The following is a 110483-nucleotide window of genomic DNA, read 5'->3' as shown; positions in this document are numbered from 1 at the left end:
GTCCGGTGTGCATTTCTGCCTGGGCGCGCACCTGGCGCGCCTGGAGCTGATCGTCGCCCTGGAGGAGCTGACGCGCCGTGCCCCGGCCCTGCGGGTCGCCGGGGAGGTGGCGTGGAACACCGCGACCCCGATTCGCCGGCCGGAGTCGCTCCCGGTCGCCTGGTCGCCCGGAAGTCGGTGAAGTCAGAGCCGCGCGCTGTACTATGAGGGCACTCTTCGGAGTTGTCAGGGCCGGTGAGGACTGTCACCCCGCCACGCGAGTGGTGGGACCCCCTCACCGGCCCCTCCGTGTCTACGGGCAGACAGAAGCGGGCGGGGCGCCCCCGGCTTCTGCCAGGGGCGCCCGGCCATCAGTCCTCGCCGAGCTCGAGTTCGTGGGCGACCTGCTCGACGGCCTGCTCCGCGCGGCGGATCAGGTGCTCGAAGACGTCGAATTGCCAGCCCAAGGGGTCTCCCGTCTCCAGAGTGACCGCCGCGAAGTCCCATGCCGCGAGCCAGTCGAGGACCGCCTGGTGGAGCAGATCCTTGTGCCGCTGTTCGATCGGTTGCGCGTCGAGCAGCTCCACCCGCACCCGGTTGAACGCCGTGAGGGCGTGGAACAGCACCTCGTTCTTCCAGCGGTGGTCCCAGGCGGCCAGGCCGACCGGAAGCGGGAGGCGGGCCAGAACCGTCCGGATGACGCCGTAGAGGGCCATCATCTCGTCGTACAGGTCAACCCACCGCTTCGCCTTGGCTCTGGCGTTGTCGTCTGCACCGTTACCCATGGGGTTGGCTCCCTTCGGATGAGCCCAGAGGTGGGTGACGTGGGAGACGGGCGGGTGCCCCCGGTTGGCTACCGGGGGCACCTCGCCGTTAGTCCTCGCCGAGGTCGAGGTCGAGCGCGACTTGCCCGGCTGCGAGCTCCGCTCGCCGGATCAGGTGCTCCAGGCCGTCCATCCGCCAGCTGCCAGGATCTCCCGCCGCCGCGATGATCGCGATGAGGTCGAAGCCCAGCAGCCAGTCGACGATGGCCTTCTGGAGCAGATCCTTGTGCCGCTGTTCGATCGGCTGCGCATCGAGCAGCTCCATACGCGCGCGGTTGAGCGCGAAGATGGCGCGGACCGAATCCTCCTTCTCCCACTCCCGGTCCCAGTGGACGAGGCCGATGGGGAGCGGCAGGTGGGCCAGGACCGTCCGGATGATGCCGTAGATGGTCACCATCTGGTCGGTCAGGTCGTCCCACCGCTTGGACTCGGCGTGGTCGTCTGCCACGTCAGTACCTTCTCTCTGGAGTTGTCAAGAGTCCCGGCAGATTCCGGAACCCGCCGGTCCGGAGGGGCTGTCACCCCCGCTCCGTTCCGACATCACAAACACTACCGAAAACCCATACGTAACGCAAGACTTTTTCTGGTATGGTGTTCTCACCAGCACAGACACCCACAGGAGAGACCCGATGGAAGCATGGGCCGCAACCGTAAGGCTCAGGATCACCGGGCCGGCCGCGGAGGCCGACACCGCGCCACCGCTGCCCGAAGGCCTCACCCTGGCCGACCGTGACCCCCGACACGGCAGTGCCGCAGTGCAGCTCACCGTTCACGCGGACGATCTGCCCGCCGCCACCGCCGCCGCGACCGAGGCGGTCGCCGCGGCGTTCTCCGAATGGCCCGGCACGAGCACCGTCGTAGGGGCCGAAGTCCTCCGTGCGGACGAGGCGGCCCATCTGGCCGCGCACCCCGCGCCGCTCGACCTGGTCGACGACACGGGGGCCGCGAAACTGCTGGGCGTCCAGCGCCCTCGCATCGCCGAGCTCGCCGCCACGCCGAGCCTGGACTTCCCTCGCCCGGTCGCGTCATTGACCCGGGGCCGCGTCTTCACCCGGGCGTCGATCGAGGCGTTCAACAGTCGGTGGGAGCGTAGGACCGGACGACCGCCGAAGAACGCGTGACCGGCGGCGCGAAGCGCAACGGCCCGTCTCCGCAGCATCGGGGGGTCCAATGCGGAGACGGGCCGTTGCTTGTCCGGGCGCCGGAGGGGTGGCCCGGAGATCCGTGGGGTCAGGGACGGATGAACTCGGTGACGAGCGCCGGCAGGTTCGCGTCGAGGCCGGCGACGTTCAGAACGCCGGGGTCGCGGGGGTCTCCGATCGACTCACCGGTCGGGGACATGCCCGCCACCACCAGCCGCGCTGCGGGGGAGACCCGACGCCGGTACTCATCGAGCGCCTGCGACGGGTGCCGGTCTCCCGCCCACGTGACGTTGTCCGTGAGGACCAGGACGCCGTCCGCCTCGACCTGCTCGGCCAGCGCCCAGGCGAACGGCACCGACAGGTCGGTGCCGCCGCCGTAGGGGTGCCGCCGCTGGATCTCGGTGAGGCTCGTGCGGGCCGTGATCGGCGACGGGCGCATCCCGGTGGTGACCTCAATGCAGTGGGCGTTGCCGCGCTCGATCCGCATCATGATCGCGGCCAACGTGTTCGCCACCTCGTAGGCGTTGCCGACCGGTGTGCCGTTCGCGAGGACCTGCTCCCAGCCCATCGAGCCGCTGGCGTCGACGGCGATCAGCAGCCGCGCGCCGGACGGCTCGGTGTGGCCGTAGGACAGCTCCCACGCTTCCTCCAGCGCGTCGCAGACCGCCGCCACGGGCGTCCAGGACTGCGGCTGCTTGCCGGGCCGGGTGGGCGTCTTGCCCGCCCTGTAGGCGGCGAGCGCGAGGTACACGGTCATGGGGTGGATACGGGCGGCGGCGAGCGCCTCGGCGTCGGTGAGCCGCGCACGAACGCGGCGGACGGCATCGCCGAGGGGCGTCAGGGTGCCGAGCCGGGTCATGCGGCCGAGGTTGCGCAGCAGCGCGGTGACACCGATCGTGTCGATCAGCGCGTCCCACACCTCCGGCTCGGTCAGCCACCGGTCGGGCAAGAACTCCCACGGCACGCCGCGCGCGGCGACGATCTGGCGGACCTCCCGCACGGAGCCGGCCGCCTGCGCGGTGAGGAAGTCGTCGACCCGAGCGACCCGCTCGCGTGCCTCCTGGTCGGGGACGGCACCAGTGATCCAGCCGAACAGCGCCCGCCGCTGTGACGTCACCGGGTTCGGCCGGGCGAGACGCAGGACGTCCCGAAGATGGAACAGCTCGGCCTGCGGCGTGCGGCGCTGCATCGCCTTGCACGCCCGGTACGCCACCGCCTCCACCTCATCACCCATGAGGGTGCTGGCCATGGCGCGGCGGAGGGACCGCCGCGACCGGATCTTCGTGGAGGTTCCTGCGGGCTTGCCGCCGAGCTGCTTGTAGTACCCGAACCACGTTGCCAGGTGCTCGGTCGTCCGTGCGACGTTGGGAAGCGCGCTGGCGGCGGCCTGGCGGGTCGGGGTGTCGCCGCTGGCGTGCGCGGCGGCCAGGACGAACAGGGCACCGCGGTTGGACGGGGCGCGCGGCGGCCGAGCGGTCGACACCTGCTCGGCGACAGCGACGGCGCGGGGACCATCGGCGCGGATCGCCTCGTCGACGACGGCCACGTTGCCGGCCGTCAGCTCGCTGGCGTTCACGTAGTAGGTGCCGCCAGCGGTGCCGAGGACGATGAAATCCTCCAGGCGCCTCCACAGATCGAGCGCGAAGGTGTAGCCGCCTGCGGCGTTGTGAACCTGGTCGGCCTCTCGGCCGGGCAAGGGCCGGGTCTGCGGGGTGCGGTGGGCGGTCGGTGTGGCGAGCGGGTCACGCATGAGGGCTCCAGGCCGGCCGGGAAGCGGGGGAGGGGAGCGGGAGCGGATGAGGTGGTGCCCACCGGGTTCATTCGACTGGTGTGCTGCCGTTACACCAGACCGCCGTAGCGGCCCCAGGAATCGAACCTGGACGCCCAGTTGGGATTCGATAACCGACGGGCGTCAACCCGCCCCGCTTCCCCCTGCGCGTCAGGCCTGGTGCCCGCACGGATGAGGGAACGCCCACCGAGGGTCCATGCCGAGGTAACCGACGGGCTTCAACCCGTGCGGACGCCGGGCCTGACGCGCGTGATCGACCGTAGGGCGACGTAGGTGGGCAGCGCATGCTCATATCGGCAGGTGTGGGGAGCGTGACCCTAGACGCGTTTATAGAGGGCTAGACGGGGCGGTGGGCGGACATGGGAACGGCCCCCGGCTGGAATGCCGGGGGCCGTCTTGGTCACTCCTGCTCGGGCGGCTCGCCGGTGCCGGGGAAGCGGTCTCGCTCTTCCCTGGCCATCAGCTTGAGCGAGCCGGTCGTGCGCACGCACATGAACCTGACTCGCTCCAGGCAGCGGAACCACAGTTCCGCGTGCCATTCGGTGAACCCGAACACGTCGGTGTGCTGGACCATCAGGAGCGCGTGGAGCATTTCCAGCGCCCCCTCGGCGATCAGCGCCTCCGTCGTGGCGGGGAGGGATTGCGCGGGGAGCAGTTCATCCCGTGCTCGCTGGACCGCAGCGCACGCCTCCTGGACGGAGGCGGGGGCATCGACCAGCAGTTCCGGGAGCCCGACCGGGATCGGGAAGCGGGAGCACAGCTCACGCAGCATCTCCCACATCACAACGACCGTGGTCAGGAAGTCCTCGCGCGACTTGCCCGCGAATTCGTCTTCCACCTGGAAGCCCTCTCTGGAGTTGTCAAGGATCACCGGCAGATTCCGGGACCCGCCGGTCCGGAGGGGCTGTCACCCCCGCTCCGTTCCGACATCACAAACACTACCGAAAACCCATACGTAACGCAAGGCTTTTCTTGAGATTTGGTCCGGGCCAGGGAGCCGGCACGTGAAACGGCCCGCCACCCGCGACAACGGGCGACGGGCCGCAGACAGACCGCGCCGGGGGAGCGGTCAGGCGCGTCGATAGGCGGTGACGCGCTGCCCGTGCTCGGGGTCCTCGGTCGCCACCGCGGTGAACCGCTTGCCCGGCAGCTCGGCGAGCGGGACACCGGTGTCGCGGACGATGTCGACGGCCGGGACCCGCAGCGGGTTCTCCGTCGTGCGGGTCCCGAACACCAGCTCGGCGAACTCGCCGAACGTCATCATCACGAAGACCTCGACGCGTTCGTCGCCAGGCTCGTCCACGCGGTCGACCGCGACGCGGGAGGCCATGGCCGCCTCGACCTCGGCCCGGGGCGCACCCATCAGCGACGCATCGCTCCACACGCCGTGCAGTTGGACGCCGTGTTCGTCGGCGAGTTGCACCAGGCGCTCGGCCTCAGCGTGGTCCCGGGTCAGCATCTCCGGCGACATGCTGATCACGCGGGTGACCTGGCCGGCCGCGATCGTCTCCTTCAGCCGCACGTAGCCCGGCCGGTTGTTGTCCATACCGCTGGCGACGTCCCGGTAGACCTCGGTGACCTCCCAGCCCCGGCGGGCCGCGAGCGCGCGGCACGCGTCCTCAGCGCGGCTCAGGTCGCTGCTCATGCCCTCCGCGATGCGGAGGTAGATGACGGTGTTCATGATCGTCCTTCGTGTGTTTCGGGGCGCCGTAGCGCCATTGTCGGGGAAGGGCCTCCAGTGGAGGCCTGGTCGGGGGTTAGGCGGCGAGCGCGTGGAGCTCCGCTGGCGTCGGGAGGTACAGCAGTTCCACGGTCTCCTGCAGAACGACGTCGTCGCGGCGGTCGTAGCCGGCGGTGGTGGCGACGCTGGCGTGCCCGGCCTGTCGCTGGGCCAGCACGACGTCCCCGCCGACGGCGAGGTAGTTGGAGATGAATGTGTGGCGCAGGTCGTGCGGGGTGAACACCGCGACGCGCGCCTCCGTGCAGCGTGTCGTGATGATGTAGTTCACCGAGCTGGGCTTGAGTCCGCGGGCTTGGACTGTTCCGGCCCAGTGCACGGGCCGGAACAGCGGCCCCGGGCCCGCCGGCAGCAGCGCGAGCCAGGCGTTGAGCCACTCCGCCGCGCGCTTGTGGACGTAGACGGTGCGCTGCTTGTTGCCCTTCCCGACGATCCGCAGTGTGCGCCGAGCGGCGTCATAGTCGGCGCGGCGGGCCAGCACAGCTTCCTCGCGGCGGACGCCGGTCGCGTGCATGAGGGCGATGAGCGCCGCGTCCCGGACCCCGCGCACGGGGTTGTCGTCGTCGGCGAGGCACGCGCGCAACAGCTTGTCGATCTCGTCCTCGCCGACGGCGCGCCCTGCCTGCTCGCGGTGCCCCCGCACGGGCGCGACGTCGGCGGCTGCCTCGAAGTCGTCCGCGGACATGAGCTGGTGGCGGCGAGAGAACCGCAGCACGCACCGCAGCGCCACCAGGTGCTGGTTGACGTACGCCGGCGACCACCTCTCGCCCTTCGGTGTGGTCTCCTCGCGGAGCGCGGCGCGGATCGCCTGTGTGTGCTCGAACCGCAGCAGCCACCACGCGACCTGTTCGGGTGGGGGAGTGGCTTCCCCCTCCGGGACGGTGATCATCAGCGCGCCGACCTTGTGGAGGCGCTGGCGCATCGTGTGGCGGGAGGCGGCCGAGTCGAGCGAGTCGACGTAGGTGGCCGCTGGGCACGGGTCCGGTCGCTCGGCCAGGACCAGCCCGGCGGGGCCGCGCACAACCGGCACCGCCAGCGCCTGGCCGTCGCGGGGGAGCGTTCCGGTCATCGCGGACATACCGAAACGATCATGTGACTGATGGGAATTGGCGTTCTGTCGAGTCACCTTGATCCGCTGGTCAGGGCGGAGAGACGCTCCCGGCCCGCCGACGTCAGCTCGTACCGCCCGGTCTGCCCGTCCTTGACCACCAGGCCGCGCGCGGCGTAGGCGATCAGCTGATCCTTCACCAGGCCCGGCGACCACCCGGCAGCGACCGCGAGGCGCTCCATCGTCAGCGCCCCGCCGGCCAGCTGCGACAGCAGCGTCCGGTCGACGTCGTCCCACGCCCCCACGGGCTGCACCGCACGGCGCGCAGGCGGGCGCGGGCGGGGCGCCGGACGGCGGGCGGGCACGCGAACCGAATCGGTGATCATCGTCGTTCTCCTCTGTTCGATGGTGTTCAAACTGCGGCCAGCCGCGGCGCGACAGCTTCGCGGCCAGCGTCGCTGATCTGGTACGGGCCGCGCTCCTGGTGGTTCAGGAGCCCGGCCTCGGTGAGCTGCTGCAGGGCGAGCACGACCGTGCGGCCGGCGATCTGCTCGGCCTCGGGCAGCGAGTAGAAGTGCTGCTTGACCTCGATCGCCGTGCGGCTGCGACCGTCGGCGAACAGCGCCAGGACCCGGTCCCGGGCCCGCGGCTTGGCGGCGGCGTGAGCCTCCCCCGCCGCCGCGGTGGCCGGGGAGGTCTCCTCGATCGGAGGCGGTATCGGCCGACCGTCCTCGTCGAGCTCGGGAACTTCCCCCACCACGTCATCGGCGACGGCGGGCTCACCGGACTGCGACCAGCCGTAGGCGTCGACGGGCAGAAGCGTCCGCATGGTCGTCGGCCGATCCGCGCCCGGCGCGAAAACGAACCCCAGCCCGCTGGTGGATGTCCCGTCCGGCCACTCCTTCGGCAGCATCACGGGATCGACGGGCATCGCGCCATTGAACGCCGCCCCACCGGACAGGGGGTTGGCGGTACGGAGCACGACCACGTTGCCGGACGCGACGGCGTCCTTGATCTGCTGCGAGTCGCCCAGCGACCCCTGTAGCGGGACTTGGGTGAGAAGTCTGATCTTGATCCCGCACTTGCGGGACATCGCGATGATCTCCTCGACCAGCGCGCAGCAGATGTCGTCGGAGAGGATGACCTGCGCCTCGTCGATCGTGATCGCGAGCAGCGGCAGGCCGTGGCGGGGGTCGCCCGGCGTGAAGTCCTCCACGCCCTCGATGAGCCGGCCCCGCTCGTCCGTCCACTCCAGGTTGGAGAGCAGCTCGTTGCGGGCGTACATGCGGGCCCGCGCCTGGAACAGCAGCTTGCGGGCCTCGGGCAGCGTGCCGGCGAACCGGTGCACGGACTTCTTCCAGCCGGAGTAGGACTGGCCGCGCTGCGGGTCGATTAGCCACGACAGCACCAGCCCCGAGTGGCGCTCCTCGGCGAGGAGCATCTTCACCAGCGCGGACTTGCCCGCGTCGGTAGTCCCGGCGATGAGGGTGTGGACGGGGCCGTGCCCGCGCCGCCAATGCCGGTACCGGACCGGCTCCAGATCGGCGTAGATGCCGATCTGCGATACCCCGGTGTGGACGTCCAGGGTGGGGCCTTCCCAGTGCCGCACCGTGGCCAGCGGGTTGTCTGGCTGGACGAGGATCACCGCCAGGTGCAGGCCGTGCGGGTGCGGCTCGATCGACAGCTGATCGGCGCGCAGCTTCAGCCGCGCTCCGATGTCCTTCACGCGGGCCTGGGCGGTGTCGGAGGTGCCGTCCTCGAGTTCGATCGTCGCGCGCCACCCGCCAGGGCTCTCACGCACGTCCAGTAGCCGTGAGCCGGGCAAGGGGCCCTGCGGGCATGCGACACGCGCGGCCCAGACCTCGCGGATCTCCTCGACCCACCCCAGCGCGGGCGCTTCGGGTTCGGGGCGGCGGGGACGGACCCGGTGATGCACCCACCACGGGACGGCCAGCGCCGCGCCGGTGGTCCACAGCGCGCTGTCGACTGCGGTCACTCCGATTCCGGTCGCTGCTGTCGCCCATGCAGTGCCGGCCGCCCACACCGTCGCGCCGTACAGCCGCTCTGGTGCCCGGTCGAGGCGGCGTCGCCCGCGCAGCCCCCACCACACCAGGCCGGCGCCGGCTGCGGCGCCGGCGACGACCGGCGGGGCGGCCGAGGTGGCGTGCGCCGCCGCCGCAGCGGCGTGCAGGCCGCCCATCAGGGCCAGCGGCGCGAGGTGCTTGCGGTGCCGGAACGTGCGGCGAGTGAACCGGTCGGCGCGCTGCCCGCCGAGGCCGCGGGCATCGAGGCCTTCCCGGGGCACGGGCGTAGGCGGTGCAGCCTCAGCCTGGGCGGCGACTTGCGCGCGCAGCAGCTCCATCTCCTGCCGCATCTCTGCGAGTTCCCGGCTCCGCTTGCCCATCGGCGTCTTCCCTCCTCCTGGTGGTGTGCGGTTCAGGTGGTGCCGAAGTCGCGGTCGGAGCGCGCACCGGTGCCCGCCTCGACCTCGGCCTTGATCCGGTGCGTGCGGTTGAGGTAGTCGAGCGCCGCTCGGTACGCCTGGACCGCCGTGCCCTGCGCGGCGGCGGCGGTGCGCAGGCTGGTGGCAGCGGCGCCCAGCTCGTTGTGGGCGCGTCGCTGCGCGTTGAGCGCGGCGCCGGCGGCTTCCATGGCCTCGTGCACGCGCGTCAGCGCGGCGGGCTCCAGCTTGTGCCGGTAGCAGGCGTGCTCCAGCTGCGACAGCAGCGTCAGCGTCTCGTTGATCTGCGAGCAGAGCGCCTCGGAGGCCGCGGCGATATTGCTCGCGGACTTGGTGACCTGTCCGGCCTGGGCGTGGTGGGTGGTCCCCGCGGTGACCAGGCGGCCCCAGTTCGCCAGGACGGCCTGCAGGCCGACGATCTCACCGTTGGTCGGTCGGTTTGTGAGGGACATGGGTTCTCCAAGCGGGGCGGGGTCGGGTGCAGGGCCGGGTGTGGGGCGGGTCGGGGCCTCAGGTGTCGGACCGGTGTCCGGCGGGTCCGGGACGCCGGCTTCATCGGGGTCGGGTGCGGGGTCGGGGGCCGGGTCCTGCCTGGCGGGTTCGGGCGGGGTGTCCGGCTGGGCGTCGCCGGTCGGGTCGGTGCTCTCGGACGGTGCGGGCAATCCTGGGGCGGGCCGTACGGAGCGGCGGCGGACGAACGACTGCGTTGCACGAGCTGCGCGGGTCGTTTGGCGCGTCACGGTCGCCACGGCCGACAGCAGCACCTCTGCGGCCTCGCCGTCGTGCTTGGCGGCCCAGCGCGCGTAGCCGTCGCCGGTCAGCCCGGCGCGCCACCGCTTAGCGGTCTTGACCCACTCCTCCGAGTGGACGTAGCCGACCCAGCCCATCCAGGCGGTGAACGCGACCGCGAGCGCGGCGGCGGCTGCCCGGTCCATCAGCGGCCCGCCCCGCCGACCAGGTACGCGGCCATGTTCACGGCCATGTCGCTGGCGCCGTGGGTCAGGCTGTCGCCTACCGCGCCGAGCGCGCCACCGATACCCATGACGAACGCGAGCGGCAAGATGAACGCCGCCCACTCGTCCCGGGTCGCTGGCTTGTTCTTCGGGTGCAGGCTGTGCGCAACGAAGATGCCGCTGATCAGTACGGCCACGGCCGGAAACGCGACGATGATCGCGGCGGTGCCGTCGGAAAGGTTGTCCGAGCCGAACCGGCGGAGCAGCCCGAACGCCATCACGACCCACGTGCCGAATGCCACCGCTGCGCACGCTCCGGCCAGAAGCATCATCAGCATCCGCACGGTCGGCAGGATCCGCTTTTCCGCCAGCGCCCAGCGGATGGCGTACGCCATCACCGCGGCGGTCGCGGCCCCCGCGGTCGTCCCGGCGGCGACGATTCCGTTCATGATCTTTCCTTCTGAGGTCAGAGGGTGGTCAGCCAGGCGATGCCGCTGCAGAACGCCAGCAGCACCAGCAGGGCGGGGTACTGGATCGCGTACACCACGGCGTAGGCGACGGCGCAGACCGCGAGGCAGCAGCTGCCGGCCGCGTAGTGGGCGGCGGCCGCGGCTCCGGTCGGCTGCCGCCGCGCGGTCTGCCGGACGCGGCCCGCGAGGTCGGCGAGCGAGACCAGCGGGCCTCCCCCGTAGGGCAGGTGCGCCAGATGGGCGGGGACGAGCACGGCGCAGCACAGCGCGCACGCCAGGTACCAGCCGAGAAAGGTCGCCAAGCGCGGGAGTGGTGCGTCGTGCGCGTCGACGCGCTCCTCGACGCGGTCGCTCATGGCTTGCACGGTGGGTGGCGGTGTCGTCAGCGGCGGCTGCCCGGCCAGAGTCCAGGAGCGGGAGCCTCGCCGGGGCGGCTCCTCGCCGGAGTGATCGTCACGCTGGGTGTCGTCGGGCGTGGTAGCGTCCTCTCGCGCGCGCACGCGCGCACGACGCGCCTGCGCGTGGGGGGCCCGTTCGACAGGGACGAAGGGCATTGCCTCTTGCTCTTGCTCTTCGCAGGCGTCACTGTTCGTGTTCATTTGCGGTCTCCGAAGCTGACGGTTCGTGCGAGGTCGGCGAGGGCGGCGGCGGCCTCCTCGGCGACCTGGTCGGCCACGTCGGGGTGGGCGTTGAGCGAGGCCTTGAGGTAGTCCACGGCGTGGCCGAGGCGGCTGCGCCAGGTGGTGGCCTCGCGGATCCTGGCCATGTAAAGGTCGTCGCGGCGGTAGGGGACCAGGTCCCGCCGGCGGAGGCGGGCCATCAGCGGGTCCTCTCGGTCGCGGCGAAGACGATCGGTAGGCCGCGGGGGGCGTCCTCGATCGTCAGGGTGAACTCGGCGACCCGGGCGGCGGGGAACCCCTCCCGCTCCACGAAGGTGACCAGATGGTCACGCATCCAGTCGGGGGCGTCCGGGTCGGCCTCCACCGTCACCGGGTCCCCGACCCGCTCCCCGCGCCGCTTGAGGGTCAGCAGCAGTCGCCGGGTGCTCACGAGTCGCCCCCCGACTCGTCCTTGGGTTCGACCTCCCGGATGCCGTGCACAGCGTCGCGCAGCAACCGGGACCGCTTGGTCCCGATCGCGAAGTGCGTTGCGAGCGGCTCCGCTCCGATCTTGCGTCCCGTCCGCTCAAAGTGCTCGGCAGCGAAGGTTCGGGCCTCGGTCAGGAGCGGGTCGTTCTCGCCCATGCCGGTCGGGGCGGGAGCGGGACGCTTCCGTTCGGTCGGGTCGGGGTTCGGTGCCTTCGCGGCGGGGCGGCCGGTCGAGTTGGAGTGGGGCGCGGTCGACTCGGCGGGGGCGGGGGGAGGCGCGGGCACGCCGGTCGGGTCGGGGATGGTCGGAGTCGGGTCGGTCGGGGCCGCCTGATCCGACCGGTCAGGGACGTGGTCGCTCGGCGTGTCGACCGTCGGGGCGGGTCGGGGCGGGTCGGCTTCGGTCGGGCCGACCGAGCCGGGGTAGGCCGGGGCGGTCGGGGCGGGGTCGGGCGCGGCGGCATCCTTCGCCTCCTCGGCGGCGAACTCCCGGTCCCGTCCCCGCAACACCGCCAGGTGCGAGATCAGCGCGATCGAGACCGGCGGGATGCTGCTCACGAGCACCACCAGCAGCCACATGTGCTCGCCTGGGTCCCAGGCATCGGCGTGGATTGCGTGGTAGCAGGCGTTGCCGGCGAGGCTGAGCACGATCGCGCCGACCGCGATCTGGGCGGCGAACTTCCGGACCCTGCGTGAGCGGGTGTGCCTCGACTGCCAGACGCGCGTAGCGGTGATGACCACCGTGTCGAGGTCGACCGGCAGGAGCCAGTCCAGCCGGCCCCAACCGGTGTCGTACGCCAGCCCCCGCAGGAAGGTGAAGCTCGCGACGATCGCCGCGACGCCCCCGACCGCCATCCCGAGGTCGACGACCCAGTCCCGCTGGTCGTCCGGGTCGGGCCGGGACCGGCGGGCGCGTCGCCGCTGCGGCTCGCCCCGGTCGGGGACAGAACCGCCCGAGGCGGGAGCGGGTCGGGTCGGGTCGGGCGCCGAGGGGTCGAGTCGGGCGGTCGGGGTCGCCTCGACTGGCGGGGCGGTCGAGGCGGGAAGCGAGGGCGCGGGGTCGGGGCGGGGCGCTTCGACGTCCACGGCCGGGCCGGGGCGGGGCGGGACGGGGCAAGTCGGGTCGAGGTCGGCAGCTGCCGAGGTCGTCATGAGGAATCCCTAGTCGGGTCGTAGCCGAGTGGGGCGACCGCGACGGGGCGACCCCTGGCCCTACGGGGAGGGCGGGGTGGCCTCGCAGTCGAGACAGATTGGAGGCGGCGAATCAGCGGGTCGGGTCGGGCTTGCGGATCATCGACCACGTCTCCAGACAGGAGACGGAGGCGGACAACGCCGCGGCGACCACGTACGGGATGCCGTAGGTCTCGATGCCGGCGACGGCAATGACGGCCAGCGCGCCGGACGCCAGCACTATGAGCCCCGACTCCCGCGGAGTCCGGAGCGGGGTCGGAGCGGGGGCGGCCTGGATCGGGGGCACGCCGGCCCCGCCTCGGCGGGTACTCTCACCCATGGGTCACGCCTTTCGTCGGAAGGCTTGGCCTGGCCGACGCCGCAAGGCGCCGGTCGAGGCCCTCACCGCAGGTTTCCTAGGCCTGATGCGGTGAGGGCCTTGTCGTTTCCCGGGACTCTGGTCCCCGGCTGCCAGAGTGGTGGACAGTCCACCACTAGAAGGAGACTACGCCGGTCGTTTACGGCCCGCAATCGCTCGTGAGACGATCCCCGGTGACATGGCAGAAAAGCACCGGCGGAACAAGGCAGACCGCCACCTGCAGAAGTGGCGGCCGACGCTGCGGCCCGACCGGGAGCTTTATGAACGCGTTGCACGTGGCGTCGCCCAGCTGGGCGAAGACTGGAACATGAACAGCCACTACGAGGCATGGCTGCGGTACTGCGCGCACGAGTCCGACGAGCCGCCGCCCCGCCCCCCGCGTGTGGACGACCCTGACGAGTCCTAGCTGCCGCCCAATACTTCCGACTTCCCCGCCGTGCCCGCGATCACCCGTTCGTGAGGCACGCGCAGGAGGCGCGCCGCAGCGTCTGCCCGTATCTGACCTGCCGCTCCAGTTCGACCAATGCGATGCCGTCGAGGCCGAGCAGCCACCGACTAATGGAAGCTGCCGGGGTTGCTGGTCGGACAGGTCGTCAGACTCCGGCGTGGATGTGAGCGGCCCACAGTGATGGGGTCATCGGGAAGGTCGCGCGTGCAGTGCGTATGGCGTGGTGCAGGGCGTGGGCTGCCCGGCTGGTGTTCAGGGCGCCGTCACGGCCGGTCAGGGTGGTGTAGAAGGTGTCAGCGATAGTGACGGCCAAGGCGTCGTCGATGGGCCAGAGGGTGCCGATGACGTGGGGGAATCCGGCGAGCTGGAACGCTGAGGCCAAGTGGATGGCCTCATCCAGCAGCCGAGTGTCGGCCGTGAAAGCCGTGCTGCAGGCTGACAGGTAGGCCAGGTGGGCGTGGTCCAGGGCGAGGGGGGCCAGGGCGGCGACGGTGAAGGGGTCTACGCGGTGGTCGTGCAGCAGCAGCCGGCTGGCGGAGGGGTCGGTGGGGTGAGTGGACCCGTGGCAGGCGAAATGCGCGATCCGACAGTGGTCCAGGCGGGCGAGGACGGCGGTCTTGGTCGGGATCGGTGGTGCATGCGTCGTTGCGGTGCCGGAGGGGTCGGGCTCGGCCAGTAGATCCGGACGGGGCAGGCGGGTCTGCAGCATGGCGGCTTCGGCGGGCACGTTGTCCAGTCGGCCTCTGATGCCTGGGGTGGTGGGCATCGCGACGATCAGCGACCGATCGTGGGGGCCGGGGGTGGTGGTGTGCCGGCGGGCGTGGGCTAGGGCGCCGATGGTGGGCGTGTAGGAGGAGACGACCCGGTCCATCACGGTGCGGTGGGCGATGTCGGGGGTTCGGGTGTAGTGGCCAGCGGCGTGCACGGGCAGCAAGCCAAGCAGCCCGCCGGGCGCCCACCACACCCGGGGCCACACCGTGCCCGGGGCGGGCGGGTGGTAGTGACCGAGTGCGTGCAGGACAGGTTCGGTGGCGTTGTCCCACAACCAGCCCAGGGTGTTCCTGATGGTGGCTTGGGCGCCGATCCGGTCCGCGTCTGGGTCGGTGGTGGCGGTAAGGGCCTGGTGGAAGGTGTTGACTTGGTCGATCACCGTGGCCTGGTCCAAGCCGGGTAACTGCAGGGCGGTGATGCCGCTGGTGGTGAGGAGTAGGGCGTCGCTGCGGTGGGAGCTGATGTTGAACACCACCACCGGCCCGCCGGTTGCTTGGTCCAGCAGGTCCTGGGCGGCAGGGGGCTGAGCGAAGGAGGCGAACCCCTTCAGGGCACGGATGCGGGCCAGCAGGTCGGTGAATTCTCTGGCCAGGCGGTGGCGGTCGTGCGTCTGCGTCGTGGCCGGACCTGGGCCGAAACCGGCGCCTTCTAACACGGTGCCGTTGGGGACCACGGTGTCGGAGGGGCGGTCCAGCAGGTCACGTAGTTCGACGAACCGGGCGGCCAGGCCCGGGTACTGGTCGCGTAGATCGGTCAGGTCGCTGCGGGTGTGCAGCGCCTGACTGAGCAGCACCGCCCGGGCGGCTTCCAGTAGCTGCAGTGCTCGTACTGCCCGCCGATCGGCAGGTGCGCTGGTGTCGGCCAACACCAACGCGGCCGCTTTTGAACCCAGACCGGGGAAGGCACTGATCGCGTGCTGCTGGTCGCTGCGTTCCAGTTGCCGCGGGGTGATCTCGGGCAGCAGCCGCACCGCCCCCTCTAACAGGTCGGCCGCACGACCCGGCTGCATGTCAGCGATCAAGGACGCCGCCGCACGCCCTGCGTGGATCCGGGCGGACGGAGCGGCCGAGCCGACTTCTGCCGCTTCCGCATAGGCGGCTACGGCCCTATCTCTATCGGCCTGGGCTCCGGTGCGCTCGAACCGGGTGCGCAGCGCGTTCCCCAGGTTGGTCAGGTGTCCTGCGCGGTTGGGGTGGTCGGTGGGGGTGGCCTGTACCGCCTGCTGCCCCACGATGATTGCCTGGTCCAGGTCGGCTTGGGCTCCGGTGCGCTCGAACCGGGTGCGCAGCGCGTTCCCCAGGTTGCTCAGGCGTCCTGCGCGGTTGGGGTGGTCGGTGGGGGTGGCTTGTACCGCCTGCTGCCCCACGATGATTGCCTGGTCCAGGTCGGCCTGATCTCCGGTCCGCTCGAACCGGGCCCGCAAGTCGCTCCCCAGGTTGCTCAGGTACGCGGCGCGGTTGGGGTGGTCGTCGGGGGTGGCCTGTATCGCCTGACTTACGGTGGTGATTGCCTGGTCCAGGTCGGCTTGGGCTCCGGTGCGCTCGAACCGGGCCTGCAGCGCGTTCCCCAGGTTGCTCAGGTGTCCTGCATAGTAGGGGTGGTCGGTGGAGGTGGCCTGTACCGCCTGCTGCCCCACGATGATTGCCTGGTCCAGGTCGGCTTGGGCTCCGGTGCGCTCGAACCGGGCCTGCAGCGCGATCCCCAGGTTGCTCAGGTACGCGGCGCGGTCGGGGTGGTCGGCGCGGGCGCCCTGTACTGCCTGCCACCCCACGATGATTGCCTGGTCCAGGTCGGCCTGATCTCCGGTCCGCTCGAACCGGGCCCGCAAGTCGCCCCCCAAGTTGCTCAGGTACGCGGCGCGGTCGGGGTGGTCGTCGGGGGTGGCCTGTATCGCCTGACTTACGGTGGTGATTGCCTGGTCCAGGTCGGCCTGCTCTCCGGTGCGCTCGAACCGGGCCTGTAGTGCGATCCCCAGGTTGTTCAGAATCGTGGCGCGGGTGGGGTGGTCGGTGGGGGTGGCCTGTACCGCCTGCTGCCCCACGATGATTGCCTGGTCCAGGTCGGCCTGATCTCCGGTTCGTTTGAACCGGGCCCGCAGTGCGTTCCCCAGGTTGTTCAGGTACTTGGCGCGGTTGGGGTGGTCGTTTGGGGTGGCCTGTATCGCCTGACTTACGGTGGTGATTGCCTGGTCCAGGTCGGCCTGCTCTCCGGTCCGCTCGAACCGGGCCTGTAGTGCGATCCCCAGGTTGTTCAGAATCGTGGCGCGGTTGGGGTGGTCGTCGGGGGTGGCCTGTATCGCCTGGTGCCCGGCAGCGACTGCCCTTTCCAGGTCGGCTTGGGCTCCAGTGCGCTCGAACCGGGTTCGCAGCGCGTCCCCTAAGTTGCTCAGGTATGCGGCGTGGTCTTCGTGGTCGGTGGGGGTGGCGCCCAGGATGCGCTGCCACAGCTGCACGGCGCCCGTCAACATGTCCTGGTCGGACGAGCCCAGCGCCCGCTCGTGCAGCCGCATGGCGGTGAGGGCGACTTGGCCGACCAGGTAGGGCAGCAGCAGTTCGGGCAGGCCACTGGTTCCGTGGATGAAGCATTGGGTGAACCTGGCGACCGCGCTCTCAAAGTCCTCGCGGTCACGCCCCTCGGGGAGCGCCTGGTACCGATACCAGTGCAGCCAGCCAAGCAGGTACGAAGCCTCCAGGTCGACTTCGTCGTCGTTGAGGGTCGCGGTGAGCTGCTGCGCCTCGGTGAGCGCCGCGTCCTCCAACACCGGCGCCAGATCTCGTGCGGCTTCAGCCCGTCCCAAGCGTGCCCGTACAGCTTGTAAGAGTTGTTCCCGTGTCCCCATCGGCAAGCGTTCTCCCCCGCCCCCCGGAACCGATAGTGAGGTTAGTGTGACATCCGGCGGCCTGGCGAGTGTTCTGCCGGTATGGTCGCCCTGTCCCACCCGCAGGCCTCGGCGTCCCTCTGGTGCGGCCTTTGCCTCGGGCGGCTTCGGCCAACAGCACCGGCGTGCAAGGGAGATCGGGTGCCCCAACAACAACCACCACGACCGGCCCACCCGGTCGCCGACGCCATGGCGTGGGTGTGCGAGCGGCTGGAGACCCTCCGTCAGGATCTGGGCCGCGGCGGCCACCCCGACCAGCAGGGGGATGGGGACCCGGAACCGTTGCGGCTGGTCCTGGAAGCGTTCACCGCGGGAGCCAACCTGGCCGAACCGTTGGAAGATCTGCACACTGCCCTGCTGGACGTAGGCGACCCGCTCGGCCTGTGGGGACAGGTACGATCCGGTCACCGAGGGGTGAACCTGGCCGGAACCCACGATGGAACACCGTTCGAACCTGTCTACCCGTGCCCACTGGGCCGTTGCTCGGGCCGCACTCCCGACAACACCACCGTCTTCCCGCTGGTGTGCGCCATCACCGGCCGGGAGCTCCGCCAGAAAACCCTCTGATAGATGAGCGGGTTCCTTAACGAGCTCGGCAAGAAACTCGCCGAACGATGGTTGTCGCTTCTGGTGCTGCCCGGTGCCCTGTACCTGGCTGTCGCCACCACCGCCTACACCCTGGGGTGGGCCCATGCCGGGGACCTGCACCGGCTAATCACCATCCTCACCACCTGGGCCAAAACCCCGCCCGCCACCACCGTCGGCGGGCAGGTCGTTCTGGTGGCAGGCGTCCTGGCCGCATCAGCAGCCGTCGGGCTGGCCGCCCAAGCACTCGGGTCGGTCACCGAACGCCTCGCGCTGGCGGCCGGCTGGCAGGCTTGGTGGCGGCCGCTACGCGGCCTGGCCGAAAAAAGGGTCACCAGCCGACGCAATGACTGGAATAGCGCCCACAGTGACTACCACCGCCTATATGACCAGGCCAGACAAGCCCACCAGGCCGGGACCCAGCCCAATCCGAACCAGCGTGAACAACGGCACGCCGCTTACCGGGCCCTCACCCGCATCGCCCTGGAAGAACCTGAGCGGCCCACCTGGACCGGCGACCGCATCCACGCCGTTACCCTCCGGCTACGCCGCGACCTCAACCTTGACCTGCCGACGGTGTGGCCGTCTCTGTGGCTGCACCTGCCCGATACCACCCGCACCGAAATCACCACCGCCCGCCAAGCTCTTACCACCGCCACCACTCTGACCGGCTGGGCCCTCCTGTACGCCCCCCTCACCTGGTGGTGGTGGCCCGCCGCCCTCATCGCCGCCGGAACCGCCCTGACCGCCTGGCGCCGCACCCGCACCACCACCGACATCTACGCCCGCCTCCTCGAAGCCACCGCCCGCCTGCATACCCGCACCCTCTCCGAACACCTCGGCATCGACACCACCGACGCCACCCTCCCCGCCCTTGGCAACACCCTCACCCACCACCTGCACACCCAACTCCCACCACCCCCAGTACAGGCCCCATGAGGGGCCCCGTTTCCTGCTGGCGAGTCGTGACGGCGGAGAACCAGCTGCATATCTACGATGTTTCTTCGGGGATCCCTGAACAGGCTGTCGGCTTAACGAGCGACGCGGACACTGGCGGCTGACACCGGACCACTGCTGAGACGCCGAGCCCGTAAGTGATGACCCACCAGACGTCCCAGCTGCCGGTCCCGTCCCGGCAGGGACCACCGGAATGGCGAGCCCAGGAATCTCCAGCGCGATGGTCAACTCGGGGCCCCAGCGCGTGCATGCTCTCCAGGGCCGCCACTTCTGCGAGCGCAAGGCGGCTGGTGTCGACCGGGCCGAGTGCTTCGGCCTCGGCGATCACGTCCCAGAGATTCAGCCCGTGCTTGAAGTCGTGCCCCATGCGCTCGGCCAGGCGGGCGCGTTGCCGAGCACCCTGCGGGTCAAGGCGCGCTGCCTGGATGAGCTGCTCGTGCGGTGCGACGATGCAGAACCGGCACGACAGGCGAGCAAGGAACAGGTAGATCCAGTGTCACCGGGTGTCGGCCTCGTCGACTACCGCCCACGTCTGTTCTTCGGTGAGGTGGTGGATGGGCAGCCACACGTCGACGTGGCGTCTGCTATTGCTGTCGGCGAGGCGGGCAGAGAAGGGTTTCTGTTTGCTGCGAGGGGTGGACTCCTGTGCCCGGATCCCCATGACCTCGAGGATCCTGGCGGGTCGGTCGGTGATCCCGGCCGCGCGGTGGGCGGCGGCGATCTGGGTTTTGAGCTTGGCGATCGGGTCGCGTTTCATCTCCGATCGGCAGTAGGGCTGGTTGGGGAGCGGCCACTGCTGTTGCCAGCGGGAGCCGATGTACTCCAGGAGGCCCTGCTGCTGTGCGTTCCCTTGGGTGTCGGTGACCTTGCGGTAGACCACGTGGTGGGGGCCCGTAGTGGGCCGCCTGCTCGGCGGCCAGCTCCCAGGTGCCGGGCCCCTCGTCGGCTTCGCCGAGGTCGGCGAACACCGTCTCCACCCGTCCAGTACGCCGGCTTGCTCGGTGGCCTTGACGGTGGCGTGAAGGGCTGCCTGGCCGTCCTTGCCGCCGGAGATGCTGTAGAGGATCGTGTCGTAGCTGGCGAGGCTCAGCCCGGTAGTCGGGGGTGGTCGGGGGCACATCGAACATCGTGTTGCCGCTGGGGCGCGCGATCACCCGCCCCCGATGGTCGCGGTGGACCATGGACTCTTCTAATGAGCCCTGACGGGTGGTGCGTGTCGTCGGCAGGCACCACCCGTCAGGGAGCTTGAAGGGGGCTAGGCGCGGGCCATCAGGTCCAGGAGCAGGGCCACCTGCTCCTGGCTCAGGTCGGCCAGACCGGACGGCATTTCCGGGCCGGTGATGATCGCGGTGCCGTGGTAGGTCTGCCAGACGTGCCCGAACCGCTGGGCGAGCGGGCCTGGTCCCACGCGGCCTGCCTTGCGGGTGGCAGCGGCGGCATCCGCTCGGTGTCGGCCACCGCGTACAGCGGCGCATACAGCTTGCCGCCGTAGGCCTTGTACGACGCGATCGGCTTTTGCCCCTCGGTGGGTCGGCGGCGGAGCTGCGTCCTCAGCATCGTCATAGTTGCGAGCTGAAGCGAGGGGAGATCCTCGGCCCGGTAGACCGGCCTGCCCTGGGCGCAGTACTGGACGCGGCGGTCCTTGCGCCGCTCGGCGGCCGACCGCTCCGGGGCGGCAAGCCATCTGCCGTCCAGGCGCAAGACCTTGCCCTTGTCGGTGTGGACTCGGTGCGGCTCGCCGGCCTTCACGGGCGGGAGCAGCACGCCGGCGTGCCGGGCGCTGCCGGAGGGTGACGTGAGGACGACGCGTTCGCCCACCTCGGCGCCGGGCACGGCGGGGGCGTCGATGTCGATGGTCATATCCGGTCCTTGTAGGGCGGGTGGACGCCCGCCTCGATGAGTACGTCGGAGTTCAGATCGACGTGGCCGCAGGCGTTGGTCCACACGTCGATCTCGTGGGTTCGGCCGTAGGCGCCACGCAGGGTCGGGGTCGGCTTCCCGCGCGGGCCGCCGCAGACGGGGCAGCGGGTCTTGACCGTGATCGTGGTGACCGTGAGCGGGCCAGCGTGCAGGCCCGGCCCGTAGTCGGGGATCCGGACGGTCATCTCCTCGACCCGGCGCACCGGTTCCTGGGCAGGGGTCACGCCTCGACCCGCTGGACCAGATGCACCCCGGCCTCGACCAGGACCTGGGCGTACATGTCGGTGTGCGCGCACGGGTTGCTCCACGCGTCCGCGTAGTAGTACTCGCCGTCCTCGGGGATGCGGCTGGTGCGAGGCTCGCCGCGGGGCCGGCCGCAGTACGGGCAGGTCCACACGAGCGTGACCCGCCGGATGGTGACGCCCTCGTAGGAGCGGGAGGTGCCGCGGTCAGCGACGCGAACGGTGCGCGTGATGGCGGGCGGAATGTCATCGTGGGTTCTGCCGGTCGTGATGTCGGCGGCGTCGATCTGGACCCAGGTGTCGGCGTGCCGCAGCACCACCTGGCCCGCGTAGTAGCCGCGGACCAGCTCCGCGGTGTAGGTGGTGCCCTGGCGGGTGGTGATGTCGGCGGTGAGGCCGACGAGCCGCTCAGCAGTTGCGCGCTCACCGTCCAGGAGGAGATGACTGTGCCTCATCGACGACCTCGACTGCTGGTCGGGGCGGCGCTGGGCCGACAGCGCGGGCGGCGTCCAGCGCCGCAGCGGAAGCAGAATCGCATCGCGAAACTCCCTGACTCAGATGTTGGTCAGGCAAGGTTCCTCGGCTACAACCGCTACAAGTACGCCGGCACGGGCCTGCTGTACTGCGACCCGGCGACCGGGCGGTACGAGCCGTACTCCGCCGGGACGGGCAACGGCGTCAACGCGATCTTCATGACCGACGACCGCCGCTACCCGGCGATGCCGGGCACCGAGTACCTGATGGAGAGCGAGTGCGGGCTGCGCAAGGGCGGCGCCATCGTCTCGACCGTCGACCTCAGGCCCGAACTCCTGCCGGAGGAGCCGTACACGTTCGCGGTGGAGCGGCGCGGCGGCGCGTACACGATGGAGATGTCCGGGGTGTTCGCGCACGCCGGCCGGGCGACCTTCCGCTACACGCGCTCGTTCGTCCAGGACGGCGAGCCCATCTGGCACTACAACCAGAAGCCGGGCGAGTACGACGGCCGGTTCAACGCCGACTGGACCTGGACGGGCCCGGGCGGCACCCTCGTCGACCGCGACACCTGGCCGGCCGGGTCCGCCTACCCCGACCGGTTCATGATCGGTGACCCGCACATGAACTTCTACGAGGGGTCGGCGCGGGTGGACGACATCCGCCTGTACGTCCCGGAGTAGGAGGCCGGTCGGCGCGGGCCTGCCGGTCAGCCGGCCGCCGCTCCGGCGCGGTATCCCTGCGGGCTGACGCCGTGCGCGCGCTTGAACGCGGTGCTCAGCGCGAACGCGGTGCCGTAGCCGACCCGGCGGGCCACCGCCTCCAGCGTCGCGTCCGTCTCGCGCAGCAGGTCGGCGGCCTGCGCGAGGCGGACGCCGGTGAGGTAGGCCATGGGCGGCTCGCCGACCAGCTTCGCGAACCGCTGCGCGAGCGCGGCGCGGGACGCCCCGACGCCGGCCGCGAGGTCCGCGACCGTCCAGGGGTGCGCGAGGTCGTCGTGCAGGAGCCGCAGGGCGGGGCCGACGACCGGGTCGCCGTGGGCGCGGTACCAGCCGGGCGCGGCGGAGTCGGGGCGGGAGAACCAGGCGCGGAGCGTCGCGATGAGCAGCAGGTCGAGGAGGCGGTCGAGGACGACGTCCTGGCCGGGCTCGTCCTTGCCGATCTCCTCCTGGAGCACGGCGACGAGCGGCGACTTCCAGGTGTCGCCGCGGACCACCGCCATCGGGGGCAGGGCGGCCAGCAGCCGCTGCGTGACGGCCCCGCGCATCTGGTAGGTGCCGATCAGCATGACCGCCGACCCGTCGGGGTCGTTGCCCCAGGCGCGGACGCCGAGGTCCATGGCCTCCGAGAGGCTCGTCCCCTCCGGGGTGGTGCAGCGCTGCCCGGGATGGATGACGATCTGGGGCTCGGTCGCCGGGTCGTCGCTGACGGTGTACGGGTCGGGGCCCCGGAAGACCGCCATGTCGCCGGGGCCGACGCGCAGCGGAGCGCCCTCGTCGGGGACCAGCCACGCCTCGTCCCTGACCATGGACAGAAGGGTCAGCGGCGCCTCGTCCTGGATCCGGAGCGACCAGGGCGGGGCGAGGGTCGAGCGCAGCATGAACGCGCCCCGTGCGCGCGGGCCGTCGAGGAGTTCGGCCAGGGCGTCCATGAGGCCAGCGTAGACGCTCGCGTATGCGGGCGAGCGTCTCGACGATGGAGCCCGAACCCGCCCGGCTGTTGACTCCAGGGTATGACGAACAGTGCAGCGGACAACATCGGGAGCGGCCTCACCCTCGTCCTCGGCGGGACCGGGAAGACGGGCCGCCGCGTGGTGGAGAGGCTGGAGGCCAGGGACGTCGCGGTCCGGATGGGGTCGCGGTCGGCCTCGCCGCCCTTCGACTGGGAGGACGAGGCCACGTGGGCGCCCGTCCTGAGCGGCGTCGAGAGCGCCTACCTCTCCTACTACCCGGACCTGGCCGTGCCGGGCGCCCCCGAGGCCATCCGGGTGTTCACGGACGCGGCGGTGGAGGCGGGCGTCCGCCGGGTCGTCCTGCTGTCGGGGCGGGGCGAGCCCGAGGCGCGGGAGTGCGAGCGGATCGTCCAGGCGTCGGGCGTGGACTGGACGGTCGTGCGGGCGAGCTGGTTCGCGCAGAACTTCAGCGAGGACTACCTGCTCGACCCCGTGCGGGCCGGCGAGGTCGTCCTGCCGGCGGGCGATGTGCCGGAGCCGTTCGTGGACGCCGACGACATCGCGGACGTGGCCGTCGAGGCGCTCACCCGGGACGGGCACGCCGGCGAGGTCTACGAGGTGACCGGTCCCCGGGCGCTCACGTTCGCCGAGGCGGTCGCCGAGATCGGCCGCGCCGCCGGGCGCGAGGTCGCCTACGTCCCGGTCGGGGCGGAGGAGCACGCCGCAGCGCTCCGGGAGCACGGCGTGCCCGAGGAGGTCGTCGGCCTGCTGACCTACCTGTTCACCACCGTGCTGGACGGCCGCAACGCGCGGCCCGCCGACGGCGTCGAGCGGGCCCTCGGCCGCAAGCCGCGCGCCTTCGCCGAGTACGCGCGCGACACCGCCGCCAGCGGCATCTGGAACCACTGACCCGAGGATCGGACCACATGAAATTCTCTCTCGCGGGCGTCTCGGCGGCCCTGTCCATCATCATGGCGGCCGGGATGGCCGGAACGTTCTTCGGCTTCTCCGCCGGTGTGATGCCCGGCCTGAACGCGGCGCGGCCCTCGTCGGCCATCGACGCCATGCAGGGGATCAACCAGCGGATCCAGAACCCGGTCTTCGTGGCGATGTTCCTCCTGGTCCCCGTGACGGCGGCGGCGGCGGGAGTGCTGCTGCTCACCCTGGACCAGAGGTCGGCGGCCCTCCTGTTCTTCGCCGCGGCCGGGCTGTACTTCGTGGGCGCGCTGCTGCCGAGCTTCGCGGTGAACATCCCGATGAACAACGACCTGGACGGCGTCACGATCCCGAAGGACGTGTCCGAGGCGGCCAGGATCTGGTCGGACTACTCCGGCCGCTGGACGGCGTGGAACACCGTCAGGGCCGTGTTCAGCTGGGCGAGCCTGCTCGCGATGAGCCTGGCCGTCTACGTCTGGGGCAAGCACGACTGACCCGGGCCGGAAGTGCCGAGGGCCCGTGCTCCCTTTCCGGAGCACGGGCCCCCGGCCGCTCACGGGAGCAGCACGCCCCAGTGGAGGCCCCACGGGACGAGGACCGCACCGGCGGCCAGCAGCAGCCCGAGCCGCACGCGCTCGCCGCGGGGGACGGCGTCCGCGGTCCGGTGCCACGCCAGGGCCGTCCCGGCCGCCGCCGCGACGGTCGCCACGGCGAGCGCCTGGAGGACCAGCCACGGCAGCGGCCTGCCGCCGAGGACGGGGCCGGGGTCGGGATCGCTGCCCGCGACGAGGAAGAGCAGGTACACGACCGGGCCGAAGGCGGCGAGGGGTCCGGCCCCGGCGAGCAGCCGGGCCCAGCGGCTCACCGGCCGCACCCCGCGCCCGCGCACCCCGCGCACGAGCGCGGTCAGCGGGTAGGCGAGGAAGGCGGCGAGGAAGAGCACGGCCGCCGCGAGGTGCACCCACCGCGACTCCCACCACCTCAGCGGCGGCACTTCGGCGCTGGCGTGCGCCTGGTGGGGCGGAGCGGCCGTGTCGGCCACGGGCGGCTTCCCGCTCGTGACGTCGCGTACCCAGGTGCCGACGAGGTCGGCGTAGCCGGGTGCGAGCTCGGGACCGCGGGTGATCCCGCCGTCCGGCGTCAGGTGCGCGGCGTGGTCGGCCCCGGCGAAGAAGCGGAAGGTGTAGCGGTCGTTCCCGCCCCGCTTCAGGGCCTTCGCGAACAGCGGCGGATTGTCCTCGGGCGGGGTCTGCAGGTCGTGCTCGCCCCAGACCCCGAGCAGGGGCTGCCGCACGCGCTCCAGGACGCCCCGCGCGTCGAACCAGGCCTCGGCGAACAGCCCGGCCTCGCCGGCGAGCCGGGCCAGGGCGGGCTTGCCGCGCTCGACCAGCGAACCCGAGACGCCGACCCGGCGCAGGTCGGAGGCCTCGTTCCAGGTCTGCTGGCGGATCGGCGTCATCGCGTTCCCGCCGACGACGATCACGAAGGCGACCTCGGCCGAGCGGGACGCGGCGAGCGGCGCCACCCAGCCGCCCTCGCTGAGCCCCCACAGGCCGACCTTCCGCGGGTCGACGCCGGGGCGGGCGCGCAGCGCCCGCACCCCGCCCAGCGCGTCGTCGGCCAGTTCGGAGTAGTCGCGGCGCAGGGCCGTGTACCCCGCCGACCTCTTGTCGTAGATCAGCACGGCGAGGCCGCGCCGCGCGAACTCCGTCGCCTCGGTGAGCAGGTGCTCGCGCGGCACACCGGCGCCGGAGCCGGTCACGAGCACGACGCCGGGACGGGGCGGGCCCTTGGCCGCCGGAGCGAGGACCGTGCCGTGCAGGGTCAGCCCGCCCGCGCCGGTGAAGGTCACGTCCGTCGAGGTCAGACCGGGCGGTGCGGGGATGCGCCCCGGGCCCGCGGCATGGGAGGGCGCCGCGCAGAGGACGCCGAGCAGCAGCGCCAGAAGGAGGGTCGTCGCGGTTCTCATGGCGGCGACCCTAGAACTACAGAGAAATCTCTGCAAAGGGTTCTCTGCAAAAATCCTTCTGCGGTACTAGGCTTCTCCCCATGGAGGACGAGGAGGAGCCCGTCGTCCTGGACGACCCGGGGCGCATGAAGGCGCTGAGCCACCCGCTGCGGCGCCGCATCCTGCACCGGCTGCGGATGCACGGCCCCGCGACGTCCACGACGATCGGCGAGGCGCTCGGCGCCAACACCGGCACGACCAGCTACCACCTGCGCCAGCTGGAGAGGTACGGGTTCATCGAGGAGATCCCGGAGCGTTCGGGCGGCCGGGAGCGCTGGTGGCGCCGGACCGAGGGGCACCGCGACGTCCGCGCGCCCCACCCCGGCTCCCTGCGGCCCGAGGACCGGCCGGTTCTGGCCGAGCTGATGCGGATCGGCCACGCCGAGGACATCGGGCTGCTCGCCGGTCTTCCGGCGGCCTACGAGCGGGACCCGGCGTGGGCGCGGCTGTCGCGGGGGTTCGCCCACATGACCGAGGAGGGCCTGGCCGAGTTCTTCGAGGCCTACATCCGCCTGCTGCACGAGCACGCCCACCGCCGGGAGGACGCGCCGCCGGGCGCGCGGCCCGTCCACATCCGCCTGTTCACCCTCCCCGCGGAAGACGACTGAGCCTGCCCGGGGCTTACGATCGCTGGATGGGCGGTGTCTACGCGATCAGCGACCTGCACGTGGGGTTCCCCGATAACCGCGCGTTCGTCGAGGGGCTGCGGCCCGCGTCCGAGGACGACTGGCTGATCGTGGCGGGCGACGTCGCCGAGCAGTTCGCCGACGTCGAGTGGACGCTGCGCACCCTCGCCGGGAGATTCGCCACCGTGCTGTGGGTGCCCGGCAACCACGAGCTGTGGACCGTCAAGGGCGACCCCGTCCAACTGCGCGGCGAGGCCCGCTACCGCCGGCTCGTCGACATGTGCCGCGGCCTGGGCGTGCTGACCCCCGAGGACCCCTACCCCGTCTGGGACGGTCCCGGCGGCGCCGTCACGATCGCGCCGCTGTTCATCCTGTACGACTACACGTTCCGGCCGGACGGGACCTCCACCAAGGAGGAGGCCCTCAAGGTCGCGCACGAGGCGGGCGTCGTGTGCACCGACGAGGTCTACCTGCACCCCGACCCGCATCCCAGCCGGGACGCCTGGTGCGACGCGAGGATCGCCTACACCGAGCGGCGCCTGTCGGCGCTGGACCCCGGGACGAGGACCGTCCTGGTCAACCACTGGCCGCTCGTCCGCGAGCCCACCCGCGTCCTCTGGTACCCCGAGTTCGCCCAGTGGTGCGGCACCGAGCGCACCGCGGACTGGCACAGCCGGTTCGGGGCGGTGTCGGTCGTGTACGGGCACCTGCACATCCCCCGGACGATCTGGACCGGCGACGTCCCGCACATCGAGGTGTCGGTGGGCTACCCGCGCGAGTGGCGGCGCCGGGCCGACGCGCCGCGCGGCCCCCGCCGCGTCCTGCCCGAGCCCGAGACGTCCTGACCGGGGCCCGGTCCTAGCGCCTCCCGCCCGGCGCCACACCTTCGGCGGCGAGCGAGAGCAGCCGGCCCGCGGTCTCAGGGTCCCGCTCGGCGACCGTCGCGATCGCGCCCGCGAGCCCCACGACGTCGCCGAACGCCGCGCCGGCGGGCGCGTCCCCGGCCCGCTGCGCGCGGGCGAGGAGCGCCTCGCCCGCCTCGAGCATGGCCGTGCGGGAGCCCGAGGGCCCGGGCAGGGGGTCGCGCAGCGACACCGCCGCCGAGGCCGCCAGCCCCGGGAACGCCGTGACCTCCGAGATGAACGCCCGCAGCCAGGACAGCAGGGCCTCGCCGGGGGAGGGGGAGTCCAGCAGGTCGCGCGCGGAGGCCGCCAGCCCGTCGTAGACGTCGGCGAGGAGGGCCTCCAGGAGGTCCTGGCGGGTGGGGAAGTGGCGGTAGAGCGTTCCGATGCCGACGCCCGCGAGCCGCGCGACGCCCTCCAGGGAGGCGCCCGCCCCGCCGCGCTGGAACGTCTCCCGCGCCGCGGCGAGCAGCCGCGCGCGGTTGCGCCGCACGTCGGCCCGCACCGCGCGCGGCTTCGGCGTGTCGTCGCTGGTCACCTGGGTCGTCGATCCTTCCGGCGGTGGAGCTGGCCTGCGGCGGTCGGAGGGATCCGCGGCTTTTGGAACGGTCCTTCGATCCTATCCGCGCCGCCGCCGCGCCCCGGCGCCGGGATGCGCCCTGACCAGCCCGGGCCCGCCGCGCACCGGGCGCGGCGGGCCCGTCGGCGCCCGCCCGGGCGCCGCTCCGGCCGGGTCAGGCCTTGCCCGGCGACACCGGGAGGTGCAGGCGGCCGCCGGCGGCCCTGAACTCCTCGGCCTTCTCCCGCATCCCGGCCGCGATGGCCTCCTCGTCGCCCAGGCCGCGCTCCGCCGCGTACCGGCGCACGTCCCGTGTGATCTTCATGGAGCAGAAGTGCGGCCCGCACATCGAGCAGAAGTGCGCGGTCTTCGCCGGCGCCGCCGGGAGCGTCGCGTCATGGAAGGCGCGGGCGGTGCCCGGGTCGAGGGACAGCTCGAACTGGTCCTCCCAGCGGAAGTCGAAGCGCGCCTCCGACAGCGCGTCGTCCCACGCCTGCGCGCCCGGGTGGCCCTTGGCGAGGTCGGCGGCGTGCGCGGCGATCTTGTAGGCGATCACGCCGGCCTTGACGTCCTCGCGGTCCGGCAGCCCGAGGTGCTCCTTCGGCGTGACGTAGCAGAGCATCGCGGTGCCGTGCCAGCCGATCATCGCGGCGCCGATCGCCGAGGTGATGTGGTCGTGGCCGGGCGCGATGTCGGTGGTCAGCGGCCCGAGCGTGTAGAACGGCGCCCCGTCGCACCACTCCTGCTGGAGGTCCACGTTCTCCTTGATCTTGTGCATCGGGACGTGCCCGGGCCCCTCGTTCATCACCTGGGTGCCGAACCGCGCGGCGGTCCGCGTCAGCTCGCCCTGGGTGCGCAGCTCGGCGAACTGGGCCTCGTCGTTGGCGTCCGCGATGCAGCCGGGGCGCAGGCCGTCCCCGAGCGACCAGGTCACGTCGTAGGCGGCGAAGATCTCGCACAGCTCCTCGAAGCGGGTGTAGAGGAAGTTCTCCTCGTGGTGCGCCAGGCACCACGCCGCCATGATCGACCCGCCCCGCGAGACGATCCCCGTCTTGCGCCGCGCCGTGAGCGGCACGTGGGACAGCAGCACCCCGGCGTGGACGGTCATGTAGTCCACGCCCTGCTCCGCCTGCTCGACCACGGTGTCCCGGAAGACCTCGTAGGTGAGCTCCGCGGGGTCGCCGCCGACCTTCTCCACCGCCTGGTAGAGCGGGACGGTCCCCACGGGCACGGGCGAGTTGCGCAGGATCCACTCGCGCGTGGTGTGGATGTCCCGGCCGGTCGACAGGTCCATGATCGTGTCGGCGCCCCAGCGGGTCGCCCACGTCATCTTCTCGACCTCCTCCTCGACCGAGGACGCGACGGCCGAGTTGCCGATGTTGGCGTTGACCTTGACGAGGAAGGCCCGCCCGATGACCATCGGCTCGATCTCGGGGTGGTTGACGTTGGCGGGCAGCACCGCGCGCCCCGCGGCGAGCTCGGCCCGGACGAACTCCGGTGCCACGCCCTCGCGCAGCGCGGCGAACTCCATCTCCGGCGTGATCTCTCCGCGCAGCGCGTAGGCGCGCTGGGTGACCGCTCCGCCGGTGCCGCGGCGCGGCCGCCGGGGAAGGCAGTCCTCCCCGTCGGCCTCCGGGAGGCCCTGCACCGGAGCGTGCGCCGCGCTCCCGGGGAACGCGGCGGGCGAGGACCGGCGGCCGTCGTCCTCGGGGCGCGCCGCCCGCCCCTCGTACGGGACGGTGTCGCCGCGCTCGGCGATCCAGGACTCCCGCAGCGGCGCCAGGCCCCTGCGCACGTCGGTGTCCTGCTCGGGGTCGGTGTACGGCCCGGACGTGTCGTACAGGACGACGGCGTCGCCGTTGGTCAGCGGCACCTCCCGCATCGGCACCCGGATCTCCGGGCGCGAGCCCTGGAGGTAGGTCTTGCGGGCGGCTGGAACCACAGGTTCGGTCATCACGACTCGATCTCTCCCTACGCCGGCATTACCCGGTCAGGTTCATGCGGTCAGCGGCCGTCCCAGCCGCTATCTCAGCCCGGTTCGCCGGACCCCCGCGATCTGTCGCCCCCGACGTTAGCCCCCACCGCCCCCGTTGCCGCAACCGCCGTCCGCGGGTTGGAACGCGCCCGCGCGGAACTCCTGCGATGATCACGTCATGCCCCACGTCGACACGGATCTGACGCTCACACCGGTCGGGCACGTCTCCTCGCCTCTCACCGACCGCGCGGCGGCGCCGAGGCAGGGGAGCGAAGGCGCGCCCGAGGCGTGGCTGGTCTTCGAACCGGCCTACCACGCCGCCCTCGACGGCCTGCGCCCGGGCGACCGGATCATCGTGCTCACCTGGCTGCACCAGGCGTCGCGCGAGGTGCTGCGGACCCGGCCGCGCGACGACCCGGCCAACCCCGAGACCGGCGTGTTCGCGACCCGCTCGCCGGACCGGCCGAATCCGGTCGGCCTGCATCCGGTGGAGATCCTCCAGGTCACCGGACGCCGGCTGCGCGTCGGCGGCATGGAGGCCGTGGACGGGACCCCCATCCTGGACGTCAAGCCCGTCCTCGGCTCCCCTCCGGGCGCCTAGCGGCGTCCGGGCCGGCGGTCGGGGCGGACCGCGACCGGCAGCGCGAGGGCCAGGGTGCGGAGCGGGTCCGGGGCGGACGGCGACCGCTCCAGCCGCACGCCGCCCCCGTCCTCGGTCCGCAGCGCGGCCGAGCGCCGCCCGTCGACGCCGGTGACGACGTGGCCGCCGCCGCTCTCGCGGGTGCTGCCGAGCAGCATGCCGCCGGCGGTGTGGAAGGACGGCTCGCGCAGGCCGCGCATGAACCCGAGCGGGCGGCCGGCGGCGTCGAGGACGCGCACGCGGTCGCGGCCCGGCAGCCGGGACGGGCCCCGGACGACCAGCAGCGCGGCGGCGTGGGGGTCGCGCAGCACGACGGTCCGGCGGCCGCGCCGGCGGCAGGCGACGGCGAGGACCGCGCCGCCGCTGCCGTCGCGGTAGCGGCCCCCGCCGTCCACGACGATCTGGGGGGCGCGGCCCAGGGCGCCCGCCGCGGGAGGCGGGACCTCCCCGCCCTCGTCGTCGACGACGCGCCAGTCGGCGCCGAGGGCTCCGGTGGCCGCGGCCCGCGCGGCATCGAGCCATCCGGGGGGCAGCGACCGGCCTCTGAGCAGCGTGACCGCCCTCCCGTCGACCTCGGCGACGGCATCGAGGCCCGGTGCCCGCTCCGGATCGACCCACAGCGTCCACACCGGGTCGGCGACCGGCCACCTGATCCCCACCGCGTCCACCGCCGACGCCGGGACGCGCGCCTCCCGCCCGCCGCGGCGGAGCGCCACCTCCTTCGCGTCCATGGTCACGACGAGGCGGGTCTGGTGGAGCCGGCCGGCCCACAGGGCGGCGGCCAGGGCTGCCAGCAGGCAGGCGCCGCCGCAGGCGGGCAGGATCCGGCGGGCCTTCTCCGGCTCCCAGATCCCGGCGCCGTAGCGGGCCGCCAGGAGGGCGGCCGCGCCGGTCGCCAGGGCGGCGAGCAGGACGCGCAGCGGCCCGCGGTAGGCCCGCGCGCCGAGCGTCATCCGGAGTCCGGGCGGGGGGACGGCAGGCGGGGGGACGGACAACTGTCGGCCCTTCGTGACGGGGTTTGCAGAACTATAGGGCGGCCCCCGCCCCGGCAGTGGGGATCCGCCGCTGAAGATCGTTCGTCCGGGGCGCCCTGACCGCCGCTGTCAAGCACCCGCGAAGCGCGGACGCCCCCAGGGGGCTTTCCACCCCTTACCGATAGGGTCAGGATCAAGGGGACCAGGGGAGGCGAGCGCGTCGGTGAGCACTTTGCAGGAGGCCCCGCAGGACCGGATCTTCACGTTGCCCAACATCTTGAGCCTCGCCCGGCTCCTCGGCGTGCCGCTGTTCCTGTGGCTCGTCCTGGTGGAGGCGGACTGGTGGGCGCTCGGCCTGCTGGTCTTCGCGGGCCTGTCGGACTGGCTGGACGGCAAGCTCGCCCGCGCGCTGAACCAGACGAGCAGGCTCGGCATGGTGCTCGACCCGGCGGCCGACCGCCTCTACATCCTGGCGACGCTCGTCGGGCTCACCATCCGCGACATCATCCCGCTGTGGCTGGTGCTGGTGCTCGTCGCCCGCGAGGTGTCGATCCTGCCGATCGCGCCGATCATGCGGCGGCTCGGGTACGGCGCCACGCTGCCCGTCCACTTCATCGGCAAGGCCGCGACGATGTGCCTGCTGTACTCCTTCCCGCTCCTGCTGCTCGGCGACCACGGCGGCGGCGCGGCGACCGCGGCGAGGGTCATCGGGTGGGCCTTCGCGGGCTGGGGGACGGGCCTGTACTGGTGGGCGGCCGTCCTCTACTGGGTGCAGACGCGGCAGCTGGTGCTGGCGGGCCGCGGCTCGCCGCCCCCGGCCGCCGGGCCCGGCGCGGACGGCCCGGGCGCCCGGCCGCCGGCCGGCGACCAGAAGGGAGCTGAGACCCCCCGATGAAGGCCGTCGTGATGGCGGGAGGCGAGGGGACGCGGCTGCGTCCGATGACCGCCAACCAGCCCAAGCCCCTGCTGCCACTCGTCAACCGGCCGATCATGGAGCACGTGCTGCGGCTGCTGAAGCGGCACGGGTTCAGCGAGACCGTCGTCACCGTGCAGTTCCTGGCCGCGCTGATCCGCAACTACTTCGGCGACGGCGAGGAGCTCGGCATGTCGCTGAGCTACGCGACCGAGGAGGTGCCGCTCGGCACCGCCGGCAGCGTCAAGAACGCCGAGGAGGCGCTGCGCGACGACCGCTTCCTGGTGATCTCGGGGGACGCGCTCACCGACATCGACCTGACCGACATGGTCCGGTTCCACGAGGAGAACGACGCGCTGGTCACCATCGGCCTGAAGCGCGTCCCGAACCCCCTGGAGTTCGGGATCATCATCGTGGACGACGAGGGCCGCGTGCAGCGGTTCCTGGAGAAGCCCACGTGGGGCCAGGTGTTCTCCGACACCGTCAACACCGGCATCTACGTGATGGAGCCGGAGGTGCTGGAGCACGTCGCGGAGGGCGAGCCGGTCGACTGGTCCGGCGACGTCTTCCCGAAGCTCCTCGCCGAGGGTGCCCGCCTGTTCGGGTACGTGGCCGACTGCTACTGGGAGGACGTCGGCACCCACGAGAGCTACCTCAAGGCGCAGGCCGACATGCTCTCGGGGCAGGTCGGCATCGACCTGGACGGCTTCGAGGTGTCGCCCGGCGTGTGGGTCGCCGAGGGCGCGGAGGTGGACGCCGAGGCCGTCCTGAAGGGCCCGCTCTACATCGGCGACTACGCGAAGGTCGAGGCGGGCGTCGAGCTGCGCGAGTTCACCGTCCTCGGCAGCAACGTCGTCGTGAAGGAGGGCGCGTTCCTGCACCGCGCCATCGTCCACGACAACGTGTTCGTGGCGCCGTCGACGAACCTGCGGGGCTGCGTCGTCGGCAAGAACACCGACATCATGGCGGGCGCCCGCGTCGAGGAGGGCGCCGTCATCGGGGACGAGTGCGTCATCGAGGCAGAGGCGTACGTGTCCAGCGGCGTGAAGGTGTACCCGTTCAAGACCATCGAGGCCGGCGCCGTCGTCAACACCAGCGTGATCTGGGAGTCGCGGGGGCAGCGCAACCTGTTCGGGCCGCGCGGCGTGTCCGGCCTGGTCAACGTGGAGATCACCCCGGAGCTGGCGGTGCGGCTCGCCAGCGCCTACGCGACGACCCTGAAGAAGGGCACGACCGTCGTCACCGGGCGGGACGTCTCCCGCGCGGCCCGCACCCTGAAGCGCGCCGTGAACAGCGCGCTGACCGCCAGCGCCATCAACGTCCAGGACCTGGAGGCGACGCCGCTGACCGTCGCCCGGTTCGAGACCGGCCGCGAGGACAGCGTCGGCGGGATCTACATCCGCACCACGCTCGGCGATCCGCAGGGCGTCGACATCCTGTTCCTGGACGCGGGCGGCGCCGACCTCTCCCAGGGGGCCCAGCGCAAGCTGGAGCGCGTCTTCGGCAGGCAGGAGTACCGCCGCGCGTTCCCCGGCGAGATCGCCGAGCTGACCTACCCGCCGCGCGTCGTGGAGACCTACACCCGCGACCTGCTGCGCCGCGTCGACATCCGCGGCGTCCGCGAGGCGGGGCTGAAGATCGTCCTGGACTGCGCCGGCGGGGTGGCCTCGCTGGTCCTGCCGAACCTGCTCGGCAAGGTCGGCGTGGAGGTCCTCACCCGCAACGCCGGCCTGGACGAGGCCAACCCGACCGAGACGCTCGCCGAGCGGATGCGCGACCTGGAGCGGCTCGGCGAGCTGGTGTCGTCGTCGCGGGCCGCGTTCGGCGTCCGGTTCGACCCGGTGGGGGAGCGGATCTCCCTGGTGGACGAGAACGGCGAGCTGGTCGGCGACGACCGGGCGCTGCTGGTGATGCTGGACCTGGTCGCGGCCGAGCGGCGGGGCGGCAAGGTGGCGCTGCCGGTGACGACGACGCGGGTCGCCGAGCAGGTGTGCCGGTTCCACGGCGTGCAGGTCGAGTGGACCTCCACGTCCCAGGACGTGCTGACCAAGGCGGCCGCGCAGCCGAGCGTGGTCTTCGCGGGGGACGGGCGCGGCGGGTTCCTGATGCCCGAGTTCAGCGGCACCGTGGACGGGATCGCGGCGTTCGTCCGGCTCGTCGGGCTGGTCGCGCGGACGCGGCTGACGCTGTCGCAGATCGACCGCCGCATCCCCGACGCGCACCTGCTGCGCCGCTCCGTCCCGACGCCGTGGGCGGCCAAGGGCAGCGTGATGCGCCACGTCGTGGAGGCCGCGGGGGGCCGGACGATCGACACCACCGACGGCGTGCGGGTGGTCGAGGGCGACGGCCGGTGGGTCCTCGTCCTGCCCGACCCCGCGGAGGCGGTGACGCACCTGTGGGCGGAGGGGCCGGACGCCGACGCCGCGCAGGCGCTCCTGGCGGAGTGGGCCGTGGTCGTCGAGCGGGCGGGCTCCTGAGGGCGCTCAGCAGCGCTCGCGGGGCCTGAGCCCGGACCGGTCCGGTTCCCGGTCGGCGTACGCGGCGTCCAGGAACCCGGCGAGGCGCTCCACGTCGGCGACGTTGGAGACGAGGCCGAGGGACGCCCGGACCGCGCCGCCGCTCGGCAGCCCGAGCACGCCGAGGTAGTCGTCGAGGGCGGGCGTCCGCAGGTTCGCGGTGCGGCGCAGGGCGCGCTCGGGGATCTCGAACGCGCCCTCGCCCGCGCCGGGGTTGCAGAAGCAGCCCGTCCGGACCGAGATGCCGGCGGCGGCGGTGTCGCGGGCGACGATCCGCTCGTCCACGACCGCGCCGCGCCGGTCGAGCACGTTGAACGCGACGGTGCCGCCGCGCCGGTCGCCGTCCGGCGGGCCGTACACCCGGACCAGGGGGGAGCCGTCGGCGTGGCGCAGTACGGCGAGGCGGCGCAGGAGCAGCGAGGTCAGGCACGCGACGCGGCGGTGGACGAGGTCGATCCCGACGTCCTCGATCCAGTGGACGCCGAACTCCACGTCGGGGATGGACAGGAAGTTCAGGGTGCCGTCCTCGAACGCCGTCTCGTCGGGCGCGAGCACGTGCCAGCCGCCGAGCGCGCTGACCGCCTGGATCGTTCCGCCCGCGAACCAGGGGCGGCGCAGCCGGGCGAGGGCCTCCCGGCGGGCGACCAGGCTGCCCACGCCGGTCGGGTACCCGAAGACCTTGTACCAGCTCACCGGGACGAAGTCGGCCCGGACCCGGCTCAGGTCGAGGCGGTTCGAGGGCGCGAAGGCCGCCGCGTCCAGCAGCACGTCGTAGCCGTGCGCGTGGGCGAGGCCGACCCAGTCCAGCGGATGCTGGACGCCGCTGAAGTTGCTCTGCGCGGGGAACGCCAGCAGCCCGCCGCGCCCGCCCAGCGCCGCCGCGAGCTCGGCTTCGCGGACGCGCAGGCCGGGCCCGCGGACGGGCACGTGGGCGACCTCGGCGCCGCGCGCCCTGGCGAACTCCCTGATCCCGTTGACCGAGTTGTGGTTGTCGCCGGTGAGGACGAGGCGGCGGCCGCGGCCGAACGGGTAGGCCTCCCCGACGAGGCGGCACGCCCCGGTGGCGTTCTGGGTGAACACCACCGCGTACTCCTCGGGGGAGGCGTTGAAGAACGCCAGGACCGCGCGCCGCGCCCGCTCGACGAGCGCCGTGGACGCGCTGGAGGTCGGGTTCTCCGAGTGCGGGTTGCCGTAGCAGTGCCCGGCGAGGCGCTCGGCGTGCGCGCGGATCTGCGCGGCGGCGGCGACGCCCGAGCCGGTGTAGTCCAGGTAGGTGTGCTCGTCCAGGTGAGCGTACTCGGCGGCTCGCAGCTCGTCCAGGCGGCGCGTCCCGGCGTAGCCGGGCATGACGTCGGCGTTGAAACCGGATGAGATTCTCACAGAGCTCCCCCGCCTACAAAAGCCGCATCCTTCACTAAACGGTCCAAAATCCCCAAGAGGGATGCAAGGGCGCCGGGGTGGCCTTAAATGGCCCGGGGAGGAGGGTTTCTATGTCCTGCGGGTGAGGACCAGGCAGGCTCCCGCGAGGAACAGCGCCGCGAACCCGCCCAGCACCGCCCAGTCCACGGCCACCGGCCGCGAGAAGGTGTCGCCGTACGAGGCGAGCAGGGGCGGGCCCAGCGGCGAGCGGCCGGACGCCCAGAGCCCCTCCACCCCCAGGCTGTGCCCGAGCCCCTCGAAGGCCCACCGGTTGGACATGGCGCAGCTGAGCCACCGTCCGGGCGCCGCCATCACCGGGACGGGCAGGATCGCGCCCACGAACAGCACCTGGGGGAAGCACAGCATCGGCAGCGCCATCGTGGCCTGGGCCGGATCGGTGACCGACGCCGAGACGAGGAGACCCAGCGCCAGCGCCGCCGCCGAGCACAGCATCAGCGTGACGAACAGCTCCCCGTAGGTCCCCCACCCCGTCGCGGGCAGCCGGTCCAGGGCCCGCAGGGCACCGAGCATCAGCGCATCCACCACGGCCAGCAGCGGCAGCAGGACCGCGGCCTTCGCCAGGACGTACGGCCCGATCCGCAGTCCGGTGAGCCGCTCCCTCCGCAGCACGGGCAGCTCGGTGCAGATCTGCAGCAGCCCGTAGGTCAGGCCGAAGAAGAACCCGCCGAACGCGATCCAGAAGAGGATCATCACCGTCGCGCCCGGGCTCGGGGACTCCGGCGCGAACGCCCCCGGGCGGAACAGCACCGCGAACATCGCCAGCACCATGAGCGGCGACCCGGCCAGAACGGCGAGGGTGAGCCGGTTGCGGGTGAGCAGGTCCAGGTCGCGCCGGGCGAGCAGGGCCCACTGGCGCAGCGCGCCGATCCCCGGCCCGGCCGCCGGCGGCGCGGACGCGCCGAACCGGCCCCGCCACTCGTGCGCCTCCCCGCCCCCCAGGCGCAGGTAGATGTCCTCGACGCGGTCCGCCCGGAACCGCTCGCGGGCCTCGTCCGGCTCGCCGTAGAACACGAGCGACCCGTCCTGGGCGAGGACGGCGACCCGGTCGCACACGAGCACGTCCGGCGGGTGGTGCGTGGTGAGCACCACCGTCGTCCCCGCGTCCGCGAGGCCGCGCAGCAGCCGCATCAGGTCGGCCGCCGTCGCCGGGTCGAGCCCGGACGTGGGCTCGTCGAGGAAGAACACGCGCGGCCGCGTCAGGAGCTCGACCGCGATGCTGGCCCGCTTGCGCTCGCCGCCGCTGAGCGACCCGACGCGCTGCCCCGCCCGGCCGGTGAGCGCCAGCGCCTCCAGCACGTCGTCCACGGCGCGCTCGGCGCGCTCCGGCGGCGTCCCCGCCGGCAGCCTGAGCCCGGCCGCGTACCGCAGCGTGCGCCGCAGCGGCATCTCCGGATGCACGATGTCGTCTTGCGGGACGTAGCCGAGCGAGCCCGCGGCCGGAGCGCCCCCGCCGCCGTCGTACCTGATCTCGCCCTCGGCGGGCGGCCGGACGCCCGCGATGGCGTCCAGGAGGGTGGTCTTGCCCGCGCCGCTGCCGCCGATGATCGCCACCAGCTCCCCGGCGCCGATCGACAGCGACACCTCCCGCAGCGTCCGCCGCCCCCCGGCCGCGCGCTGCCCCACCTCGCGGACCTCGATCATCTGTCCTCCCGCCGGACGACCCCACCCCGACGATGGACGATCTTCCGGTGCGCGTCCAGCGGCCGGGGCGCGGCGGCCGCGGCGGATTCCGGTCAGTCCGGAGCGTCGTCGTCGGGGTGGCCGGCCGCGATCCCGGCGAGGGTCCGCAGGGCGCGCTCCAGGACGTCCGGCGGCGGGGAGGCCAGGCCGAACCGGACGGCGCGCGGGGCGGCGCCCCCGCCGACGACGAACGCCGCGGCGGGCGTGACGGCGATCCCCCGCCGTGCCGCCGCCGCCACGAACGTCTCCGCCCGCCAGTGCCGGGGCAGCTCCCACCAGCAGAAGTACGAGGCGGGGTCGGACCGGACGTCCGCGCCCTCCAGGCACCCGGCCGCGATGCGCTGCCGGGACGCGGCGTCGGCGCGCTTGGCGCGGGTGACCGCCTCGACCGCCCCGCCCGCGATCCAGCCCGTGGCCGCCTCCAGCGCGAACCCCCCGGGACCCCAGGCGCCGGAGCGGAGCGCGGCGGCGACCCGTCCGGCGAGCGCGGGCGGCGGGACGGCGAAGCCGAGGCTCAGGCCGGGGGCGAGGCGCTTGGAGAGGCTGTCGACCAGCACGGTCCGGTGCGGGGCGTGCGCCGCCAGCGGCTCCGGCCCGGCACCGGGCAGGAACGACCAGATGCGGTCCTCGACCGCGTGCAGGCCGAGGCGCTCCAGCGCGCCCGCCAGCTCGGCGCGGCGCTCCTCCGGCATCGTCGTCCCGCAGGGGTTGTGCAGCGTCGGCTGGACGTAGACGGCGCCGAGGGGGGCGGCGCGATGGGCGTCCTCCAGCGCGTCCGGGCGCAGCCCGTGCCCGTCCATCGCGATCGGGACCGGCGTCACCCCGAGCCTGGACGCGATCCCCTTGATCACGGGGTAGGTCAGCGCCTCGACGCCGAGCCGGCCGCCCGCCGGCACGAGCGCCGCCACGGCGCCCGCGATGGCCTGGCGGCCGTTCCCCGCGAACAGGACCTCCTCCGGGGCGGGCCGCCGGCCGGAGGTGGCGAGCAGCGCCGCCGCGGCCTCGCGGGCGGCGCCGGTGCCCGCGACCCCGGTGGGCCCGAGCGCGCCGCCGAGGACGTCCGGACGGCGCAGGCGCTCCAGGCCCGCGGCGAGCAGGGCGCCCTGCTCGGGGACCACCGGGTAGTTCAGCTCCAGGTCGACGCGCGCCGCCGCCGGCTCGGAGAGCGCGGGCCCCGGCGGGCGCTCGGCCGCGCGGACGAAGGTCCCGCGCCCGACCTCCCCGACCACGAGCCCGCGCCTGGCCAGCTCCCGGTACACCCGGTTCGCCGTCGAGCCCGCGATTCCCCGGCGCCGCGCGAAGGCGCGCTGCGGGGGCAGCCGCTCGCCCGGGCGCAGCCGGCCCGCGGAGATGTCGGCGGCCAGCTCGTCCGCGACCCGTCGGAAGTCGTCCATGCGAACCCCATATTGCACCGAGAGCAATGTTTTTATTGCTTCGAGCTTACTGCGACTTCTAGCCTGGAAGAACACTGAACGACTGGAGCGCAATGATCTCGTACGCGGCCGTCGCGGCCATCGCCCTGTTCGCCCTCGGCCTCGTGCTCACTCCGGGGCCCAACATGATCTACCTGGTGTCGCGGTCGGTGACCCAGGGCCGCCGGGCCGGGCTGATCTCGCTCGGCGGCGTCGCCGCGGGCTTCCTCGTCTACGTCGCGGCCGCCACCGCGGGCCTCACGACCGTGTTCACCCTCGTTCCGCCGCTCTACGCGGCGATCAAGATCGCCGGCGCCTGCTACCTGCTGTGGCTGGCGTGGCAGACGCTGCGGCCGGGCGGCACGACCGCGTTCACGCCCGCGGACCTGCCCGCCGATCCGCCGCGCCGGCTGTTCACCATGGGGCTGGTCACCAACCTGCTCAACCCCAAGATCGCCGTGCTGTACGTGTCGCTGCTGCCGCAGTTCGCCGACCCGGACCGCGGCAGCGTCGCCGCCCAGATCCTGCTGCTCGGCGCCGTCCAGGTCACGATCGCCGTCACCGTCAACGCCCTCATCGTGCTCGGTGCCGGATCCATCGCCGCCTTCCTCGTGCGCCGCCCCGGCTGGCGGCGGGCCCAGCGGTACCTGATGGGCTCGGTGCTGGCCGGCCTCGCCCTCCACATCGGCCTGCGCCCCGCGGCCACCTGATCCGGCGCGCGGGCCTCCCGGGGCGAGGCGGCCCGCGCGGATTTGCAGGTCCTTGCCATGATGGGCCGGTGATCGCACGACAGGACACGCCCGGCGGCCCGGACGAGCCGCCGCGGGAGCGGGACAGGCCGCCCGGGTGGCGCCGCCCCGACGCCTCCATGTCGCTGCTGGCCGACCTGTTCGCCGGCAGGCACCTCGACCCGGGCTACGCCGAGGCCGCGGCGCGCCGGGCGGCCTCCGGCGCCACCGGACCGGCGCGGCGGCGGCCGCGGGGCGCGGGCGTCCTGCTCGTCCTCACCCTCACCGGGGCGCTGGCCGCCGTCGCGGGCCTCGAGGTGCGCCGCGGCGAGCCCGTGGCCGCCGAGCGGCACTCGGAGCTCGTCGACCAGATCCACGCCCGCACCGCCGAGACCGACGCACTCCAGCGCCGCCTCGTTCGGCTGCGGTCCGACACCGAGCGCCGGCGGGCCGCGGCGCTCGCCCGCAGCGCCGAGGGCCGCCGCGTCCGCCGGGACGTGGGCGCGGCGGGCGCGGCGGCGGCCGCCGTGCCCGCCTCCGGCGAGGGCCTGGTCGTCACCCTGGACGACGCGCCGCGCGGGGCCCCGGCCGGGCACGCCGCGCCGGGCCGCCGCGCCGACGGGGGCCGGGTCTATGATCAGGACCTCCAGGTCCTGGTGAACGGGCTGTGGGCGGCGGGCGCGCGGGCCGTCGGCGTCAACGGCGAGCGGCTCGGCCCGACCACCGCGATCCGCGCCGCCGGCGAGGCGATCCTGGTCGACTACCGGCCGCTCGGCGGGCCCTACGAAGTGACGGCGCTCGGCGACCCGGGGCGGTTGCGGGAGGCCTTCGCCGGCTCGCCCGCCGACCGGCGGCTCGCCGCGCTGCGGGACCGGTTCGGGATCAGGTACGACACGCGCCGCTCGGACGCGGTGCGGCTGCCCGCCGCGGTCGCGACCCGGCCGCGGTACGCCGTGCCCCGCGAGGGGGGCGGCCGGTGAGCGGGGGAGGGGTGGTCCGGAGATGATCGCGCTGATCGGGCTCGTGATCGGCGTGACGCTGGGCTTCCTGCTCCAGCCGGACGTCCCGCTCTGGCTCCAGCCCTACCTGCCGATCGCGATCGTGGCCGCGCTCGACGCCATGTTCGGCGGGGTCCGGGCCCGGCTGGAGGGGATCTTCGACGAGAAGGTCTTCACGGTCTCCTTCGTCAGCAACACCGTCATCGCCGCTCTGATCGTCTTTCTCGGCGACAAGCTCGGCGTCGGCTCGCAGCTGTCCACCGGCGTCGTGGTCGTCCTCGGCATCCGGATCTTCTCCAACGCGGCGGCCATCCGGCGGAAGCTCTTCGGCGCATGACCGGCGGCACGCGGCGCGACGGGACCGCGCGCGAGGAGGAGCGGCCGCCGGACGAGGAGCAGGCGACACAGGAGCCGGTGCCTGAGGGAGAGCGGGCTCACGAGGAGGAGCGGCCCCCGCCGGAGCCCGGAGGGGTGCGGGCCCTCGCCGGCCTCCTGCGCCCGCGCGTCAGCCCGGGTCAGCTCATCGGCGGGCTGCTGTGCCTCGTCCTGGGGTTCGCGGTCGCCGCCCAGGTGGGCTCGAACGAGCGCGACACCACGTTCGCCACCGCGCGGCAAGACGAGCTGGTCGGCATCCTGGGCGATCTGGGCCAGCGCTCCGAGCGGCTGAGGGGCGATCTGCGCGACCTGGAGGAGACGAAGGCCCGGCTGGAGCGCGACGCCGAGGGGGAGACGGCCCTTCAGGAGGCGCGCGAGCGGGCGAACACCTACGGCCTCCTGGCCGGCACGCTCCCCGCCGAGGGCCCGGGGATCGAGCTCCGGATCGACGACCCCGGCCACCGCGTGAAGGCCCTCGACCTCCTGGACGCCCTGGAGGAGCTCCGCGACGCCGGAGCCGAGGTCGTCCAGGTCGGAGACGTGCGCGTCGGCGTCGACACGCACTTCCTGGACGACCGCGACGGCATCCGGGCGGACGGCAGGCTCCTCGCCTCCCCGTACCGGTTCCTCGCCATCGGCGACCCGCACACGATGACGACGGCGCTCAACATCCCGGGCGGCGTCGTCCGCACGCTGGAGGGGGCGGGGGCCCGCGTCCTGATCGCCCGGCGCGCGAAAGTGACCGTCGGCGCGGTACGGTCTCCCTAGAGGGGACGGGGGGAGACGGTGGAACGCGCCGGTCGGCGCGTCTGATCGCGGCCGACCGCGCGGCGGCATGGACCTGCGATCACCGGCGAATGTAGTTTGGTGCAGCCGGTTCACCGTTCCAGTTGACCCTTCGGGTCATACCCGCGTAAGTTGCGGCGACCGCCGCGCGTGCGGGTGGTGAGTAGGACCGTTGCCGGGGGCGGATCCCCGGTGTGGGTTGGGTGAAGGATGCGCGTGGCGCAGGCGGCCCCCGCTACGGCGGGTCCGCGGGCGGCACGCCGATGGTAGGAGGCCGAGCCGATCGATGCCGAGCGTCTACTGCACGCAGTGCGGTCACGCCAACCCGGATGATGCCCGCTTCTGCTCGAACTGCGGCACTCCGCTGAGGAGTTCGGCGCCGCCGCCTCCCCGGGAGTCGCCGGGCGAGTCCACGTCCACGATCTCCATCGGAGGGTTCGAGGCGCTGGACACCGATGCCGGCGCCGAGGAGCCGGTCGGGCCCGACCAGATGGCGATGGAGGCGCTCCCCCCGGGCACGGCGCTGCTCGTGGTGAAGCGCGGCCCCAACGCCGGCAGCCGCTTCCTGCTCGACAAGGACCGCACCTCCGCCGGGCGGCACCCCGAGAGCGACATCTTCCTGGACGACGTCACCGTGTCCCGCCGGCACGCCGAGTTCGCCCGCCAGGGCGGCGCGTTCTCCGTGCGCGACGTCGGCAGCCTCAACGGCACCTACGTCAACCGGCAGCGGATCGACCAGGCCGGGCTGTCGGGCGGCGACGAGGTCCAGATCGGCAAGTTCCGGCTGGTGTTCCTCACCAACCCGGCCCACGGCTGACGGAACGCGGCGAGGTCGCGGCGAACGATGGGAGGGCCCTTGAACGCGGAGCCGGCCCGGTCCCCGATGACGATCGGGGACGTCCTCGGGCTGCTCAGGCCCGAGTTCCCCGACATCACGATCTCGAAGATCCGCTTCCTGGAGTCCGAGGGGCTGGTCGAGCCGGAGCGCAGCCCCTCCGGGTACCGCAAGTTCTGCGACGCCGACGTCGAGCGCCTGCGGTACGTCCTCACCGCGCAGCGCGACCACTACATGCCGCTGCGCGTCATCAGGCAGCACCTGGAGGCGCGCGACCGCGGCGAGAGCGCCCCGCCGCTCGGCGCCCCCCGCCAGGGCCCCGCCGAGCCGGACCGGCGGCGCCCACGCACGCTCGTGGCCGCCGACACCACCGCCCCTGACCCCGCCGTCCGGCTCACCCGGCGCCAGCTCCTGGACGGCGCCGGGATCGACGAGGCGCTCCTCGCCCGCCTCGAGGAGTACGGGCTCGTCCGCCGGACCGGCGCGCACTACGAGGGCGAGGCGCTGAACATCGCGCGCGTGGCGGCCGCGCTCGGCGAGTTCGGCTTCGAGGTCCGGCACCTGCGCGCCGTCAAGGCCGCCGCCGACCGCCAGGTCGGCCTGATCGAGCAGATGGTCGCGCCGCAGCTGCGCCGCCGCAGCCGCGGCGCGCACGAGCAGGCCGCCGAGGCCGCGCGGGAGATCGCCGCGCTGTCGGTCCGGCTGCACGCCGCGCTGGTGGGCGCGGGTCTGCGCGAGAGCCTCGACCGCTGAGCACGCCGCCGGCGGAGGATTTTCCCGCCCCCCGTGCGCCGCGAGCCGTCCGAGCCTGGGTGTACGTTGGCTACATGGTTCGGTCAGGAATCGATCCGCTGCACGTGGTGATCGAGACAGCGAGAACCAGCAGGGAGCCGCAGTGAAGCAGATGGAGGTCGTCGGCGTCCGGGTCGAGATGCCCTCCAATCAGCCGATCGTCCTGTTGAAGGAGACGGAGGGCGATCGCTACCTGCCCATCTGGATCGGGGCGGTCGAAGCGACCGCGATCGCCTTCGCCCAGCAGGGGGTGCTGCCCGCCCGGCCCCTCACCCACGACCTGTTCCGCGACGTCCTGGACGCCCTCAGCGTCCAGCTCCGCACGGTCAACATCACCGCGCTCCGCGAGGGGATCTTCTTCGCCGACCTGATCTTCTCCAACGGCGTCGAGGTGAGCGCCCGGCCGTCCGACTCCATCGCCCTCGCCCTGCGCACCGGCGCGACGATCTTCGCCAGCGAGGACGTTCTGGAGGAGGCCGGCGTCGCCATCCCCGACGAGCAGGAGGACGAGGTCGAGAAGTTCCGCGAGTTCCTCGACACGATCTCCCCGGAGGACTTCGGCCGGGCCGGATAGGCCCGCTTTCGCCCTGACCCGCCGGTTGAGCGCCTCCTGTGGTGGTGCCTGTGGCGAATGTCACTCTGGACGGTGAGTTCGTGCGATGGGGCGATTGGTCGCCCATTGGGTCGGACCTGGCGGTTTTTGCGGGGGAACCATCGGGGTATGGACTGCGTGTGTGGCGAAGGTGTGCAGTTTGCCCATGTGAAGCCGGTTCATCCGGGCATGCGACGCGCCGACGATGAACGTTGACCACACCCTGACCGGCACCTACCGTGCTGGTGGAACACCCGTGGTGTAATTCGTCAAACCCCCTTGACGAACCGCTGCGGGATGATAGAAGCCGGAGGTCCGCGTGGCGGTGAGCAGCGGCGAGGGCAAGGCGACCCCCGACAGGCGCGTGGCGTCCCGCCGTGCCGGAGAGCAGGGCCTGCTCTTCGACACCCAGGTGTCCGCGCCGCCGGAGGATGTCGGCTACCGCGGCCCGACGGCGTGCGCCGCGGCTGGGATCACCTACCGGCAGCTCGACTACTGGGCCCGCACCAAGCTGGTGGAGCCCAGCGTGCGGTCGGCGCAGGGGTCGGGCAGCCAGCGGCTGTACAGCTTCCGCGACATCCTCGTCCTGAAGGTCGTCAAGCGGCTCCTGGACACCGGCGTCTCGCTCCAGCAGATACGCACGGCCGTGACCCACCTGCGCGACCGCGGCGTCCAGGACCTCGCCCAGATCACCCTGATGAGCGACGGCGTCAGCGTGTACGAGTGCACCTCCCCGGACGAGGTCGTCGATCTCCTCCAGGGCGGGCAGGGCGTGTTCGGCATCGCGCTCGGCCGGGTGTGGCAGGAGGTGGAGGGCAGCCTGGCGGAACTACCGGGTGAGCGCGCCTCCACCGGCGACGCCGACCCCGCCGGGCACCCCTACGACGAGCTGGCCGACCGGCGGCGCGCCCGCCGCACCGGCTGACCCCCGACCCCTCAGAGAGCCTCCTTGCGCTGCAGGAAGGCGAACGCCCCCCAACCGGGCAGCACCGGCAGCCACAGGGTGAGGAGCCGGTAGAGCAGCACCGCCGACGTCGCGGTCTCCGCCGTCAGCCCCGAGATCGTCAGAGCCAGGGTGAGGGCGCCCTCGACGGCGCCGAGCCCGCCCGGCGTCGGCGCGGCCGACCCGACCGCGTTCGCGGTCAGGAACACCAGGACCACCGTCGTCCACGGCAGCGACCCGCCGAACGCCCGGATCGACGCGTCGAGGCACAGTGAGAACGCCAGCGTCAGCAGCAGGGTGCCGCCCATCCCGGTGGCGAGCTTGCTCGGCGACTGCAGGACGTCCACGAGGCGCGGCACCACGCCCGAGAACATCGCCCTCAGCCGCGAGGCGACGACCCGCCGCACCCGCGGCACCGTCAGCGCGAGCCCCGCGAGCAGCCCGAGCCCCAGCACCGCGAGCACGATCGTCCGGGACGGGGCGAGGTCCTGGGTCGCCTTCGCCGTCGACCCCGTCAGGAAGCCGAACAGCACCAGCAGCAGGATGTGGATGACCATGCCCACGAGCTGGGACGCGCCCACGCTCGCGACGGCGAGGGTCGGCCGGACCCCCGTGCGCTGCAGGTAGCGCGTGTTGACGGCGACGCCGCCCACCGCCGCCGGCGCGACCAGCTTCACGAACGACGCGGCCAGCTGCACCAGGACCGTCCGCGACAGCGGCAGCCGCTCCGGGACGAACCCCATCAGCATGAGCGCGGCGGCGACGTAGGTGAGCGCGGCCGCCCCGAGCGCCGCCGCGACCCAGTGCCAGCTCGCCGTGGCCGCCAGATGGCCGATGTCCAGGCTGGTCACCTGCGGGATGACGATGTACGCCGCGACCGACAGCGCCACGATGCTGACGATGGTCCGGGGCCGGAACCGCTCCAGCTTGGCCGGGGCCGCCTCCGTCTCCGGCTTCAGCCGGACGATCTGCTCCCGGATGCGGGTGAGCAGCTCCTTGTCGTGCCGCAGCGCGGTGCGGGTCGCCCGGGACAGCGCCACCCGCTGGAGCAGCGGCACCGCCCCGCCGAGCGCCTCCTCGCCCAGCACGGACGCCGCCGTCCGCACCGCCCGCTCCGGCCCCGCCCGCAGCGCCAGGGTCGTGAGCAGCTGCGCCAGGTCCAGGCGCAGCGCGAGGTCGCCCGCCGCCGTCTCGCCCGACCGCAGGTCGGTGAGGTAGGCGAGGCCGTCGTCGCCGACCAGGACCGCCCCGCCCTCCAGCCGCCGGTGCGCGAGCCGCCCGGCCTGCAGCGCCCGGAACTGCCGCCACACGTCCGTCAGCAGCGCGTCCGTGACCTCCTCGCGCGGGACGTCCCCGAGCCGCCGCCCCGGCACGTGCCCGTAGGCCAGCAGCGCCGCCTCGGTGCCGACCTCGCACGTGCCGACGATGCGCGGCGTCCGGGCGCCCGCCGCGTCCACCGCGTACGCCATGAGCGACTCGAGCTCCAGGGACCGGCGGAGCGAGCGCAGCGTCCGCCCGGTCGTGTCGCCGCGCAGCCGCAGCAGCCGCCAGACGCGGTAGAGCAGCCCGGCGGTCTGCTGGTCGCGGTCGAGGACGCGGACCTCCACGTCCCACTCGCCGTGCGGCCCGCGCTCCACCGGGAGCCGGGCGCCGGCCCCGTCCCGCGGGAAGGCCGCGAGGACGACTCCGTAGCGGCGCGTCCCGTCGGCGGCCTCGCCCGTGCCGTCCAGGCGCGCCGCCCGCTCCGGCCGCAGGCCGAGCCGCTCCAGCGCGGCCGCCACGGTCCTGCCGGACGGGCGCGGGTTCGGCGTCCCGACCGCGTAGAGGGTGCCGTGGCCGATGGCGCGGCCCAGCAGGTAGGTGGCCGCCAGCGCGGCGACGGAGGCGTAGGACGCGGTCAGCCCCGTCAGCGCGGCCAGGCCGATCATGGTCCAGGTCGCGGCCTGCCAGCGGGCGCGGCCCGCCATCCCGACCGCGCTGACGAACGCGATCACCGGCGCGATGTCGGTGTGCACGGGGGCGGTCTCGGTGCCGCCCCAGATCAGCGAGTCCAGGACGCCCCCCGGCGCGGCCCGCACCACCAGGTCGTCCAGGCCCACCGTGACGCCGAAGGCGATCATCGCGGCCAGCAGCGCGATCGCGACGCGCGTGCCGTCCTTGTGGAACAGCCGCTCGATCGCGAAGGCGATCGGCACGGCGAGCACCCCGAAGCTGGACACCAGGGTCGCCAGCGTGAGCAGCGGCCGCGGCGCGTGCGCGGTGCCCTGCGCGATGTCGGTCTGCAGGCCGTGCGTGGTCTGCTGCGCGATCGACACCAGCAGCATGACCGCCGCCAGCGCCACGACGGACGCCGCGAACCTGATGGCGTCGGACGGGCGGCGGATCCGGTCGGGCTGGGCGGGCTCCTCGACGGGGATACCGGCGGCCGCCCCCTGCGCCGGGCGCACCGCGCCGTCGTGGGTCTGTGTCACGCCGTACCGCCGCTCCGGCCATCGGTCATCGTGGCCAGCGTCCCAGACCCGGCGGCGCGCCGTCGAGTCGATGGGCCGCCGCCGGGACGCGCGTCCATCCCGCAGCCTCATCTCCCCGCCCCCGTGCGGCCCGAGCCCCTCCCGTCCCAGGTGGGTGAGCACATGGTACTCGCCGGTAGGCCTCCCGCGACGGAGGGCACGGGCCTTGCGGCGGGCCGGAACGCCCCCGTGGACGCGCCTTTGGGTAGGGTTCGTCCTAGGACATGCCGTCGACCCTGTGCGGGAGAGACCCCACGCCGCCAGCGCGGGGCGCCGAAGGGGCAACATCCCCGGAACCTCTCAGGCAAAAAGGACCGCTCGGGCGAGGCACCTCTGGAAAGCAGGCGTCGGTCCCCGCGGACGGGGAAGGCGGCTCACCGAAGGGGAAACCCCGCTGCGCGCGGGTGAAGCTCTCAGGTGCCGATGACAGAGGGGGAGACCCGGCCGCCGGCCCGTGCCGTCGGCCCACCTGAGCGACCGCAGCAGCCAGGAGGCCCTCCATGACCGCCCAGTTCTTCGCCCCCGTGGCCGCGCCGCAGCATCCCCGGTCGGCGTTCGCCGACCGCCATGTGGGCCCCTCGCCGGCCGACCAGGCGAGGATGCTGGCCGCCATCGGCTACTCCGGCGCCGAGGCCCTGATCGACGACGCGGTCCCCGCCGCCATCCGCACCTCCCGGCCGCTGGACCTGCCGCCCGCCCTGAGCGAGACCGCCGCGCTGGACCGGCTCCGCGAGCTGGCGTCCCGCAACACGGTCCTGACGTCCATGATCGGGCTCGGCTACCACGGGACGACCACGCCCGGCGTGATCATGCGGAACGTGCTGGAGAACCCGGGCTGGTACACCGCCTACACGCCCTACCAGCCGGAGATCTCCCAGGGGCGCCTCGAGGCCCTGCTGAACTTCCAGACGATGGTCGGCGACCTGACCGGGCTGCCCGTCGCGAACGCCTCCATGCTGGACGAGGGCACCGCCGCCGCCGAGGCGATGGCCCTCGCGCACCGCGTGTCCAGGCGCAAGGAGCCCGGGTCGTTCCTCGTCGACGCCGACGCCCTCCCGCAGACCGTCGAGGTCGTCCGGACGCGCGCGGTCCCGCTCGGGATCGAGGTGGTCGTCGCCGACCTGTCCGGCGGGCTCCCGGAGGGCGACTTCTTCGGCGTGCTGCTCCAGTACCCGGGCGCGTCCGGCGCCGTCCGCGACCTGGAGCCGGTCATCGCGCAGGCCCACGAGCGCGGCGCGAAGGCCGTCGTCGCCGCCGACCTCCTCGCGCTGACGCTGCTGCGCCCGCCCGGCGAGGCCGGCGCCGACATCGCGGTGGGCTCCGCGCAGCGCTTCGGCGTCCCCTACGGGTTCGGCGGCCCGCACGCCGGCTACATGGCCGTCGGCGAGGGCATCCAGCGGCAGCTCCCCGGGCGCCTGGTGGGCGTGTCGGTCGACGCGGACGGCGCCACCGCCTACCGGCTGGCGCTGCAGACCCGCGAGCAGCACATCCGCCGCGAGAAGGCCACCAGCAACATCTGCACCGCGCAGGTCCTGCTCGCCGTGATGGCGAGCATGTACGCGGTCTACCACGGCCCCGAGGGGCTGGCCGCGATCGCGCAGCGGACGCACCGCCGGGCCGCCGAGATCGCCGCGGGGCTGCGCGCCGGCGGTATCGAGGTCGTGCACGACGCGTTCTTCGACACCGTCCTCGCCCGCGTGCCAGGACGCGCCGCCGAGGTCGTCGCGGCGGCCCGCGAGCGCGGGATCAACCTTCGCCCCGACGGGCCCGACCGGGTCGCGGCCGCCTGCGACGAGACGACGCTGCCCGAGCACGTCGCGGCCGTGCTGGAGGCTTTCGGCGCCCCGGCCGCGGCGGGCGACGCCCCCGAGTCGTTCCCGGACGCCCTGCGCCGCGAGAGCCCCTACCTGACCCACCCGGTCTTCCACGCGCACCGCTCCGAGACCGCGATGCTGCGCTACCTGCGCAGGCTCCAGGACAAGGACATCGCGCTCGACCGCTCCATGATCCCCCTCGGCTCCTGCACCATGAAGCTGAACGCCACCGCCGAGATGGAGCCGATCACCTGGCCGCAGTTCGCCGACCTCCACCCGTTCGCGCCGATCGACCAGGCCGCGGGGTACGTCGAGCTGATCGGCGAGCTGGAGGACCGCCTCGCCGAGATCACCGGGTACGCGAAGGTCTCCGTCCAGCCGAACGCCGGCTCCCAGGGCGAACTGGCCGGCCTGCTCGCCATCCGCGGCTACCACGCCTCCCGCGGCGAGGAGCGCCGCGACGTCTGCCTGATCCCCTCCTCGGCCCACGGCACCAACGCCGCCAGCGCCGTCATGGCCGGGATGCGGGTCGTCGTCGTCGCGTGCGACGAGGGCGGCAACATCGACCTCGACGACCTGCGCGCCAGGCTCGAGCGGCACGGCGACCGGCTCGCGGCGATCATGGTGACCTACCCGTCCACGCACGGCGTCTTCGAGGAGACGATCACCGAGGTGTGCGCGGCCGTGCACGAGGCCGGCGGCCAGGTCTACGTCGACGGCGCCAACCTCAACGCCCTCGTCGGCCTGGCCCGCCCCGGCGAGTTCGGCTCGGACGTCTCCCACCTCAACCTGCACAAGACGTTCTGCATCCCGCACGGCGGCGGCGGGCCCGGCGTCGGCCCGATCGGCGTCCGCGAGCACCTGGCCCCGTTCCTGCCCAACCACCCGCTGCGCGAGGAGGCCGGCCCCGGCACCGGCGTCGGCCCCGTCTCCGCGGCCCCGTGGGGATCGGCCGGCATCCTGCCGATCTCCTGGGCCTACATCGCCATGATGGGCCCGGACGGCCTGCGCGCCGCCACCGAGGGCGCGATCATCGGCGCCAACTACCTCGCCGCCCGCCTCGGCCCGCACTACCCGATCCTGTACACCGGCCGGAACGGCCTCGTCGCGCACGAGTGCATCGCCGACCTCCGCAAGATCACCAAGGAGACGGGGATCACCGCCGAGGACGTCGCCAAGCGCCTCATCGACTACGGCTTCCACGCCCCGACCCTGTCGTTCCCCGTCGCGGGGACCCTGATGATCGAGCCCACCGAGTCCGAGGACCTCGCCGAACTCGACCGGTTCTGCGACGCCATGATCGAGATCCGCCGGGAGATCCGGCGCGTGGCCGACGGCGGCTACGACGCCGAGGACAACCCCCTCAAGAACGCCCCGCACACCGCCGCCTGCCTCGTCTCCGACGACTGGAAGCACGCCTACACGCGCGAGGAGGCCGCCTACCCCCTCCCGTCCCTGCGGGAGAACAAGTACTGGCCCCCGGTCCGCCGCATCGACCAGGCCTACGGCGACCGCAACCTCGTCTGCTCCTGCCCGCCCCCGGAGGCGTTCGAGGACTGAGTCGGACCGTGTGTTCGGGTCGTCGGGGGCCGAGGTGGCGGCCGGGCGCCGTTCGCGCCTTCGCCGGGGCTCGGCGCCCGCGAAGATCATGGGGGCGGCTCCGGGGACGGATTTGTGATCATGGCGGGGATTTCGGGGTGTCGGGGCGGGACGGGGGCGGGGGCCTGTCGCTACGCTTCTGCTGATCCCGAACCAGAGGGCAGAAGAGCGATGAGCGAGTCCCTGGACGCCGTGTCCGACGACGCGGCGCGACTGTGCGAGGAGGCCCGCGGCCTCGCCGAGAACGGTGAGGCGGAGCGGGCCGCGCTGCTGTTCGAGAGGGTGCTCGCGCTCGGCGACACCCCCTTCCGCGCGCGGGCCGCGCTCGGGCTGGCGGTCGTCCTCGACGACGCCGGGCACGTGGAGCGGGCCCGGGAGGCCGACCGCGCCGCGATCGCCACCGCCGACCCCGAGTACGGGCCGCGCGCCGCCTACCACCTGGCGCTCACGCACGAGCGGGTCGGCGAGCACGAGCGGGCCGCGTCCGCCTGGCGGGTCGTGGTCGACTTCGGCAACCCCGCCTACCTCCCGCCCGCCCACCTGGCCCTCGCCCGCGGCGCCGACGACGCCGGCGACTTCGACACCGCCCGCGGCCACTGGGAGGCGGTGATCGCGACCGGGGACGCCGAGTACGGGCCGCCCGCCGCGCACGACCTCGCGCAGCGGCTGCTGGAGCGCGACGAGCCCGCGCGGGCGCAGCGGATCCTGACCGCCGGGCTCAAGCTGATCGACCGGGCCGCCGCCCCCTACGCCTACGCGCGGCTCGCCGTCGCGCTCGGCATCTCCTACCTCGACCAGGCGATCGGCGCGTTCGGCGCGGCGCTGGGGGAGGAGCCGCCCGACCCGGAGGTCGGCCCGCTGGCCACCGAGCTGCTGGCGCGGACGCTGCCGCTGCGGGGGCGGGGCGCCGAGGCGGGCGAGGTGTGGCGGCGGGGCCTCGCCGACCCCGGCACCGCGGGGCAGGTGCGGGCGCGGCTGCGCCGCGACTTCGGCGACGCCGAGGACGACGGCGACCCCGGCGACCTGTGGTGGGAGCCGGTCGTCGAGCAGGCCGTGTCGGACGGGACGCTCCCGGCCCTGACCGGTGAGGCGTTCGGGGCCCTCGACCACATGTACGCGCTGCTCGCCGCCCGGTACGCCGAGCGCCGGGAGGGCGAGCCGCACGAGACCCTCGGCAGGGCGGTGCGGGTGCCGAGCGGGTACCAGTGGGGCCCGCTGCTGCACGAGAGCTTCGCCGAGCGGTTCCGCCTGGCGATGGGCACGCCCGTCCCCGACTGGACCGAGGGCTAGCTACCGGAATGCGGGCCAGTGCTCCGGTCTTCAGGCCGGGGGTGAAGGCCCGCGCTGGGGTGGGCCGGCAAGGTCCGAGCGGTGCCTTGAGTTGGACGGTTCTGCTGGTCGATGTACTGCCTCACGGCGCTCAGCGGTGCTCCGCCGACGGTGCCCGCGAAGTACGAACCCGACCACAGCTTGTTGGCCCGGTAGTAGTGCGGCACGAGGTCGGGGAACTCCTGCCGCAGCCGCCGTGAGGAGACGCCCTTGAGGCTGTTGACCAGGCGGGCCACGGCCATCTTGGGCGGGTGGTTGACGAGTAGGTGGACGTGGTCGTTCTCGCCGTTGAACTCGACCAGCTCGGCCTGGAAGTCACGGCACACGTCCCGCATGATCGCTTCCATGCGGGACAGGTGCCGGTCGGCGAACACCTCATGCCGGAACTTGGTCACGAAGACCAAACGGGCTGCGCCTGCGGCAGCAAGCCCGCGAGGGGGGCTTGCCGTACGTGTCGGACGCCGAGTTGTCCAAGCAGGTCATCACGCTGGCCAAGGCGACCCCGCAACGGGCGTGGCTGGGCGAGGTGTCGTCGGTGGTGCTGCAGCAGGCCCTCGCCGACCTCAACACCGCGTACCGCAACTTCTTCGCGTCGGTCTCCGGCAAGCGCAAGGGCCGCAAGGTGGCCCCGCCCCGGTACCGCTTGCGCAAGGACAACCGGCAGGCCATCCGTTTCACCAGGAACGCCCGGTTCAAGGTCCTGGACAACGGCCGCTTGCGGCTGCCGAAGATCGGCGACGTAGTGGTGCGCTGGTCCAGAAGTCTGCCGTCCGAGCCCACCTCCGTCACAGTGGTCAAGGACGCGGCCGGGCGGTACTTCGCCTCGTTCGTCGTCACGGCCGAGGACCAGGCCCTGCCGCGGGTGGAGTCGGAGGTCGGCATCGACCTGGGCCTGACGCACTTCGCGGGTGCTGTCGGACGGCACGAAGGTGACCGCGCCCGAGTTCCTGCGGCGCGCCGCCCGCAAGCTCAAGCGGCTGCAGCAAGCCCTCGCGCGCAAGCAGCGCGGGAGTCAGAACCGCAAGAAGGCCGTCGTCAAGGTCGCCCGCGCCCATGCGCGGGTGGCCGACACCCGGCGGGACTGGCAGCACAAGCTCTCCACGCAGATCATCCGCGAGAACCAAGCGGTGTACGTCGAGGACCTGTGCGTGACCGGTCTGTGCCGGACCCGGCTGGCCAAGTCCGTGCACGATGCGGGCTGGGCCGCCTTCACCGGCATGCTGGAGTACAAAACCGCCAGGTACGGGCGCACCTTCTGCCGGGCGGACCGGTTCTTCCCCTCGACCCGCATGTGCTCGGCCTGCGGCCGGGTCAACGAGAAGATGGCGCTCAACGTCCGAACGTGGGACTGTCCGTGCGGCAGTCACCACGACCGGGACATCAACGCCGCCAGGAATATCAGGGCCGCTGGACAGGCGGACCTCAACGCCCGTGGAGCGCACGTGAGACCGGGACTCGTCCCGGCAGCGCGCAATGAAGCGGGAACCCGCCCGGACGCTGCGCGTTCCACGCGCAGCGTGGAGGGAATCTCCGTCCGTTAGGACGGAGAGGATGTCAATCGGCGATGGCGCGCTCGGCGATCACCTTGGTGATGCGGGCGCGGACGAGGTACTCGGTCGGCACCGCGTTGCGGCGGCCGAACTCCTCGGCCCGGTCGGCGCCCATGTAGCGGCCGCCGATGGCGGTCGCCCAGCGGAGCACCTCGTCCAGGTCCTCGACGAGCGTCGCCTCGGCCTGGATCAGCACGTACGAGAACGGCGGGGCCTGGTCGTCGACGCAGATGGACACACGCGGGTCGCGGGCGAGGACGCGCCCCTTGACGCCGCGGCGGCCCGTGTTGAACAGCACGTCGTCGCCGTCGAGGACGAACCACACCGGGGTGACGTGCGGCGTCCCGTCCTTGCGGGTGACGCCGGCCTTGCCGGTGCGGGTGCCCTCCATGACGAACGCGCGCCACTCGCTCTCGGTCATGATCTCCATGGGCCCAGTCTGCCGCACGGTCCGCTCGCGGCTGCCGCTACGGTGTGTCACGTGGAGGTCGCGACGGCGCACGGGACCGCGGAGGTCGTGCTCGACGAGGTGGCGGAGCCGGCGCTGCTGCTGGTGCTGACGCACGGGTCGAACGGGGGAGTGGAGGCGGCCGACCTGCTCGCGGTGCGGGCCGAGGCGCTCGCCCTCGGCGGTGCCGTCGCGCGGGTGACGCAGCCGTTCCGGCTCGCCGGGCGGCGGGCGCCGGGCCCCGCGGCCAAGCAGGACGAGGCGTGGCTGGAGGTGGTCGCGGTCCTGCGGGAGAGGTTCGGCGACGTGCCGCTGGTGCAGGGCGGCCGCAGCAACGGCGCGCGGGTGGCGTGCCGGACGGCGGCCGCGGCCGGTGCGGCGGGCGTGGTGGCGCTGGCGTTCCCGCTGCACCCGCCGGGCAAGCCTGAGAAGACCCGCGTGGGCGAGCTGCGGTCGGCGGGGGTGGAGGTCCTGGTCGTCAACGGCGACCGCGATCCGTTCGGCGTCCCCGACCCGGCGGACGCCGCCGAGGTGGCGGTGCTGGCGGGGGAGCGGCACGACCTGAACAAGGACCCCGCGGCGGTCGGCCGGGCGGCGGAGCCGTGGCTGAGAAGGTGGGCGGCCCGTCCAGTGCGGACGGGCCGGGAGTAGAGTGGCTCCGGGCCCGGTGCGGGCCCAGAGGCCGGTGGTGGTGGGCGTGCCCCCGAGGATGATCACCCGTTTGAACTAGTCCCCCGTGGAGACCGCTCAAGCGGCGGACGTGGCCTGCGCGTCCGTCGGCCGGTGCGGCGCGATGACTCCCCCGTCGGGCAGCAGCTCACCGGTGTCCTCGAACAGCACGACTCCGTTGCACAGCAGGCTCCACCCCTGCTCGGGGTGCGAGGCGAGCGTGCGGGCGGCGTCGCGGTCGGGTGCGTCGTGGGAGGGACAAGGCGGCTGGTGCGGGCACATGGCGTGCCTCCGGTCTCAACTAACTGGTCGGTCGTGGTGCTTTCCTGTTCTGACGCACCCCAGTGTGGAGTGGTTCGCCCCCACCGGCCATAGCCCGTTGGGACGGTTGTCCATTGGTACCGGAGTACCGGTCGGGTGTGATCCCTCCCACTCCGGGGGTGCGATCAGTAGCGTCCCCCCGGCGCGGTGACGGACGGGGAACGACACGCCGCCGGAGCCTGAAACCCTTACGATGTTCGGCGGGGGACGGGCTCTGCGGGTTGGGGGAGTGAGGCCGGTGCGGGTCGCGCTGTCCGTCGCGTGCTTCGACGACGTGCTGTTCCCCGGCACCGCGAAGGCCGTGACCGCGCTGCTGGAGCGGCTCGGGCACGAGGTGGCGTTCCCGCCGGGGCAGACCTGCTGCGGCCAGTTCCACTGGACGGCCGGCTACCACCGCGAGGCCGCCGCGCTCGCCCGCTCCCACGCGGCCGCGTTCGAGGGCTGCGAGGTCGTGGTGGCGCCGTCCGCGTCGTGCGCCGCGACCGTCCGCGACGACTACCCGAAGCTGGCCAGGACGGCCCGCGACCCCGGCCTGGCCCGCGCCGCCGAGGCCCTCGCCGTCTACGAGCTGACGGAGCTCCTCGTCGACGTCCTGGGGGTCACCGACGTCGGCGCGTACTTCCCGCACCGGGTCGCCTACCACCCGTCCTGCCGCTCGCTGCGCGCGCTCGGCGTCGGTGACCGGCCGGTGCGGCTGCTGCGCGCGGTGCGGGGCCTGGACCTGGTGGAACTGCCGTCCGCGGAGGAGTGCTGCGGGTTCGGCGGCGCGTTCGCGATGAAGAACGCGGACGTGTCGGTCGCGATGGTCGCCGACAAGGTCAGGCACATCCGCGACACCGGCGCCGACGTGGTCTGCGCCGTCGACGACCCGTGCCTGGCCCACATCGGAGGCGCGCTGTCGCGGCTGCGGGGCGGCGTGCGGACGATGCACCTGGCCGAGATCCTCGCCGAGACGGGGCCGGCGTGACGGCCTCCTCCCCGGGGACGGGGCCCTCCTCCACGGGGAGGAGCGGGCCCGTCCCGCCGCCGAGGCCGAAGTTCGCCGCCGCCGCGCGGCCGGAACTGGCCGACACCCGGCTGCGCCGCAACCTGCGCGGCGCGACGGCGGCGCTGCGGGAGCGGGAGGCCGCCGCGGCAGCGGAGGCCGCCGACTGGGAGGACCTCCGCGAGGCCGGGCGCGCCGTCGGGGACGCCGCGCTCCTCGACCTCGACTCCCACCTGGAGGAGCTGGAGCGGGCCGTCACCGAGGCGGGCGGCACCGTCCACTGGGCGGCGGACGCCGCGGAGGCGCGCCGCGTCGTCACCGGCCTGGTCCGCGCGACGGGCGCGAGGGAGGTCCTCAAGGCCGCGTCCGCGACGGCGAGGGAGATCGGTCTGGGCGACGCGCTGGCGCGCGCGGGCGTGACCGTCCGCGAGACCGCGGTCGCCGAGATGGTCGTGCAGCTCGCCGAGGACGCGCCGTCCCACCTGCTGTCGCCCGCCGCGCACCGCGACCGCGCGGAGATCGCGGAGCTGTTCCGCCGCGCGGTGCCCGCCGCCGGGCCCGGCCTCGCCGACGACCCCGAGGCGCTGGCCGCCGCCGCCCGCGCCCACCTGCGCGAGCGGTTCCTGCGCGCCCGCGTCGCGGTCACCGGCGCGAACTTCCTGGTAGCCGAGACCGGCACCGCCGTCGTGCTGGAGTCCGAGGGCAACGCGCGGATGTGCCTGACGCTCCCCGAGACGCTGATCACCGTCGCCGGTATCGACAAGGTCGTCCCGACGTGGGATGACATGGAGGTGTTCCTCCAGCTGCTCCCGCGCTCGTCGACCGGCGACCGGATGACCCCCTACGTCTCGACGTGGACGGGAGTGACCGCGGGCGACGGGCCGCGCGAGTTCCATCTCGTCCTGCTCGACAACGGCCGCACCCGCGCCCTGGCCGACGAGGTCGGCCGCGCCGCCCTGCGCTGCATCCGCTGCTCGGCCTGCCAGAACGTCTGCCCCGTCTACGAGCGGACGGGCGGGCGCCCCTACGGGCCGGTCCACCCCGGCCCGATCGGCGCGGTCCTCACCCCCCTGACGCGCGGCGTGGAGAGCGCCGCCGACGCCTCGCTGCCGTACGCGTCCACGCTGTGCGGCGCCTGCGCCGACGTCTGCCCGGTGAAGATCGACATTCCGGACCTGCTGGTGCACCTGCGCGGCACGGTGGTCGAGTCGCGCCGGCGGCGTCCCGTCCCGACCCCCGAGATGGCGCTGATGCGCGGCCTCGCCTGGACGATGGGCGACCCGCGCCGCCACGAGGCGGCGGTGCGGCGCGGCGTCCGGTGGGCCCGGCTGCTGTCGCGCGGCGGGCGGATCCGCCGCCTCCCCGGCCTGCTCGGCAAGTGGACCGAGGCCCGGGACCTGCCCGCGCCGCCGGCCGAGAGCTTCCGCGGCTGGTGGGACAGGACGCGCGGATGAGCTCGCGGGAGGAGGTGCTGCGGCGGGTCCGCGAGGCGCTCGGCGGGGCCCGCGCCGCGCGCCCGCCCGCGGCGCGCGGCTACGCCCGGCGGCTGCCCGCGGCCGACGCCGAGACCAGGGCCGACGTCCTCGCGCTGTTCACCGAGCGGGTCGCCGACAACCGGGCCGCGGTGCGGCACGTCGGCGCGGACGAGGCGGGCACGGCGGTGGCGGCCGCGCTGTGGGGGCGGGAGGCCAAGCAGATCGTCGTCCCGGCCGACCTCCCGTTCGGGTGGCTCGCGGAGCTGGACGGAGTGCGGGCGCTGGCCGACGCCCCGGCGGTCGACCTCGCCACCCTCGCCGCGGTCGACGGCGTCGTCACCGGCTGCGCCGTGGCCGTCGCGCAGACGGGCACGGTCGTCCTGGACGGCGGCCGGGCGCAGGGCAGGCGGGCGCTCACCCTCGTCCCCGCCTACCACCTGTGCGTGGTGCACGCCGACCAGATCGTCGGGACGGTCCCGGAGGCGGTCGAGCGGCTCGACCCGGAGCACCCGCTGACGTGGATCAGCGGGCCGTCGGCCACCCACGCCGTCGAGGCGGCGCGGGTCGAGGGCGCCCACGGCCCGCGGCACCTGGAGATCATCCTCGTCGAGGACTGACCGCGCCTAGCGCACGCCGCCGAGGACGACGTCGAGGCCGGCGCGGAAGCGGGCGTCCCAGTCGACCGGGCCGCTCCCGCCGCCCTCGCCGGCGGCGATCCGGGCGGCGGCGCCGTCCTCGGCGGTGCCGCGCACCTCCAGCGCGGCGTGCCCGATCACGTAGCCGAGCAGGGTGTGCGCCGCGACGGCGGCGGCGTCCTCGGGGACGCCGCCGCGGCGCAGCACCTCCCGCAGGGACGCGAGGGTCTCGGTGAGCGCGGCGGGGTTGCGGCGCGTGACGACCAGCGGGAGGACGCCCGCGTGCGCCAGCAGGCGCTCCCGGTAGCCGCCGGCCCAAGCCCGCAGGACGTCCTGCCAGCGTCCGTGCGCCGCCGTGTCGGCCGGTGCCGCCGCGACGTGCACGACGAGGCCGTCGAGGAGCTGCTCCTTGCCGCGGGGGAGGTGGTGGTAGATGGCCATCGCCTCCACCTCCAGGGCGTCGCCGAGGCGGCGCATCGTGAGGCGGCCGAGCCCCTGGCCGTCGACGATCCGCAGGGCCTCCTCGATGATGCGGTCGGTGGTCAGCGGTGCGCGGTGCTGGGCGTTGATGCTGGGTTGCCGGACCATGATCCGACCTTACTACGTAAAGGGCCCGGGCCGGGTGTCCGCCGCGCCAACACGCCGGGACCCCGCGTAGTCTTTCCCTGATCGGACACTGCACGACCGTCGAGGGAGTACCACCATGCCGCTGGGCCGCCGGGTGAGCAAGGACGTAGCGGAGCCGTACGAGGCCGACCAGCGGCTGGCGGGCGAGTACGAGGACCGGCTCGCGGCCGCCGGCGAGGCGGAGCGGGCGCTGCGGGAGGCGCAGGCCTCCGGCGGGGCCGAGCCGCGGCTGCGGGAGCTGACGGTGGCCTTCGACCGGGCGATGACGGCGGTGCTCGCCGCCGCCGAGGCGTCCGAGCGGATCGCGATGGGGCCGAACGTGTACTCGACGGACGCGCAGGACGCCAAGGCGCGCCGCGCCGCCGAGATCGCCTACCGCAAGGCCAAGGCGCGCCCGGCGGTGCGCCCGTGGACCGAGGAGGTCGACCGGCTGCGCACGGCGCGCGAGGCGCACCGGCTGAGCTATCGGACGCAGCCCGCCGCCCACGTGTGAGCCGCGGCGGACGCGTGGCGACACGGCGTCACCGGGTGGCACGGGCCGCCGAACTTTGAGAGTCTGCCCTCTCCGGGGGAGCGCCGGGGGTGCCGCGCCGTACGTCGCGCCAGCGTGACGGCCGCGGCCGGCGTCCCGGCGGGGAGGGCACTGGGGTGCTCTGGACGTTGGGGGATGTCACTTGGAGCGCACGCCGCCGGACCGGTGCCGCGTACTCGAGTCCTACCAGGACGGGGTGAAGGCGATCCGCGCGCTCGCGGAGACCGTCCGGGACTGGGACGTGCCGACGCCCTGCGCCGACTGGCAGCTGATCGACCTCGCGGGGCACCTGCGGTGCGTCGCGGAGAACTTCCTGGAGTACCTCCAGGACGCGCCCGACAGCCGCCTGGCGAAGCTGTTCGCGCGGGAGGCGGCGACGGCGGTGCTGATCAGGCAGCAGGCGCGGCAGAACGCGGCGGAGCTGGCGGTGCTGCCGCCAGAGCCCGGCCCGGAGCGGATCCTGGCCTTCGGGGTGTCGGCGGGGGCGTACGCCGACCTGATGCCCGACATGTGGGACCGGACGCACCTGATCTACCGGGGCACCAAGTACACGGTCGGCGACCACGCGGGCGCGGCGTGCGTGGAGTGGCACCTGCACGCCTGGGACATGGCCCGCGCGACCGGGGCCGACTACCGGCCGCGCGACCCGGACCTGCTGGTGTCGGCCTGGCACTGGGGCGTCCCGCACCTGCCGCTGGAGCCGGGGGACTCCTGGGAGGCGGTGCTGCGCTCCTCGGGCCGGTCGCCGCGGTGGCCGGACCCGGGCGAGGGGCCCGGCCGCTCGCGGCGGCGGCGCCCGGTCCGCCAGCCCGCCGTCAGACGCCCGCCGGCCTCCCCGGGCGGGCCCGCAGGTAGACCAGCCAGGTGAGCGCGCAGCACACCGCGTAGAAGGCGATGAACGCGACGTAGGCGCCGTCGCCCGTTCCGTAGGTCAGGAACGACTGGCGGAACGCGATGTTGACCAGCACCCCGCCGAACGCCCCCACGGCGCCCGCGATGCCGATGAGCGCCCCGGACAGGCGGCGCGCCTCGTGCTCGGCGGCGGCGGGGTCCCCGCCGCCGTCGACGCCGGCCTGCGCCTTCGCCCTGAAGATCGCCGGGATCATCTTGTAGGTGGAGCCGTTGCCGACGCCGCTGAAGGCGAACAGCAGCACGAAGCCGGTGAGGAACAGCGCGAGGGACCCGAGCAGCGACGCGCCCAGCACGAGGCCCGCCGAGGCGGCCATCGCCACGAACGTGCAGAAGGTGACCTTCGCGCCCCCGAGCCGGTCGGCGAGCCGGCCGCCGACGGGACGGATCAGCGAACCGAGCGCGGGGCCGAGGAACGTCAGGTAGGCCGCCTTGATCGGGGTGTCGAACTCGGCCTTGAACTGCACCTGCAGGACCTGCCCGAACGCGAAGCCGAACCCGATGAACGATCCGAAGGTGCCGATGTAGAGCACCGACATGATCCACGTGTGGGCGTCCTTGCAGACGTCCCGCATGGCCCGCCTGTCGTTGCGGGCGTGGGCCAGGTTGTCCATGGCGAGCGCGGCGCCGAGGGCGGCGAGGACGATGAACGGGATGTAGACGCCCGCGACGAGGCCGGGGTGGCCCTTGCCCGCGGTGGCGAGGACGGCGAGCCCGGCGAGCTGGACGACGGCGACGCCGAGGTTGCCGCCCCCCGCGTTGATCCCGAGCGCCCACCCCTTGAGCCGCTGCGGGTAGAACGCGTTGATGTTGGCCATCGACGAGGCGAAGTTGCCGCCGCCGACGCCCGCCACGGCCGCGAGCAGCAGCAGGGTGGTGAACGAGACGCCCGGTTCGATGAGGACGGCGGCGAGCACCGCCGGGACGAGCAGCAGCGCCGCGCTGAACACCGTCCAGTTGCGTCCGCCGAACCGGGCGACCGCGAGGGTGTAGGGGATGCGCAGCGCCGACCCGACGAGGGCCGGGACGGCGGTGAGCGTGAACTTCCCGGCCGGGTCGATGCCGTAGGCGGGGCCGAGGAACAGCACCAGCACCGACCACAGCGTCCACACCGAGAACCCGATGTGCTCGGCGAAGATCGAGAACATGAGGTTGCGGCGGGCGGTCCGGGCGCCTCCGGCCGCCCAGAACGCGGGGTCCTCGGGGCGCCAGTCGTCGATCCAGCGGCCCTTCGTCGGATGGGCGCGCCCGGCGCGCGCGGCTTCGGTGGTGACGGTCATCAGGCGGTCTCCTTGGGTCGCTTCGACGGCCCGACCGTAGGAAGCGCGGGTTTCGCGCGTGTGTGACCGGTCATACGGAAGTGATAACTCCGCTGCACAGCGTGTTCCGGACGCTGTGAGGGGACGGGTAGGCCCGGGTGCGCCCGGGTAGGCAGAGAGGGCGACGCGGCGGGGGAACGGAGAGGCGACGATGGGAACCTGTGAGGTCTGCGGGAACGAGTACGCGATGGCGTTCGAGGTGCACGCGCAGGGCGAGGTGCACACGTTCGACTCGTTCGAGTGCGCGGTCACCAAGATGGCGCCGATCTGCGAGCACTGCGAGTGCCGGATCATGGGGCACGGCGTGGACGTGGGCGGGCACTTCTACTGCGGAGCGCACTGCGCCCGCGCCGCCGAGCCCGAACGCGCCCGCACCATCCGGGACGCGGTGTCGGTGTAGACCTGTCCGGCGCGGTCCTGTCCGGACGCGGTTCCGGCGCGGGCGTCCGGTCCGGCGGCCGGCCCGGCGGCTCCGCCCGGGCACCCGGTTTCAGGCGCGGGCGGCGCCGAAGGGCTGCTCGCGGCCGTCCTCGAGGTAGACGGCGCCGCCCGCGGCCATGGCCCGCAGGCTGGGCTCCAGCCGGCGCGATACGTGCGGCGGCGCCAGCTCGGGGACCTTCTCCGGCGCCACGAGGATGTGGTCGGAGAGCTCCTCGGGCGGCAGCCGGATCGACGCGATCTCGGGTCCGGTGATCGTGCCGCCGAAGACGAACACGTTGACCGCGTCGACGCCGTCGTCGCGCGGCGAGCCCCAGTCGACGCAGGCCAGCCCGTCGAGCCGGGGGACGAGGCCGAGCTCCTCCTCGCACTCGCGTACGCACGCCGACAGCGGGGACTCGTCGGCCTCGATCACCCCGCCGGGCAGGAACCAGCCCTCGCTGTAGGTGGGTTTGACCAGCAGCACCCGCCCCAGGTCGTCCAGCAGCAGGGCCGCCGCGGCGCCGCGGGCCCGCGGCAGGGAGGCGTAGTAAGCAAGGTCTGGCATGCTCCGAGGTTAAACGTGATCACTCTGGGCCGATTCCGGCCGTAACGGACAGGCGACCGCATCCATCCGCGAGATCGCCGGGCCACCGCCGATCCGTTCGGCAACCGGGCAAAAGGCAACGAATAGGCCATGACAGGGATCGACAACGCTTGACACGCGCGCGTCAAGAGGGATTGCGGCGCCGCGTTCACGACTCCTGACCTCGGGGGAGGAGCGACGTGAAAGCCATTTAACGCCGGGGTCACACCCGGGACTCGGCGGCGAAACCGGGCACGCGGAGTGTCGGCGCATGATCGGGACTCCTACGCACTGCCCGTACTGCGCGCTGCAGTGCGGCATGACCCTGCACGGCGCCGCCCGGGGGAGCCTGCGGGTGGAGCCGCGCGAGGACGTGCCGGCCAACCGCGGCGGGCTGTGCCAGAAGGGCTGGACGGCGCCGGAGCTGCTCACCGTCCCGGACCGGCTGACCACGCCGATGATGCGCCGCACCCGGGACGCGCCGCTCGAGCCGTGCGGCTGGGACGAGGCGCTCGACCGCGTCGCCGCCGAGGCCGGCCGGCTGCGGGAGCTGCACGGGCCCGACGCCGTCGCGGTGTTCGGCGGCGGCGGGCTGACCAACGAGAAGGCCTACCAGCTCGGCAAGTTCGCCCGGATCGCACTCGGCACGTCCCAGATCGACTACAACGGGCGGTTCTGCATGTCGTCGGCCGCCGCCGCTTCCGGGCGGGCGTTCGGGATGGACCGCGGGCTGCCCGGCCCGGTCACCGACCTCGCGGCCTCCGGTGCGGTCCTGCTCGCGGGCGGCAACGTCGCCGAGACGATGCCGCCGTTCATGCGTCACCTGGCGCGGATGCGCGAAGGCGGCGGCGCCCTCGTCGTCGTCGACCCCCGCCGCACCGCCACCGCCCGCCAGGCCGACCTGCACCTGCAGCCCACGCCCGGCACCGACATCGCCCTCGCCAACGGCATGCTCCACCTGGCGCTCGCCGAGGGCCTGGCCGACGAGGAGTACATCGCCGCCCGCACCACCGGGTTCGAGGCCGTCCGCACCGTCGTCAACGCCTACTGGCCCGACCGGGCCGAGCGCATCACCGGAGTGCCCGTGCCGCTGATGCGCGAGGCCGCCCGGCTGCTGGCCCGCGCGTCCCGCGCCCACGTCCTCACGGCGCGGGGATCGGAGCAGCACGCCCGCGGCACCGACACCGTCAGCGCCTTCATCAACCTGGCCCTCGCTCTCGGGCTCCCCGGCCGCGAGGGCTCCGGTTACGGGTGCCTGACCGGGCAGGGCAACGGGCAGGGCGGGCGCGAGCACGGCCAGAAGGCCGACCAGCTGCCCGGCTACCGCAGGATCGACGACCCGCAGGCCCGCGCGCACGTCGCCGGAGTCTGGGGCGTCGACCCCGGCGACCTGCCGGGGCCGGGACGGTCGGCCTACGAGCTTTTGTCGGCGCTCGGCACCTCCGGCGGCCCGAGGGCCCTGCTGCTGTTCGGGTCCAACCCGGTCGTGTCGGCGCCCCGCGCCGCGGCGGTGGAGGAGCGGCTCGGCGCGCTCGACCTGCTGGTGGTGGCCGACTTCGTGCCGTCGGAGACCGCGCGGCGCGCCGACGTCGTCCTGCCGACCGCTCAGTGGGCCGAGGAGTCGGGGACGATGACGAACCTGGAGGGGAGGGTGCTGCGGCGGCGCCGCGCCGTCCGCCCGCCGGACGGCGTCCGCACCGACCTGGAGATCCTCGCCGCGCTCGCCGGGCGGCTGGAGGCGCCGGGGGAGTGGAGCACCGACCCGGAGGCGGTGTTCGGGGAGCTGCGCCGCGCCAGCGCGGGCGGCACCGCCGACTACTCGGGCATCACCTACGAGCGGATCGAGGCCGAGGGCGGGGTGTTCTGGCCGTGCCCGTCGCCGGACCACCCCGGCACGCCGAGGCCCTACCTGGACCGCTTCCCCACTCCGGACGGGCGGGCCCGGTTCGTCGCCGTCGAGCACCGCGGCGCCGCCGAGGACGTCGACGGTGACTACCCCGTGTACCTGACGACCGGGCGGGTCCTCGCCCAGTACCAGTCGGGGGCGCAGACCAGGCGCGTCCGGCCGCTGGCCGAGGCGGCGCCGGGACCGTTCGTCGAGCTGCACCCCGACCTGGCCGGGCGCCTCGGCATCGAGGACGGCGCCGAGGTGCGGGTCGAGAGCCGCCGGGGGGCGGCGACCGTGACCGCCCGCCTGACCGGCGCCATCCGCCCCGACACGGTCTTCATGCCGTTCCACTGGGCGGGGGAGGGCCGCGCGAACCTGCTCACCAACCCCGCGCTCGACCCGGTCTCGCGGATGCCGGAGTTCAAGGTCTGCGCCGTGCGCCTGCGCCCCCTGCGGGCCGAGGAGGAGCCCGCCGGGGCCGCCGCGCTCGGCGGCCGGCGGTGAGCCCCTTTTAACACGGCGGTGACAAAGGAGACCCAACCGCGAAACCGCCTCTCCCGAGTATCGGACCATCGGACAGTTCCCCGCCAGGAGGTTGCCGCGCGATGACCACGACACCCGAAGCGACGATCACCAGGAAGCGGGCGGGCCGGCACGCGGCCCGCTGGTTCGACATCTGCTCCTACGCCGGCCTGACCCCCGAGCGGGGCGCCTGCGCGATGGTGGACGGCACGCAGGTGGCGATCTTCCGGGCCTTCGACGGCGCCCTGTACGCATTGTCGAACCTCGACCCGTTCAGCGGCGCCTACGTGCTGTCGCGGGGGATCCTCGGCACCCGGGACGGCGCGCCGACCGTCGCGTCCCCCATGTACAAGCAGGTGTTCGACCTGCGGACCGGGGTGTGCCTCGACGACCCCCGGGTGGCGCTGCCGACCTTCCCGGTCCGCCGCTCCGGGGACCGGGTGGAGGTGGCGCTCACCGATGAGCACCGGCAGTGAGCCGCTGGCCGGGTTCGCCGTCGGCGTGACCGCGGCCCGCCGCCACGAGGAGCTCGCGACGCTGCTGGAGCGGCGCGGGGCGAGGGTCGTGCCGGCTCCCGCGATCCGCCTGGTCCCGCTCGCGGACGACGACGAGCTGCTGGAGGCCACCCTGGCGTGCCTCGCCGAGCCCCTCGACCACGTCGTCGTCACGACCGGGATCGGGTTCCGGGCGTGGCTGGAGGCGGCCGACGGGCACGGCATGCGGGACGCCCTCATCGACCGCCTGGCCGGGTCCGACATCCTGGCGCGGGGCCCGAAGGCGCGCGGCGCGATCCGGTCGGCGGGCCTCCAGGAGCGCTGGTCGCCGGAGTCGGAGGAGTGCTCCGAGCTGATCGGGCACCTGCTGGAGAAGGAGATCGACGGCGCGCGGGTGGCCGTGCAGCTGTACGGGGAGCGCCAGCCGGAGCTGATCGGGGCGCTGCGCGCCGCCGGCGCCGACGTGATCGAGATCCCGGTGTACCGGTGGTCGCGCACCGAGGACTCCACGCCGCTGCGCCGCCTCGTGGGGCAGGCGGTCGCGGGCACGATCGACGCGATCACCTTCACCAGTGCCCCGGCGGTCGCCGCGACGCTGGCCGTCGCCGCCGAGGACGACCTGGAGGAGGCCCTGCTGGAGGCCATGCGCACCCACGTCGTGGCGGCGTGCGTCGGCCCCGTCACCGCGCAGGCCCTGACCGAGCGCGGCGTCCCGACCGTCCAGCCCGAGCGCGCCCGGCTCGGCGCGCTGGTGCGGGCCCTGGTCTCGGACCTGCCGCGGCGCCGCTCGCGGCGGCTGTCGGTCCGCGGGTTCTCGCTGGAGCTGCGCGGGCACGCCGTCGTGCTGGACGGCCAGCTGCGGCCCATCGCGCCCGCGCCCATGGCGATCCTGCGGGCCCTCGCGCGGCGCCCCGGGCACGTGGTGTCGCGGGCGGAGCTGTGCGGGGTGCTGCCGAGCAGGCTGTCCGTGGCGTCCGGCTCCCGGGACGGCTGGGCGCGCGAGGCGCGGCCGCGGGAGGCCCGCCCGCAGGCCGACGAGCACGCGGTGGAGATGGCGGTGGCGCGGCTGCGCCGCGGCCTCGGCCGGCCGGGCATCGTCGAGACCGTCGTCAAGCGCGGCTACCGGCTGGCGTGCGACCCGCGGATCGTCGACCGGCTCCCGGCGGGCGCCGGTGGCTGAGTCCGGCGCCGGGGCGCCCGCGCTGCTGGCCGTGGCGCACGGCACCCGCGATCCGGCGGGGCCGGCGGCCGTGCGGGCGCTGCTGGACCGGGTGCGGGCGATGCGGCCGGGCCTGCGGGTGGCCGAGGCGTACGGCGAGCTGGCCGGACCGTCGCTGGAGGAGGCGGCGCGGGGGCTGCGCGGCGGCCCGGTCGTCGTGGTCCCGCTGCTGCTGGCGCGGGGCTACCACGCGCTGATCGACATCCCCGGCCGGGCGGAGCGGCTGCTGCCGGGGGCGGTGACGTCCGGGCCGCTCGGCCCGGACGCGATGCTGGCCGGGGCGCTCGGCGCCCGGCTGGCCGAGATGGACCGGGCCTCGCCGCACCGCCGGGACGCCGTCGTCCTCGGCGCGGCGGGGTCCGCCGACCCGGCGGGCGGCGCCGACGTGCGCGCGGCCGCCCGGCTGCTGGCGCGGCGGCTCGGGCGGCCGGTCCCGTGCGGTTTCGTCGCGGCGGGAGGCCCGCCGCTGGACGAGGTCGTCGCGGGGCTGCGCGGTCGCGGCGCCCGCCGGGTCGCCGTGGCGCCCTACCTGCTGGCGCCGGGCCGGTTCCACGACCGGATGCGGACGTGCGGCGCCGACGTTGTCGCCGCCCCGCTGGGCGCGCACGGCGCGGTGGCCCGGGTGGTGCTGCGCCGCTACGACGAGGCGGTGCTCCGGCTCCGGGCCCCGGCGCCGGCCCGCTGACCCGGCTCGTCCTGCCCGTCCCGGCGGTCCTGCGGGGCGGGTGCGGCGGCGAACCGGTCGTCGTGGTGGGCGAGGACCCGCAGCAGCAGCTCCTTGAACAGGCGTGTCTCGCCGGGTGACAGGGCCTCGAACAGGGTCTCGTCGAGGCGGACGCGGTCGTCCAGGCAGGCGCCGAGGAACAGCCGCCCCTGCTCGGTGGCGTCCAGCGCGTACCGGCGCCGGTCCCGCGGGTCGCGGCGCCGTCGGACGTGCCCGGCCCCCTCCAGCGCGTCCACGATGCCGACGAGGTCGCCGGCGTCCATGCGCAGCCGCTCGGCGACTTGGCGCTGCGACAGCGGCCCGTGCCGCGCCACGCACGACAGGACCAGCAGGTAAGGCAGCCTCGGCTGGTGTGGGAACAACCGGGCGGAGGTGCGCCGCACGAGCCTGCCCGTCTCGAACAGCAGGTACACGGGCGACTCGGACAGGGGCTCGGGCCGGTCGTCCACTGCTGCTCCCTCGGGTTCTTGGCAAGTCTTATTTCTCTTGACCTGAGAGATAGGTTATCCCTACCGTTGGATGGCCCAAAATATGGGTGTTCACTCCATTCGCGGAGGGAGGCCCCATGCCGGACGGGGGACCGGCCGTCGAGGTCGACGGCCTGACCAAGAGGTTCGGCGACGTGGAGGCCGTGCGGGGGATCGACTTCACCGTGCGGTCGGGGGAGATCTTCGGTTTCCTCGGCCCGAACGGCGCGGGCAAGTCCACGACGATCAACATGCTGTGCACGCTGCTGCGGCCGACCGGCGGCAGCGCGCGGGTCGCCGGGTTCGACGTGGTACGCGAGCGCGACGCCGTGCGGCGCAACATCGGGCTGGTGTTCCAGGACCCGACGGTCGACGGCTACCTGTCGGGCGAGCAGAACCTGCGCTTCCACGCCGAGCTCTACGGGGTGCCGCGCTCGGTGACGGGCGACCGGATCCGGCAGGTGCTGGAGATGGTCAACCTGTGGGACCGGCGCCGCGACCTGGTGCAGACCTACTCGGGCGGGATGAAGCGCCGCCTGGAGATCGCGCGCGGGCTGCTGCACTCCCCGCGGGTGCTGTTCCTGGACGAGCCGACCGTGGGCCTCGACCCGCAGACGCGGGCGTCGATCTGGGAGTACATCCGGCAGCTGCAGGCCGCCGAGGAGATCACGATCTTCATGACGACGCACTACATGGACGAGGCCGAGTTCTGCGAGCGCATCGCGATCATTGATTCGGGGCGGATCGTCGCGCTGGACACCCCCGAGGCGCTCAAGGCCGGCGTCGGCAAGGACCGGGTCCGCATCCAGACCGCCGACGACCAGGCCGCGATCGCCGCGCTGAGGGAGCGGTTCGGGCTGGAGGCCGTCGTCTCCGAGGGCGCGGTCGCGTTCCCGGTGGCCTCCGGCGAGGCGTTCGTCCCGCGGCTGTTCGCCGAGCTGGGCGTCCCGATCAGGTCGGTGAACGTCGCGCGGCCGTCCCTGGACGATGTGTTCATGTCCTTCACCGGGACCACGATCCGCGACGCCGAGGCCTCGGCGACCGACGGGATGCGCGTCGCGATGCGCGCGATGAGGAGGTGACGATGACGGGTACGGCGGAGAGGGCGGGCGCCGAGGTCGTCCGGGTGCGGGTGCCCGAGCGCGGCCTGCGGCAGGACCTGCGCGCCGTGAAGATCGTCCTGCACCGGGAGCTGATCCGGTTCTGGCGCGACAAGCTGCGGATGGTGTCCGGGCTGGTCCAGCCGGTGCTGTGGCTGCTGGTCATGGGCACCGGGCTGTCCAACCTGATGGCGAGGAGCGGCGGCCCCGCCGGGAACGTCGACCTGAAGACCTTCATCTTCCCCGGCGTGTGCGCGATGTCGGTGATGTTCACCGCGATGTTCTCCGCCGGTTCGATCGTGTGGGACCGCGAGTTCGGGTTCCTGCGCGAGATGCTCGTCGCGCCGGTCAGCCGCGGCGCCATCGTCGTCGGCAAGTGCGTGGGCGGCGCGCTGGTGGCGACCGTGCAGGGCACGGTGATCGTGCTGCTGGCGGGCCTGGCCGGCGTCCCCTACGACCCGGGGCTGCTGCTGGAGCTGCTCGGCCTGATGTTCGTCGGGGCCTTCGCGCTCACCGGGTTCGGCGTCATGATGGCCGCCCGGATCACCAGCATGCAGTCGTTCTTCGGCCTCATGCAGATGGCCATGATGCCGATGATGTTCCTTTCGGGCGCCCTGTACCCGCTGAGCGGGCTCCCGACGTGGCTGACCGTGCTGACCCGGTTCAACCCGCTCACCTACGCCGTCGACCCGCTGCGGCACGCGGTGTTCTCGCACCTGGACGTCTCGCCGCAGATCCTGCGGACGTTCGACCCGGGCGTCACCTGGGGCGGCTGGGTGGTGCCGATCTGGCTGGAGGTCCTGCTCGTCCTCGGCATGGGCGTGGGCCTGATGGGCGTGGCCATCCTGGAGTTCCGCCGCGCCGACTGAGCCGCGGGCCCGGTGCCGGAGAACGCGGAAGGGCCCGCGGGACCGGTGACGGTCTCGCGGGCCCTTTCCGCATGTGCCGGGCCGGCGACGGCTCAGACGGCGAAGTCGAGCAGCGGCCGGGCGTTGCTGGGGTGCCGCAGCTTGGACAGCGACTCCTTCTCCAGCTGCCGGATCCGCTCGCGGGTCAGCCCGAGGGCCTTGCCGATCTCGTCCAGCGTGCGCGGCGTCCCGTCGTAGAGGCCGAACCGCATCGCCATGATCTTGGCCTCGCGCGGGGAGAGGATGTCGAGCGTGCGGCGCAGCTGGTCGGCCATGAGCTGGCGGTCCACCAGCTCCGAGGCCTCGGGGCTGTCGGTGTCCTCGATGAGGTCGCCGATCCGGGTCTCGCCGTCCTCGCCGATGGTGGAGTCCAGGCTGATCGGCTGGCGGCTGGTGCGCAGCAGCTCGCGGACCTGCTCGGGGCTCTTGTCGAGCTCGGCGGCCAGCTCCTCGGGGGTGGGCTCGCGGCCCAGGCGCTGGTGCATGTCGCGCTCGACGCGGCTCAGCTTGCTGAGCATCTCCAGCACGTGGACGGGCAGCCGGATCGTGCGGGCCGAGTCGGCGAAGCCGCGCTGGATGGCCTGGCGGATCCACCACATCGCGTAGGTGGAGAACTTGTAGCCCTTGGAGTAGTCGAACTTCTCCACGGCGCGGATCAGGCCGAGGTTGCCCTCCTGGACGACGTCCAGCAGCGACAGGCCGCGGTCGGAGTACTTCTTGGCGACCGACACCACGAGCCGGAGGTTGGCCTCCAGCATGTGGGCCTTGGCGCGGCGGCCGTCGGCGGCGACCCATTCCAGGTCGGCGCGCACGGCGGGGGACAGGTCCTCGGTCTCCAGCTTGTGCTCGGCGTACAGGCCGGCCTCGATGCGCTTGGCGAGGTCGACCTCCTGCTCGGCGGTGAGGAGCTGGCGGCGCCCGATGGCCTTGAGGTAGGTGTGGACGGAGTCGCCCATCGTGGTGGACTGGTCGTCGAGGTCGGCGGAGGTCTCCTCGACCTCGACCTCGGTGACCTCGAAGCCCTCCTCGACGGGGGCGTCGGCCTGGCCGCCCGTCCGCGGCGCCGTGCCGGCGGTCTTGGCGGTGCCCCTGCGGGCGGTGCGCCTCTTGGCGGCGCCCGCGGCCCTGGAGGCGTCCTGGGCGGTCTCCCCTCCGGCGTGGTCGGCGGCCGCGGCCATCTTGCGGACCGCGTCGGACTCGCCCGCCAGGCTGATGCCGGCCTCGGACAGCTCGCGCAGGATGGAGCGGCCCTGGGCCGGACTGATGCCGGCGGCCTCGAAGGCCCCTCTCACCTCGTCGAGCGAGAGGCGCCCGTGGGCGCGGCCACGCTTGAGGAGGTCGTTGAGCGCGGGGCTCGGCGACTCCGTGAGCGGGGTCTCGACGGCGCTTCGCGGCATGGGGACACCCCCCTCCCTTCGGTGTATGAGTGCGGCGCGGATTGTGTTCGCTCGTGGCGCACGCACTTAACGGAACGTCGCAGGACGGGCCTGTTGTTCCCGGCCCCATCGCCGGGCGGCGCTCCGCCGGGGGATCGTGAAAGGAGCGATCCAGACGTTCGTGGTGCCCACAGCCGGCGGCTTCACACCGCCCGGACCCCTGCGAATCGACCTTACTGCGTAAAGGCCCCTGGTCGTGGCGGCGGTCGTGACGACGTGAGAAAGACCACTACGCCTCCGAATCCTTGGGCCGCAATGTCCGACCATAACGCGCGATGACGCGTTCGCGCAGCTCAGGGTCGTCGCGGGGCACCGGCTCGAGGAACACCTCGTCGATCTCCTCGTGCGCGCCGCGCAGGTCGCCGGCCATCCGGACGCAGGCCCGCTCCACCTCGGCGGCGGTGAGCGAGTCGCGGAAGTCGAGCCGGGCGCAGACGAGGATCCGGTCGGCGCCGAAGGTCACGGTGACGATGTCGACGACCCACTCGACCTCGGGCGCGCGTCCGAGGCGCGCCCGGACGTCGGCGACGATCCGCGGGTCGGCCTGCGAGCCGATCAGCAGGTTGAGGTTGATGCGGCCGAGGACGAGCGCGACGGCGGTCAGCAGCACGCCGATGAGCAGGGACCCCACGGCGTCCCAGGCCGCCGACCCGGTGAGCTGGTGCAGGCCGAGCCCTCCGAACGCGATGACCAGGCCGACCAGGGCCGCCGAGTCCTCCAGCAGGACGCTGATCGCGGTGGGCTCGTCGGTGCGGCGGATGTAGGCGCGCAGCGGCAGGTCCTCCGCCCGCGCGGCGGCCCGGACCTGCCGGACGGCCTGCTGCCACGAGACCGCCTCCAGCACGAACGCCACCGCGAGCACGGCGTAGCCGACGACCGTGCCGGACTCGCCGGCCCCGCGGTGCCCGGTGAGCGTCTGGATCCCCTGGTAGAAGGCGAACAGCGCGCCCATCCCGAAGATCGCGACGGCGACGAGCAGCGTCCAGATGTAGCGCTCCTTGCCGTAGCCGAGCGGGTGGCGGCGGTCGGCGGGGCGCCCGCTGCGGCGCAGCCCCACCAGCAGCAGCACCTCGTTGAAGCTGTCGGCGATCGAGTGCGCGGCCTCGGCCGCCATCGACGCCGACCCGGTGATCAGCGCGGCGGCGACCTTGGCGACGGCGATGCCGAGGTTGGCGGCGAACGCGAGCGCGACGGTCACGCGGCTCTCGTCCTTCGGTCCGCCGTCCCGCCGCTCGTCGCCGTCTGACGCCATGATCCGTCCTCTGCCCAGGGGGTCGCCGTGCCATGCGCCGGCCGGGGGCCCGCCGTGCGCGCCCCGCCGGTGCGCCGCGCTCAGCGCGCCGTGGCGCGGAGCCGGGCGCGGTCGGGCTTGCCGGACGCCAGCAGCGGGATGGCCTCCACCAGCTCCAGCTCGCGCGGCGCCGCGTACGGGGGCATCGTCTCGCGGACGAACGCCCGCAGCTCGGTCAGCTCCGGCAGGCCGGAGGCCGCGGGGACGACGACGGCGGTGACCCGCTCGCCCCACTCGGGGTCCGGCCGGCCGACCACGACGACGTCGCGGACCTTCGGGTGCCGCGACAGCACGGTGGCGATCTCGCCCGCGACGACCTTCTCCCCGCCGGTGTTGATCACGTCGTCGAGGCGGCCGCGGACGCGGAGCCGGCCGTCCTCGACCGCGCCGAGGTCCTGGGTGAGGAACCACTCGCCGTCCCTGGCCGCGGCGGTCAGCTCGGGCCTCAGCCGGTAGCCGGTGAACAGCGACGGGCCGGCGAGGCGGATCCGGCCGCCGTCGCCGAGCGCGACGCGCATGCCGTCCAGGGGCGTGCCGTCGTAGACGCAGCCGCCGCACGTCTCGCTCATGCCGTAGGTGGTGAAGACGCGGGCGCCGCGCCCGCGCGCCTCGGCGAGCAGGCCGGGGGAGGCGGCGGCCCCGCCGAGGACGATCGCGCCGAGCCGCGACAGGTCGGCGCCGATGTCCAGCAGCCGGCGCAGCTGGGTCGGGACGAGGGAGACGTGGAGCCCGCCCGCCCCGGCGACGGCGGCGGCGTCGAAGCGGGGGGCGATGACCGGGTCGGTGCCGGCGACGAGGGCGCGGACGAGGACCTGGACGCCGGAGATGTGGCTGGTGGGCAGGCAGCACAGCCAGCGGTCGCCCGGCCCGGCCCCGATCCGGGCGAGGGTGCCGGCGGCGGAGTGGCGCAGCGCGGCGGCCGACAACTCGACGAACTTGGGGGCGCCGGTGGACCCGGACGTCGCGATCAGCACGGCCGTGCCCGCGTCGAGGGGGGCGCGCCCGCCGGCGGGGGAGTGCGGGGCGGCGCCGTCCGCGGTCTCGACCGCGTCCGGCGCCAGGGCGTCGAGGAGCGCGCGCAGCGCGGCGCCCGGCAGGTCGGGGGAGAGGGGGCAGATCGCGGGGCCTCCGTCGAGGGCGCCGGCCAGGGCCCGCAGCAGGCGGGGGCCGGGCGGCAGGACGACGGCGTGCAGAGGGCGATCCATGACCTCGTCAGCGTAGACGACCCCGCTGAACGCGTTCAAACCCGGGGCGCGGTTGAATGGGGCCCGAGCGCCGCGCCCGGCCGCGGCGCGTTCGCCCGACGGAGAGGAAGACATGGTCTCGGAGCTGTTCGACGCGGACGCCTGGAAAGAGGTCGAGGGGTTCGGCTTCACCGACATCACCTACCACCGGGCCGTCGACCACGGGACGGTGCGGGTGGCGTTCAACCGCCCGGAGGTGCGCAACGCGTTCCGCCCGCACACGGTGGACGAGCTGTACCGGGCGCTGGACCACGCGCGGATGTCCAGTGACATCGGCTGCGTCCTGCTGACCGGCAACGGGCCCTCGCCGAGGGACGGCGGCTGGGCGTTCTGCTCGGGCGGGGACCAGCGGATCCGCGGCAGGGACGGCTACAAGTACGCCGAGGGCGAGACGTCCGACACGATCGACCCGGCGCGGGCGGGGCGGCTGCACATCCTGGAGGTGCAGCGGCTGATCCGGTTCATGGGCAAGGTCGTCATCTGCGTGGTGCCGGGCTGGGCCGCCGGGGGCGGGCACAGCCTGCACGTGGTGTGCGACCTGACGCTCGCCAGCCGGGAGCACGCGCGCTTCAAGCAGACGGACGCGGACGTGGCGAGCTTCGACGGCGGGTTCGGCTCGGCGTACCTGGCGCGGCAGGTGGGGCAGAAGTTCGCCCGGGAGATCTTCTTCCTGGGCGACACCTACGACGCGGAGGCCGCGCACCGGATGGGCATGGTGAACGCCGTCGTCCCGCACGCCGAGCTCGAGGCCACGGCGCTGGAGTGGGCCCGGAAGGTCAACGGCAAGAGCCCGACCGCCCAGCGGATGCTGAAGTTCGCCTTCAACCTCGTCGACGACGGCCTCGTGGGTCAGCAGGTGTTCGCGGGGGAGGCGACGCGCCTGGCCTACGGCACCGACGAGGCCGCCGAGGGACGGGACTCGTTCCTGGAGAAGCGCGATCCCGATTGGTCGCGTTTCCCGTGGTACTACTAAGTGTCCAAGCGCACGGTGTGAGCCCGAAACGCCGTGATTGAGGGTCAGGTCAGGGGGTCGGCGGGTGCGGGTCTACTCCATCCCGATGCGGACGCGGTTCCGCGGCGTGACGCGCCGGGAGGGGGCGCTGCTCCACGGCCCCGCGGGCTGGGGGGAGTTCTCGCCGTTCGCCGAGTACGGCCCGGCCGAGTGCGCCCGCTGGCTGGCCGCGGCCCGCGAGGCCGCGCGGGAGGGCTGGCCGGCGCCCGTCCGCGACCGGATCCCGGTGAACGCGACGATCCCCGCGGTCGACCCGGAACGGGCCTTTCGGATGACCCGCGAGTCCGGGTGCCGGACCGCGAAGGTGAAGGTCGCCGAGCGCGGCCAGAGCGACGCCGACGACCTGGCGCGGGTGGAGGCGGTGCGCGCCGCGATCGGCCCGCGGGGCAGGGTCCGGATCGACGCGAACGGCGGCTGGGACGTCGACCGCGCCGCGCGGATGATCCGGTCGCTCGACCGGTGGGAGCTGGAGTACGCCGAGCAGCCCTGCGCGACGCTGGAGGAGCTGGCGGCGGTGCGGCGGCGGGTCGACGTGCCGATCGCCGCGGACGAGTCGATCCGCCGCGCCGAGGACCCGCTGAAGGTGCGCGCGGCGGGCGCCGCCGACGTGGCGGTGCTGAAGGTGCAGCCGCTCGGCGGCGTCGCGGCGTCGCTGCGGGTCGCGGAGGCGTGCGGGCTGCCGGTGGTGGTGTCGAGCGCGGTGGAGACGTCGGTGGGGCTGGCGGCGGGGGTGGCGCTGGCCGCCGCGCTGCCGGAACTGCGGTACGCGTGCGGGCTGGGCACCCTGTCGCTGCTGGAGGGCGACGTCGTGCGCGACCCGCTGCGCCCGGCGGCGGGGGAGGTCGAGGTGCGCCGGCCGGAGGTCGACGAGGAGGCGCTGCGCCGCTGGGAGGTGCCCGGCGGGCCCTGGCACGAGCGGGCGCTCGCCGCGCAGGCCCACCTGGAGGGCCCCGCGGTGGTCGAGGTGGCGCCGTGAACCCGGCGACCGCGCTGGCGACCGTCCTGGTCGACGAGCTGGTGCGCTGCGGGATGACCGACGCGGTGCTGGCGCCGGGCTCGCGGTCGGCGCCGCTGGCGCTGGCGCTGCACGCGGCCGAGGAGGCGGGCCGCCTTCGGCTGCACGTGCGGATCGACGAGCGGTCGGCGTCTTTCCTCGGGCTCGGCATCGCGAAGCGGTCGGGTCGGCCGGTGATGCTGGTGTGCACGTCGGGGACGGCCGCGGCGAACTTCCATCCGGCGGTGGTCGAGGCGCACGAGTCCGGCGTCCCGCTCATCGTGGTCACGGCCGACCGGCCGCCGGAGCTGCGCGACACGGGCGCGAACCAGACGATCGACCAGGTGAAGCTGTACGGGACGGCGGTGCGGTGGAGCACCGAGGTCGGCGTCCCGGAGAACCGGCCCGGCATGGTGGCGTACTGGCGCTCGCTGGTGAGCCGCGCGTGGGGGCTGGCGCAGGCGCCCGTCGCGGGTCCGGTGCACGTGAACGCGGCGTTCCGCGAGCCGCTGATCCCCGACGGCGACGAGACGTGGTGCGAGCCCCTGGACGGGGACGCGACCGGCGCGTGGACGAAGGTGCGTCCGGCGACCCCCGGCTCGGTGCTGCACGTCCCGCCGACGCGGCGCGGCGTCCTGGTCGTGGGGGACGGCGCGGTCAACGTCAAGCGGTACGTGGCGGCCGCGTCGATGGCCGGCTGGCCCGTCCTCGCAGAGCCGAACGGCAACGCCCGCTACGGCGACCACGCGCTGTCGTCGCACCATTTCCTGCTGGGCGTCCCGGAGTTCGTGGAGCGGCACCGCCCCGAGGTGGTGGTGACGCTGGGCAAGCCGGGCCTGTCGCGTCCGCTGCTGTCGCTGCTGCGCCGCGCGGAGGAGCACATCGTCCTGGCGCCGGACCTGGCGCACTGGCCCGACCCGGTCCGCTCGGCGACGCAGGTGGCGCCCGAGGTCGAGATCCCGGTGGTGTCGGGCGACGACGCGTGGCTGAAGTCGTGGCGGTCCGCCGACCAGGCCGCCGCGGCGGCGGTCGACGCGGTCCTGGACGCCGTCCCCGAGGTGAGCGAGCCGCGGCTGGCCCGCGACATGGTCGCGGCGCTGCCGGGCGGGTCGCTGCTGTTCACGGCCGCGAGCATGCCGATCCGCGACCTGGACCAGGTGATGCGGCCGCGGCGCGGCATCCGGATCATGGCCAACCGGGGCGCGAGCGGCATCGACGGGCTGGTGTCGACCGCGATGGGCGCGGCGCTGGCGCACAGCGGCCGCTCCTATGCCCTGCTCGGCGACCTGGCGTTCCTGCACGACCAGAACGGCCTGATCGTGGGGCCGCGGGACCGCCGGCCCGACCTGGCGATCGTCGTGGTGAACAACCAGGGCGGCGGGATCTTCTCCCTGCTGCCGCAGGCGGCGCTGCACGGCCCGTTCGAGCGGGTCTTCGGCACCCCGCACCAGGTGGACCTGGAGTCGGTCGCGGCCGCGCACGGCCTCCCGTACCGGCGGCTCGGCGCCGCCGCGGAGCTGCCGAAGGCGCTGGCGGGGGAGGGGCTGCGGATCATCGAGGCCCGCACCGACAGGGAAGCGAACGCGGCCCTGCACGCCGACCTCCGCAAGGCCGCCCAGGCGGCCGTCCGCGACGTCCTCTCCTGACCTGCGCGAACCTCATGCGCGACCAGCGCGCGGCCCTATTTACTTGAGTGTTCAAATTACAATGTAAAGGCGCCGGGTTGAGTGCATTCCCAAACATCAACAAACAAAGAGACCCTCCACCAAGCGGTGGCCTCGAGCGGCCTCGGCTGAGGCCGCTCGAGTGGGCGGGCCGTCAGCCGAGGAGTCGCTCGCGGAGGGCGTCGGTGTCCTCGGTGGTCCAGCCGTGTCCGGCGAGCCAGCCCAGGGTCCCGCCGTGCTCCTCGTCGACGCGCGTGAAGAGCTTCTCCATGATGGCGGCGTGGGGCTGGTGGCTGTCGGCCGGGCGGGAGTCGAGGTCGGCGGCGTAGGTCTCACTCCCGCGAAGGCGCCGCAGGACGGCCTCGAGGCGCTCGCCGGTCTGGGCGTAGTCGGCGACGATCGCCTCCCGGGTGACGCCGGCCACGTCGAGGGCGAGGGCGCAGACGACGCCGGTGCGGTCCTTGCCGGCGGCGCAGTGGACCAGCGCGGCCCCGTCCGTGCGGGTCATGACGCGCAGGGCGGCGACGACGGAGTCGCCGCGATCGGCGAGGTAGCCCAGGTAATGGCCTGTGGAACGGTCCTGTTCGGGGGCGTCGGAGGGGCGTTCCTGCCAGGGCAGGGCCTTGGCGACGTCGGCGGCGACGTCGGTGTGGCGGCCGCCCTCGGCGAACAGCGACAGGTGGTGGATCGTCACGGACGGGACGCGGGTGAGGGGGCCGGGTCCTTCGAGGCGCACTTCGGCCTCGCTGCGCAGGTCGATGACGTTCTTGAGGGCGTAGTCGCCGACGAGGAGCCGGACGTCGGCGACGGACAGGTCCTGGAGGTTGTCGGAGCGCAGGACCCGTCCCCGCCGGGTGGCGCGGCCGTCGACCGTGGGGAGGCCGCCGAGGTCGCGGGCGTTGACGGCGCCGTCGAGTTCGATCCACCGGGAGTCGTCGTCCATGACTTGTGACCCTATATGGCAGCCCTGCCCGGACTTCGGGGTAGGGGCCCGGTTTGGCTGTCGTCCCTCGGCCGGTTGGGAGGAGCGGGTGACAACCGGGACCTGGGAGCCAGAAGGTGAATGGCTCCCTAGCGGGGCGACTGGGCGGTGTGACACTCCGTAGCTTTCGAGGCGTCTTCATCCGCGCCTCGCGCGGTGCCCCGCCCTCCGGTGATTGGAGCCTCGATGCCCGCTACCCTGTCCGCCCCGTCCCGACCGTCCGAGCGGTCGGCCGGCAGTGACTTCGCGCCGCTGGCACGGCGTGTCCGCGAGAGCGGGCTGCTGGACCGCCGGCGCGGCTACTACGCGCGGGCGGTCGGGCTGAACCTGGCGGCGACCGCGGCGGTGTGGGGCGCGGTCGCGTGGGCGGGGAGCAGCTGGTGGACGGTCCTGCTGGGCGTTCCGCTTGCGGTGCTGGCGGCGCGGATGGCGTTCCTGGGCCATGACGCGGGGCACCGGCAGATCGCCCGGAGCGCGCGGGGGAACCGGTGGCTGGGGCTGCTGTTGGGGAACCTGCTGCTGGGGATGGGGCACGGTTGGTGGAGCGACAAGCACAACCGGCACCACGCGAATCCGAACCATGTCGGCAAGGACCCGGACGTGGGGGAGGGCGTGCTGGCGTGGACGAGTGAGCAGGCGGCGGGCAAGCGGGGCGTGCTGCGGTGGGTGGCGCGGCACCAGGCGGCGCTGTTCTTTCCGCTGCTGACGTTGGAGGGTGTGAACCTGAAGGTGGGGAGCCTGCTGTTCCTGCGGGGGCGGTCCCGCCGGGACCAGCTCCTGGAGGGCGGTCTGCTGCTGGCCCACGCGGTGGCGTATCTGGGGCTGGTGTTCGCGTTGCTGCCGGTGGGGCAGGCGCTGGTGCTGCTGGCGATTCAGCACGCGGTGTTCGGCGTGCATCTGGGCGCGGTGTTCGCGCCCAACCACAAGGGGATGGCGATGCCGGGGCCGGGGGAGCGGTGGGGCCATCTGCGGCGGCAGGTGCTGACGTCGCGGAACGTGCGGGGCGGGGTGGTGACGGACTGGCTGATGGGGGGCCTGAACTATCAGATCGAGCACCACCTGTTCCCGGGTGTTCCGCGGTGCAACCTGCGCCGGCTGCGGCCGCTGGTGCGTGAGCACTGCGCGGCGGTGGGGCTGCCCTACGCGGAGACGGGGCTTGTGGAGTCGTACCGGCTGGCGCTGAGTCACATGCGGGAGGTCGGGGAGCCCCTGCGTTAGGGCGGGACTATGCTCCGGGCCATGCCCGAGGGACACACGATCCACCGTCTGGCCGCCGAGCATCAGGGGATGTTCGGCGGCCTTGCCGTCGCCGCCTCGAGTCCTCAGGGGAGGTTCGCCGAGGGTGCGCGGCAGTTGGACGGGCGGGTGCTGGTGTCGGCGGACGCGCACGGCAAGCATCTGCTGCTGGGGTTCGAGGACGAGCGGACGCTGCATGTGCATCTCGGCATCTACGGCAAGTACATGTTCGGGGAGGGGCCGGCGCCCGCTCCGGTGGGGTTGGTGCGGTTGCGGCTGGAGGGCGGTGGGGGGTTCGCGGACCTGCGCGGTCCGAACGCGTGCGAGTTGCTGGAGCCGGGGGAGGTGAAGCTGCTGCGCGACCGGCTGGGGCCGGATCCGCTGCGGGAGGACGCCGATCCGGAGGTGGCGTGGCGGCGGATCAGCCGGGCGCGGACGCCGATCGCGGTGCTGCTGATGGACCAGTCGGTGGTGGCGGGTCCGGGGAACATCTACCGGGCGGAGGTGCTGTTCCGGCAGGGGATCGATCCGCGGTTGCCGGGGCGTCGGTTGGCCGCCCGGCAGTGGCGGGCGGTGTGGGACGACCTGGTGGGGCTGATGGCGGCGGGGGTGCGCGCGGGGCGGATCGACACGGTGCGGCCGGAGCACATGCCGGAGGCGATGGGGCGTCCGCCGCGGGTGGACGGTCATGGCGGTGAGGTGTACGTGTACCGGCGCGCGGGTCAGCCGTGCCTGGTGTGCGGGACGGCGGTGGCGACGGCGGAGCTGGCGTCGCGGAATCTGTTCTGGTGTCCGGGGTGCCAGCCGCCGGCGGTGTGAGGTGCCGGTCGGGGCGCGGGTGAGGTGCCGGTCGGGGGCCGCGCAGTGGGGATGTCCCCCCTTTTGATCTTGGGGTGTGCCTGATCGCGGGCGTGCGGGGGGCGGTCCTAGCGTTCGGGCATGATTTCGATTCTGCGAAGGCGCGTTGCTGTGGCGCTCGGTGTCGTGGCGTTGCTGGCCGTCGATGTGGCTCCGGCGGTCGCGGGGCCCGCCGGTTCGTCTCCCGCGGAGCGGCTGCGCCGGGATGCCGAGGCGATCCGTGCTCTTGGCGTCAGCGGTGTGCAGGCGCGTGCGGTCGGTCCTGGCGGTCGGGAGTGGGTCGCCGTCAGTGGGACGGCCGAGCTGGGCACGGGGCGCCCGGTGCGGCCGGACGGCTACTTCCGGATGGCGAGCACGTCCAAGACACTGGTCGCGGTCGTGGTCCTCCAGTTGGAGGCCGAGGGCAGGCTTTCTCTGGACGACACCGTCGAGCACTGGCTTCCGGGGGTGGTGCGGGGCGGTGGCAACGACGGCGGCCGGATCACCGTCCGGAACCTGCTGCAGCACACCAGCGGCATCCATGACGACCTGCCCGGGTACACGACGCCGGAGGAGTACTACCAGCAGCGTTACGACGTCCACGAGCCGGAGGAGCTGGTGGCGCGGGCGATGGCCCATGCGCCGGATTTCCGGCCCGGTGAGGGCTGGGGTTACTCCAACACCGGCTACGTCCTCCTCGACATGATCATCGAGAGGGTCTCGGGGCGTCCCGCGCACCGGGAGGTCGAGGACCGCGTGCTGCGTCCGCTGGGCCTCGACCAGACCCGGTGGGTGGGGACCTCGCCCGTCCTGCCCCGGCCGCACGCGAGGGCCTATGAGCTCTTCGGGCCGGGTGCGGAGGTGGACGTGACCGAGCAGGTGCCGGTGGACCACGAGAACCTTTCGTGGGTGACGACCACGCGGGACGAGAACCGGTTGTTCCGGGGGCTGCTGGGGGGCCGTCTGCTGCCGGCGCGGCAGTTGGCGGCGATGAGGCGGACGGTTCCGGTGAGCGCGGAGGTGCAGCTGCTGTGGCCGGGCGGCCGGTACGGGCTGGGGCTGGTGGAGCGGCCGCTGAGCTGCGGGGGGAGCTACTGGAGCCATGAGGGCGGGGACGGCGGCTACATCACTCTCAACGGGGTCACCGGTGACGGGAGGCGGAGCGTGGTGGTGTCGATGTCGGAGGCGCGGGGTGACAGCCTGGAGCACGTGGTGGAGCAGGAGGGCGCGGCGAGCGCCCTGGTCGACCACGCGCTGTGCGCCGGGGGGCGCGGGGCTCGGTGAGCGGGGCCCGGGCCGCGTCGGTGGTCAGTTCTCGGCCGGGGTGTAGCGGGCGGCGATGGCGCGGGCGGTGGCGGCGATCATTTCGCGCAGGTGCGGGGGGTCGATGACCTCGACGTCGGCGCCGAGTTTGAGGAATTCGACGTGGGCGTGGCGGACGGACTCGATGGGGAGGGTGGCGTGGACCCAGCCGTCGGGTCCGGGCGGGGTGGCGGTGTTGAGGGCGGCGCGGGCCATGGTGGGCGGGAGGAGGATCTGGGAGCGGGTGAGGCCGTCGGGGGAGAGCTTGACGGTGGCGTGTTCGCGGTAGGCGTCGGCTTCGAAGCGTTCGGCGTAGGCGGCCCAGTAGGCGGCGAGGTCGAATCCGTGGGGGCGGTCGAAGTGGCCGGGGAGGGCGTGGAGGGTGAGGACGCGGGAGACGCGGTAGGTGCGGGGGTCGCGGGCGGTGTCGCCGGCGGGTGTGGCGGGGGGCGGGTCGTGCGCGTCCCGGTGGTCGTCGGCGCGGTGGTCGTCGGCGCGTTCGTCGTCGGCGGGGCGGGCGATGAGGTACCAGGTGCCGGCTTTGAGGACGACGCCGAGGGGTTCGAGGAGGCGGGTGACCTGCTGGGGGTGGCGCCAGCGGCGGTAGAGGACCTGGATGCGGCGCTGGTTCCAGACGGCGTCGGCGATGGCGTGCAGGTGGGGGACTTCGTCGGGTGAGCGGAACCAGCCGGGGGCGTCGAGGTGGAAGCGGTCGCGGATGCGGGCGGCGCGGGTGCGCAGGTCGGGCGGGAGGGCGGCCATGAGTTTGAGTTCGGCGGCGAGGACGTCGCCGAGGCCGAGTTGGGAGGCGGGGCCGGGCAGGGCGGACAGGGTGAGGGATTCGGCCTCGGTGGCGGTGAGGCCGGTGAGGCGGGTGCGGTAGCCGTTGAGGAGGCGGTAGCCGCCGTCGGGTCCGCGGTCGGCGTAGACGGGGACGCCGGCGGCGCTGAGGGATTCGACGTCGCGGTAGACGGTGCGGACGGAGACTTCGAGTTCGGTGGCCAGTTCCCGGGCGGTCATGCGTTCCCTGGTCTGCAGGAGCAGGAGGAGGGACAGCAGCCGGCTCGCGCGCATGGGTCCAGTGTGCCGGGCGGGGGAGGCGGCCGGGGAGGCGGTCAGCCGTGGAGGGCGTACTGCATGGGGCGGAACTTGGCGCGGGCTTCGGCGAGTTCGGCGTCGGGGTCGGAGTCGGCGACGATGCCGCAGCCGGCGAACAGGCGGGCGCGGGTGCCGTCGATCTCGGCGCAGCGCAGGGCGATGCCCCATTCGCCGTCGCCGCGGGCGTCGACCCAGCCGACGGGTCCGGCGTAGCGGCCGCGGTCCATGCCTTCGAGTTCGCGGATGAGGTCCATGGCGGTGCCGGTGGGGGTGCCGCAGACGGCGGGGGTGGGGTGCAGGGCGGCGACGACGTCGAGGACGGAGCGGTCGGCGGCGAGGCGGCCGCGCAGGGGGGAGGCGAGGTGCAGGACGTTGGGGAGGGTGAGGAGTTCGGGTTCGTCGGGGACGGTGAGGTGGGCGCAGAGGGGGGTGAGGGCGTCGCGGACCATTTCGGCGGCGTAGCGGTGTTCTTCGCGGTCCTTGGCGGAGGCGAAGAGGGCGGCGGCGCGGGCCTGGTCGTCGGCGGGGGTGTCGCCGCGGGCGGTGGTGCCGGCGAGGACGAGTGACTCGATGTCGCCGCCGGTGCGGCGGATGAGGAGTTCGGGGGTGGCGCCGACCATGCCGGCGCAGGAGAAGGTGTAGCAGCCGGGGAAGCGCGCGGCGAGGCGCTGGAGGAGGACGCGGGGGTCGATGGGGCCTTCGGCGTGGACGGTGAGGTCGCGGGCGAGGACGACCTTGCCGAGGTGGCCGGGGCGGCCGGTGTGGGCGGTTGCGTCGACGGGGCGGGGCGGCGGCGGGGCGAGGTGGCCGCGGCGGATGCGGTCGACGGCGGCGGCGACGGCGTGCTTCCAGGCCTGTTCGGGGAGGGCTCCGTCGCTCCAGCGCAGGCCGGCGGGGGCCTGGGGCGGGTGGGCGAGGGCGAGGGGTTCGGTGTCGTCGCCGATGGTGGTGAGCCAGGCGCGGCCGTCGCGGCGGCCGAGGATGCGGCGGGGGACGATGAGGGTGGAGTCGGGGGACCGGGGGTCGAAGCCGAAGGTGCCGAAGGCGACGGGTCCGGAGCCGGGGACGTCGACGGTGTCGTCGACGGCGGCGGAGCCGAACAGGTCGCGGAGCAGGCGGGCGGCGGCGTCGAAGCGGTCGTCGCCGCCGGGGAGGGTGAGGCGGGCGGCTTCGCCCCAGCCGACGATTCCCTCGCCGTGGCGTATCCAGGCCAGCGCGGAGGGGTGCGGGAGCCGTGCGATGAGGTCGCCCGGGTCGGGGACCGGGACGGTGCGGACGGTGAGTCGGTCCGGTGCTGTCACGGCGAGCTTCACGTGAGCCACTGTACGCCAGATTTGAACCTGTTCAAACGGGCGGGGTGGCGGGGGGTGGTGAGGCGTGCGCCACATCGGCCCGTCTCGGGGCGGGCGATGGCGAGGCCCGGACCGTCCCGGGATGGGGCGTGCTGGTGGGGCGTATGCCCGTTCGTCCCGTCCCCATGCGCGGGGACGGGACGAAGGCGGGCGGCGGGTGCGCGGGTTCAGCGCCGGCCGGCTCCGGTGATCTTCCAGGCGGCGGGCAGCAGCCCGGCGGCCAGCAGGACCTTCAGGGCGTCGCCGAGCAGGAACGGGGTGACGCCCAGGTCGAGGGCCTTGGCCAGGTCGACGTGGAGGGCGGCCATCAGGTAGGGGACGCCGGCGGCGTACATGATGGCGGTGCCGGTGAGCATGGTCGCGACGGTGCGCAGGGGGGTGCGGTCGCCGCCGAGCTGCGCGAGCCGTCCGACGGCGGCGCCGGCGGCGACGAACCCGATGACGTAGCCGAGGGTGGGGAACCCGGCGCCGGAGGTGCCGTCGGTGAACCAGGGGACGCCGGCCATTCCGGCCAGCAGGTAGACGAGCATGCCCAGGCCGGCGCGGCCGAAGCCGAGGGCGGCGCCGGCGAGGAGCACCGCGAAGGTCTGCCCGGTCACCGGCACGGGGGTGCCGGGCAGCGGGACCGCGACCTGGGCTGCGAGGCCGACGAAGGCGGCCGAGCCGATGACGAGCGCGGCGTCGCGGGCCAGCGAGCCGGGCAGCAGGTCGCCCAGGACGGCGGGGCGCCGCCGGGCTGCGTGGGCAGTAGCCACAGATCCTCCCAAAACGGTTGTGTCAGGCCGAAACCTAGCGAACTGCCCGTGCGGGGTGGACGGCGCGGCCTACAGAAACGAGCACCCCCGCTTTGTCGCCGCCCTCTCTCGGCCCCGCCGGACCGCCTCGCGCCGCGCCCGGCGGGGCCGTCGGACGGAGCCTCCGGTCGGGCCGGTCAGGTGGCGGAGCGGGTGCGCGGGCGGCAGGCGAGGTAGACCACGTCGGGCTCGCCGCGCGGCACCGGCACCGGGCGCGGCTCCACGGCCTCGAACCGGTCCCGCAGCAGCGCCTCGAACCGCGGCGCGGCGTTGGCGCTCCACACCGCGAGCACGCCGCGCGGTGTCAGCAGCGCCGCGAGGGCGTCCAGGCCGGGGGCCGCGTAGAGGCGGGAGTTTCCGGGCGTGACGGTCCAGTCGGGGCCGTTGTCGATGTCCAGGCACACCGCGTCGAAGCGGTCGGCGGGCGGGGCGGAGACGTAGTCGAGCAGGTCGGCGCGCTCCACGGTGACGCGGGGGTCGTCGAGGGCGCCCCGGGACCAGGGCCGCAGCGCGGTGGCGTGCCAGGCGACGACGGCGGGCTCGCGCTCGACGACGGTGACGTGCGCGACGCCGGGCAGGGTGAGGGCCTCGGCGAGGGAGAACCCGACGCCCAGGCCGCCGATGAGGACCCGCGCCGGGCCGCCGGGGCGCTGCGCGGCGACCTCGGCGGCGGCGCGGACCAGCAGCCGCTCGGACCCGCCGTTGCGGGTGTCCATCAGGAACACGCCGTTGCTGATGATCTCGTAGTCGCCGCCCGCCCGGCGCAGCACCAGCTCGCCGCCCAGTCCGGCGGCGCGCTCGACCACCACGGGCTCCTCGCGCGCGTCCGCTGCCGTTCCCATGCCCGCACCCTAGCCGCCCGCGGGGAGCGGGCATGCGCGATCAAGGGGGCTGGGCGGGGGCGGCGGCGTCCGCTACGGTGCCGGGCATGCCCGAGATCGCACCGTCCGGCGGGCTGCTGCCGGGCCGCCGGATCCTGGTCGTCGGCGCGGGGACGCGGCCGAGCGACGATCCCGCCGCGCCGGTCGGCAACGGCCGCGCGATCGCGGTCGCCGCCGCGCGGGAGGGCGCCGCGGTGGCGTGCGCCGACCTCGACGGGCGCGCCGCGGGGCGGACCGCCGAGATGATCGAGGCGGAGGGCGGCCGGGCGCGGGTGGTGGTGGCGGACGTGGCCGATCCGGCGTCCTGCGACGCCGTCGTGGCGAGGGCCGTCGAAGGCCTCGGCGGCCTGGACGGGATCGTGTTCAACGCCGGGATCGGCGTCGGTTACGGGCTGGCGGGCACCTCGCTGGCCGACTGGGACCGCGTCCTGCAAGTCAACCTGCGGGCGCCGTTCCTGGTCGGCAAGGCCGCGATGCCGGCGCTGGAGGCGGGCGGGTCGATGGTGTTCGTCGGGTCGCTGGCGGGGACCAAGCCGGGCTCGCGGTCGCCGTCCTACGACGCCTCCAAGGCGGGCCTGACCGGGCTGGTGCGCCACATCGCCGCCGAGGGCGCCCCCCGCGGGGTGCGCGCCAACGTGGTGGCGCCCGGGCTGATCGACACCGTGATGGGGCGCGCCGCGTCCGCCGCGAACGCGGGCCGCGACCGGGTCGCCGGGCTGGTCCCCATGGGGCGGCAGGGCACGGCGTGGGAGGTCGCCGACGCCGCGGTGTTCCTGCTGTCGGACCGCGCCTCCTACGTGACCGGGCAGGTCCTGCACGTCGACGGCGGCCTTTCCACCCTCCGCTGACCCTGGGAGAGGCATGGACCACATCCCCGCCGGCGAGCCGGGCCCCGCCGGGCGCGCGGACGGGGCGGGGGCCGGTGTGGCGCTGCGCCCCGTCGCCGAGGACGACCTGCCGCTCATCGAGCGGCTGCGCACCGATCCCGGGCTGGCCGGGCCGTTCCTGTGGGCGGGGTTCACCGACGCCCGCGGGTTCCGGCGCCGGTGGGAGTGCGACGGCATGCTCGGCGAGGACATCGGGAACCTCGTGGTCGCCCGGGGCGCCGCGTTCCTCGGCATCGTCTCCTACCGGCGCCTGGCGGGCGCCGGGCCGGCGTGGTGCTGGAGCATCGGGATCTCGCTGCTGCCCGAGGCGCGCGGGCACGGCGCCGGGTCGCGGGCGCAGCGGCTGCTGGCGGAGTACCTGTTCGCGCACACCACCGCCCACCGGATCCAGGCCGAGACCGAGACCGGCAACCTCGCCGAGCAGCGCGCCCTGGAGAAGGCGGGCTTCACCCGCGAGGGCGTCATGCGCGAATGGGGGTTTCGCGGCGGCGGGTACCGCGACGAGGTCCTGTACAGCCTCCTGCGGTCCGACCTGCACCCGAACGGGGCGGACGGAACGGACGGGCACGGAGACGGCGCGGCCGGCGCGGCCGGAGCGGGCGGGGCGGGGTAGCCGGGAACACGCCTTCCCCTCCCACCGTTACCGTGTAACGATGTAATCATCGGGAGGTGCGATGGTCCCCCATGACAGCGATCCCCGCCAGGCCGGGCCCGGGCGGGACGAGCCGCCGCTGGACGCCTACTCCCGCGTCGTGTCCGCCGTCGCCCGGGATCTGACCCCGCGCGTGGCGGCGCTGCGCGTGCGGAGCCGCCGCGGCGAGGGCGCCGGGTCGGCCGTGGCGTTCACCGCCGACGGGTTCCTGCTCACCAACGCCCACGTCGTGGGCGACGCGTCCGGCGGGCAGGCCGCGTTCTCCGGCGGCGCCGCGGGCGCGTTCACCGTCGTCGGCACCGACCCCCTGTCCGACCTGGCCGTCGTGCGCGCCGACGGGCCCGTCCCCGACCCGGCCGACCTCGGCGACGCCGACGCCCTGGTCGTCGGGCAGCTCGTCGTCGCCGTCGGCAACCCGCTCGGCCTCGCCGGGTCCGTCACCGCCGGCGTCGTGTCGGCGCTCGGCCGGTCCCTGCCGACCTCGCAGCCCACCCGCACCGGCACCGCCGTCCGCGTCATCGAGGACGTCATCCAGACCGACGCGGCCCTCAACCCCGGCAACTCCGGCGGCGCGCTCGCCGACGCCCACGGCCGCGTCGTCGGCGTCAACACCGCCGTCGCCGGGATCGGGCTCGGCCTGGCCGTCCCCATCAACGCCACCACCCGCCGCATCATCGCCGCCCTCATCCGCGACGGCCGCGTCCGCCGCGCGTTCCTCGGCCTGGCCGCCGCGCCCGTCCCGGTCCCCGCCGCCCTGCGCGGGCGCATCGGCCAGGACGACGCGCTGCGCGTCGCCGAGGTCGTGCCCGCCAGCCCCGCCGACCGGGCCGGGCTGCGGCGCGGCGACCTGGTCCTGACCGCCGGCGGCGCGCCGGTCTCCCACGCCCAGTCGCTGCAGCGCCTGATGTTCGCCGAGGCCATCGGGCGGCCGCTGCCGATCACCGTGCTGCGCAACGGCGCCATGGTCGACGTCATCGCCGAACCCGTCGAGCTCGGCGCCGAGCACGCCTGACCCCCCTCACCCGCCGCCCGCGGGGCCTTCGGGGGGCCGCGCGGGCCCGGGGCCGCGGAACGTCGCGCGGTAGGACGAGGGCGACACCCCGAGCGCCGCGTGCAGGTGCGCGCGCAGCGACGCCCCCGTCCCGAATCCCGCCCGCTCGGCGACCCGGTCCACCGGAAGGTCGGTCTCCTCCAGCAGCAGCCGCGCCCGCTGCACCCGCTGCGCCGCGAGCCACACCTGCGGCGACACGCCCGTCTCCTGCCGGAACCGGCACGTGAACGTCCGCACGCTCATCGACGCCCGCTCCGCCAGCTCGGCGAGGGTCACCGGCCGGTCCAGCCGCTCCAGCGCCCACGCCCGCGCCGCGCCCGTCGAGGACCCCCGCGCCGGCGGCACCGGCAGCGCCGTGTACTGCGCCTGCCCGCCCTCGCGGTGCGGCGGCACCACCGTGCGGCGCGCCACGTCCCCCGCGACCGCCGCGCCGTGGTCGCGGCGGATCATGTGCAGGCACAGGTCGACGCCCGCCGCCTCGCCCGCCGAGGTCAGCACCGCGCCCTCGTCGACGAACAGCACCGCCGCGTCCACCCGCACCCCCGGGAACATCTCGGCCAGCCGGGCGCACGACAGCCAGTGCGTCGTCGCCCGCCGCCCCTCCAGCAGCCCCGCCGCCGCCAGCACGAACGCGCCCGTGCACACCGAGGCGACCCGCGCGCCCCGCCCGGCCGCCGCCGCCAGCGCCCCCGCCACCGGCCCCTGCCCGGGACGGCTCTCGTCCAGCACGTGCGAGGCCGGCACCAGCACCGTGTCCGCCGACTCCAGCGCCTCCAGCCCGTGCGGCACCGTCACCGCGAAATCGGCGTCCGCCCGCACCGCACCGGGCTCCACCGCGCACGACGCCACCTCGTACAGCGCGGCGCCCGCCGCCGACCGGGCCTGCCCGAACAGCTGGTGCACGATCCCCAGCTCCATCGGCAGCACACCCTCGCGCACCACCACCGCCACCCGGTGCACCCCGCCCGCCATGGCCCGATCCTTGCACACCATGGCCCACCGGCCACTCGCCGCCGCGTCCGCCCGCCCGGCAGCATCGGCACCGAGACGACCGCCGACCCGGAAAGAGGCCAGCCCGTGAACGTCCTGTGGATCTTCGCCCACCCCGAGGGCCGCTCCCTCAACGGCGCCCTGCGCGACCACGGCGCCGCGACCCTGCGCCGCGAGGGCCACCGCGTCCGCCACTCCGACCTGTACGCGATGGGCTGGAACCCGCTCGTCGGCCCCGCCGACTTCGGCCACGACCCCGCGCGGCGCCTCATCGTCGGCGCCGCCTCCGAACGCGCCCACGCCGCCGGCGCCCTGGCCCCCGACGTCCGCGCCGAACAGGACAAGATCCTTTGGGCGGACGCGCTGATCGTGCAGTTCCCCCTGTGGTGGTACGGGATGCCCGCCATCCTGAAGGGCTGGTTCGACCGCGTGTTCGTGCAGGGCTTCGCCTTCGGCGTGACCGGCCCCGACGGCCGCGCCCGGCGCTACGGCGACGGCGGCCTGGCCGGACGCCGCGCCCTGGTCGTCGCCACCGCCGGTGCCCGCGCCGCCGGGCTGGGCCCCCGCGGCGTCCACGGCGCCGCCGAGGACCTGCTGTTCCCCCTGCTGCACGGCACGCTGTTCTACACCGGCGTGGACGTCCTGCCGCCGCTGGTCGTCACCGGCGCCGACCGCGCCGGCCCGGGCGAGGGCGCCGCGGCCGCCGCCGCCCTCGACGCCCGCCTGCGCGTCCTGCCCACTGCCGACCCCATCGCCTACCGCGGTGAGCGCGACGGCGACTACACCGGCGACCTGGTCCTGCGCCCCCACCTGGCCCCCGGCCGCACCGGCCCCTCCATCCACGTCCGCCAGCCCCCGGCGCCCTGCGTCCGCCGCCCCTGACCCTGCCGCCCTTCCGGCTCCATCAAGCCCCGGCCGCCGCTGGTGCGCGGCAGGAATCGGAGATGACCCCGTCGGCCACGACGTTCCCCGCAGCGGTAACGACCCCGTACAAAGGGATCTTGGATCCCAGTTCGGTGATGGAGATGATCCCCAAGGGCGCGTCGCTCTTGAGCGCCACCCCTTCCATGGACGTCTTCCGGGTGATCGCCGGACGGATGAGGTGGAACAGCCGTGCCCGCTCACGCAAACCGCCAACGAGGCGGATCGGGGTCACCGGTAGGTTGACGTGAGTGCGTGGAGTTTCGCGCACCGCACGGAAACCGAAATGGCACAGGCACTCTGTGATCACGGACAGGATCTGCGGGTCGGAGTTGGAGATCCTCAAAATCCCACTGCTGCAGGATCCCTCCGCGTCGAAGATGCCGGCCAAGAACCCCTTCCGCCATCCTTCGGACGGCGGCGCCGACGGCCACCGGACGAGCTCTTCGATCGCCTCTACCGCCGACTTGCTCTGAGCGCGGATGGCGTTCACCCTGCGCCGCGCCTCCGTGGCCTCGGAGAAGACGAACTCACGAGTGGGGACACCGAAACCTGCGAGATAACGGCGGCTCCTCTCAAGCGCCTCGTCATCGGCCAGTGCGAGACGAAAGCGGTGGACGACGGCATAATGCCTGCCCGGGGTGCCTTGAGGATAATGACCCAAGTGTCCGTCACCTCGTATCATCCCGCACAGGTAACCACGCCGGTAATCACCATCTACCTCAGGGGGCGAGGCGAATTCGCCGATCCCCATCAGACTGTTGTTCACAGTGAGATGCGGCCGCCTTCGGGAACCTTGCTCTGCCCCCGTGACGTGCTTCCAGCCCCGCTCGCTGAGGAGGCGATGGTCAGCGCCCGCCTCGAGCCGGGTCCCGTCGCCCAGGGTCACCAGGAACGCCGGGGCAACGCTTCGCCGTAACTCGACCACGCGGGTGAGAAGGTAGCGGCGGTAACGACCGGCCATGTGCGTCCCGTAGACGCGGTCCGCTGACCGCAGTTCGTCCAGACGCTTCGTTCGCCCGTCCGCCAGCAGAATCGGAGTGTCTCCGGCCAGCCCGGCGTGCACCGCCACAACCTGGCCGGTCCGGTCTGCGAATGCTCCACGCATGTGACACCTCCTCGTCACGATGGCGATTCGTCTCGCCACCCAGAGCATGGAACGGGTGTTCGAAGATCGCAATGCTCGGATCGGGCATAACGGGACAGTGAGGGATCACACGGGCATAGGCGTTTCGTGCATGGCACTGCGGCGCGTGCGTAACAATGGGCCGCTATGGCATGGCGATCCAGGACCCGGCAGGCGGCCGCGGCGGTGACGGCGGGAGTGTCGGCGGGCGCGCTCGCCGCGTGCGGCATCACCGCCCTCGGCGGCACGGACGCGCGCGAGGGCGGCGGGCTCGGCCCCGTGCCCCCCGGCGCCAGGGCCGAGTGCCCGGCCGTCCCCGCGCCCGACGGCGCCGAGGGGCGGCAGCTGCGCGGCATGTGGATCGCCAGCGTCGGCAACACCGACTGGCCCAAGGACCCCGGCGCCTCGCCCGCCGACCAGAGGAAGCAGTTCACCCGGCTCCTCGACACCGCCGCGGCGATGAACATGAACGCGGTGTTCGTCCAGATCCGCCCCAACTCCGACGCGTTCTACGCCTCCCCGTACGAGCCGTGGTCGCAGTGGCTCACCGGAACCCCCGGCAAGGACCCCGGCTACGACGTGCTGGCGTTCATGCTCAAGGAGGCCCACGCCCGCAACCTGGAGTTCCACGCCTGGTTCAACCCCTACCGGGTGTCGCGCCACGCCGACCTGAAGAAGCTGGCGCCCAAGAGCCCCGCCCGCCTGCACCCCGACTGGGTCCGCAAGTACGGCAAGGGCCTGTGGTACGACCCGGGCCTGCCCGAGGTCCGCGACCTTGCGACCAAGGCCGTCATGGACGTCGTCACCAAGTACGACATCGACGCCGTCCACTTCGACGACTACTTCTACCCCTACCCCGAGGACGGCGACTTCCCCGACGACGCCGCCTACAAGGCCTACGGCGGCGGCATGAAGAGGGCCGACTGGCGACGCCGCAACGTCGACACCCTCGTGGAGTCGCTGTCGGGCCGCATCCACGCCGCCAAGCCCTGGGTGCGGTTCGGCATCAGCCCCTTCGGCGTGTGGCGCAACAAGAGCAGCGACCCCGCCGGGTCGGCCACCTCCGCCCTGCAGAGCTACGACGACATCTACGCCGACACCCGCAAGTGGATCCAGAAGGGCTGGCTCGACTACGTCACCCCCCAGCTGTACTGGCCCATCGGCGACCCCCGCGCCGACTACGCCGAACTCGCGCCCTGGTGGGCCCGCCAGGTCAAGGGCACCGGCGTCCAGCTGACCATCGGGCAGGCCGCCTACCGCGTCGGCGAGGACGCGACCTGGCGCAAGCCCGCCGAACTGTCGCGCCACCTCACCCTCAACACCCGGTACCCCCAGATCGCCGGCGACGTGTACTTCAGCGCCTCCGACCTGGCCGCCGACCGGCGCGGGTTCGCCGCCCGCCTGCGCAAGGACCACTACGGCCGCCCCGCCGTCGCGCCCGTCCCCGCCCGCCGCGGCGGGCAGGCGCCCCCGCCCGTCCAGGGCACCGCCGCCGTCCCCGCCGCCGGCGAGCAGGGCAAGGGCGTGAAGGTCACCTGGCGGCCCTCCGAGGGCGCGACCTCCTACGCCGTCTACCGGGTCGAGGGCGCCAAGCCCGCCTGCGCCCCCGTCGACCCCCGCCGCCTCATCGCCGACGTCCGCGGCGGCGGCATCATCGACCCCGCCGCGAAACCCGGCCGCTCCTACACCTACTACGTCACCGCCCTGGACCGCCTCCACCACGAGAGCCGCCCCGGGCGCGGCGCGACGGCCACCGCCCCCGAGGGATAACGATCATGGTCCGTGGGGAGGAATCTCACACCTGAGCACCCCCCGGAGGTATGGAGCATGGCGCTGTCGATGGAGGAGCAGCGGATCCTCAGCCAGATCGAGGTCCGCCTGAGCGAGGACGACCCGCGGCTGGCCCAGCGCCTCGCACGCCTCGGAACCCCCCGCGGCCGCCGCGCCCGCACGATCGCCCTCGCCGCGGCCGCCGTCCTCATCGTCGCGGCCGCCGTCGCCGCCGGCATCGCCGCAGCCGTCCTGTGACGGCGCCGCACGCGCCCCTGCGCCGCTGACCAGCGTCCGCGAGGGGGGGTCATCTCCCGGGCGGGGGACGCCCGCTCCGTCTGCGGTTCCCGCCTGCCCACCGCCCGGTCCGCGCCGGCGCGTGGCGTCGGCCGCAGGCACCGCGAAAGCGCCAAGGCCCCGGCGGGACGAACCCGCCGGGGCCTTGGCGTTCAAGCCGGTGTGGTGGTCGCCTCACGGCGAAAGGCACAACGAAGCTCCAGCCCGGACCGCATGGGACCGGCGGTATTCCCCGAAGGCATCAGGTAGAGCCCGGGGGACACATGCCACACCGACGCACCCACTGTAGCGGCTCCGCGCGAGTGCCTCCTCCACGCCACCCCGCATGTGAAGTTCACCTCACCCCGCGGTGAGGGTTGCCTACGCCCGTGCACCGCCGCGCCCGCAGACGCGTCCACGAATATGAGTCATACGGGGAATGCGGGGAGACCGGCCGGTCACCGGGCGGGGGAACGCGCAGCACCACGAGGACCGGCGGCCAGACCCGGCACAGGTGAGGAGACGGGGCAGTGCGCACCACGGGGACGGGGACCACGAGGCCTGCGGGCGGCGGAACCGCCGGCAGGGACGACGGCGGAGTTACGGTGGCCTGGGACCTGGCCCCCGACCCCCGCGCGGTGTCGCGGGCACGCGCGCTCACCCGCCGGACACTGCGGCGGTGGCGCGTCACGGGCCGCGACGACACCGACGACATCGTCCTGATCGTGGACGAGCTCGTCACCAACGCCGTCGTGCACGGCACCGGGCCCGTCCACCTCGCCCTGCGCCTGGACGCCACCCGCAGCGGCGTCCGCCTCACCGGCGAGGTCGGCGACGCCGACCCCCGCGCGCCCGGCACCACCCCCGGACCGCCGCCCGTCCTGGACTGGTCCGAGGCCGGCCGCGGGCTGCTCCTGGTCGCCTGCCTGGCCACCGAGTTCGGCGCCCGGCCCGCACCGCCCGGCAAGACCATCTGGTTCACCCGCGACCTCGACCCCCTGGACACCCCCGCCCTCACCGTCGACGCACAGCTCGACACCCCGCCCGACTGACCCCGCCCCGACCGGCCCCGTCCGGGCGGGCGTGGGGGCGGGCCGCACAGGGCGGCGTCAGGCCTGCAGGGGGCAGCGGTCCACGACCCACACCTCCTCCTCGTCGCCCGCCGGCGGCAGCGGCGGCTCGTCGGTGAGCCGGTCCAGATGCCACTCGATATGGGCCAGCGGCCCCCGCCAGCCCGCCAGCAGATCCGCCAGGGGACGCGGCGGGCCCGGCGGCCCGTAGGGGCGCGGGTCGGGCAGCTCGGCCTCCCACAGCGCGTCGTCGCAGCCGGCCGCCCAGTGCGCCACCCCCTCCAGCACCTGCTGGAGGTCGCGCGCCAGGTCGCCCAGCGACCGCAGCGCCATCGCGTCCTGGATCATCCGCTCCCGCGCGTCGTAGGGCATCTCCCGCCCGAACGCCGCGGGGAACGGCGGAGGGCGGCCCTCCAGCACCGGCTCCTCGCCCGTCGCCGCCGACCGGACCGCCGCCGCCTGCCAGCGCGTCCACTCCGCCAGATGCCCCAGCACCCCGCGCAGCGCCGCCGCGCCCGCGCCGCCGCCGCGGACCTCCGCGGCCGCCTCCCGCAGCCGCGACCGCACGAACTCCAGCCGGTCGAGCGTCCACGCCCGGGCCCGCGCCGCGCCCGCCGGGCCGCGCGGCCCCGCCCCGCCCGCCGGGCGCGCGACCGGCACCCGCAGCGCCGCCAGCAGCTCGTCCAGGTCCCGGACCTCCGCGCCGCGCCCCGACAGGAACGCCGCCCCGATCCGGTCGAGCCGGAACATCCGCGGCCCGTCGCGCATGCGGCACCACCCCACCAGGTACTCCCCGTAGGGGGCCGTGACCAGGCCGTGCGCCTCCACGTCGCGGAAGCTGCGCGCCCCCGCCTGGTCGGTGTAGGCCAGCCGCACGACCCGGCGGGCGCGGACCGCCTCGGCGAGCGTGTCGCGCACCGGGCCCATCAGCGACCCGACCTCGCTCAGCGGCTCGCGCGCGGCGGGCGCGGGCAGCGCGTACCCGCGGCCCTTGACCGCCCGCACCGGCAGCCCGCCGTGCGTCAGCAGCTCCAGGTCGCGGCGGACGGTCCGCTCGCTGACCGCCAGCCGCGCCGCCAGCACGGCCGGGTCCAGCGGCTCGGGGGAGGCCGCCCGCAGCTCCGCGACTAGCGCCAGCAGCCGGTCTACGCGATCCACGCACCCATCGTGGCCCCGCGCGCCCGCGCCGCACCGTCCCGCAAGGGCTCAAAACCCTTACCGGCGGAGGTTCCGGGCCCCCGCGCCGCGCCGGTGCGAGGGGGCCGCCCCGCCCGGCGGCGAACCGCGCGGGCGGGTCAGCGGCCCGACAGCTCCACCGCCAGGCCCTCGAAGTCGGCCGCCGTCAGCGACAGCGCGCTGCCGATCGCCTGCGTCGCCTCCGCGCTGCCCAGGTGGCGCTGCGCGGCGCGGTCCAGGTAGGCCTCCACGAGCCGCGCCCCGGTCAGCCGGCCCCGCGGCCGCAGCGACCCCACGTCGCGGTTCACCACCGCCCACGCGTCCGACCCGAGCCGCAGGCTGCGCTCCTCGGCCAGCAGCCGCACCAGCGCCGCGCGCGCCTGCGCGCCCGACAGGTCCGGCAGCCGCACCGCGCGCAGGTCCGTCACCAGCTCCGGCGACGCCGCCGACAGCTCCCCGACCCGGTCGGGCTCGCACGTGCCGAGCAGCGCGGTGTCGTTCACGCCCTCCAGCCGCGTCCGGTACAGCACCGACGCGTAGGCGGGGCCCTGCGCCTCGTCCAGGATCAGCCCGTCCAGGCCGTCCAGCAGCAGGACGTGGCCCGAGTGCTCCTCCAGCGCCGCCCGCAGCCCGTCGGGGCCGTGCTCGCGCAGGTCCTCGGCGTGGACGGCGTGGACCTCGCCGCTGGAGGCCTCGACCTCCGCCAGCGCGCGGGCCACCATCCGCGCCAGCCGCCGCTGCCCGCTGGACGGCGCGCCGATCAGCAGCAGCGCCGGCGCCGACGCGCTCGACACCTCCTGCCCGCGCAGCCGACGCGCCCACTTGCCGCGCCGCCGCACCTCGGTGACGACGCGCTCGATGTCGTCGGCGCCGCACAGGAACCGGACGCCGTAGGCCTCGGCGACCTGCGGGGCCTGTTCGGGCACGGGCGCGGGCGGCAGCGGGGGCGGCGGCTCGGAGACCGGCGCCGGTGGCGGCGGCAGGTCCGCGTGCGGCGCGGGCGCCGGCGGGACGGAGGGCGGCGGGACGGAGGGCGGCGGGACGGGAGGCGGGCCGTCCGCGCCGGGCCAGGCCGGTCCCGGGTCGAGCTGGGTGCGGAACGCGTCGGTGTCCAGCTGCGTGTCCTGCGGCTCCGAAGGCCACACCGGCTCCGGCGCGGGCTCCCGCCGCGGCGCGGGGGACGGCCCGGGCGCCGGGGCGGGAGGCGCCGGCGGGGGCGCGATCCGCGGCGGCGGCGCGTCCGAGGCGAACGGGTCCGGTGCGGGCGCGGCGGGCCGCTCGTGCCGGGGCTGCTCGTAGTGGGGGCCCGGCTCGGACGGGGACTCCGACGGGCCCGGGAACGGCGGCGGCGACACCGGCGGAGACACCGGCGGGGGCGGGGGCGCGTACTGGAACGGCGGCCCGGACCCGGCCGGGCCGGGCGGCTCGGGCGCGGGCACCGGCGGGGCGGCCGGGGGAGGGGCGGGCGCCACCGCGGGCGGCGGGCCCGGGGCCTCCTGCGCGGGCTCGGGCACCGGCGCGACCGGCTGGTCGGCGCCGGAGGAGGCGCGCTCGGCGGCCATGTGCGCGCGGGCGGCCTTGATGATGTCCCACGCCGACAGCTCGTCGGTGGAGGGCGGGGTGTGCATCGCCGGGGACGTCAGCTCCGCCGCGACCGCCTGCGGCACCGCGAACCCCGTCGCCGGGGGCGGCACCTGCGCCAGCCGGCACCAGGTCAGCCCGAGGGTGTAGGTGGTGGCCAGGAGCGCGGAAAGGGCGTCGGAGTCGTCGCCGCGCAGCGTGTCGGGAAGCCGGCCGTCGCGCGGCCACAGCGACCGCAGCGGGTGCGCCGGGTCGCTCAGCACCGCCTGCAGCGTGCGGGCGCTGTCGGCGTCCAGCCAGCGCTGCAGCGCCGGCAGCGCGCCCGGCGCGGCCTGCAGGTCGGCGGCCAGCACCGCGACCCCGGCGCGGCGGACCTCGTCGTGGCTGCGCCCGGCCGCCGCCGGGCGCGGCCCGGACAGTTCCGCGACGATCTCCTGGAGGTCGTACAGGGCCAGGCGCAGGTACTCGCCCGGCGCGGTGTCGCGCACCATCGGGGTGGCGAACTCGGCGGGGCAGCGGCGCCGCCACTCCTGCAGGATCGCCTCGGGCCCGTACCGGACGGTGGCCAGGTCCTGGTTGACCATCCGCAGCGACGTCGCCGTCACCGCGGCGAGGGCGTCGGCGCCGGGACGGAACCGGGGGTCGGCCTGGAGCCCGGCGGCGACCTCGTACATGACGCGGGCGATGTGGGCGGCGCCGCCGCCGTCGCCCGCTCCGAGCCGGTGGACGTAGTAGCCGGCCAGGGTGCCGAAGTCCGGCGGCATCATCCAGTGCAGCTGCTCGGCCGAGGTCGTCAGGAACGGGATGAACGACTCGATCAGGGGGTGCTCGGTCAGCACCACCGGGGACCCGGCGCACCACAGCAGCGCGCCCCACGCGGCGGCGACGGTGCTGGGCGTGCCCGGCTGGAACATCGGGTCGCGCTGGGCGAACTGCTGCGGGTTCACCGCCAGCGCGGTGGTGAGGGCCTGGGAGATGCGGGCGACGACGGCGGTGTCGGGGACGGGCCCGAGGAACCCCAGCGGCGCGACGCGGCCGGCCGCGAGGTCGGGGCCGGTGGGGAACAGCTGCGGCGGGACCGGCGGCGTCCCGGCGCCCCGGGGGGCGGGGACGGCGACGCGGCGGTCCTCGAACTGCGCGGGGGGCGGGCAGGGGTGCCAGGTGCCGTCCAGGCCGCACCGGTACCAGCGCCCCCACGCCCCGTAGAGCCACCACTCGCCGGCGCCCCACAGCATCCGCGCGGCGATCTGCGCGGCGCGGTCGGCGGGCTGGGCCGTCTGCCACCACGGTGAGGCCACGAGCTCGCGCACGTTGCCCTCGACCGAGGCGAACAGGTCGCCGCTCGGGCCCCCTCCGGTTCCGCCGGGCCCCGCCCCGGCCGCCTGCCAGCTCATCCGGCGAATAGTAGTAGCAGCGCGCGTTCGGTCCGGCATCGCCCGCATTACGGGCGAGTAGCCCCCGATCGACGTGTAAGGAGCGTTATGGCAGGATGCTCATTAGCCCGCCGGGGGCGGGCCCGGCGGCGCACCGCGCGACCCGGGGGGCAGGATGGACGGCGCCGCACGGACCCGCGCGTGGGGCCTCGGCCTGGCGCTGTTCTCCTCGGTGTGCTTCGGCGCGTCCGGGCCGTTCGGCAAGGCCCTCATCGAGGCCGGGCTCGGGCCGCTGCAGGCGGTGTGGCTGCGCATCGCGGTCGCCGCGCTGGTCCTGGCGCCGCTGGCGCTCCTGCTGCGCGGGGGGGCCGCCGTCCGCGGCCTGCGCCCGCACCTTCCCGCCCTGGCCCTGTACGGGCTGGCCGGTGTCGCCGGCTGCCAGGCGTTCTACTTCGTGGCCGCCTCCCGTCTGCCGGTCGGCGTGGCGATCCTGCTGGAGTTCAGCGGCCCGGTGATCGTGCTGGCGTGGCTGCGGCTGGTGCGCCGCGCGCCCGTGCACCGCACCGCCGCGGCCGGCGTCGCGACCGCCATGGCCGGGCTCGCCCTGGTCGTGCAGGTGTGGACGGGCCTGTCGCTCGACCCGGTCGGCCTGGCCGCGGGGCTCGGCGCCGCCGCCTGCCAGGCGAGCTACTTCCTCATCGTCGACCGCCTGGCCGGGCAGGTCGACCCTCTCGTCATCACCACCGCCGGAAGCGTCGTCGCCGCGCTCGCCCTCACCGGCCTGGCCGCGCCGTGGACGATGCCCTGGCGGGTGCTGCCCGCGCCGGTGCCCGTCGCCGGGCACGCCGCGCCCGGCTGGGCGCTGGTCGCCTGGATCGGGCTGGTCAGCACCGTCCTCGCCTACCTCACCGGCGTCGCCGGGCTGCAGCGGCTGTCGGCGCAGGTCGGCGGCGCCATCTGCTACACCGAGGCCGTCGCCGCCGCCCTCATCGCCTGGGCGGCGCTCGGCGAGCGCCTCACCGCCGCGCAGATCACCGGCGGCGCGGTCGTGCTGGCCGGCGCCTACATCGCCCAGCGCGCCGCCGCCGCCCACCCCGAGGTCCTCAACGTCGCCGCCGCGTCGCACGGCCCGGGCGGCGCGCCGGAGGCCGGGCGGGGCGCCGGGGGGAGCCCGAAGGCCCGCGCCGGCGCCCTGCCCCCGTGACCCCCCCGTGACCGCGCCGGCCCCGTGACCGCGCCGCCTCAGGCGTTCTCGCGGCGGAACCGGCGGGCGCCCAGCGCCACCGACGCCACCAGCAGCACCACCGCGGTGAGCGCGCCCTCCGCGACCGCCGCCGTCGCGTAGTCGCCCAGGAACGCCGCCCGCGCGGCGTCCACCATGTAGCGGAACGGGGTGAACCGCGACACCGCGTCCAGCCACCCCGGCGCCAGGCTCATCGGCAGCAGGATCCCCGACAGCAGCATCAGCGGCAGCGTCACCGACGTCAGGATCGGCGCGAACGAGTCCTCGGTGCGCGTGCGCAGCGCCACCGCGTACGACAGGGACGCCACGCTCACCGCCAGCGCCACCACCAGCGCCAGCCCGACGGCGATCCCGCCCGCCGGGGCCCGCAGGCCCAGCGCCAGCCCGACCGCGACCACCGCGACCGCCTGGAAGGCGACCACCACGGTGTCGCGCAGGACCCGGCCCAGCAGCAGCGCGGTCCGGCTGGCCGGGGTGACCCGCAGCCGGTCGGCCACCCCCGACCGCAGGTCCGCGATCAGCCCGAACCCCGCGAACCCGGCGCCGAACATCGCCAGCTGGATCAGCACCCCGGGCACGAACACCTGCCAGGCGCTGCCCGCGCCGAACCCGCGCACGTCCACCAGGTCCGACAGCAGCGGCCCGAACAGCACCAGGTACAGCAGCGGCTGCACCGCCCCGAACACCACCGCGACCTTGCTGCGCAGCGTCTGCCGCATGTACCGCAGGAAGATCAGCCGGGTGTCGGACGCGACCTGGCCGAGGGCGGCGAACCGCCCGGGCGCCTCGGCGGCCCGCGGGGGAGAGGGGAGTGGTTCAACGGGCATGGGGGGACTCCTAAGGTTCAGGCCGCGTCGCGCAGCGAGCGGCCGGTGACGGTCAGGAACACGTCGTCCAGGGTGGGACGGGCCAGGCTCAGCGAGGCCAGCTCCACTCCCGCGCCGTCCAGCGCGCGGATCAGGGACATCAGCGCCTTCTCGCCGTCCTCGACGGTCAGCCGCAGCGTCCCGCCCGTCACGGCCGCCTCGCGGACGGCCGGGTGCGCCGACAGCGCCTTGCGGGCGGGCTCGACGCCCGAGCCGTCCGCGAGCTCCACCGTGACCACGTCCCCGGCGACGCGGCGCCGGAGCTCGGCGGGGCTGCCCTCGGCGACGATGCGGCCCCGGTCGATGATCAGCAGCCGGTCGCACAGGGCGTCGGCCTCCTCCAGGTAGTGCGTGGTCAGGAACACCGTCGTGCCGTCCCGCTCGCGCATGCCGCGGACGTGGTCCCACAGGTCGCCGCGGCTCTGCGGGTCCAGGCCGGTGGTCGGCTCGTCCAGGAACAGCAGCGGCGGGCGGTGCACCAGCCCGAGCGCGATGTCCAGGCGGCGTCGCTGCCCGCCCGACAGCGACCCCGCCGGGCGCCGCCCGAGGCCGTCCAGGTCCAGGCGCGCGCACAGCTCCGCGATCCGCGCGGCCCGGTCGCGCACCCCGTACAGGCGGGCCTGCAGGTCCAGCTCCTCGGCGACCGGGACGCCCGGGTCGGTGCCGCCGCCCTGCGCGACGTGCCCGATGCGGCGCCGCACCCCCGCCGGGTCGGCGCGCAGGTCGCGGCCGGCGACGGTCGCGGTCCCCGCGGTCGGCGCCAGCAGCGTCGTCAGCATCCGCAGCGTCGTGGTCTTCCCGGCCCCGTTGGGGCCGAGGAACCCGACGATCTCGCCGGGCGCGACCGACAGGTCCACGCCGCGGACGGCCTCGACCGCCCCGTGCCCGCCGGTGAAGGTGCGGGCGAGCCCGCGAGCCTCGATCACGATGACCTCCTCTGAGAACGACCGCGCTAGCGTAACCCCAAATTTGGTGTCACACCAAGTTTTCACTGACTCCAAGGAAGGTATATTCCGGGGCATGGCTGAGGACCACGTCCCCGACAGAGAGCCGGAACTCGGGCTGCGGGAGCGCAAGAAGCGCGAGACGCGGCGCCGCATCGCCGACATCGCCACCGGCCTGTTCATGACCCGCGGGTTCGACAACGTCACCATCGCCGACGTCGCCCGGACCGCGGACGTGTCGGTCAACACCGTCTTCAACTACTTCAGGACCAAGGAGGACCTGTTCTTCGACCGGCAGGACGAGATCGTCGAGGCCGCCGGGCGCGACTTCCGCGAACGCCGCCCCGGAGAGGGCGCCGTGGCGCTGTTCCGCCGCCGGTTCTTCGAGGGCCTGGACGCCCGCGCCCACCAGACCGCCTTCCACGAGGGCTCGGAGGTCTGGACCCGCACCGTCCGCGACAGCCCCGCCCTGCTGGCCCGCCAGCGCGAGATCGGCCGCCGCGCCCAGGACCTGCTCGCCGAGCAGCTCGCCGAGGCCACCGGCGCAAGCCCCGACGACATCGCCCCCCGCGCCGCCGCCGCCATGATCTTCGCTGTGCAGAGCACGCTCGTGGAGCAGATCTCCGACCGCAAGAGCGCGGGCGAGACCCTCCAGGAGATGGCCGAGGACGTCTACGCCGCCGCCGCCCGCGCCTTCGACCTCCTCGAACACGGCCTCGGCGCCTACGCCGCCGCGCCCGACCCCGCGGCGCCGGACGGCCCCGCGGCCGACCCGACCATCCGAAATTGAGTGTCGAGCCGCTCCCGATCATTCCTAGACTCCATGGTTGCGGAGGCGAACAACCATGGACACCCCCACGCTCCTTGCCCACCTGCACCACCACGACACCGCCCTGAGCCTGCCCCGGGGCGCCTGCCTGCGCTGGGACGACGCGGACCTGCACCGCGCCGCGCACACCGGCGACCCCGAGCACTACGCCCTGCTCGGCCTGGCCCCCGGCGTGCGGCCCTGGCAGCGCGCCCGGGTGCTCCTGCAGGTCCTGGCCGCCTCCCAGGCCGGGCTCGACGAACCCGCCCGCGCCGTGCAGGCCCGCGTCTCCCGCGTCCTGACCCTCGCCCTGCCGCCCGCCCACGTCATCACCGTGCTGCTAGCGCTGCGGCGGCTGCGCGCCAACCACAAGCACACCACCCGGACCGCGCTGCGGTTCGTCCTGGAGCACCCCGCCGCCGACGCGCTCATCGCCGCGCGCCGCCCCGCCCTGCGCGACTGCTTCGAGCACGCCCTCGGCGCCGCCACCGCCCGCGGCTGCGCCCGCCGCATCGCCGGCGGCGACACCGCCTCGGACTACCTCCAGCGGCGCCTGCTGCGCTTCCTCACCGACCCCGCCGCCGCGCCCGCCCGCGTCCAGGCCCTCTACCACCCGGGCGGCCCCGCCGCCGGCCCCGCCGCCCTCGGCGAGCCGGTGCTCGCCGTCGAGACCGCCCGCCCGTACCGGGGCGGGCCCGCCGAAGACCTGCGCGCCCTGCACGACCGCCTCGACGACCTCGAACGTCAGGCCGACGCCCTCACCGCCCGAACCGGCCCCCACCTGCCCGGTCAGCCCCTCACCGCCGCCGGACGCGCCCTCGGCGCGTCCCAGTTCGCCCGCTGACGCCGCACCCCGGGACCGCCCCGAGGCGAAAGGGGTTGCCCCGAGGGGGCGGCACCCACTTGAATCGGATCCGCGGGAACTGTGCCGGGCACGTCAGACCGGCCCCAGACCGGGGCGCGGCGCGATGCTCGAGACATCGTCAGGGCGACTGCGAACCTGACGCGGCGCCGGCCGCCTGTCCCGCCCCGTCCAGGTAAGGCTCCAGAACCGACCTCACCTGCGGCGGCATCTCCTTCTTGGCCTTGGACGCCGGGTCGATGAACACGTGCCGCACCTCCCCGTCGGCGATGAGCCGCCCGTCGATCCGGAACACCGGACGCACCACCATGCTCGTCGTCCCCAGATGCGCGACCGGCATCGACACCTCCAGCAGCTCGTCGAACCGCGCGCCCTCCCGGAACCGGATCCGCGCCTCGGCCACCACCAGGTCGTAGCCCTGATCCACCATCTGCGCGTAGTCGCCGAACAGCGCCCGCCACATCTCCGTCAACGCCACGTCGTAGAAGAACAGGTAGTGGCCGTTGAACACCACCCCCTGCTGGTCGCACTCGCTGTACCGGACCCGCAGCCGATGCGCGAAGATCTCCCTCATACCCGGCATTCTGCACGCCGCCGCCCGCGGCGCTCCACGACCGCCCCTGGCCGGCCCCCGCGCGTCCATAACTGTTGCTTCTGGATCCAAGCAGAACCCTCTCTTGGACTTCTGGACCACGGCCGACGAGCATGGAGGAAACGACCGGAACGACCTGGGAGAACGCCGTGACGCGATACGAGAAGGCCATGCGGCCGGAGGACATCACCCGCCTGTTCGTCGAACGCTCCAACGCCGGCGACGCGGCCGGCGTCGCCGCCCTCTACGAGGAGGACGCGGTTCTGGCCTACCCGCCCGGCTCCCAGACCGTGGGACGCGAGGCGATCCGCGAGATGTGGGAGAAGGTCCTTGCAGCCGGCCCCCGCTTCGAGCCCGAGGAACCGCTCCCCACCCTGCTCAGCGGCGACCTCGCCCTCACCTCCACCCCGCCCAGGGACGGGGCGGGCGCACGCGCCCAGGTCGTCCGCCGCCAGCCCGACGGCAGCTGGCTCCGCGTCCTCGACCAGCCCGAGTTCCTCCCCCCGACCGGAACCAGAGCCTAGGACCCCGCCCCCGGCAGTGGGACCATGGCCGCGTGACTGCGCGCGGCAGGCGATCACGCGTCGTCGGGACGGTGCTCGGCTCGGCGGTGGGGGACGCCCTCGGCGCGCCGTTCGAGTTCGGCCCGGCGGGCGCGTTCTCCACCAGGTACCCGCCCGGCCACGGCGACGAGATGCGCGCGGGCGGCGGCTGGGACCGGGGCGAGGCCACCGACGACACCCAGATGGCGGTGCTGGTGGCCCAGTCGCTGCTGGAGCGCGGCGGGCTCGACCCGCCCGACATGTTCGCCAGGTTCCAGCGGTGGGCCGCGGCGGACCCCAAGGACATCGGCCTGCAGACCGAGGCCGTGCTGACCGGCGGCCGGCCCTGGGACCTGGCCGCCGCCCACCACTTCCGCGGCACCGGCCGCGCCGCCGGGAACGGCGCCCTCATGCGCGCCTCCACCTCGGCGGTGTACTTCGCACCGGCCGGCAGGGCGGCCACCATGGAGGCCGCTCGGCGGATCACCGCCCTGACCCACGGCGACCCCGCGGCCTGGGAGGGCACCGCGATCCTCCACGACCTGGTCCGCGTCGCGCTCGACGGCGCCGACCCGATCGCCGCGCTCCCCGAGGTGCTGCCGCACGTCCGTTCCGACCACCGCGACAGGTACGCCGCGATCCTGTCCGACGGCTGGCACCCGGACGACGCCACCGAGTTCAACGGAGCCGTCTGGCCCTGCCTCGCCTCCGCCGCCTGGGCGGTCAGGACGACCCGCTCCTTCGAGGACGCGCTGCGCGCGGCCGTCGACCTCGGCGGCGACACCGACACCGTCGCCGCGGTGACCGGCACCCTCGCCGGGGCGCTCTACGGGCACGAGGCGATACCCGAACGCTGGACCCGGGCACTGCACGTCCCGCTTCCCGGATTCGGGCAGGTGCTCGGGCCCCCGGACCTCAGCGGACTCGCCCTGGCCCTCGCCGCGGCGGGAACACGGCGAGGAGCCTAGGGGCCCGGACAGATCGGGTAGTCGAGGTAGCCGCGGGCGCCGCCGCCGTAGTGGGTCTCCTCGTCGCTGCGCGCCGTGCTCTGGCCCAGTGCGAACCGGGCGACCAGATCGGGGTTGGCGATGAACGCCCGCCCGAAGGACACCGCGTCGGCGATCCCCGCCTCTACCACCGCGCCGCCCGAGTCCCGGCCGAACCCGTGATTGGCGATCAGGGGGCCGTCGAAGAGCTTGCGGTACCGGGCGAACTCGTCGAGGTCCGGTGCCGCGTCCGGCCCGGTCAGGGCGCGTCCGCGCAGGTGGAGATAGGCCAGAGGGCGCGTGCCGAGCTCCGCCGCCAGGGCGTCGTAGTCGGCGAGGGTCGCCTCGTCGGCCGTGTAGGGGTAGTCGCCGCGCGCGCCGGGCGCGGTGTCGTGGACGGTCCAGTACGGCGACAGCCGCACCCCGGTGCGCCGCCCGTCCCACGCCGCCGCCACCGCGTCCACCACCTCCAGCAGCAGCCGGGCGCGGTCGGTCCCGTAGCCGTCGGCGCGGCGGTTCAGGCGCGGATTGAGGAACTGCGCGAGCAGGTAGGTGCCGTTCGCCGCGACCTCCACCCCGTCGAACCCCGCCCGCCGCGCCCGCGCCGACGCCGCGCCGAAGTCGGCCACCGCCCGCTCGATCTCCGCGCGCGTCATCTCCCGGGGCGTGACCGTCGCCTTGGGGCCCTCCGCCGTCCAGCACACCTCGCCCGGGTCGACCGCGGACGGCCCGCCGGGCCGCGCCCCGCCCAGGTGGTCGGGATGGGAGTGGGCGCCGGTGTGCCACAGTTGCAGCACGATGCGGCCGCCGAGCGCGTGCACGACGTCGGTGACGCGCCGCCAGCCCTCGACCTGCCGCTCGGTGAAGATGCCGGGGACGCCCGGGAACCCGATCGCCCCCTCGCCGACCCACGCCGCCTCGGCGACGATGAGGCCCGCGGCGGCGCGCTGCCCGTAGTAGGCGGCGTGCAGGTCCGCCGGCACCAGGCCGGGCCCGCTCGCGCGGCCCCGCGTCAACGGCGCCATCACCACCCGGTTGGGCATCTCCAGGTCCCCCAGCGCCACCGGCCGCAGCAGCGGCCCCGCGCCCGTCTCGCTACCCTGGTCGTGACGGATCATCTGTTTCCCCCGGTCGTCGTCTTCTCTCGGATGCCACGGAGCAGACGGAACACGGCACGGAAAGGTGACCGATGGACGACCGACTCGCCGAACGCTTCGAGGCGCACCGCGCGGTACTGCGCGCGGTCGCCTACCGGATGCTGGGCACCGCCGGCGAGACCGACGACGCCGTCCAGGAGGCGTGGCTGCGGCTCGACCGCACCGACCCCGCCGGAATCGACGACCTGGAGGCGTGGCTGCGCACGGTCGTGGCGCGCATCTGCCTCGACATGCTCCGCACCCGCACCTCCCGGCGCGAGGAGCCCTACGGATGGCACTCGCCCGTCCAGGAGCACGACGGCGACCCCGAGAGCGAGGCCGTCCTCATCGAGTCGGTCGGCCGCGCGATGCTCGTCGTCCTGGACACCCTCGGCCCCGCCGAACGCGTCGCCTTCGTCCTGCACGACGTCTTCGCCGTCCCGTTCGACCAGATCGCCCCCATCGTCGAGCGCACCCCCGCCACCGCCAAGAAACTCGCGAGCCGCGCCCGCCGGCGCGTCCGCGGCACCACCACCGCGCCCCCGCGCGAACTCGCCGAGCAGCGCCGCGTCGTCGAGGCGTTCCTCGCCGCCGCCCGCAGCGGCGACCTCGACGCGCTGCTCGGCGTCCTGGCACCCGACGTCGTCCGCCGCGCCGACCGCGCCGCCCTCACCCCCGGCCGCCCCGCCGTCCTGCGCGGCGCCGACTCCGTCGCCCGCGAGATGCGGCTGTTCGGCCGGCGCGCCAGGTACGCGGGCCCCGCCCTCATCGACGGGACGATCGGCGCCGTGGTCGCCCCCCACGGCCGCCTCCTGCTCGCCCTGGCCGTCACCGTCGACGGCGGCCGCGTCACCGCCTACGAGATGATCGCCGACCCCGCCCGCCTCAAGGCCCTCGACCTCGCCGTCCCCTGACCGGCCTGGTGGCACTGCACCCCCGAACGCGAGCGCCTGCTCGCCACTGATTCCTCGCAGCGGGTCCGGCGGCCCTGTGCCGCTTCGGGCGCCTTTCAGGACAATCCAGGGCATGGCCGTTCGTACCGCCCCGGCGACCGCGGGGTCGCCGCTGGTGTTCCTGGTGCTCCTGTTCGCTCTCTCGCTGCCGTTCTGGGCGGCGGGAGCGCTGGTCGACAGCCGGGGCGCGCTGCCCATGGACATGCCGGTGAGCGCGTTCCAGTTCGTCCTCCCGCTCGTGGTGGCCCTGGTGCTGGTCTCGCGGGAGGAGGGCCGCCGCGGAGCCGGGGCCCTTGTGAACAGGACCCTCTCGCCTCGGGGGTCGGGGCGGAGGCTCTGGTGGCTGCCGGCCTGGCTGCTGATCCCCGCGATCGCGCTGCTGGTCTGCGGGCTGACGCCGCTCACGGGGGTGCCGCTCGACGGACCGCACTCGCCGCTCACGGACGTCCCGGTGCTGTTCGCCGTCTACCTCCTCACCGCGTTCGCCGAGGAGGCGGGATGGACCGGGTACCTGCTGCGGCCGCTGCGCGACCGATGGGGGCCGCTCGGGGCCGGGGCGCTGCTAGGCGTGGTCTGGGCGCTCTGGCACGTCGTCGGCTGGGCGCAGGGCGGCCGCTCCGCGCCGTGGATCGCGGGCCAGTTCCTCAGCACGGTCGCGCTGCGGATCCTCATCGTCCGGATCGTCGAGGGATCCGGCGGGATCATGCTCACGGCGGTGATCGTCCACGCCCTGGCGAACGTCACGGAGTCGGTGATCCCGGGGTTCACCGAGCACGCGGCCCCCGCGCTCCTCAACGGTGCGATCCAGGCGGTCGTGGCCACCGCCGTCCTGATCCGCCGCCCGCGCCGGCCGGTCAGCGCAGGACGGCCGCCAGCAGGTCGGCGCCCACCGACGAAAGATCATCCAGATTGAGGGTGTAGCGGACGTAGCGCCCCTGCCGCCGGGCCGAGAGCAGTCCCGCGCGGCGCAGGACGGCGAGGTGGCGGGACACCTCCGGAGGTGAGAGTTCCCAGAAGTGCGCCAGCTCGCTGGTGGTGTGCGGGCCGCGGGCCAGGGTGCGCAGCAGCCGCAGCCTCACCGGGTGCGCGAGCGCCTCCAGCCGGAGGGAGACCGTCTCCAGGGGGACCGGCTCCGACGGACCCGGCTCGGCGACCGGGTACTGCACCACCGGATGCCACCCGGGCGCGTGGACCGCCACCAGGTGGGGGCGCCCGAAGACGCTGGGGATGAAGGTGACCCCGGCGCCGTGGGCGGCGGTCGACTTGTCCTGCACCTTGTCCACGATGATGCGGTCGCCGTCCGGCGACAGGGTGACCGCGCCGGAGACCGAGGCGAGCGCCGCCCCGGCGCCGCGGCGCCTGAGCAGTTCGTTCTTCAGCCGCAGATCGGCGGCGAGCCGCCCCGCGACGCTCGCCCAGGCGCCGTCGAAGAAGGCCCCGGCGCAGAGTTCGAGGGTGCGGCGCACCCGCGCCCGCACCGCGGCCGGGTCCGCGAGCAGCCGTTCGGCGAAGGCCTCCTGCAGCGCGCCGCGGGCCTGGGCCACGTCCAGGGCCCGCTCGCGCGCCGCCGTGTCGGTGAGCGGCGACGCCCCGCGGAAACGGACCCGGTCGCTGCCGCACGTGGTGACGAGCGCGGCGGTCACGTACGTGTCGTCGTCGATACGGTCCACGTCGTCCAGTTCCTCGGCGAGGGTCTGCCGCGGCCGCGCGGGGATCAGGAAGTCGGCCTGGGAGGAGCGCCACAGGAACTCCGCCTCCCTGAGCCGCTCGGACAGCTCCGGACGCAGCCCGGCCCAGACGTCCGCCGCCCAGCCGGCGAACCGCGGATGGTGACCGGGCTCGGCCAGCACGTGCAGCATCGCGGTCAGCTCGGCCAGCGGGGAGGCGGCGAAC

Annotated in this window: 109 protein-coding genes, 1 pseudogene and 2 riboswitches (2 of these 112 only partly in view); of the genes and pseudogenes, 57 read left to right on the top strand and 53 right to left on the bottom strand. The window is 74.2% G+C overall.

Annotated features, from left to right (window positions below):
• Positions 1–181, top strand: partial view of a cytochrome P450 gene (locus tag FKD65_RS02195; protein ID WP_141575784.1) — the 3' end only. It extends 1019 nt beyond the left edge of the window; the window shows 181 of its 1200 coding nt (coding positions 1020–1200); the start codon falls outside the window, past its left edge; the stop codon is at positions 179–181.
• A 169-nt stretch (positions 182–350) separates the two neighbouring features.
• Here FKD65_RS02195 and FKD65_RS02190 read toward each other — a convergent pair whose 3' ends face one another.
• Both FKD65_RS02190 and FKD65_RS02185 read right to left on the bottom strand, forming a co-directional pair.
• The gene (locus tag FKD65_RS02190; RefSeq protein ID WP_141575782.1) at positions 351–764 is read right to left on the bottom strand and encodes a hypothetical protein; all 414 of its coding nucleotides are present in this window, start codon (positions 762–764) and stop codon (positions 351–353) included.
• Positions 765–852: 88 nt separating this feature from the next.
• Positions 853–1251, bottom strand: a complete 399-nt coding sequence (locus FKD65_RS02185; protein ID WP_141575780.1) for a hypothetical protein — start codon at positions 1249–1251, stop codon at positions 853–855.
• 307 nt (positions 1252–1558) lie between these two features.
• Between FKD65_RS02185 and FKD65_RS02180 the strand changes: the two genes are divergently transcribed.
• Positions 1559–1924: a hypothetical protein gene (locus FKD65_RS02180; protein ID WP_141575776.1), complete on the top strand. Its 366-nt coding sequence runs from the start codon at positions 1559–1561 to the stop codon at positions 1922–1924.
• Positions 1925–2033: 109 nt separating this feature from the next.
• On the opposite strand, the gene FKD65_RS02175 is transcribed toward FKD65_RS02180, so the two are convergent.
• The 13 genes from FKD65_RS02175 to FKD65_RS02115 form a co-directional block, all read right to left on the bottom strand.
• Positions 2034–3695, bottom strand: a complete 1662-nt coding sequence (locus tag FKD65_RS02175) for a TROVE domain-containing protein (RefSeq protein ID WP_141575774.1) — start codon at positions 3693–3695, stop codon at positions 2034–2036.
• A gap of 439 nt (positions 3696–4134) precedes the next feature.
• On the bottom strand, positions 4135–4572 hold the full coding sequence (locus FKD65_RS02170; RefSeq protein ID WP_141575771.1) for a hypothetical protein: 438 nt from the start codon (positions 4570–4572) through the stop codon (positions 4135–4137).
• A 231-nt stretch (positions 4573–4803) separates the two neighbouring features.
• Positions 4804–5415: a recombinase family protein gene (locus FKD65_RS02165; protein ID WP_141575769.1), complete on the bottom strand. Its 612-nt coding sequence runs from the start codon at positions 5413–5415 to the stop codon at positions 4804–4806.
• Positions 5416–5491: 76 nt separating this feature from the next.
• Positions 5492–6550 carry a site-specific integrase gene (locus FKD65_RS02160; RefSeq protein WP_141575767.1) on the bottom strand — a complete coding sequence of 353 codons (1059 nt, stop codon included), beginning with the start codon at positions 6548–6550 and terminating at the stop codon, positions 5492–5494.
• A gap of 44 nt (positions 6551–6594) precedes the next feature.
• Positions 6595–6906 carry a hypothetical protein gene (locus FKD65_RS02155; protein WP_141575764.1) on the bottom strand — a complete coding sequence of 104 codons (312 nt, stop codon included), beginning with the start codon at positions 6904–6906 and terminating at the stop codon, positions 6595–6597.
• A 26-nt stretch (positions 6907–6932) separates the two neighbouring features.
• Complete coding sequence (locus FKD65_RS02150; RefSeq protein ID WP_141575762.1) at positions 6933–8924, bottom strand: hypothetical protein; 1992 nt, start codon at positions 8922–8924, stop codon at positions 6933–6935.
• Between the two features lie 32 nt (positions 8925–8956).
• Positions 8957–9916 carry a hypothetical protein gene (locus FKD65_RS02145; RefSeq protein WP_141575760.1) on the bottom strand — a complete coding sequence of 320 codons (960 nt, stop codon included), beginning with the start codon at positions 9914–9916 and terminating at the stop codon, positions 8957–8959.
• Positions 9916–10383 (bottom strand): hypothetical protein, encoded by a 468-nt coding sequence (locus tag FKD65_RS02140; protein WP_141575758.1) that lies wholly within the window; start codon positions 10381–10383, stop codon positions 9916–9918. The genes FKD65_RS02145 and FKD65_RS02140 overlap by 1 nt, the downstream gene beginning before the upstream one ends.
• A 17-nt stretch (positions 10384–10400) precedes the next feature.
• Positions 10401–10760, bottom strand: coding sequence for a hypothetical protein (locus FKD65_RS02135; RefSeq protein ID WP_141575756.1), 360 nt, complete (start codon positions 10758–10760; stop codon positions 10401–10403).
• Between the two features lie 239 nt (positions 10761–10999).
• On the bottom strand, positions 11000–11224 hold the full coding sequence (locus FKD65_RS02130; RefSeq protein WP_141575753.1) for a hypothetical protein: 225 nt from the start codon (positions 11222–11224) through the stop codon (positions 11000–11002).
• A complete protein-coding gene (locus FKD65_RS02125; RefSeq protein ID WP_141575751.1) occupies positions 11224–11454 on the bottom strand; it encodes a hypothetical protein in 231 nt (76 codons plus the stop codon). Before FKD65_RS02125 ends, FKD65_RS02130 begins: the two co-directional genes overlap by 1 nt.
• Positions 11451–12644, bottom strand: coding sequence for a DUF2637 domain-containing protein (locus FKD65_RS02120; protein ID WP_141575749.1), 1194 nt, complete (start codon positions 12642–12644; stop codon positions 11451–11453). The genes FKD65_RS02125 and FKD65_RS02120 overlap by 4 nt, the downstream gene beginning before the upstream one ends.
• A gap of 112 nt (positions 12645–12756) precedes the next feature.
• Entirely contained in the window at positions 12757–13002 is a 246-nt protein-coding gene (locus FKD65_RS02115) for a hypothetical protein (RefSeq protein WP_141575747.1), read from the bottom strand.
• A gap of 217 nt (positions 13003–13219) precedes the next feature.
• On the opposite strand from FKD65_RS02115, the gene FKD65_RS02110 reads away from it, so the two are divergent.
• On the top strand, positions 13220–13447 hold the full coding sequence (locus FKD65_RS02110) for a hypothetical protein (protein ID WP_141575745.1): 228 nt from the start codon (positions 13220–13222) through the stop codon (positions 13445–13447).
• A gap of 187 nt (positions 13448–13634) precedes the next feature.
• On the opposite strand, the gene FKD65_RS02105 is transcribed toward FKD65_RS02110, so the two are convergent.
• A complete protein-coding gene (locus FKD65_RS02105) occupies positions 13635–17021 on the bottom strand; it encodes a CHAT domain-containing protein (RefSeq protein ID WP_205718515.1) in 3387 nt (1128 codons plus the stop codon).
• A gap of 258 nt (positions 17022–17279) precedes the next feature.
• Between FKD65_RS02105 and FKD65_RS02100 the strand changes: the two genes are divergently transcribed.
• Together FKD65_RS02100 and FKD65_RS02095 are read left to right on the top strand one after the other, a co-directional pair.
• Complete coding sequence (locus FKD65_RS02100; protein WP_141575741.1) at positions 17280–17705, top strand: hypothetical protein; 426 nt, start codon at positions 17280–17282, stop codon at positions 17703–17705.
• A 3-nt stretch (positions 17706–17708) separates the two neighbouring features.
• Positions 17709–18662, top strand: coding sequence for a hypothetical protein (locus FKD65_RS02095; RefSeq protein ID WP_141575738.1), 954 nt, complete (start codon positions 17709–17711; stop codon positions 18660–18662).
• 514 nt (positions 18663–19176) lie between these two features.
• Here FKD65_RS02095 and FKD65_RS02090 read toward each other — a convergent pair.
• The 4 genes from FKD65_RS02090 to FKD65_RS02075 form a co-directional block, all read right to left on the bottom strand.
• Positions 19177–19560, bottom strand: a complete 384-nt coding sequence (locus FKD65_RS02090; protein WP_141575736.1) for a hypothetical protein — start codon at positions 19558–19560, stop codon at positions 19177–19179.
• Between the two features lie 422 nt (positions 19561–19982).
• Positions 19983–20540 (bottom strand): hypothetical protein, encoded by a 558-nt coding sequence (locus FKD65_RS02085; RefSeq protein WP_141575734.1) that lies wholly within the window; start codon positions 20538–20540, stop codon positions 19983–19985.
• Positions 20537–20824, bottom strand: a complete 288-nt coding sequence (locus FKD65_RS02080; protein ID WP_141575732.1) for a hypothetical protein — start codon at positions 20822–20824, stop codon at positions 20537–20539. The genes FKD65_RS02085 and FKD65_RS02080 overlap by 4 nt, the downstream gene beginning before the upstream one ends.
• Positions 20821–21297, bottom strand: coding sequence for a hypothetical protein (locus tag FKD65_RS02075; protein WP_141575730.1), 477 nt, complete (start codon positions 21295–21297; stop codon positions 20821–20823). Before FKD65_RS02075 ends, FKD65_RS02080 begins: the two co-directional genes overlap by 4 nt.
• On the opposite strand from FKD65_RS02075, the gene FKD65_RS02070 reads away from it, so the two are divergent.
• Positions 21289–21996 carry a hypothetical protein gene (locus FKD65_RS02070; RefSeq protein WP_141575727.1) on the top strand — a complete coding sequence of 236 codons (708 nt, stop codon included), beginning with the start codon at positions 21289–21291 and terminating at the stop codon, positions 21994–21996. The two genes, FKD65_RS02075 and FKD65_RS02070, sit on opposite strands and share 9 nt — an antisense overlap.
• A gap of 26 nt (positions 21997–22022) precedes the next feature.
• Here the strand turns inward: FKD65_RS02070 and FKD65_RS02065 are convergent, their stop codons facing one another.
• On the bottom strand, positions 22023–22964 hold the full coding sequence (locus FKD65_RS02065) for an AraC family transcriptional regulator (protein WP_141575725.1): 942 nt from the start codon (positions 22962–22964) through the stop codon (positions 22023–22025).
• Positions 22965–23045: 81 nt separating this feature from the next.
• Between FKD65_RS02065 and FKD65_RS02060 the strand changes: the two genes are divergently transcribed.
• A complete protein-coding gene (locus tag FKD65_RS02060) occupies positions 23046–23894 on the top strand; it encodes an NAD(P)H-binding protein (protein WP_141575723.1) in 849 nt (282 codons plus the stop codon).
• 17 nt (positions 23895–23911) lie between these two features.
• Positions 23912–24415: a DUF1772 domain-containing protein gene (locus FKD65_RS02055; RefSeq protein ID WP_141575721.1), complete on the top strand. Its 504-nt coding sequence runs from the start codon at positions 23912–23914 to the stop codon at positions 24413–24415.
• Between the two features lie 59 nt (positions 24416–24474).
• On the opposite strand, the gene FKD65_RS02050 is transcribed toward FKD65_RS02055, so the two are convergent.
• Entirely contained in the window at positions 24475–25890 is a 1416-nt protein-coding gene (locus FKD65_RS02050; protein ID WP_141575719.1) for a S9 family peptidase, read from the bottom strand.
• 80 nt (positions 25891–25970) lie between these two features.
• Here FKD65_RS02050 and FKD65_RS02045 point away from each other — a divergent pair, with 80 nt between their 5' ends.
• On the top strand, positions 25971–26537 hold the full coding sequence (locus tag FKD65_RS02045) for a winged helix-turn-helix domain-containing protein (RefSeq protein WP_205718514.1): 567 nt from the start codon (positions 25971–25973) through the stop codon (positions 26535–26537).
• 26 nt (positions 26538–26563) lie between these two features.
• A complete protein-coding gene (locus FKD65_RS02040; RefSeq protein WP_141575717.1) occupies positions 26564–27400 on the top strand; it encodes a metallophosphoesterase in 837 nt (278 codons plus the stop codon).
• 13 nt (positions 27401–27413) lie between these two features.
• Here FKD65_RS02040 and FKD65_RS02035 read toward each other — a convergent pair whose 3' ends face one another.
• Positions 27414–27995, bottom strand: a complete 582-nt coding sequence (locus tag FKD65_RS02035) for a TetR/AcrR family transcriptional regulator (protein ID WP_205718513.1) — start codon at positions 27993–27995, stop codon at positions 27414–27416.
• A 196-nt stretch (positions 27996–28191) separates the two neighbouring features.
• On the bottom strand, positions 28192–29970 hold the full coding sequence (gene thiC, locus FKD65_RS02030) for a phosphomethylpyrimidine synthase ThiC (protein ID WP_141575715.1): 1779 nt from the start codon (positions 29968–29970) through the stop codon (positions 28192–28194).
• Positions 29968–30079: riboswitch (TPP riboswitch) on the bottom strand. It overlaps the preceding gene by 3 nt.
• Positions 30080–30169: 90 nt before the next feature.
• Here thiC and tsaA point away from each other — a divergent pair.
• Entirely contained in the window at positions 30170–30592 is a 423-nt protein-coding gene (tsaA, locus tag FKD65_RS02025) for a tRNA (N6-threonylcarbamoyladenosine(37)-N6)-methyltransferase TrmO (RefSeq protein ID WP_141575713.1), read from the top strand.
• Here the strand turns inward: tsaA and FKD65_RS02020 are convergent.
• Positions 30589–31584: a hypothetical protein gene (locus FKD65_RS02020; protein WP_141575711.1), complete on the bottom strand. Its 996-nt coding sequence runs from the start codon at positions 31582–31584 to the stop codon at positions 30589–30591. The two genes, tsaA and FKD65_RS02020, sit on opposite strands and share 4 nt — an antisense overlap.
• A gap of 244 nt (positions 31585–31828) precedes the next feature.
• Here FKD65_RS02020 and FKD65_RS02015 point away from each other — a divergent pair, with 244 nt between their 5' ends.
• The gene (locus tag FKD65_RS02015; protein WP_240809936.1) at positions 31829–32500 is read left to right on the top strand and encodes a CDP-alcohol phosphatidyltransferase family protein; all 672 of its coding nucleotides are present in this window, start codon (positions 31829–31831) and stop codon (positions 32498–32500) included.
• Positions 32497–34995: a mannose-1-phosphate guanyltransferase gene (locus FKD65_RS02010; protein ID WP_141575709.1), complete on the top strand. Its 2499-nt coding sequence runs from the start codon at positions 32497–32499 to the stop codon at positions 34993–34995. Before FKD65_RS02015 ends, FKD65_RS02010 begins: the two co-directional genes overlap by 4 nt.
• 6 nt (positions 34996–35001) lie before the next feature.
• On the opposite strand, the gene FKD65_RS02005 is transcribed toward FKD65_RS02010, so the two are convergent.
• From FKD65_RS02005 to FKD65_RS01995, 3 genes are all read right to left on the bottom strand, one after another.
• Positions 35002–36414, bottom strand: coding sequence for an aminotransferase class V-fold PLP-dependent enzyme (locus tag FKD65_RS02005; protein ID WP_240809935.1), 1413 nt, complete (start codon positions 36412–36414; stop codon positions 35002–35004).
• A 108-nt stretch (positions 36415–36522) separates the two neighbouring features.
• Complete coding sequence (locus FKD65_RS02000) at positions 36523–38115, bottom strand: ATP-binding cassette domain-containing protein (protein WP_141575707.1); 1593 nt, start codon at positions 38113–38115, stop codon at positions 36523–36525.
• A 92-nt stretch (positions 38116–38207) separates the two neighbouring features.
• A complete protein-coding gene (locus tag FKD65_RS01995) occupies positions 38208–39548 on the bottom strand; it encodes a PLP-dependent aminotransferase family protein (protein ID WP_141575705.1) in 1341 nt (446 codons plus the stop codon).
• Between the two features lie 92 nt (positions 39549–39640).
• On the opposite strand from FKD65_RS01995, the gene FKD65_RS01990 reads away from it, so the two are divergent.
• From FKD65_RS01990 to FKD65_RS01955, 8 genes are all read left to right on the top strand, one after another.
• The gene (locus FKD65_RS01990; protein ID WP_141575703.1) at positions 39641–40276 is read left to right on the top strand and encodes a LysE family translocator; all 636 of its coding nucleotides are present in this window, start codon (positions 39641–39643) and stop codon (positions 40274–40276) included.
• A gap of 68 nt (positions 40277–40344) precedes the next feature.
• On the top strand, positions 40345–41274 hold the full coding sequence (locus tag FKD65_RS01985; protein ID WP_141575701.1) for a DUF881 domain-containing protein: 930 nt from the start codon (positions 40345–40347) through the stop codon (positions 41272–41274).
• A 22-nt stretch (positions 41275–41296) separates the two neighbouring features.
• A complete protein-coding gene (locus FKD65_RS01980; RefSeq protein WP_141575699.1) occupies positions 41297–41629 on the top strand; it encodes a small basic family protein in 333 nt (110 codons plus the stop codon).
• The gene (locus tag FKD65_RS01975; RefSeq protein WP_141575697.1) at positions 41626–42435 is read left to right on the top strand and encodes a DUF881 domain-containing protein; all 810 of its coding nucleotides are present in this window, start codon (positions 41626–41628) and stop codon (positions 42433–42435) included. The genes FKD65_RS01980 and FKD65_RS01975 overlap by 4 nt, the downstream gene beginning before the upstream one ends.
• 304 nt (positions 42436–42739) lie before the next feature.
• Positions 42740–43270, top strand: a complete 531-nt coding sequence (locus tag FKD65_RS01970) for an FHA domain-containing protein (protein ID WP_141575695.1) — start codon at positions 42740–42742, stop codon at positions 43268–43270.
• 39 nt (positions 43271–43309) lie between these two features.
• The gene (locus FKD65_RS01965; protein ID WP_141575693.1) at positions 43310–44041 is read left to right on the top strand and encodes a MerR family transcriptional regulator; all 732 of its coding nucleotides are present in this window, start codon (positions 43310–43312) and stop codon (positions 44039–44041) included.
• A 142-nt stretch (positions 44042–44183) separates the two neighbouring features.
• Positions 44184–44654: a bifunctional nuclease family protein gene (locus FKD65_RS01960; RefSeq protein WP_067468341.1), complete on the top strand. Its 471-nt coding sequence runs from the start codon at positions 44184–44186 to the stop codon at positions 44652–44654.
• Positions 44655–44991: 337 nt separating this feature from the next.
• On the top strand, positions 44992–45597 hold the full coding sequence (locus FKD65_RS01955; RefSeq protein WP_141575691.1) for a MerR family transcriptional regulator: 606 nt from the start codon (positions 44992–44994) through the stop codon (positions 45595–45597).
• Positions 45598–45608: 11 nt separating this feature from the next.
• Here FKD65_RS01955 and FKD65_RS01950 read toward each other — a convergent pair whose 3' ends face one another.
• Complete coding sequence (locus FKD65_RS01950; RefSeq protein WP_240809934.1) at positions 45609–48086, bottom strand: lysylphosphatidylglycerol synthase transmembrane domain-containing protein; 2478 nt, start codon at positions 48084–48086, stop codon at positions 45609–45611.
• Between the two features lie 270 nt (positions 48087–48356).
• Positions 48357–48452: riboswitch (glycine riboswitch) on the top strand.
• 173 nt (positions 48453–48625) lie between these two features.
• Here FKD65_RS01950 and gcvP point away from each other — a divergent pair.
• Both gcvP and FKD65_RS01940 read left to right on the top strand, forming a co-directional pair.
• Positions 48626–51499, top strand: coding sequence for an aminomethyl-transferring glycine dehydrogenase (gene gcvP, locus FKD65_RS01945; RefSeq protein ID WP_141575688.1), 2874 nt, complete (start codon positions 48626–48628; stop codon positions 51497–51499).
• 210 nt (positions 51500–51709) lie between these two features.
• Positions 51710–52828: a lipopolysaccharide assembly protein LapB gene (locus FKD65_RS01940; RefSeq protein ID WP_141575687.1), complete on the top strand. Its 1119-nt coding sequence runs from the start codon at positions 51710–51712 to the stop codon at positions 52826–52828.
• A 101-nt stretch (positions 52829–52929) separates the two neighbouring features.
• Here FKD65_RS01940 and tnpA read toward each other — a convergent pair.
• A pseudogene (tnpA, locus tag FKD65_RS01935) lies at positions 52930–53271 on the bottom strand (IS200/IS605 family transposase); the annotation flags it as partial.
• Positions 53272–53775: 504 nt separating this feature from the next.
• On the opposite strand from tnpA, the gene FKD65_RS46515 reads away from it, so the two are divergent.
• Positions 53776–54408 carry an RNA-guided endonuclease InsQ/TnpB family protein gene (locus FKD65_RS46515; protein WP_368367203.1) on the top strand — a complete coding sequence of 211 codons (633 nt, stop codon included), beginning with the start codon at positions 53776–53778 and terminating at the stop codon, positions 54406–54408.
• A gap of 13 nt (positions 54409–54421) precedes the next feature.
• On the opposite strand, the gene FKD65_RS01925 is transcribed toward FKD65_RS46515, so the two are convergent.
• On the bottom strand, positions 54422–54847 hold the full coding sequence (locus tag FKD65_RS01925) for a PPOX class F420-dependent oxidoreductase (protein ID WP_141575685.1): 426 nt from the start codon (positions 54845–54847) through the stop codon (positions 54422–54424).
• Between the two features lie 51 nt (positions 54848–54898).
• Between FKD65_RS01925 and FKD65_RS01920 the strand changes: the two genes are divergently transcribed.
• Positions 54899–55516, top strand: a complete 618-nt coding sequence (locus FKD65_RS01920) for an alpha/beta family hydrolase (RefSeq protein WP_141575684.1) — start codon at positions 54899–54901, stop codon at positions 55514–55516.
• 96 nt (positions 55517–55612) lie between these two features.
• Here the strand turns inward: FKD65_RS01920 and FKD65_RS01915 are convergent, their stop codons facing one another.
• Positions 55613–55816, bottom strand: coding sequence for a DUF5999 family protein (locus tag FKD65_RS01915; protein ID WP_141575683.1), 204 nt, complete (start codon positions 55814–55816; stop codon positions 55613–55615).
• A gap of 277 nt (positions 55817–56093) precedes the next feature.
• On the opposite strand from FKD65_RS01915, the gene FKD65_RS01910 reads away from it, so the two are divergent.
• The 3 genes from FKD65_RS01910 (at position 56094) to FKD65_RS01900 (ending at position 58932) form a co-directional block, all read left to right on the top strand.
• Positions 56094–56822 carry a (Fe-S)-binding protein gene (locus FKD65_RS01910; protein WP_141575682.1) on the top strand — a complete coding sequence of 243 codons (729 nt, stop codon included), beginning with the start codon at positions 56094–56096 and terminating at the stop codon, positions 56820–56822.
• A gap of 95 nt (positions 56823–56917) precedes the next feature.
• Entirely contained in the window at positions 56918–58294 is a 1377-nt protein-coding gene (locus FKD65_RS01905) for a lactate utilization protein B (RefSeq protein ID WP_240810429.1), read from the top strand.
• Positions 58291–58932, top strand: a complete 642-nt coding sequence (locus tag FKD65_RS01900; RefSeq protein ID WP_141575679.1) for an LUD domain-containing protein — start codon at positions 58291–58293, stop codon at positions 58930–58932. Before FKD65_RS01905 ends, FKD65_RS01900 begins: the two co-directional genes overlap by 4 nt.
• 6 nt (positions 58933–58938) lie before the next feature.
• Here the strand turns inward: FKD65_RS01900 and FKD65_RS01895 are convergent, their stop codons facing one another.
• Positions 58939–59538 (bottom strand): TetR/AcrR family transcriptional regulator, encoded by a 600-nt coding sequence (locus tag FKD65_RS01895; RefSeq protein WP_141575677.1) that lies wholly within the window; start codon positions 59536–59538, stop codon positions 58939–58941.
• 115 nt (positions 59539–59653) lie between these two features.
• Between FKD65_RS01895 and FKD65_RS01890 the strand changes: the two genes are divergently transcribed.
• Both FKD65_RS01890 and FKD65_RS01885 read left to right on the top strand, forming a co-directional pair.
• Positions 59654–60070, top strand: coding sequence for a plectin (locus FKD65_RS01890; RefSeq protein ID WP_141575675.1), 417 nt, complete (start codon positions 59654–59656; stop codon positions 60068–60070).
• Between the two features lie 181 nt (positions 60071–60251).
• A complete protein-coding gene (locus FKD65_RS01885) occupies positions 60252–60977 on the top strand; it encodes a maleylpyruvate isomerase N-terminal domain-containing protein (protein WP_141575673.1) in 726 nt (241 codons plus the stop codon).
• On the opposite strand, the gene FKD65_RS01880 is transcribed toward FKD65_RS01885, so the two are convergent.
• Positions 60925–62298, bottom strand: a complete 1374-nt coding sequence (locus FKD65_RS01880) for a NarK/NasA family nitrate transporter (RefSeq protein WP_141575670.1) — start codon at positions 62296–62298, stop codon at positions 60925–60927. The genes FKD65_RS01885 and FKD65_RS01880 overlap by 53 nt on opposite strands.
• Positions 62299–62488: 190 nt before the next feature.
• On the opposite strand from FKD65_RS01880, the gene FKD65_RS01875 reads away from it, so the two are divergent.
• Positions 62489–62737, top strand: a complete 249-nt coding sequence (locus FKD65_RS01875) for a hypothetical protein (protein WP_141575666.1) — start codon at positions 62489–62491, stop codon at positions 62735–62737.
• A gap of 90 nt (positions 62738–62827) precedes the next feature.
• Here FKD65_RS01875 and FKD65_RS01870 read toward each other — a convergent pair whose 3' ends face one another.
• Complete coding sequence (locus FKD65_RS01870; RefSeq protein ID WP_141575664.1) at positions 62828–63322, bottom strand: NUDIX hydrolase; 495 nt, start codon at positions 63320–63322, stop codon at positions 62828–62830.
• Between the two features lie 289 nt (positions 63323–63611).
• Between FKD65_RS01870 and FKD65_RS01865 the strand changes: the two genes are divergently transcribed.
• The 4 genes from FKD65_RS01865 to FKD65_RS01850 all read left to right on the top strand — a co-directional run bounded on the left by FKD65_RS01865 (position 63612) and on the right by FKD65_RS01850 (position 68148).
• The gene (locus tag FKD65_RS01865) at positions 63612–65732 is read left to right on the top strand and encodes a molybdopterin oxidoreductase family protein (RefSeq protein WP_141575662.1); all 2121 of its coding nucleotides are present in this window, start codon (positions 63612–63614) and stop codon (positions 65730–65732) included.
• Positions 65733–65833: 101 nt separating this feature from the next.
• On the top strand, positions 65834–66226 hold the full coding sequence (nirD, locus tag FKD65_RS01860; RefSeq protein WP_141575660.1) for a nitrite reductase small subunit NirD: 393 nt from the start codon (positions 65834–65836) through the stop codon (positions 66224–66226).
• Positions 66210–67424, top strand: a complete 1215-nt coding sequence (locus FKD65_RS01855) for a uroporphyrinogen-III synthase (protein ID WP_141575657.1) — start codon at positions 66210–66212, stop codon at positions 67422–67424. Before nirD ends, FKD65_RS01855 begins: the two co-directional genes overlap by 17 nt.
• The gene (locus FKD65_RS01850) at positions 67417–68148 is read left to right on the top strand and encodes a sirohydrochlorin chelatase (RefSeq protein WP_240809933.1); all 732 of its coding nucleotides are present in this window, start codon (positions 67417–67419) and stop codon (positions 68146–68148) included. Before FKD65_RS01855 ends, FKD65_RS01850 begins: the two co-directional genes overlap by 8 nt.
• Here FKD65_RS01850 and FKD65_RS01845 read toward each other — a convergent pair.
• The gene (locus FKD65_RS01845; protein ID WP_141575654.1) at positions 68100–68636 is read right to left on the bottom strand and encodes a MarR family winged helix-turn-helix transcriptional regulator; all 537 of its coding nucleotides are present in this window, start codon (positions 68634–68636) and stop codon (positions 68100–68102) included. The genes FKD65_RS01850 and FKD65_RS01845 overlap by 49 nt on opposite strands.
• A 116-nt stretch (positions 68637–68752) precedes the next feature.
• Between FKD65_RS01845 and FKD65_RS01840 the strand changes: the two genes are divergently transcribed.
• Positions 68753–69736: an ATP-binding cassette domain-containing protein gene (locus tag FKD65_RS01840; RefSeq protein ID WP_141575652.1), complete on the top strand. Its 984-nt coding sequence runs from the start codon at positions 68753–68755 to the stop codon at positions 69734–69736.
• Positions 69737–69738: 2 nt separating this feature from the next.
• Positions 69739–70623, top strand: coding sequence for an ABC transporter permease (locus FKD65_RS01835; protein WP_141575649.1), 885 nt, complete (start codon positions 69739–69741; stop codon positions 70621–70623).
• A gap of 92 nt (positions 70624–70715) precedes the next feature.
• Here FKD65_RS01835 and FKD65_RS01830 read toward each other — a convergent pair whose 3' ends face one another.
• The 3 genes from FKD65_RS01830 to FKD65_RS01820 form a co-directional block, all read right to left on the bottom strand.
• Entirely contained in the window at positions 70716–72059 is a 1344-nt protein-coding gene (locus FKD65_RS01830; protein ID WP_141575647.1) for an RNA polymerase sigma factor, read from the bottom strand.
• A gap of 268 nt (positions 72060–72327) precedes the next feature.
• Positions 72328–73350 (bottom strand): cation diffusion facilitator family transporter, encoded by a 1023-nt coding sequence (locus FKD65_RS01825; RefSeq protein WP_141575645.1) that lies wholly within the window; start codon positions 73348–73350, stop codon positions 72328–72330.
• Positions 73351–73430: 80 nt separating this feature from the next.
• Positions 73431–74594, bottom strand: a complete 1164-nt coding sequence (locus FKD65_RS01820) for an AMP-binding protein (RefSeq protein WP_141575642.1) — start codon at positions 74592–74594, stop codon at positions 73431–73433.
• 112 nt (positions 74595–74706) lie between these two features.
• Between FKD65_RS01820 and FKD65_RS01815 the strand changes: the two genes are divergently transcribed.
• The 3 genes from FKD65_RS01815 to menD all read left to right on the top strand — a co-directional run bounded on the left by FKD65_RS01815 (position 74707) and on the right by menD (position 78285).
• A complete protein-coding gene (locus FKD65_RS01815) occupies positions 74707–75606 on the top strand; it encodes a 1,4-dihydroxy-2-naphthoyl-CoA synthase (RefSeq protein ID WP_141575640.1) in 900 nt (299 codons plus the stop codon).
• 64 nt (positions 75607–75670) lie between these two features.
• Positions 75671–76621, top strand: coding sequence for an o-succinylbenzoate synthase (locus FKD65_RS01810; RefSeq protein WP_141575637.1), 951 nt, complete (start codon positions 75671–75673; stop codon positions 76619–76621).
• A complete protein-coding gene (gene menD, locus FKD65_RS01805) occupies positions 76618–78285 on the top strand; it encodes a 2-succinyl-5-enolpyruvyl-6-hydroxy-3-cyclohexene-1-carboxylic-acid synthase (RefSeq protein ID WP_141575635.1) in 1668 nt (555 codons plus the stop codon). The genes FKD65_RS01810 and menD overlap by 4 nt, the downstream gene beginning before the upstream one ends.
• A 172-nt stretch (positions 78286–78457) precedes the next feature.
• Here the strand turns inward: menD and FKD65_RS01800 are convergent, their stop codons facing one another.
• On the bottom strand, positions 78458–79246 hold the full coding sequence (locus FKD65_RS01800; protein ID WP_141575633.1) for a tyrosine-protein phosphatase: 789 nt from the start codon (positions 79244–79246) through the stop codon (positions 78458–78460).
• 225 nt (positions 79247–79471) lie between these two features.
• Between FKD65_RS01800 and FKD65_RS01795 the strand changes: the two genes are divergently transcribed.
• The 3 genes from FKD65_RS01795 (at position 79472) to FKD65_RS01785 (ending at position 82642) form a co-directional block, all read left to right on the top strand.
• Complete coding sequence (locus tag FKD65_RS01795; RefSeq protein ID WP_141575631.1) at positions 79472–80503, top strand: acyl-CoA desaturase; 1032 nt, start codon at positions 79472–79474, stop codon at positions 80501–80503.
• Positions 80504–80524: 21 nt separating this feature from the next.
• Positions 80525–81340 carry an Fpg/Nei family DNA glycosylase gene (locus tag FKD65_RS01790; RefSeq protein WP_141575629.1) on the top strand — a complete coding sequence of 272 codons (816 nt, stop codon included), beginning with the start codon at positions 80525–80527 and terminating at the stop codon, positions 81338–81340.
• A gap of 120 nt (positions 81341–81460) precedes the next feature.
• Positions 81461–82642 (top strand): serine hydrolase, encoded by a 1182-nt coding sequence (locus FKD65_RS01785; protein WP_141575627.1) that lies wholly within the window; start codon positions 81461–81463, stop codon positions 82640–82642.
• 24 nt (positions 82643–82666) lie between these two features.
• Here FKD65_RS01785 and FKD65_RS01780 read toward each other — a convergent pair whose 3' ends face one another.
• From FKD65_RS01780 to FKD65_RS01765, 4 genes are all read right to left on the bottom strand, one after another.
• A complete protein-coding gene (locus FKD65_RS01780) occupies positions 82667–83734 on the bottom strand; it encodes a YafY family protein (RefSeq protein ID WP_141575625.1) in 1068 nt (355 codons plus the stop codon).
• A gap of 41 nt (positions 83735–83775) precedes the next feature.
• A complete protein-coding gene (locus FKD65_RS01775; protein WP_205718512.1) occupies positions 83776–85071 on the bottom strand; it encodes an isochorismate synthase MenF in 1296 nt (431 codons plus the stop codon).
• A gap of 206 nt (positions 85072–85277) precedes the next feature.
• Positions 85278–85865, bottom strand: a complete 588-nt coding sequence (locus tag FKD65_RS01770) for a biotin transporter BioY (protein ID WP_141575619.1) — start codon at positions 85863–85865, stop codon at positions 85278–85280.
• 176 nt (positions 85866–86041) lie between these two features.
• Positions 86042–86746 (bottom strand): spermidine synthase, encoded by a 705-nt coding sequence (locus FKD65_RS01765; protein ID WP_141575617.1) that lies wholly within the window; start codon positions 86744–86746, stop codon positions 86042–86044.
• Positions 86747–86832: 86 nt separating this feature from the next.
• Between FKD65_RS01765 and FKD65_RS01760 the strand changes: the two genes are divergently transcribed.
• The 3 genes from FKD65_RS01760 (at position 86833) to FKD65_RS01750 (ending at position 89336) form a co-directional block, all read left to right on the top strand.
• Positions 86833–87633 (top strand): SDR family NAD(P)-dependent oxidoreductase, encoded by an 801-nt coding sequence (locus FKD65_RS01760; RefSeq protein ID WP_141575615.1) that lies wholly within the window; start codon positions 86833–86835, stop codon positions 87631–87633.
• A gap of 13 nt (positions 87634–87646) precedes the next feature.
• Entirely contained in the window at positions 87647–88285 is a 639-nt protein-coding gene (locus FKD65_RS01755) for a GNAT family N-acetyltransferase (RefSeq protein ID WP_141575612.1), read from the top strand.
• Between the two features lie 61 nt (positions 88286–88346).
• Positions 88347–89336 (top strand): S1C family serine protease, encoded by a 990-nt coding sequence (locus FKD65_RS01750; RefSeq protein ID WP_141575610.1) that lies wholly within the window; start codon positions 88347–88349, stop codon positions 89334–89336.
• Positions 89337–89342: 6 nt separating this feature from the next.
• Here the strand turns inward: FKD65_RS01750 and FKD65_RS01745 are convergent, their stop codons facing one another.
• Entirely contained in the window at positions 89343–90347 is a 1005-nt protein-coding gene (locus tag FKD65_RS01745; RefSeq protein ID WP_205718511.1) for a GlxA family transcriptional regulator, read from the bottom strand.
• Between the two features lie 105 nt (positions 90348–90452).
• Between FKD65_RS01745 and FKD65_RS01740 the strand changes: the two genes are divergently transcribed.
• Positions 90453–91247 (top strand): NAD(P)H-dependent oxidoreductase, encoded by a 795-nt coding sequence (locus FKD65_RS01740; RefSeq protein ID WP_141575605.1) that lies wholly within the window; start codon positions 90453–90455, stop codon positions 91245–91247.
• A 22-nt stretch (positions 91248–91269) separates the two neighbouring features.
• Here the strand turns inward: FKD65_RS01740 and FKD65_RS01735 are convergent, their stop codons facing one another.
• Positions 91270–92394: an LAGLIDADG family homing endonuclease gene (locus tag FKD65_RS01735; protein ID WP_141575602.1), complete on the bottom strand. Its 1125-nt coding sequence runs from the start codon at positions 92392–92394 to the stop codon at positions 91270–91272.
• A 165-nt stretch (positions 92395–92559) separates the two neighbouring features.
• Here FKD65_RS01735 and FKD65_RS01730 point away from each other — a divergent pair, with 165 nt between their 5' ends.
• From FKD65_RS01730 to FKD65_RS01720, 3 genes are all read left to right on the top strand, one after another.
• Positions 92560–94182 (top strand): glycoside hydrolase family 10 protein, encoded by a 1623-nt coding sequence (locus FKD65_RS01730; protein WP_141575600.1) that lies wholly within the window; start codon positions 92560–92562, stop codon positions 94180–94182.
• A gap of 57 nt (positions 94183–94239) precedes the next feature.
• Positions 94240–94440, top strand: a complete 201-nt coding sequence (locus FKD65_RS01725) for a DUF3040 domain-containing protein (protein WP_141575598.1) — start codon at positions 94240–94242, stop codon at positions 94438–94440.
• A 623-nt stretch (positions 94441–95063) separates the two neighbouring features.
• Complete coding sequence (locus FKD65_RS01720; RefSeq protein WP_168220907.1) at positions 95064–95510, top strand: ATP-binding protein; 447 nt, start codon at positions 95064–95066, stop codon at positions 95508–95510.
• A gap of 57 nt (positions 95511–95567) precedes the next feature.
• Here the strand turns inward: FKD65_RS01720 and FKD65_RS44695 are convergent, their stop codons facing one another.
• Both FKD65_RS44695 and FKD65_RS01710 read right to left on the bottom strand, forming a co-directional pair.
• On the bottom strand, positions 95568–96686 hold the full coding sequence (locus tag FKD65_RS44695) for a YafY family protein (RefSeq protein ID WP_205718510.1): 1119 nt from the start codon (positions 96684–96686) through the stop codon (positions 95568–95570).
• Between the two features lie 137 nt (positions 96687–96823).
• The gene (locus tag FKD65_RS01710) at positions 96824–99679 is read right to left on the bottom strand and encodes a hypothetical protein (protein WP_141575593.1); all 2856 of its coding nucleotides are present in this window, start codon (positions 99677–99679) and stop codon (positions 96824–96826) included.
• Positions 99680–99833: 154 nt separating this feature from the next.
• Here FKD65_RS01710 and FKD65_RS01705 point away from each other — a divergent pair, with 154 nt between their 5' ends.
• Positions 99834–100862 carry a DMT family transporter gene (locus tag FKD65_RS01705; RefSeq protein WP_141575590.1) on the top strand — a complete coding sequence of 343 codons (1029 nt, stop codon included), beginning with the start codon at positions 99834–99836 and terminating at the stop codon, positions 100860–100862.
• A 38-nt stretch (positions 100863–100900) separates the two neighbouring features.
• Here the strand turns inward: FKD65_RS01705 and FKD65_RS01700 are convergent, their stop codons facing one another.
• Positions 100901–101728 (bottom strand): ABC transporter permease, encoded by an 828-nt coding sequence (locus tag FKD65_RS01700; RefSeq protein ID WP_141575588.1) that lies wholly within the window; start codon positions 101726–101728, stop codon positions 100901–100903.
• A gap of 17 nt (positions 101729–101745) precedes the next feature.
• The gene (locus FKD65_RS01695; RefSeq protein WP_141575586.1) at positions 101746–102693 is read right to left on the bottom strand and encodes an ATP-binding cassette domain-containing protein; all 948 of its coding nucleotides are present in this window, start codon (positions 102691–102693) and stop codon (positions 101746–101748) included.
• A 94-nt stretch (positions 102694–102787) separates the two neighbouring features.
• Here FKD65_RS01695 and FKD65_RS01690 point away from each other — a divergent pair, with 94 nt between their 5' ends.
• Both FKD65_RS01690 and FKD65_RS01685 read left to right on the top strand, forming a co-directional pair.
• Entirely contained in the window at positions 102788–103501 is a 714-nt protein-coding gene (locus FKD65_RS01690; protein ID WP_141575584.1) for a TetR/AcrR family transcriptional regulator, read from the top strand.
• Between the two features lie 55 nt (positions 103502–103556).
• On the top strand, positions 103557–104363 hold the full coding sequence (locus tag FKD65_RS01685; RefSeq protein ID WP_141575582.1) for a hypothetical protein: 807 nt from the start codon (positions 103557–103559) through the stop codon (positions 104361–104363).
• Between the two features lie 139 nt (positions 104364–104502).
• On the opposite strand, the gene FKD65_RS01680 is transcribed toward FKD65_RS01685, so the two are convergent.
• Positions 104503–104955, bottom strand: a complete 453-nt coding sequence (locus tag FKD65_RS01680) for a thioesterase family protein (protein WP_168220906.1) — start codon at positions 104953–104955, stop codon at positions 104503–104505.
• Positions 104956–105122: 167 nt separating this feature from the next.
• On the opposite strand from FKD65_RS01680, the gene FKD65_RS01675 reads away from it, so the two are divergent.
• Both FKD65_RS01675 and FKD65_RS01670 read left to right on the top strand, forming a co-directional pair.
• A complete protein-coding gene (locus FKD65_RS01675) occupies positions 105123–105497 on the top strand; it encodes a nuclear transport factor 2 family protein (RefSeq protein WP_141575577.1) in 375 nt (124 codons plus the stop codon).
• 32 nt (positions 105498–105529) lie between these two features.
• Positions 105530–106483 (top strand): ADP-ribosylglycohydrolase family protein, encoded by a 954-nt coding sequence (locus FKD65_RS01670; protein ID WP_141575573.1) that lies wholly within the window; start codon positions 105530–105532, stop codon positions 106481–106483.
• Here the strand turns inward: FKD65_RS01670 and FKD65_RS01665 are convergent.
• Positions 106480–107619 (bottom strand): alkene reductase, encoded by a 1140-nt coding sequence (locus FKD65_RS01665; protein WP_141575571.1) that lies wholly within the window; start codon positions 107617–107619, stop codon positions 106480–106482. The two genes, FKD65_RS01670 and FKD65_RS01665, sit on opposite strands and share 4 nt — an antisense overlap.
• A 71-nt stretch (positions 107620–107690) precedes the next feature.
• Between FKD65_RS01665 and FKD65_RS01660 the strand changes: the two genes are divergently transcribed.
• Both FKD65_RS01660 and FKD65_RS01655 read left to right on the top strand, forming a co-directional pair.
• Positions 107691–108551, top strand: coding sequence for a sigma-70 family RNA polymerase sigma factor (locus tag FKD65_RS01660; protein WP_141575569.1), 861 nt, complete (start codon positions 107691–107693; stop codon positions 108549–108551).
• 112 nt (positions 108552–108663) lie between these two features.
• The gene (locus tag FKD65_RS01655; protein ID WP_141575567.1) at positions 108664–109503 is read left to right on the top strand and encodes a CPBP family intramembrane glutamic endopeptidase; all 840 of its coding nucleotides are present in this window, start codon (positions 108664–108666) and stop codon (positions 109501–109503) included.
• Here FKD65_RS01655 and FKD65_RS01650 read toward each other — a convergent pair.
• Positions 109445–110483 carry the 3' portion of a helix-turn-helix domain-containing protein gene (locus tag FKD65_RS01650; protein WP_141575565.1) on the bottom strand. 47 nt of this gene lie beyond the right edge of the window, so 1039 of the gene's 1086 nt are visible here — the last part of the coding sequence; the start codon falls outside the window, past its right edge — the gene reads right to left on this strand; its stop codon occupies positions 109445–109447. The two genes, FKD65_RS01655 and FKD65_RS01650, sit on opposite strands and share 59 nt — an antisense overlap.

This window comes from Actinomadura sp. WMMA1423 (assembly GCF_006547145.1).
Lineage (GTDB): Bacteria > Actinomycetota > Actinomycetes > Streptosporangiales > Streptosporangiaceae > Spirillospora.
The sequence above is the reverse complement of the archived record's forward strand: the minus strand, read 5'-3'. Positions and strand labels throughout refer to the sequence as shown.

Coding starts and splice junctions, on each gene's coding strand:
- FKD65_RS02145 (WP_141575760.1), bottom strand. CDS start 9,916: ATGGACCGGGCAGCCGCCGCCGCGCTCGCGGTCGCGTTCACCGCCTGG.
- FKD65_RS02045 (WP_205718514.1), top strand. CDS start 25,971: ATGGAGGACGAGGAGGAGCCCGTCGTCCTGGACGACCCGGGGCGCATG.
- FKD65_RS01680 (WP_168220906.1), bottom strand. CDS start 104,955: ATGAGGGAGATCTTCGCGCATCGGCTGCGGGTCCGGTACAGCGAGTGC.
- FKD65_RS02075 (WP_141575730.1), bottom strand. CDS start 21,297: ATGAGGCACAGTCATCTCCTCCTGGACGGTGAGCGCGCAACTGCTGAG.
- FKD65_RS01760 (WP_141575615.1), top strand. CDS start 86,833: ATGCCCGAGATCGCACCGTCCGGCGGGCTGCTGCCGGGCCGCCGGATC.
- FKD65_RS02115 (WP_141575747.1), bottom strand. CDS start 13,002: ATGGGTGAGAGTACCCGCCGAGGCGGGGCCGGCGTGCCCCCGATCCAG.
- FKD65_RS01690 (WP_141575584.1), top strand. CDS start 102,788: ATGGCTGAGGACCACGTCCCCGACAGAGAGCCGGAACTCGGGCTGCGG.
- FKD65_RS01830 (WP_141575647.1), bottom strand. CDS start 72,059: ATGCCGCGAAGCGCCGTCGAGACCCCGCTCACGGAGTCGCCGAGCCCC.
- FKD65_RS02175 (WP_141575774.1), bottom strand. CDS start 3,695: ATGCGTGACCCGCTCGCCACACCGACCGCCCACCGCACCCCGCAGACC.
- FKD65_RS02190 (WP_141575782.1), bottom strand. CDS start 764: ATGGGTAACGGTGCAGACGACAACGCCAGAGCCAAGGCGAAGCGGTGG.
- FKD65_RS01665 (WP_141575571.1), bottom strand. CDS start 107,619: ATGATCCGTCACGACCAGGGTAGCGAGACGGGCGCGGGGCCGCTGCTG.
- tsaA (WP_141575713.1), top strand. CDS start 30,170: ATGCCCCACGTCGACACGGATCTGACGCTCACACCGGTCGGGCACGTC.
- FKD65_RS02110 (WP_141575745.1), top strand. CDS start 13,220: ATGGCAGAAAAGCACCGGCGGAACAAGGCAGACCGCCACCTGCAGAAG.
- FKD65_RS02060 (WP_141575723.1), top strand. CDS start 23,046: ATGACGAACAGTGCAGCGGACAACATCGGGAGCGGCCTCACCCTCGTC.
- gcvP (WP_141575688.1), top strand. CDS start 48,626: ATGACCGCCCAGTTCTTCGCCCCCGTGGCCGCGCCGCAGCATCCCCGG.
- FKD65_RS01745 (WP_205718511.1), bottom strand. CDS start 90,347: ATGGCGGGCGGGGTGCACCGGGTGGCGGTGGTGGTGCGCGAGGGTGTG.
- FKD65_RS01710 (WP_141575593.1), bottom strand. CDS start 99,679: ATGAGCTGGCAGGCGGCCGGGGCGGGGCCCGGCGGAACCGGAGGGGGC.
- FKD65_RS01730 (WP_141575600.1), top strand. CDS start 92,560: ATGGCATGGCGATCCAGGACCCGGCAGGCGGCCGCGGCGGTGACGGCG.
- FKD65_RS01835 (WP_141575649.1), top strand. CDS start 69,739: ATGACGGGTACGGCGGAGAGGGCGGGCGCCGAGGTCGTCCGGGTGCGG.
- FKD65_RS02020 (WP_141575711.1), bottom strand. CDS start 31,584: ATGACGCTCGGCGCGCGGGCCTACCGCGGGCCGCTGCGCGTCCTGCTC.
- FKD65_RS02010 (WP_141575709.1), top strand. CDS start 32,497: ATGAAGGCCGTCGTGATGGCGGGAGGCGAGGGGACGCGGCTGCGTCCG.
- FKD65_RS02135 (WP_141575756.1), bottom strand. CDS start 10,760: ATGAGCGACCGCGTCGAGGAGCGCGTCGACGCGCACGACGCACCACTC.
- FKD65_RS01880 (WP_141575670.1), bottom strand. CDS start 62,298: ATGACCGTCACCACCGAAGCCGCGCGCGCCGGGCGCGCCCATCCGACG.
- FKD65_RS01980 (WP_141575699.1), top strand. CDS start 41,297: ATGATCGCGCTGATCGGGCTCGTGATCGGCGTGACGCTGGGCTTCCTG.
- FKD65_RS01975 (WP_141575697.1), top strand. CDS start 41,626: ATGACCGGCGGCACGCGGCGCGACGGGACCGCGCGCGAGGAGGAGCGG.
- FKD65_RS01795 (WP_141575631.1), top strand. CDS start 79,472: ATGCCCGCTACCCTGTCCGCCCCGTCCCGACCGTCCGAGCGGTCGGCC.
- FKD65_RS02095 (WP_141575738.1), top strand. CDS start 17,709: ATGAGCGGGTTCCTTAACGAGCTCGGCAAGAAACTCGCCGAACGATGG.
- FKD65_RS02165 (WP_141575769.1), bottom strand. CDS start 5,415: ATGAACACCGTCATCTACCTCCGCATCGCGGAGGGCATGAGCAGCGAC.
- FKD65_RS01780 (WP_141575625.1), bottom strand. CDS start 83,734: ATGCGCGCGAGCCGGCTGCTGTCCCTCCTCCTGCTCCTGCAGACCAGG.
- FKD65_RS01685 (WP_141575582.1), top strand. CDS start 103,557: ATGGACACCCCCACGCTCCTTGCCCACCTGCACCACCACGACACCGCC.
- FKD65_RS01700 (WP_141575588.1), bottom strand. CDS start 101,728: ATGCCCGTTGAACCACTCCCCTCTCCCCCGCGGGCCGCCGAGGCGCCC.
- FKD65_RS02155 (WP_141575764.1), bottom strand. CDS start 6,906: ATGATCACCGATTCGGTTCGCGTGCCCGCCCGCCGTCCGGCGCCCCGC.
- thiC (WP_141575715.1), bottom strand. CDS start 29,970: ATGACCGAACCTGTGGTTCCAGCCGCCCGCAAGACCTACCTCCAGGGC.
- FKD65_RS01660 (WP_141575569.1), top strand. CDS start 107,691: ATGGACGACCGACTCGCCGAACGCTTCGAGGCGCACCGCGCGGTACTG.
- FKD65_RS01865 (WP_141575662.1), top strand. CDS start 63,612: ATGATCGGGACTCCTACGCACTGCCCGTACTGCGCGCTGCAGTGCGGC.
- FKD65_RS01825 (WP_141575645.1), bottom strand. CDS start 73,350: ATGGCGTCAGACGGCGACGAGCGGCGGGACGGCGGACCGAAGGACGAG.
- FKD65_RS01895 (WP_141575677.1), bottom strand. CDS start 59,538: ATGGTCCGGCAACCCAGCATCAACGCCCAGCACCGCGCACCGCTGACC.
- FKD65_RS01900 (WP_141575679.1), top strand. CDS start 58,291: ATGAGCTCGCGGGAGGAGGTGCTGCGGCGGGTCCGCGAGGCGCTCGGC.
- FKD65_RS01970 (WP_141575695.1), top strand. CDS start 42,740: ATGCCGAGCGTCTACTGCACGCAGTGCGGTCACGCCAACCCGGATGAT.
- FKD65_RS01870 (WP_141575664.1), bottom strand. CDS start 63,322: ATGCCAGACCTTGCTTACTACGCCTCCCTGCCGCGGGCCCGCGGCGCC.
- FKD65_RS01995 (WP_141575705.1), bottom strand. CDS start 39,548: ATGGACGACTTCCGACGGGTCGCGGACGAGCTGGCCGCCGACATCTCC.
- FKD65_RS01750 (WP_141575610.1), top strand. CDS start 88,347: ATGGTCCCCCATGACAGCGATCCCCGCCAGGCCGGGCCCGGGCGGGAC.
- FKD65_RS01735 (WP_141575602.1), bottom strand. CDS start 92,394: ATGCGTGGAGCATTCGCAGACCGGACCGGCCAGGTTGTGGCGGTGCAC.
- FKD65_RS01705 (WP_141575590.1), top strand. CDS start 99,834: ATGGACGGCGCCGCACGGACCCGCGCGTGGGGCCTCGGCCTGGCGCTG.
- FKD65_RS01765 (WP_141575617.1), bottom strand. CDS start 86,746: ATGGGAACGGCAGCGGACGCGCGCGAGGAGCCCGTGGTGGTCGAGCGC.
- FKD65_RS02130 (WP_141575753.1), bottom strand. CDS start 11,224: ATGGCCCGCCTCCGCCGGCGGGACCTGGTCCCCTACCGCCGCGACGAC.
- FKD65_RS01790 (WP_141575629.1), top strand. CDS start 80,525: ATGCCCGAGGGACACACGATCCACCGTCTGGCCGCCGAGCATCAGGGG.
- FKD65_RS01755 (WP_141575612.1), top strand. CDS start 87,647: ATGGACCACATCCCCGCCGGCGAGCCGGGCCCCGCCGGGCGCGCGGAC.
- FKD65_RS01785 (WP_141575627.1), top strand. CDS start 81,461: ATGATTTCGATTCTGCGAAGGCGCGTTGCTGTGGCGCTCGGTGTCGTG.
- FKD65_RS01875 (WP_141575666.1), top strand. CDS start 62,489: ATGGGAACCTGTGAGGTCTGCGGGAACGAGTACGCGATGGCGTTCGAG.
- FKD65_RS01925 (WP_141575685.1), bottom strand. CDS start 54,847: ATGGAGATCATGACCGAGAGCGAGTGGCGCGCGTTCGTCATGGAGGGC.
- FKD65_RS01815 (WP_141575640.1), top strand. CDS start 74,707: ATGGTCTCGGAGCTGTTCGACGCGGACGCCTGGAAAGAGGTCGAGGGG.
- FKD65_RS02000 (WP_141575707.1), bottom strand. CDS start 38,115: ATGATCGAGGTCCGCGAGGTGGGGCAGCGCGCGGCCGGGGGGCGGCGG.
- FKD65_RS01940 (WP_141575687.1), top strand. CDS start 51,710: ATGAGCGAGTCCCTGGACGCCGTGTCCGACGACGCGGCGCGACTGTGC.
- FKD65_RS01800 (WP_141575633.1), bottom strand. CDS start 79,246: ATGGACGACGACTCCCGGTGGATCGAACTCGACGGCGCCGTCAACGCC.
- nirD (WP_141575660.1), top strand. CDS start 65,834: ATGACCACGACACCCGAAGCGACGATCACCAGGAAGCGGGCGGGCCGG.
- FKD65_RS02050 (WP_141575719.1), bottom strand. CDS start 25,890: ATGAGAACCGCGACGACCCTCCTTCTGGCGCTGCTGCTCGGCGTCCTC.
- FKD65_RS02040 (WP_141575717.1), top strand. CDS start 26,564: ATGGGCGGTGTCTACGCGATCAGCGACCTGCACGTGGGGTTCCCCGAT.
- FKD65_RS01820 (WP_141575642.1), bottom strand. CDS start 74,594: ATGGATCGCCCTCTGCACGCCGTCGTCCTGCCGCCCGGCCCCCGCCTG.
- FKD65_RS01725 (WP_141575598.1), top strand. CDS start 94,240: ATGGCGCTGTCGATGGAGGAGCAGCGGATCCTCAGCCAGATCGAGGTC.
- FKD65_RS02140 (WP_141575758.1), bottom strand. CDS start 10,383: ATGAACGGAATCGTCGCCGCCGGGACGACCGCGGGGGCCGCGACCGCC.
- FKD65_RS02085 (WP_141575734.1), bottom strand. CDS start 20,540: ATGACCATCGACATCGACGCCCCCGCCGTGCCCGGCGCCGAGGTGGGC.
- FKD65_RS01990 (WP_141575703.1), top strand. CDS start 39,641: ATGATCTCGTACGCGGCCGTCGCGGCCATCGCCCTGTTCGCCCTCGGC.
- FKD65_RS02160 (WP_141575767.1), bottom strand. CDS start 6,550: ATGTCCGCGATGACCGGAACGCTCCCCCGCGACGGCCAGGCGCTGGCG.
- FKD65_RS01840 (WP_141575652.1), top strand. CDS start 68,753: ATGCCGGACGGGGGACCGGCCGTCGAGGTCGACGGCCTGACCAAGAGG.
- FKD65_RS01855 (WP_141575657.1), top strand. CDS start 66,210: ATGAGCACCGGCAGTGAGCCGCTGGCCGGGTTCGCCGTCGGCGTGACC.
- FKD65_RS02065 (WP_141575725.1), bottom strand. CDS start 22,964: ATGGACGCCCTGGCCGAACTCCTCGACGGCCCGCGCGCACGGGGCGCG.
- FKD65_RS01890 (WP_141575675.1), top strand. CDS start 59,654: ATGCCGCTGGGCCGCCGGGTGAGCAAGGACGTAGCGGAGCCGTACGAG.
- FKD65_RS01655 (WP_141575567.1), top strand. CDS start 108,664: ATGGCCGTTCGTACCGCCCCGGCGACCGCGGGGTCGCCGCTGGTGTTC.
- FKD65_RS02120 (WP_141575749.1), bottom strand. CDS start 12,644: ATGACGACCTCGGCAGCTGCCGACCTCGACCCGACTTGCCCCGTCCCG.
- FKD65_RS01915 (WP_141575683.1), bottom strand. CDS start 55,816: ATGTGCCCGCACCAGCCGCCTTGTCCCTCCCACGACGCACCCGACCGC.
- FKD65_RS02150 (WP_141575762.1), bottom strand. CDS start 8,924: ATGGGCAAGCGGAGCCGGGAACTCGCAGAGATGCGGCAGGAGATGGAG.
- FKD65_RS02055 (WP_141575721.1), top strand. CDS start 23,912: ATGAAATTCTCTCTCGCGGGCGTCTCGGCGGCCCTGTCCATCATCATG.